Source organism: Rugamonas rivuli, assembly GCF_009380165.1.
Lineage (GTDB): Bacteria > Pseudomonadota > Gammaproteobacteria > Burkholderiales > Burkholderiaceae_D > Rugamonas > Rugamonas rivuli.
The window spans coordinates 1-115,343 of sequence record NZ_WHUF01000006.1; the positions used below are offsets into that span (position 1 = coordinate 1).

The window sequence follows — 115,343 nt, forward strand, 5'->3', positions numbered from 1 at the left end:
GCTGGCGTCGTCCGCGCTGCACAGCGCGCGCGGCGGCAGCGGCGTGGGCGGGCGCATCGACGCCAGCGGCCAGGACGTCAGCCTGTTCAGCGCCGTGCTGGACGCTTCCGGCCAGACCCAGGGCGGTCTGGTGCGCGTGGGCGGCGCCTTCCAGGGCGGCACGCCGGCCGCCGGCGCGCCCGACACGGCCCGCTTCGTCACGCGCTGGGGCGGCAGCGCCGCCATCGCCAACGCCGGCACGACCTTCATCAACGACAGCAGCGCGATCGACGTCTCGGCGCGCGGCGCGGCCGGGCAGGGCGGCACCGCCGTGCTCTGGTCGCAGGACCGCACCACCATGCTGGGCACGCTGACGGCGAGCGGCGCGGCCGCCGGCGGCGCGGTGGAAATCTCGTCCAAAAACGATTTGCGCTCGGCCGGCCTGGACAAGGTGACGGTCGGCGCCGGCGGCCAGCTGCTGCTGGACCCGAAAAACCTGATCATCCGCGCCGACGCCAGCCAGTGGAACTACCAGGCCGTCCTCGGCGCCGGCCGCAGCGGCGGCAGCAACGTCAATGTCGGCGGGCTGGAGGCCGGCGACGGCTACGGCGCCGCCGTGGCGCTGAGCGCCTCCGGCACCCAGCTGGCGGTGGGCGCGCCGTACGACGCCGGCCAGGGCAACACGGTCGGCGGCGCCGGCGCGGTGCGTCTGTACACCTTCAGCGACGGCAACTTCGGCGGCGCGGTGCTGAAGGGCACGCTGGGCACCGGCTACACCGGCGCCGGCAACACCAATGTCAGCCTGCCGTCCAACGCGCTGTTCGGTTCCAGCGTCGCCCTCAGCGGCGACGGCCTCACGCTGGCGGTGGGCGCGCCCGGGCAGCAGAGCGGCGCCGGCCAAGTGTACGAATACCGCTACAGCGCCGCAGCCTTCGGCGGCACCATCACCACGGCCACGCTGGCCAATCCGCACGGCTCCTTTGCCGACGCCTTCGGCACCGCGGTCGCGCTCAACGGCAACGGTAGCAAGCTGGCGGTGGGCGCGCTGTACGACACCACGTCCGGCAACAACGCCGGCGCCGCCCACCTGTACAACAATAGCAACCTGGCCGCGATCAGCCGTACCGCCACGCTTACCGGCAGCGGCGGCGACGCGCTGTTCGGCACCGCGCTGGCCTACAACGGCGCCGGCGACCGCCTGGCGGTCGGCGCCATCGGCGAGAACAGCGGCAAGGGCGCGGTCTACCTGTACGACACCAGCGCCGCCACCCCGGCCGTGCTGCACAAACTGAGCGCGGACGTCAGCGGCGGCAACAACACCAACGTGGCGCTGCTGGGCGGCGAATATTTCGGCTCCGCGCTGGCCTTCAACGCGGCCGGCACCCGGCTGGCCGTGGGCGCACCGTCGTCGCCCGCCAACGGCGGCACCAGCCTCGGGCCGGGCGCGGTGCGCATCTACGATTTCGCCGACACCGCCTACGCCACGCCGGTGCTGAGCGCCACGTTCGGACGCGGCTACAGCAGTGCGCCGAATGTCGACGTCCCGCTCAACGACTACGACAGCTTCGGCTACGCGCTGGCGTTGAACGGCGCCGGCGACCGCATGGTGGTCGGCGCGCCGTTCAGCGACGGCGTACAGGCCGGCACCGCCGGCAGCGGCAACGTGCACGCCTTCGCGCTGCTGCCTACGCCGGTGGGCAACCAAACCTACGGCGATGCGAGCGGCGGCACCTCGACCGTCAGCTCGGTCGCGCTGGCCGCGCAACTGGCCGCCGGCGTGTCGGTCGCGCTCCAGGCCAGCAACGACCTGACGCTCGACGGTGACAGTGCGGTCAACGCCGGCGGCGGCGCCGGCTCGCTGACGCTGCAGGCCGGCCGCAGCGTGACGCTCAATTCCGCCATCACGCTGGGCAGCGGCACGCTGACGGTGGTGGCCAACGATAGCAAGCCGACGCCGTCCACCGGCCCGGTCGACGCCGAGCGCGACACCGGCGCCGCCACGCTGACCGTGAACGCCGCCCTGAGCGCCGGCGGTGACGTCAACCTGTCGATCGCCGACGGCAGCGGCAAGACCAACCGCGACAACGGCGCGCTGCTGGTGAACGCGGCCGTCACGGCGCGCAACATCAGCCTGAAGAACCTGGGACCGGCCGACGGCACCGTGCGGCTGGGCGCCGACGGCAAGCTAAGCGCCTCGGGCAGCGGCACCGCCATCGAAGTGGTGGCCGGCCCGGCCGACGGCCTGTTCCTCAACTATTCCGCGCAGGCGACGCCGCTGGGCGTGGGCCTGAACCTGACCGGCGGCGGCCGCTTCCTGGTGTACGCGGCCAACCCGGCCACCAGCCTGGAACGCGTGTCCGGCTACAGCAAGCATTACGGGCAAAGCTACACCGGCAGCACGCCGGCCTATGCCGCGAACGGCAACTGGTTCCTGTACGCGCTCGCGCCTATCCTGACCATCACCGCCAGCAGCGCCACCAGGGCCTATGACGGCCAGCTGGCGGGGCCGCTGAGCTACGTGGCCAGCGGCTACATCGACGGCGATCTCTCCGCCGGTTTGAGCGGCGCGCTGGCGGTGGCGGGCGGCGGCAGGAACGCCGGCAGCTACGCCATCGGCCAGGGCACGCTGGCCAGCGCGATGGGCTACCACATCAACCTGGCCGGCAACGGCGCCACGCTGACGGTCACGCCGAAGGTGCTGACGGTGGCGGCGGCCGGCATCGACAAGGTGTACGACGGCAGCCGCAACGCCAGCGTCAACTACAGCAGCGACGCCATCGCCGGCGACGCGCTCAGCATCAGCGGCAGCGCCAGCTTCGCGGACAAGAACGCGCAGGCCGGCAAGAGCGTGTCCGTCACCGGCATCGCGCTGGGCGGCGCCGACGCCGGCAACTACACGCTGGCCGCCAGCACGGCGGCCACCACCGCCAGCATCACGCCGCGCGCGCTCCACGCCAGCGCCACCAGCGCCGGCAAGGTCTACGACGGCAGCGTCGCCGCCAATGTGACGCTGGGCGACGACCGCATCGCCGGCGACCAGCTGGTGCTGGCCCCGGGCAGCGCCAGTTACGCCGACAAGCAGGCCGGCGCCGGCAAGACCATCACGGTGGGCGGCATCACGCTGTCCGGCGCGGACGCGGGCAACTACGCGCTGGGCGCGGGCAACATTACCACGCACGCCGACATCACGGCGCGCACGCTGAACGTCAGCGCCACCGGCACCAGCAAGGTTTACGACGGCAGCAGCAGCGCCGCCGTCACGCTGGGCGACGACCGCGTCAACGGCGATCTGCTGACCGTGTCCGCCGGCTCCGCCGCCTACGCCGACAAGAACGCCGGCAACGGCAAGGCCGTGACCGCGTCCGGCCTGACGCTGGCCGGCGCCGACGCCGGCAACTACACGCTGGCCGCGCCCACCGCCAGCGGCACCGGCAGCATCACGCAGCGCACGCTCAACGCCGTCGCCACCGGCGCCACCAAGGTGTACGACGGCAGCACCGCCGCCACCGTGGCCTACGGCGACGACCGCGTGAGCGGCGACGCCATCACCTATGGCGGCAGCGCCAGCTACGCCGACAAGAACGCCGGCAGCGGCAAGGCGGTCGCCATCGGCAGCGTGACCATCGGCGGTGCCGACGCCGCCAACTATGTGCTCGCTGTCGCCGGCAACACCACCACCGGCGTCATCACGCAGCGCGCGCTGACAGTGACCGCGGGCGCGGCCACCAAGGTCTACGACGGCAGCACCGCCGCCAGCGTGACGCTGGGCGACGACCGCTTGGGCGGCGACCAGCTGGCGCTGGCCGCCAGCGCCAGTTACGACAGCAAGAACGCCGGCAACCGCAGCGTCGCCGTCTCCGGCATCACCCTGGGCGGCGCCGACGCCGGCAACTACAGGCTGGTCTCGGACAGCGCCACCAGCACCGGCGTCATCACGCCCAAGGCGCTGGCCGTCAGCGTCACCGGCGCGGACAAGGTGTACGACGGCACCGCCGCCGCCCATGTGGACTTCCACGACGACCGCGTCGCCGGCGACCAGTTCAGCTTTGCCGCCAACGCCAACTACGCCGACAAGAACGTCGGCGCCGGCAAGGCCGTCACCGTGACCGGCATCGCGCTGGGCGGCGCGGACGCCGGCAACTACACGCTGGCCGGCTCCACCGCCGCCACCACCGCCGGCATCACCGCGCGCACGCTGACGGCCACCGCCAGCGGCGTCACGCGGGTCTACGACGGCACCACCGCCGCCGTCGCGACCTTGGGCGACAACCGCATCGGCGGCGACCAGCTGACGCTGACCGCCAGCGGCGCCGCCGTCTACGCCGACAAGAACGCCGGCAGCGGCAAGGCGCTCAGCGTCGGCGGCGTGGCGCTGTCCGGCGCGGACGCCGGCAACTACGTGCTGGCGTCGAGCACCGCCGCCGGCACCGGCACCATCACGCAAAAGGCGCTGACGGTCGGCGTGACCGGCGGCGACAAGGTCTATGACGGCACTGTCGCCGCCCGTGTCGACTACAGCGACAGCGGCCGCATCGCGGGCGACCAGTTCACCGTCGGCGGCAGCGCCGTCTACGCAGACAAGAACGCCGGCACCGGCAAGGGCATCACCGTGACAGGCATCGCCCTGAGCGGCACGGACGCGGGCAACTACGCGGTGGCGCCGACCGCCCTGAACACCACCGGCAGCATCACGCCGCGCGCGCTCACTGTGGGCATCGCCAGCGCCGGCAAGGTGTACGACGGCACCACCGCGGCGGTTGTCAGCATGAGCGACAACCGTGTCGACGGCGATGCGCTCAGCATCACCAGCAACGCCGCCAGCTACGCCGACAAGAACGTCGGCAGCGGCAAGACCGTCAGCGTGAGCGGCATCGCGCTGGCCGGCGCCGATGCGCAGAACTACACGCTGTCCGACACCGGCGCCAGCACCCGCGCCGCCATCACGCCGCGCACGCTGACGGTCACCGGCTCCGGCGTGAGCAAGGTGTACGACGGCACCGCCGCCGCCAGCGTGAGCTTCGCCGACAACCGGATCGGCGGCGACCAGTTGGGCGTCGCCGTCGGCAGCGCCAGCTATGTGGACAAGAACGTGGGCGCCAACAAGGCGCTGACCTTCAGCGGCGTCACGCTGTCCGGCGCCGACAGCGGCAACTACGTGCTCGACGTGGTCAACAGCGGCGGCACCGGCGCCATCACGCCGCGCATGCTGAACGCCAGCGCGGCCGGCGTCGACAAGGTTTATGACGGCACCACCGCCGCCGCGCTGGCGTGGAACGACGACCGCGTGCGCGGCGATGTCCTGAGCTATAGCGCCGCCGCCAGCTTCGCCGACAAGAACGCCGGCAGCGCCAAGACTGTCAGCGTGACGGGCGTGACGCTGGGCGGCGCGGACAGCGGCAACTACGTGCTCGTGCCGGGCAATTCGAGCGTGCAGGCCGCGATCACGCCGCGCGCGCTGAACGTCACGGCCAACGTCGCCGGCAAGGTCTACGACGGCACCACCGCCGCCAGCGCCACCCTGAGCGACAACCGCATCAGCGGCGACGTCCTGTCCGTGACCGGCGGCGCGGCGGTCTTCGCCGACAAGAACGCGGGTGCGGCCAAAGCGGTCAGCGTGAGCGGCGTGACGTTGTCCGGCGCCGACGCCGGCAACTATCAGCTGGCATCGGCCACGGCCAGCGGCAGCGCGGCGATCACGCAGCGCAACTTGAGCTTCACCGTCACCGGCGCCGACAAGGTGTATGACGGTGGCACCGCCGCGACGGTGTCCATCAGCGACAACCGCCTCGCCGGCGACAGCTTGAGCTTTGCACCGGTGGCCGCCTTCAGCGACAAGAACGTCGGCTCCGGCAAGACCATCACCCTGTCCGGGCTGTCGCTGAGCGGCGCCGATGCGTCCAACTACCACCTGGTCACAAGCTCCGGCAGCGCCACCGCGTCGATCACGCCGCGCGCGCTGGCCGTCACCGCCAGTGCGCTCGACAAGGTGTACGACGGCACCGTGGCCGCCAGCGTGCAGTTCAAGGACGACCGCGTGGCGGGCGACGAGCTGTCGCTGTCCGGCAGCGCCAGTTTCGCCGGCAAGAACGCCGGCGTGCAGCAGGTGCAGTTGAAAGACGTGACGGCGGCCGGCGCTGATGCAGGCAACTACACGATATCGGTCGGCAGCGCCGGCAGCGCGACCATCACACCGCGCGCGTTGAGCGCCAGCGTGACTGCTGCGGACAAGGTCTACGACGGCGGCACCGCGGCCAGTGTGGCCTTGAGTGTCAACGCGCTGGCCGGCGACACGGTGCGCATCAGCGGCAGCGGCGCGTTCGCCGACAAGAACGCCGGCGCCGCAAAGAGCGTCGTGCTGAGCGGCGTTGAGTTGTCCGGCGCCGATGCCGGCAACTACAAACTCGATGCCGCCAGCCTGAAGGCCAGCGCCGCGATCACGCCGCGCGTGCTGGTCGCCAGCGTGAGCGCCGCCGACAAGGTGTACGACGGCACGCTGGCGGCGCAGTTCGCGGTCAGCGATAACCGCATCGCCGGCGATGTGCTCGACGTGAGCGGCGGCAGCGCCGCCTTCGCGGACAAGAACGCCGGCGCTGGCAAGACCGTGACCGTCAGCGGCCTGTCGCTGGGCGGCGCCGACGCCCGCAACTACAGGCTCGCCTCGTCCAGCGCCACGACCGCCGCCGCCATCGCGCGTAAGGATTTGACCATTACCGCCAACAACCAGACGCGCGCCCCCGGCGTCGCCAACCCTGTGTTGAGCTACACGGTCGGCGGCCTGGTGTCCGGCGACGACGTCGGCGCGGTCAACGCCAGCACCGGCGCCACCGCGCAGTCGCCGGCCGGGACCTACCCGATCACGCTGGCCGGCACCGACCTGCGCAACTACCGTGTGACTTACGTCGATGGCGTGCTGACGGTGCTCAGGCCCGCGGCCCCGGTGACGGACACCATCGGCACTATCGTGCGGCCGCAGATTCCGCTGACGCCGGCCAATCCGGGCGACAACTTGTTCGGCGTGCCGTCGGCGCCGGGCTTGTCGCCGCTGCCGCAACTGGCGCAGCAAACGCCTGCGCAGTCGCCGCAACAGCAACAGGCGGGCGGCAACGCCGCAACGGTCGCCTTGAGCGGCTTCGTCGCCGCGCCGGCCTCCGGGCCTGGTGTAGTGCCGGCCGCCGTCGAAATCTCCACCGCCACGCTGCCGGGTGGGACGCAAGTGGCGTCGCGCGACGGTGGCCTGCGGACGGCGGAATAACAATGCAAACGAAACCAAGGACTGACGTGCATCACAATCACACCGCAGGCGCATTGGCGCTGGCCATTCTGCTCACGCCCGCGCTGGTGTTCGCGCAAACGACTCCGGACGCCGGGCGCCTGCTGGAAACCAATCGTCCGCCGGCGCTGATCGTACCGCCGAAAACCGGTGGCCCCGTACTGCCTGACAATAAAGCCCGCAAGGGTGTGCAGCTGAGCGGCGCGCAGCGCGTGATGGTGCGCCGCTTCGTGTTAGACGGTGCCAGCGCGGTGCCGGAAGCGGCCCTGCAGGAACCGCTCAAACCCTACACCGGCCGCGAACTGAGTTTCGATGAACTGAGCGCCGCCGCCAACGCCGTCACCACCTGCTATCGCGAGCGCGGCTATCTGCTGGCCACCGCCGTGCTGCAGCCGCAGGAACTGGGCCAGGGCGAGGTGCGTATCACCGTGCTGGAAGGGCGCGTCGGCGAGATCAAGCTGCTGCCCGACTCCAGCGTACGTCTGAAGCCGGAACAGGCCCGTCGCTACTTCGACGCGCTGACTCCGGTGGGCCAGCCGCTGCGCGACAGCGCGCTGGAACGCGCGCTGCTGCTGACCGACGACTTCCCCGGAGTGAGCGCACGCGCCGAACTGGCGCCCGGCGCGCGCCTGGGCGAAACCGAACTCGATATCGCGCTGAGCGAAGCGCCGCTGGTCAGCGGCACCGTCGGCGTGGACAATTCCTCCAACCGCTACACCGGCCGCGTGCGCGCACAGGGCGGCATCAACTTCAACGACATCGGTGGCGCCGGCGGCCAGGCCTCGCTGCTCGCTTCGACCACCGGCGCCGACTTCCAGTACCTGCGCGCCGGCTACGTGATGCCGGTGGGGGACTACGGCACCCGCGTCGGCGCCGCCTATTCGGCGCTGCGCTATCGCCTGGGCGCGGAGTTCGCATCGCTCGACGGTTTCGGCGGCGCCAAGGTGGCGCAGCTGCTGCTTACGCATCCGCTGCTGCGCAGCGGCGACAGCAACGTCCAGCTGCGCGCCGGCTACGACAACAAGCGCTACACCAACAACGCCAACGGCGCGCGCACCAGCGACAAGCGAGTCGATACGCTGGCGCTGGGCATCGGCTACAACGGCCAGTCCCGCTGGGCGGGCGGCTACACCAGCGCGTCGCTCGATGTCACGCCGGGCAAGGTCGACCTGTCGGCCAATCCGGCCTCGCTGGCGGCCGACGCCGCCGGCACCCAGGGCCATTTCGTCCGCGCCAATTACCAGGCCAGCCAATACCAGCGGCTGCGCGACGGTTTGATGGTGTCGGCCAGCGTCAGCGGACAGCTGGCCACGGCCAACCTGGAATCGGGCGAGAAAATGTCGCTCGGCGGACCGGGACGGGTGCGCGCCTATCCGGCGGGAGAGGCCAGCGGCGACGAGGGTTATGTGATGACGCTCGAAAGCCACTATGAGCTGCCCGCGCTGAAGTCCGATATCGCGGCCTTCTTCGATTACGGCCACATCACGCTGAACCACAAGGTGTATGAAGGCGCGCTGGCGGCCGGCGGGCCGGGCAACAGCTACAGCTTGAAAGGCGTGGGCCTGGGCTGGAGCTGGCGTCCGCTGGAACGCACCGTGCTGCAGATTCAGGTGGCGGCCAAGGTGGGCAGCAATCCGGCCCGCAACAGCAAGGGCGCCGACGCCGACGGCAGCTCGGCCCGCATGCGCGCCTGGTTCAACCTCTCGACCTACTTCTGACGGCGCGCCGCTTGTCATTTGGTTCAGATTTGGCTACCCTGAATCTCCCACTGAAAAGGAGACGGCCATGTCCTATGTAGACGGTTTTGTGATTCCGGTGCCTAAGGAAAATGTGGAGGCATACAAGAAAATGTCGCTTGAATGCGGCAAGGTCTGGAAGGAATACGGCGCGCTGGAGTTCCGGGAGTGCATCGGTGACGATGTCCCGCCCGGCAAGGTGACGTCGTTCCCGCTCAGCGTCGACCTGAAGGAGGGCGAGGCTGTGGTGTTTTCGTGGATCGTCTACGCATCGCGCGCCGCGCGCGACGAGATCAACGACAAGGTCATGAAGGATCCGCGCATCGCCCACTACATGGATCCGAAGAACATGCCCTTCGATGGCAAGCGCATGATCTTTGGCGGCTTCGAAATGATGATCGATCTGTAGATGCTGTCACTGCGACCCGGTCAGCCGCAGGACGAGGCTTTTCTGCGCAGCGTGTACGCGTCCACCCGCGCCGGCGAGATCAGCCTGTTCGGCTGGCACTCCAGCCAGGCCGAGATCTTCCTGCGCATGCAGTACGACGCGCAGGACCGCCACTTTCGCGGGCACTATCCGCACGGCCGGTTCGATATCGTCGAACTGGACGGCACGCCGATAGGCCGCTTCTATGTCGCGCAGCAGCCGGAGGCTTTCCATGTGATCGACATCGCGCTGCTGCCGCCATGGCAGGGCCGGGGCTACGGCGCCGAACTGCTGCGCAGCGTGCAGCAGCAGGCCGCGCGCGACGGCCTGCATGTGAGTCTGCATGTGGATCGCAGCAATCCGGCGCAACGGCTGTATGCCAGGCTGGGTTTTCAGGATGCCGGCGACGCCGGTTTGTATCGCCTGCTGGAGTGGCGGCCCTAGCTCGCCAACACGGCACGCATCGCGCCGCGCAGTGCGTTGCAGACGACGATTTCATCGGCCGCTTCCAGCATCGCGCGCGTGATGACGGCCTCGCTGGCCTTCCATTGCGGATCGTCCAGCAGCACGCCGCGCATCACGCCCGGCAGCAGGCCGCAGTCCAGTGATGGCGTCAGCCAGCGGCCATCGATGCGCACGAACACATTGGTGCGGCCGCCTTCGGTCAGTTCGCCGCGCTCGTTGAAGAACAGCGTATCGAAAGCACCTTGCGCCTCCGCTTCGCGCCAGGCGGCGTCGTAGCGGCTGCGGATGCTGGTTTTATGGCGCAGGAACAGGTCGCCCGCTTCGGTGGCATCCGGCGCCAGCAGCACGCGCACCGGTTCCGTCAGCGGCGCGATCGGCGCATGCTGCACCGAGAAGGCGCCGGCCGCGTTCAACGCCAGGCGCAGACGGTAGCCGGTGTCGGCGTCCAGCATCGCGCAGGCGGTGTCGAGGTAGGCGTCGGCCGCCGCAGCGTCCCAGGCGTAGCCGAAGCAGGCCGCCGATGCCGCCAGCCGCTTCAGATGACGTTCGCGGTGGCGCACGCCGTTCGCACGCGTGGCGTGCATGGTTTCGAAAATCTCGAAGTCGTTTTTCAGGCCGGTCAGGAAGCGCGCCTTGAGCTGGCATTCGGCGTATTCCTCCTGCGCGTCGCTGTCGAAGACGATGCCGGCGCCCACGCCCATCTCGCCACGGCGTGCGCCGTTCGGGCTGTCCGGCGCTTGCAGCGTCAGCGTGCGGATCGGCACCGACATGCAGAAGTCGCCCACCTTGCCTGCGTCTTTGACCGGATCGAACCAGCCGATGGCGCCGGTGTAGATGCCGCGCGGGTCCGGCTCCAGTTCGCGGATGATCTCCATGGTGCGCCGCTTGGGTGCGCCGGTGATCGAGCCGCATGGGTACAGCGCGTTGAAGATGTCGGCCAGCGTGGCGCCGGCGCGCAGCCTGGCGGTGATGGTGGAGGTCATTTGCAGCACGCTGCTGTAGCGGTGCACCTCGAACAGTGCAGGCACCTCGACGCTGCCGGTCTGCGCGACGCGGGCGATGTCGTTGCGCAGCAGGTCGACGATCATCAGGTTTTCGGCGCGGTTCTTCGGATCGGCGGCCAGCGTGGTGGCGCGCTGGATGTTCTCGGCCGATTGCGCCGGCGGCGCGGCCGGCGCCGTGCCCTTCATCGGCCGCGCGGTCAGCACGCCGTTCTCGTGGCGCACGAACAGTTCGGGCGACAGCGACAGCACGGCGCTGCCGTCCTCCAGCCCCACCAGCGCGCCGTAGGGCACCGGCTGGCGTCCGCGCAGGCGGGCGTATAGCGCGTGGATGCTGCCAAACGCGTCAAAACGCAGCCTGTACGTGTAATTGACCTGGTAGGTGTCGCCGGCCTCGATGTAGTCGTGGATGCGCGCCAGGGCCGCGCTGAACGCGTCCTGCTCGATGTTGGCGCGAATGTTGGCGATGCCCGATGGCCGCTCAATAGGGAAGGAGCGCGCCGCCAGCCAGTCGCCCACCTCGGCCGACGACAGTTGCGCGCACTGCGAGAACAGCAGAATCTGGGCTAAAGGAGGCGCCGGCGTGGCGGAGGATGGCGCGGCGGCAGCACCCAGCTCCAGCAGCTCCGCGCCCAGTTCATAGGCGCAGATGGTGACGGCGTATTGGCCGCGCTCCAGCGCCGCCTGCATCTGCTCCAGCAATTGTGGCCACTGGCCGATATGGTCGCAACGCAGCGTGCCGGTGTGGCCGGTGTACAGGCGCGAACGCGCGTCCGGAGTCTGGGTGCCCTCCGGGCTGGCGTCATCCAGCAGTGCGAAAACTTCGTTCATCATCAACTCAGGCAAGCAGCAGGGCGATCTGCAAAGGCGCGTCCTGCGCCGGGTTATTCTTGAATCCACTCTTGGCATAGCGGTGCCAGCGGCCGATGACGAAGCTGGCCAGCATGCCGGCGCGCGCCTGCACCTCGGCCTCGTGCGCCTGGCCTTCGCTCACGGCCAGCCGCAAGGCCTGCTTCAGCGCCAGTTCGACGCGGTCGTAGAACTGGTTCATGCGCAGTTGCAGCCGCTCGTCCTCGTTCACCAGCGCCTCGCCGATCAGCACCCGCGTCATGCCCGGGTTCTGGCTGGCGAAGTTGAGCAGCATGCCGACGATGTCGCGCGCCTGCGCCAGGCCGTCGCTCTGGCGTTCGGCGATCTGGTTGATCAAGCCGAACACCGACGATTCGATAAACTCGATCAAGCCCTCGAACATCTGCGCCTTGCTGGCGAAGTGGCGATACAGCGCGGCCTCGGAGAACTCCAGCTTGCGCGCCAGCGCGGCGGTGGTGATCTTGTCGCCCTTGGGTTGTTCCAGCATCTCCGCCAGCGCCTGCAGAATCTGCATGCGGCGCTGGCCCGGCGGGTTGCTTGCCATGTGATCTCGCGGATAAGTGAATGGGTGGGTGGATTGTTTTGTTCAGCGCAGATGATGCAGGCGTGCCGGCAAATTCCTGACAGATTTTACTTTGACATCGACATAAGCGGGGCGAATTAACCTTTTTTGCGGATGCGCCAGGCCGACCGCGTCGCCCACTTCCAGGTATTGCGTGACCCAGGCGGTGCGCATGCCCAGCGCGTGCGCGCTCCGCAGATTGGCCAGCGTATCCTCGACCAGCACGCAGCGGCCGGGCGTCAGGCCATGGCGGCGCATCAGTTTGCGCAGCAGCAGCTTGGACGGCTTGGGCCGCATCTGCCGGTGCACCACCATCGACTCCACCGATACGTGGTGGCTGAACTGGCGCTGCAAACCCAGATGGCGCAGCACCTGCGTCGAGTAGCGGTGCGGCGCGTTGGTCAGCAGGATTTTGCGGCCGGGCAGGCGGCGCAACAGCTGGCGCAGTCCGCGTTCGGCACGGATCATGTCGGTCAGCCGCTCGAAGCGGTGGGTCTCGTCGAGAAAATGCGCGGCTTTTACGCCATGGTGCTTGACCAGTCCCAGCATCGTCGCGCCGTAGCGCCGCCAATACAGCGTGCGCGCGGCGTTCACCGCGTCCTCGCCGGCGGGCGTGACGCCGTCGCCCAGCACATTGGCGATGTAGACGTTCATGCTGGCCATGATCGCCGGGAAGATCGCATGCGAGGCGTTGTGCAGCGTGTTATCCAGATCGAATAGCCACACGGGGGAGTTGCGGGTAATAATGTTCACTTCAAGTCAGTCATCTAAGGAAGCCATGCGGGAAGCCATACAGCGCCAGATTATAGTGATGTTCTGGACTTTGCTCTGTTTTACCCTCGCTCCGGCATGGGCGGCCGACAAAGTCCAGGCGCCCAACCACGGCGCCTTGTTCAAGGTGCAGCAGGGCGGACACACACTGTACCTGTTCGGCACCATCCACGTCGGCGCGGCGGATTTTTATCCGCTGGAGCCACGCATCACCGCCGCGCTGAAGAAGGCGCCGGTGCTGGCGCTGGAGATCGATCCGCTGGGCGACCAGCAGCCGCTGATGCGCGCCGTGCAGCGCCACGGCATGCTGACGCGCGGCGGCCCGGCCGGCCCTGAACTGTCGGCCGACTGGCGGCAGCGGCTGGACCGCCTGCTCAAGCAGTACAACATCGAAGCGGAGACGGTGGCGGCGATGAAGCCCTGGCTGCTGGCCAGCCTGCTGACGGTGAGCGAGTTCTCGGCCCAGGGCTACGAGGCGGCGCTGGCGGTGGACGCCCATCTGTCCCGCCAGGCGCACGGGCGCGGCCAGAAGGTGATCGAGCTGGAATCGGCCGAGAGCCAGATGGCGCTGTTCGACCAGATGAGCGCCGCCGAGCAGCTGCAATTCCTGCAAGAGGCCATCGCCGGCATCGAGGACAAGGAGCAGGCCAACCAGGCCCGCGAAATCGCCGACGCCTGGCGCAAGGCCGATGTGATTGCGCTGGACGCGCTGGCGCTCAAGGCGGAGATGGACGACAGCTTCTCCGGCCGCTTCGTGCAGAAGGTGCTGCTGGACGGCCGCAATCCGGCGCTGGCCGACGGCATGGTCAAGCTGATGGCGCGCGAGAACAACTGCGTGGCGGCGATCGGCATACTGCATTTGATCGGTAACGGAAGCGTGCCGGAACTGCTGCGCAAACGCGGCATGACGGTAGAGCGGATGTACTAAGCGGGGGAGGGTGCTGCAGGAAGAATGGTGCCCTTTACGTGGATTGAACACGTGGCCTCTCCCTTACCAAGGGAGTGCTCTACCACTGAGCTAAAAGGGCGTACTGGTATGGCGATGCACTGGAAAACGCGGCTAAACGTGCATCGCCGTTTTTTCAGTGAGACCGGATCATAGTGCCAAAAGCCTGTTCGGTCAACACCTCGAGCAATAAACTGTGTTCAATTCGCCCGTCGATGATGTGAACCGTGTTGACGCCGGACTTGGCGGCATCCAGGGCTGATGAAATTTTAGGCAGCATGCCGCCCGAAATCGTCCCGTCGGCGAACATCTCGTCGATCTCGCGGGCCGACAGGTCGGTCACGAGGTTGCCCTGCTTGTCCTGCACGCCGGCGATGTTGGTCATCATGATCAGCTTTTCAGCCTTCAGGATCTCGGCGATCTTGCCGGCGACGACGTCGGCGTTGATGTTGTAAGCCTGACCATCCTGGCCGAAGCCGATCGGCGAAATGATAGGAATGAAGGCATCGTCCTGCAGCGCCTTGACCACGGCCGGGTTGATCGCGTCGATCTCGCCGACGAAGCCGATGTCGAGGAACTGGCCCGGGTTGTCCTTGTCCGGCATGGACATTTTCTTGGCGCGTATCAGGCCGCCGTCCTTGCCGGTCAGGCCCACTGCCTGGCCGCCGTAGTGGTTGATCAGCATGACGATGTCCTGCTGGACTTCGCCGCCCAGCACCCACTCCACCACTTCCATGGTTTCTTCGTCGGTGATACGCATGCCCTGCACGAAGGTGCCTTGCTTGCCGATTTTTTTCAGCGCGTTGTCGATCTGCGGACCGCCGCCGTGCACCACGACCGGGTTCATGCCCACCAGTTTGAGCAAAATGACATCGCGGGCGAAGCCGTGCTTCAGTCGCTCGTCGGTCATCGCGTTGCCGCCGTATTTGATGACAATGGTCTTGCCATGGAAATTACGGATATAGGGCAGGGCCTCGGCCAGAATCTGCGCCTTGATCTGCGGCGCCACCGCGGTCAAGTCGTCATTCATGCCTAAGTTAAGGTTAGTCAGTTGGGTCATGGCGAGTCCGGTTTAGAAAATTTGTGCAATTTTACAGCCTGATGCTGCAATCAACTACGCATTATAGGGCTATCCGGTTGTATTTTCCCGGATCATCCGATACGCTGCCCGCTATGACCGCCACCGATACCCTCCACCGCCAGCTAGAAGTCATGCGTCCACTGCTTGTCCGATTTGCACAGTTGCAAATACGGAATCAGGCCCTGGCCGAGGATGCGGTGCAGGACGCGCTGATCGCGGTGCTGGAAAAACCGGAGCGCTTCAACGGCCAGTCGTCGCTGCGCACCTATGTGACGGGGATTTTGAAGTTCAAGATCATCGACTGCCTGCGCGCCAGCTCGCGCGAGCGCCAGATCGACACCGCCGAGGACCAGTCCGAGGACGACGCCATCGACGCCCTGTTCAAGGCCGACGGCCACACCCGCGAGCAGCCGATGGCCTGGGGCGACCCGGATGCGACGCTGGAGCAGAAGGATTTCTTCAAGGTGCTGGAGATTTGCCTGGAAAAGCTGCCCGCCAAAACCGCCCGCATTTTCATGATGCGCGAATGGCTGGAGCTGGAAACCGACGAAATTTGTAAGGAACTGGCGATTACAACGTCTAATGCTTGGGTGCTCCTGTATCGGGCTCGCATGCGTTTGCGCGAATGCCTGGACTTGAACTGGTTTGGCAACCGCCAGGCCACGTGACTGCGCCACTTATTGCCTCACTTACTGTCAGCGACTATGGAACCACATAAAACCGGCTTGAAGCCGACCTGCCGTGAAGTGCACCGGCTGGTCTCGGAGGGGATGGACCGCGACTTGTCCTTCATCGAGCGCACCCGCATGCGGCTGCACTTGATGGTGTGCGACGCCTGTACCCGCTTCAACGGCCAGATGTCGCTGCTGCGCACGGCCATGCGCCGCTTCCCGTTCGACGCGCCGGACGGCGGCCCGGCGCCGCTCGACGACGATCCCGAACACCGCCGCCCGTAAGCGCCATGAGCACCTGCTCGCGCTGCGGCGCAACCTTCAGCTGCGCCATGGTGGACGCCGATCCGTCGGCTCCGGCGCAGCCTTGCTGGTGCACGTATCTGCCGGCGTCGTTGCCGGTGCCGTCCGCGCCGGGCGCCAGCTGCTGGTGCCCGGACTGTCTGAAACAGCATATCCTGGACCAACGCGCCGACCATCCCAAACCGGCCGGCTAGCCTGAAGGAAGCACGCATGCGCCGTTTTAGCGACATGGGTATCCGCGCGCGCATCAGCAGCGGCTACATCATCCTGATCCTGCTGCTGGTCGGCGTGATCCTGGTCGGCGTGAGCCGCATCTACGCCATCCGCGCCGAGAGCGATCATATCCTGCACCAGGACTGGGCCGCCAGCGCCGCCATCAACACCATCGACACGCAGTCCCGCGAGGCGGCCACCCGCATCGTCACGCTGATCATCCAGAAGGACCAGCAGCACCGCATCGACAGCTACAGCCGCATCGACCGCATCAAGCTCGATATCGACGCCCAGCTGGAGCAGCTGGACAAGCTGGACGCCACGCCGGAAGCGCGGGCGCAGATCGAGCAGGTCAAGCGCGCGCGCGCCGCCTACTACGACAGCTTCATCGCCGTGGCGGACATGGTGGAGGCCGAGGACCGCGACGCCGCCGAGGCGAAAATGAATGCGATGGCGCTGCCCGCGCTGGACCACCTGCTGGAACAGATCAAGATCCTCGACAAGCTGCAGGAAAGCCAGGTGATGGCCAGCTCCGCGCGCGCACGCGACGACATCAATTTTTCGCTGATGCTGATTTCGCTGATGGGCGGCGCGGCGGTGCTGGTGGGGATAGGCTTCGGCCTGTCGGCGCGCTCGATCACGCGGCCGCTGGAGGAGGCGATCGCCATCGCCAAGCGGGTCGGGCAGGGTGACCTGAGCTCCGTCATCGAAGTGAAGTCGCAGGATGAAACGGGCGAGCTGCTGCACGCGCTCAAGCTGATGACGGCCGGTCTGGCCGCCGAGCAGCAGCTGCGCCGCGCGGTCACGGTGGCGGAGGACGCGACCAAGATGAAGTCCGACTTCCTGGCCAATATGTCGCACGAGATCCGCACGCCGATGAACGGCATCATCGGCATGACCCACCTGGCGCTGCAAACCGAGCTCTCGCCCAAGCAGCGCAACTACCTGGAGAAGGTGGAGTCGGCGGCCCGCAACCTGCTGGGCATCATCAACGACATCCTGGATTTCTCGAAAATCGAGGCCGGCAAGCTGGCCTTCGAGCAGGTCGATTTCTACGTCGAGGACGTGATGGCGAATATCGCCGACCTGTCCGTGATGCGGGCACAGGACAAGGGCCTGGAGCTGCTGTTCGATATCGCGCCGGACGTGCCGCAGGTGCTGGTGGGCGATCCGCTGCGCTTCGGCCAGGTGATGATTAACCTGACCAACAACGCCATCAAGTTCACGCAGCAGGGCGAGATCGTGGTGACGATACGCGTGCTGGAGCATCTGCCCGACGAGCGCGTGCGCCTGCGGATCGACGTGCGCGACACCGGGCCGGGACTGACGCCGGAGCAGCAGGCGCGCCTGTTCCAGGCCTTCACGCAGGCCGACACCTCGACCACGCGCCACCACGGCGGCACGGGCCTGGGCCTGACCATCAGCAAGCGCCTGGTCGAGCTGATGGACGGCGAGATCGGCCTGGAAAGCGAGCCTGGCGTGGGCAGCACCTTCCACTTCAGCGCGGTGTTCGGCATCGGCGCCGTCGAGGAGCCGCTGCCGCTGCCGGACATCTCCGGCCTGCGCGTGCTGGTGGTGGACGACAACGCCAGCGCCCGCGAAATCTTCATGGGCATGCTGTCTTCGATGCAGTTCGCCGCCGCCAGCGCCGACGGCGGCCAGCGCGCCATCGAGATGACGGCGCAGGCGCGCGGCGAAGGTCGGCCTTTCAACATCGTGCTGCTGGACTGGCAGATGCCGGGCATGAACGGGCTGGAGACGTTGCAGGCGATCCGCGCACAGGCGGAGGCCGACGGCGTCGATGCGCCGGCCTTCATCATGGTCACGGCCTACAACCGCGACGTGCTGATGGACGAGGCGCGCGGCATCGCCATCGACGCCATGTTGAACAAGCCGGTCAGCTCGTCGACGCTGCTCGATTCGGTGTCCACCGTGTTCGGCAAAGACCTGCGCAGCTGCCGCCGCACGCGCCGCCGCGCCGACTACATGGCGGCCGAGGAAGCGGTGCGCGGCGCCTACCTGCTGCTGGTCGAGGACAACGAAGTCAATCAGGAAGTGGCGCAGCAGATCCTCAGCGACGCCGGCATCCGCGTCGACATCGCCGCCAACGGCGCCATGGCGCTGGCGAAGCTGGCGGTGGCCGACTACGACGGCGTGCTGATGGACTGCCAGATGCCGGTGATGGACGGCTACGACGCCACCCGCAGGCTGCGCGAGGATGCGCGCTACGCCAACCTGCCGGTGATCGCCATGACCGCCAACGCCATGGTCGGCGACAAGGAGAAGTGCCTGGACGCCGGCATGAACGATTTCATTGCCAAGCCTATCGACGTGGCGCAGCTGTTCACGACGCTGGCGCGCTGGGTCAAGGTGAAGAATCCGGTGACGGCGGAAGCCGCCGCCGAAGCCCCGATCGTGGTCGACGACGAGGCGCTGCCCGTCATCGCCGGCCTGCGCATGGAAGCCGCGCTACAGCGTGTGGGCGGCAATGTTAAGCTGATGCGCAAGCTGCTGTCGCGCTTTGTCGAAACCCAGATCGACGCCATGCACCGCATCGCCACCGCCATCGAAAACAACGACCTGGCCGGGGCCACGCGCGAGGCGCATACTGTCAAGGGATTGGCGGGCAATATCGGCGCCGTCGGCATGGCGGATGCTGCCGGCAAGGTCGAGCAGATGCTGGCGATGGGCACGACCAAGGGACGCGATGAAGCCATCGTCGACATGGCGGGCGAGTTGAGCGATCTGGTGGCGCGTATCGCGATGGCGATGGACGACAAGCCGGCCACCGCCGACGCACCCGTGGCCGCGCAACCGGCCGACCTGGCCGAATTGACGGCGGTGGTGCAGGAGATGGCGCACTTGCTGGCGCAGGACGACGGCGCCGCCGTCAAGCTGCTGGACCGCCTGTGCGCGGCGCTGACGGCAGCAGGGCAGGGCGAGCACGCGCGCCAGTTGCGCCGCATGCTGGGGCAATATGATTTCGAAGGGGCGCTGGACGAACTGAAGGCCGCCGCCGATGCACTGAACATCGCTTTGTGAAGAGAGTATGCCGATGAACGCAAAACCAACGATCCTGGTGGTCGACGACATCCCGGACAACATCGATCTGCTGTGCGCCGTGCTGGAAGACGACTATCGCACCAAGATCGCCGTCAACGGCGAGCGAGCGCTGAAAATCGCCAACGGCGAATCGAAGCCGGACCTGATCCTGCTCGACGTGATGATGCCGGGGATGAGCGGCTACGAAGTGTGCAAGGAGCTCAAGGCCAATCCCGCCACGCGCGACATTCCGGTGATCTTCGTCACCGCCATGAGCGAGACGGTGGACGAGCAGCTCGGCCTGGGACTGGGGGCGGCGGACTACATCACCAAGCCGATCTCCGCGCCCATCGTCCTGGCGCGCATCAAGACCCAGCTGTCGATGAAGCGGGTGCACGACTTCCTGCGCGACCAGAACAACTTCCTCGAAACGGAAATCGAAAAGCGCACGCGGGAAATCGTCGCGCTGCAGGACGTGACCATTCACACCATGGCCTCGCTGGCCGAAACGCGCGACAGCGAAACCGGCAACCATATCCGCCGCACCGCGCACTACGTGAAGACGCTGGCGGAAAAGCTGCGCACCAATCCGCGCTTCAGCGATTTTCTGACCGATAAAAATATCGAACTGCTGTTCAAGTCCGCGCCGCTGCACGACATCGGCAAGGTCGGCATCCCCGACCGCATCCTGCTCAAGCCGGGCCGCTTCGAGGGCAACGAATTCGAGATCATGAAGACCCACACCACGCTGGGCCGCAATGCGATCCGCCAGGCCGAGCGCGAGCTGGGGCTGGAGGTGGACTTCCTCAAGTTCGCCAAGGAGATCGCCTACGGCCACCAGGAAAAATGGGACGGCAGCGGCTATCCCGAAGGCCTGAGCGGCGACGACATCCCGATCTCCGCGCGGCTGATGGCGGTGGCCGACGTGTACGACGCGCTGATCAGCCGCCGCGTCTACAAGGAAGGCATGTCGCACGAGGCGGCGGTGGCCATCATCGCCGAGGGCCGCGGCCAGCACTTCGATCCCGACATGGTCGACGCCTTCATGGAGCTGCAGCAGGACTTCATCGACATCGCAAAACGCTATGCCGACTCCGACCATGACATGACGCAGCACCGCGAAAAGATCGAGCGCTTCAGCGGTTAATTTAGCGGCTAGCTGACCGTGCGGAAGAAGCGCAGCATCTCGCGGCTGGCGTCCGGACCCTTGGCGTCGGTGTAGGTGCCGCTGTTGCTGCCGCCGGACCAGGCATGGCCGGCGCCGTGCACCACCCAGTGTTCGCCCAGCGGCGTGCCGTCCGACTTGGTGTGCGTGGTCTGCGTGTAGCGGTGCCCGTTCGGTACGCTGCCCGATTGCACCGAGGGCTTGCCATGCCGGTCGTGCAGGCGCTGCTCGATGACCTGCTCGCCGTTGCGCGGATTGACGGTGGTGTCGCTGTCGCCGTGGAAGACGATGATGGGCTGCGAACCATCGCCGGCCTTGCGGGGTGACATGACGCCGCGCTTCATCGCCGTCAGCGCCGACGGCAAGTCCTGCGCCGAGGCGAACGGCAAGCCCGAATGCACACCCACTGCCGCAAACAGCTCCGGATACAGCGTGCCGACGATGACCGCCATCGCGCCGCCGGCAGACAGCCCGGCCACGTACACCTGGCGTTCGTTGACCGGGTATTCGTCGATCACCTGTTGGGCGATGCCGGCGATGATGGATGGCTCGCCCTGCCCATGCTGCTGGTCGATGGCGTTGAACCAGTTCCAGCATTTGTGCTGGTTGGCGTTGGGCGTCTGCTCGGGGTAGACCACGAAGCATTCATTTTCCTCGGCCAGCCGGTTCATTTGCGTGCCGTTGGCGAAATCGTCCGGGTTCTGGGTGCAGCCGTGCAGCATCACCAGCAGCGGCATCGCCTGGCCGTGATAGCTGGCCGGGATGTACAGCTTGTAGTTGCGGGTGCCGGCGTGGTTGGTGTAGCTGCCCTTGATGAACTGCGCACCCTCGGGCAGCGCCACTTCCGGTGTCGGATGCATGAAGGCGCCGACGTCGATGGCGCGATCGAGATTGGCTTGCAGGTCGACCTTGATGCCCATGCGGTTCAACATGTCCTGCGCGAATTCGGCCGGATGGGTGGCCGGATTCGGCGCTGCCTTGGCCTCGGGCGCGGGTTCCGGTGCCGGCCCTGGCGCGGCGTGGTTCGGCGGCGGATTGATGTCGCGCATGGCGGGTTGCGCCGGCGCCGCCGCTTTGGCGGCATGTCCGCGCAGGCTGTCCATGGCCTGCTGGATGGCCGCCGATGCGCTTCTGTTCATCAGCCTTTGCGCCGCTTCGCGCATGTGTGAAAAAAGCGGTAGTTTCATGATGGTCCCTTAATGGATGCGGTTTGCCAGCGCGGTTTTCAGCACGGCGCTGGCGTGCAGCGATCCTAATACGAAGATGGATTCGATCGTCGCCAGCGCCAGTTCGACGGAAACGTCGCTGGCGATGCTGGCCAGGCCCAGTACCTGGATTTGCAGCCGTTGTCCGGCCGCCTGGATCGCTTCCAGGTCGGCGCGGGAGTAGTGCTGCATTCCGAGTACCAGGCTTTTACGCGCCACCGTCTGCTTGACGACGTCGGCGTGCTGGTTCAACTGATTGCGGATCGCCGTGCGGATCAGATCGGTGCGATTGGAGTAAAACCCCTCCTGCACCAGCAGATCGATCTGCCCCAGGTCGATGGGGCCGAGGTTGATCGTGATCTTTTCCGATTCAGCGGTCTTCAGTTTTAATTCTTGCTTTGCCATAAGTCTCCATCCGGATACCATCTACATGGATGGTAGTATAGACTTGAAATCCACCAAGTCAAGCGTGTTCGCGGCATAATGGCGGCATGAGTGAAACCGCTAACTTAATCCCGCCCGGTGCGCCGGAACTGGCCACGCCCGTGCCGTCGCCGTGCGTCAGCCTGTGCAAAATGGACGATGACCGCCTGTATTGCATCGGCTGCATGCGCACCATCCCGGAGATCATCGCCTGGTCCAAGGCGGACGACGACTACAAGCGCGGCGTGTGGGCGGAAATCCGCCGCCGTGAACAACTCATCGACTTCGACGACGAATGAGCGCGCTGCCGGAGGCTATCCAGGTTTTCGAACGGGGCTGGCTGTCGTCCAACAACGTCATGCTGATGGGGCGCCACGACACGGCCATCATCGACACCGGCTACCTGAGCCACGCGCCGCAAACGCTGTCGCTGGTGCGCCATGCGCTGCACGGCCGCCATCTCGACCAGATCATCAACACCCACCTGCACTCCGACCATTGCGGCGGCAACGCCATCTTGCAGGCCCATTTCGGCAGCCGTACCTCGATTCCGGTCGCCGAGGCGGACAAGGTGCGGCACTGGGACGTGGAAGCGCTCAGCTTCAAGGCCACCGGCCAGCGCTGCGAGCGTTTTACCTTCGACGCCACCATCGCCCCCGGCGACGTGCTGACGCTGGCGGACATGGAGTGGCAGGCGCTGGCCGCCCCCGGCCACGATCCGCATTCGCTGATCTTCTACTGCCCGCAGGAGCGGCTGCTGATTTCGGCGGACGCGCTGTGGGAAAACGGCTTCGGCATCATCTTCCCGGAGCTGGACGGCCAGTCCGGCTTCGCCGAGGAGCGCGCCACGCTGGACTTGATCGCCGGGCTGGATGTGCGGTTGGTGATCCCCGGCCACGGCAAGCCTTTCGACGACGTGGCCGGCGCGCTGGCGCGGGCCCGTTCGCGGCTGGACTACCTGGAAGCCGATCCGCTGCGCAACGCGCAGAACGCGCTGAAAGTGCTGCTGAAGTTCCTGCTGCTGGAGCGCCAGCGCATTCCGCTGGCGGACGTGCCGCAGCTGCTGCTGGCGATGCCGGTCTTCGCCAAGGCCAACGCCAACTTCCTGAAGCAGACGCCGGAGCAGCTCGGCGCCTGGGCAGTCGGCCAGCTGGTACGAGCCGGCGCGGCTTGCATCGATGGTGAGTACTTACTTAACGAGTAGCCCACAAGCAAATATAGAGGAACTCGCCTAGTTTCGGCACGGTCGTACTATTTTCGATCTATAATCGATTTTCCTTAATCTCCCACAGCGAGTTCGCCATGGCCCTGCCTGCAGCGTTGCAAAACCTCTCTCTTCCAGTCATCGCATCCCCGATGTTCATCGCCAGCGGCCCGGCCCTGGTCGCGGCGCAGTGCAAGGCCGGCATCGTCGGCTCCTTCCCGGCGCTGAACGCGCGTCCGGCGGAACTGCTGGATGTGTGGCTGACCGACCTGCAGAAGGAACTGGCCGAATTCCAGGCCGCCAATCCGGACAAGCGCGTCGGCCCGATCGCCGTCAACCAGATCGTGCACCAGTCGAACGACCGCCTGGCGCATGACGTGGAAGTCTGCGTCAAGCACCAGATCCCCATCATCATCTCCTCGCTGCGCGCGCCGCCGAAAGAGATGCTGGACGCGATCCACAGCTACGGCGGCATCGTGCTGCACGACGTGGTCTCGATCCGCCACGCCGAGAAGGCGCTGGAGGCGGGCGTCGATGGCCTGATCCTGGTGGCCAGCGGCGCCGGCGGCCATGCCGGCACCTTGTCGCCGTTCGCGCTGGTGGGCGAGATCCGCAAATTCTTCAAGGGCCCGATCGCGCTGTCCGGCTCCATCGCGACCGGCGATGCGATCCTGGCGGCACAGGCGATGGGCGCGGACTTCGCGTACATCGGCTCGCGCTGGCTGGCGACGCAGGAATCGAACGTCAGCGACGACTACCGCAACGCGATCGTGGAATCGACGGCGGCGGACATCGTGTATTCGAACCTGTTCACCGGCGTGCACGGCAACTACCTGAAAAAATCCATCGTCGCCGCAGGCCTGGACCCGGACGCGCTGCCGCAGGCGGACAAGAGCTCGATGAACTTCGGCTCCAGCAGCGCCAAAGCATGGCGCGACATCTGGGGCGCCGGCCAGGGTGTGGGCCTGATGGACGACGTGCCGACCACCGCCGAAATGGTGGCCCGCCTGAAGCAGGAATACGACGCAGCCCGCGCGCGTCTGGCGCTGTAAAAAATCCGCGCCGCCAAGTTATATTTCAGATAAGATGGTTTTCTTGAAAAATAACTGGGGGCGCGATGAAGGCACTGCTGATCGGAATGGTATGGCTGGCCGGCACGGCTGCGGCGGCTGACGCGCCGCCGCCGGCAGCGTTCACCTGCGAATCGCCGGAGATTCCGGCGGTTTCCACCTCCAACGACGCGGTGCGCCGCGTCGAGAAGCGCATCGCGGAATGGAAGCAGTGCGCCCTCGAATACCAGACCGGCGACCGCAGCGAAGCCGCCGCCGCACTGGTGCAGAAAGCCTATGACGACATCGTCGCCCGCCGCAATGAGTGGGTTGCAGCCACCAACCGTTACAGCAGCTCCCAGGTCCGCTCCGGCGTGGACTTCGGCGAGAACGGCGTCGCCGCCAAATGGAACGATCGCAACGTCCACGACATGAGCACCCACGTCAAACGCACCGGCAGCAGCGGCCAATAATCAACGGCCGCCGACGGCCAGGCTGTCGCGTGGCGTCTCCTTGCCGCGCACCCATACGGTCTGCACGCTGTCGTAGGCGCGGATATCGGCCAGCGGCGACATCTTCATCAGCACCAGATTCGCCACCTTGCCCGCTTCGATGGTGCCCACCTGCGCATCGATCTTGAAGGTGCGGGCGTTGTTGATGGTCGCCGCCTTGAACAGCTGCGCCAGCGACAGGCCGGCCTGGTGCAGGTCCTGCATCTCCAGGTAGCCGTTCAGGCCGGGGATGTTGCCGTAGGTCGGTGACGACGGCGTGTCGGTGCCGAACACGAAGTTGGCGTCCTTGCCGGCCAGGTAGGCCACCACCTGCCGCTGGCGCCGCAGCGGCGCTTCCATCCCCTTCAACACGGCGGCGTCGGTTTCATCTTCCGCGATCTCCTGCTTGAACCACTGGCCTTCGGGCGTCTGGAGCCAAGCCAGCATCGAGGGCGGCAGCAGCTTGGGCAGCGCCGGGTGGTTCAGATAGGCCGGCTCGAAATACGCGTTCAGGCCATGCAGCACCTGCATCGTCGCCTGGTAGCCGATCTTGCGCGCGGCGATCTTGTCCAGCAGCTGCTTGATTGCAGGCGGCAGTTCCTTTTCCTTGTCCATCTCGCCCCAGTGCCACATGCCGTGCGCCAGCACGTCGGCGCCGCCGTTGACGGCGAAGGTCTGGGCCTCGAACGAGTTTCCGTGCGTGACCAGCACCAGATTGTCGCGGCTGGCCGCCGCGCGCACTTCTCCATACACGGCGGGGCTCATCACCGGCAGGTTGTGCATGGTGCCGAAGCCGTGTTCGAAGTGGGTCTTGACGCAGATGCCATGGTCGGCCTTGACCCGCGCCACGCCCTTGGCCGGCGTGTAGTCCTCCGGCTTGAAGCGGGCGGGGATCTTGTCGGCCTGCGCCGGGTCGTAGATGAAGTTGGAGAACATGTCGAAGCGCGTCTCCGGCGGCGCGTACGAGGATGGATAGCCGTTGGCGAACACCAGTGGCGCACCGCAGTCGTAGACGTCCGGATGCAGCGGCGCGGCTTTGACCCGGTCGATGAATTCGCGGCTGCCGGCGGCCAGGTCGATCACCGTGGTGTAGCCGTAGTAGAGGAAGGAACGCGGCATCTGCGCGAAGTATTCGGCGGCCATGGTCTGCTTCTGGTCGGCCTGCTCGAAGCTCATGCCGGGCACGGAGAACAGGTGGACGTGCGAGTCGATCAGGCCGGGCGTGAGGAACTGGCCTTTGCCATCGACGCGGCGCGCCCCAGCCGGCGCCTTGCCGCCGGCGCCGCGCACGACGCGGACGATGCGCTCGTCCTCGATCAGCACACTGCCTGCTTCGATGCGGTCCAGTTTTTCGGGCGACACCAGCTTGACGTTGGTGATCCAGGTTTGTGTGCCGGCCCATGCCTGGGCGCAGAGGAGTAGGGACAGGCTGGCGAGAATGCGAGTGGTTTTCATGCGAGGCTCCGTGTTATGAGGAGCCCAGTTTGCAGCCGCAGGCCGGGTTTTGCGTCTCAAATGATGATCTGGCACCCGGCTAGGCCGAGGTTTCGGCCCGGTCGCGGAACTCGCCCGGCGTCATGCCTGTGTGCTTTTTAAATACGCGGTTCATCGCGCTTTTACTGTTAAATCCGGCCAACAGCGCCAGGTCCAGGATGCTGGAACCGGCCTGGCTGGGATCGTGCAGGGCCAGTTTCAGGGCTTCGACGCGGTGCCGGTTCAGGTAATCGGCGAAATTGCCGCCGCAGTGTTCGTTGATCAGCTGGGACAGTTCGTGCGGCGTCATCGCCACCTGCGTGGCCAGGTCTTCCAGCTTCAATTCGCCGTTGCGGTAGGGCTGCTCCTGCGCCATGCAGGCGTTCAGCCGCGCCAAAAACGCCTCGCGGTCGCTGTCGGACAGCTGGCTGCCGGCATAGCGCGGCTTGGGCGGCGGCGGTGGCGGCAGCGTACGCGGACGATAACCCAGCGGCAGCCGCATCGCCGTGAAGGCGGTCGCGAACACGAACAGCATCAGCGAGATGCCATCCATCGCATCGGCCGACAGCGGCTGCTCGACGTCCAGCACCGCCATCGCCAGCGCGACGATGCTCAGCACCGCGCTGACCAGCCACATGCCCATCAGGCGCCGCAGGTCGCGCACCAGGTCGGAATCGGCGGGAACGCGCCCCACCAGCAGGTAGGTGGCGCGGATGTAGGCCAGCAGGATCGCCAGCTTGGCCAGCCCCGCCACGGTCATGTACCACGGCCAGCCGTCCCAGCGATTCAGCCACGCCAGCTTCTGTTCGGCCGATTGCAGATAGAACGGCGTCATCGCCAGCGTGGCGACGGCGAACGGCGCGAAGTGCAGCAGCGCGCGGCGCCCCAGCTTTTGATCGGACAGCATGGCGTGCAGATAGAGGTACTGCAGCGGCCCCACGGCCAGTCCCAGCGTGACGATGGCCAGCGCGCTGTGCGGGTATTGCCGGTAGAGGTGATTGAGTCCCAGCCAGTTATGGCCGATGATGGCCGCGAACACCAGCAGCAGCGCGGACAGCAGCCGGTTGGCGGTGCGCATCTCCGGCTGGCGGACGCTGAGCAGCGTCAGCGTCATCAGAAAGGCCTGGCCTATCGCCAGCAGGAACAGCCATGAAAGTATCACTGCGGCCTGCGGCGGTAAGGCTTAGTTCTCGGTCTGGATGGCCCACAGGCCCGGCAGGTTGCGCCAGTAGCCATAAGCGTCCATGCCGAAGCCGACGACGAAGCGGTTCGGAATGGTGATGCCGACGATGTCCGCCTTGCACGGCTTGGCCTTGCCGATCGCCTTGTCGGCGAAGACGGCGAGCACCACTTCGGCCGCGCCCATGTCCAGCAGGCGCTGTTTGACGTGGGCCAGCGTTTCGCCTTCGTCCAGGATGTCGTCCAGCACGATGACCACGCGGCCGGCCACGTTCGAACGCGGCACCACTTTCCACACCACTTGTCCGCCCTGGTCGTCGTCGCCGTAGCGGCTGACGTGGATGTAGTCGAATTCGAGCGGGAAGGTCAGCTGCGGCAGCAGGTTGCCGGTGAAGACCACCGCGCCGCCCATCACGCCCAGCACCAGCGGGAAGGTTTCGCTGTCCGGCCGGTCGAAACGGGCGTTGAGGGTGTCGGCCATCGCGGTCACGGCGTTGTCGACGTCTTGTTTGCTGAACAGCTCTTCCGCGTTTTCCAGCAGGGCGCGGGCGCGGTTGTGGTGGAAGTCTTGCATGGTCTTCTTCGGCTTCTAAAAACAGGTGGTGAGTTCGCTATTATCCGCCATATCCCGGCCCATAGCATGCCGTTGGTTTTCCACCACAATCGTCCGTAGCTTATTTGTAGTCGCGCACGTCGTCGATCACCTTGCCGTCATTGGGCAGGCTGCCGATGGCGGCAAACCGCACCTCGCCCCGTAATTTGGTCAGGTCGCGTATCGATTCGGTGATGGCGGCGGCGCTGGCGGCGGCGTTCGGGTCGGCCACTTCGCAGTGCAGCGTCATCACGTCCTGCGCCATGTGGCCCGAGACCACAAGCCGCGCCTTGACGATTTCCGGGTGGCGGCGGGCGACGTCGTGCACCTGCGATGGATGGACGAACATCGCGCGCACCTTGGTGGTCTGGTCGGCGCGGCCCATCCAGCCCTTGATGCGCGTGTTGGTGCGGCCGCACGGCGACGGCGCCACGCCGGTCAGCACTGCCGACAGGTCGCCGGTGGCGAAGCGTATCAGCGGATAGTCGGGATTGAAGAGGGTGATGACCACTTCGCCGATCTCGCCGTCGGGCACGGGATCGCCGGTGCCGGGGCGGACGATTTCCAGTATCAGGTCTTCGTCGAGCACCATGCCGGGATCGCGCACGCCGCCGGTCTGGGTTTCATAGGCGATGCTGCCGACATCGGCCGACGCATAGCATTGCAGCACATGCGGCACGCCGTGCTCGACGAACCAGCTGCGCAGCGATTCGGGCAGCGCCTCTGCGGACATCAGCGCCTGTTTGATGCTGCTGACATCCGCGCCCAGCTCCTGCGCCTTCTCGACGATGATCTTCAGGAAGGACGGCGTGCCGATGTAGGTATCGGGCCGCAGGTGGCTGATGGCCTGCACCTGCATCTCGGTCTGGCCGGCGCCGGCCGGTATCACTGCGCAGCCTATGCGCGCGGCGCCGCCTTCGACCATGAAGGCGGCCGGGGTGAAGTGGTAGGAGAAGCAGTTCTGCAGCAGGCCGCCGGCGCGCACGCCTGCCGCGTACATGGGCCGGGCGAAACGCCACCAGTCCTGGCCGCGTCCTTCTGGATCGAAGATGGGGCCGGGCGACATGAACACGCGCGACAGCTGGCCCACCGGCGTGGTATTGAGCCCGCCGAACGGCGCCTGCTTCTGCTGCAGCGCGTGCAGGTCGGACTTGCGCGTCACCGGCAGCGTCGCCAGCGCGGCGCGACTGTCGATGCCGGCGGCGTTGATGTCATGCAGGATGCGCGACCAGCCGGCGGCGGCCTTGGCACGCGCCACCAGCTGCGGCAGGCGCGCCATCAGTTCGCGTTCGCGTTGTTCCGGCGCGCGCGTTTCTAGACTGTCGTAGGTATCGGCCATGGTTGTTTATCCTTGAATTTCGCGTTGCAGCTTCTTGGTCAGCTTGCCGAACACCAGTTCGTAAGAGCGCGTCAGCAGTTCCTTTGCCTCGATGTCGCTGAGGGTTTTCAAGTCCTCGACGTGCACCCACTTCACGCGGGCCAGGTAGGGCGCAGGGATGATGCCGGGGCGGTCGGTCAGTTCAAGGAAGCGGTCGTCCTCCACCTTGAAGCTGATGCCCTTGGCCTTGTCGTCCAGCTCCGTGACGGCGAACATCTTGGCGCCGACGGAGAACACGAGGTCCGCGCCCCACTTGGTATCCTCGGTCGCGCCGGGAAAGGTGCGGCACAAAGCCTTGGCCTGCTTGATATTCATGCGCTGTGATCCTCTGTTCCTCAAGCCAGCCAGCGTTTGCGGCGGCGGTAAAATTTCATGTCGCGGAAGCTCTTGCGGCCGGCGCCGGAAACGCCGAGGTAGAACTCCTTGACGTCTTCATTGCTGGCCAGCTCGGAGGCCGCGCCTTCCATCACCACGCGGCCGTTCTCCAGGATGTAGCCGAAGTCGGCGTAGCGCAGCGCGATGCTGGTGTTCTGCTCGGCCAGCAGGAAGGAGACGTTCTCCTTGCTGTTCAAGTCCTTCACGATGCCGAAGATCTCGTCGACGATCTGCGGCGCGATACCCATCGATGGTTCGTCCAGCAGGATCATCGACGGCTTGGCCATCAGCGCGCGGCCGATGGCGCACATCTGCTGCTCGCCGCCGGAGGTGTAGCCGGCCTGGCTGCCGCGCCGTTCGCGCAGGCGCGGGAAGTAGTGGTAGACCTTCTCCAGCGATTCCTTCAGCTCCGCCCGCGATGCGCTGCGGGTGTAGGCGCCGGTCAACAGGTTTTCTTCGATGGTCAGGTGGCCGAAGCAGTGGCGTCCCTCCATCACCTGCGACAGGCCGCGCCGCACCAGCTCATTGGGCGTGAGCTGGTCGATGCGTTCGCCCTTGAACTGGACCTCGCCCTTGGTGACGTCGCCCCGTTCGCCGCGCAGCAGCGTGGAGATGGTCTTGAGCGTGGTGGACTTGCCGGCGCCGTTGGCGCCCAGCAGGGCCACGATCTTCCCTTGCGGGACTTGCAGGGACACGCCCTTGAGCACCAGGATCACGTGGTCGTAAATGACTTCTACGTTGTTCACGGACAGGTAGGGCGCTGCCGCCGGAGCGGCTGCTGTGCTGGCGGCGATCGTCATTTTGCGCAGGCTGGAGTGATTTTTTTCTCGGCCGCGTAGGCTGCGGAGCTTTCTTCCAGCAGCTTGCGGGTCAGGGCCTTGTCGCCGACGATCCAGTTCGGTGTGATGGCGTTCCACTTCTTGCCGTCCCATTGCTGGACCTTGACGGCGCCCGAGCCTTCATGGTCGTCGCAGCTGGTCTTCACCGGCGGCAGCATGCCGAAGGCGCCGATGGCTTTCTGGCGGGCTTCGTCGACGTTCAGGTGCTCCAGGCCCCAGCGCATTTGTTCGCCGCTGACCGGTTTGCCCTTGCCGAATTTTTCCTGCGCGGTGCGCATCGCCTCCACCCACAGGATGGCAGCGCTGACGCCGCGCATGTGGTACACGGAGCCGATGCGGGTGCGGTCGGCCAGGTTGCCTTTGCCGGCGTCGTAGAGTTTTTTGTGGATCTCGTCCATCACCGGGTAGTTGCCCGGCGTGTTGAAGGTCATCGCGCTGTAGCCCTTGGCGGCGTCGCCGGCCGGTACGGTGTCTTCCTCGGAGCCGGCCCACCACACGCCCAGGATTTTCTCGCGCGGTACGCCGTTGCGCTGCGCGGTCTTGATGGCGACCGCGTTCATCGAACCCCAGCCCCACAGGATTACGTGATCCGGATTGGCCTGGCGGATCTGCAGCCATTGCGATTGCTGCTCGGTGCCCGGCGGCGTGACGGGGATCTTGATCAGCTCAAAGGCGTACTGCTTGGACAAGGCGTCCAGCACCGGCAAGGGTTCCTTGCCGAAGGCCGAGTCGTGGTACAGGTAGGCGATCTTCTTGCCTTTCAGCTTGTCCATGCCGCCGTTTTTGTCGCCGAGGTATTTGATCATCGCGGCGGCCTGGTTCCAGTAGCTGGTAATCAGCGGGAACACGTAGGGGAAGACCTTGCCGTTGGCGGCGTCCGAGCGGCCGTAGCCTATCATCGTCATCGGGATTTTATCGGTCGGCAGGCGATCGAGCACGCCGTAGGCCACGCCGGTGGACAGCGGTTCGACCAGTGTGGCGCCGCCGTTCTTGGTCTTCAGGCGCTCGTAGCATTCGACGCCGCGCGAAGGGTTGTATTCGGTTTCGCATTCTTCCCAGGAGATCTTCACGCCGTTGACGCCGCCCGACAGGTTGACCAGGTTGAAGTAATCGATAATGCCGCCGTAGAAGCCGGAACCGCCCGCCGCATAAGGGCCCACGCGATACGAGGGCAGGGCGACATATTGATCGGCCACCGCGGGCTGCGCCCATGCGGGTATGGATGCGACCAGTGTGAGTCCGAGTGCCAGGGATGCGATGCGCTTCATTGTCTACTCCTCCAGGTTATTGTTGTATGCGTTCAGTGCGGGAATGGCCACAGACGCAGTTTCTCTTTACCGATTTGCCACAAACGTGCCAGACCGTGCGGTTCCACGATCAGGAAAAATATGATCAGGGCGCCGAACACCATCAGCTCCAGGTTGGACGCCACGCTGGTCGGCAGCGCCAGGCTGTGGGCGAAGATGTTCAGGAACACCGGCAGCAGCACGATGAAGGCCGCGCCGAGGAAGGAGCCCAGCACCGAGCCGACGCCGCCGATGATCACCATGAACAGGATGCGGAACGACAGGTCGAGGTTGTAGGCTTCCGGCTCCACGGTGCCGAGGTAGGCGTAGGCGTACAGCGCGCCGGCCACGCCGCAGTAGAAGGAGCTGACGGCGAAGGCCAGCAGCTTGGTGCGCATCAGGCGGAAGCCGATCACTTCGGCCGCCACGTCCATGTCGCGCACGGCCATCCACGAGCGGCCGACGTTGGAGCGGATCATGTTCTTGGCCAGCAGCGCCATCACCGCCACCACGCCCAGCACCAGCAGGTATTTGCGGTCCGGCGTGTCGAACTGGTAGCCGAGGATGACGATCTTCTGCGCGGTGATCACGCCGGAGCTGCTGTAGTTGGTCAGGTAGGGGATCTTGGTCAGGCACCAGACCACGAAGAACTGCGTGGCCAGCGTGGACGCGGCCAGGTAGAAGCCGCGTATGCGCAGCGACGGCAGGCCGAAGGCGATGCCGACCAGCGCTGCGCTCAAGCCGCCCAGCACGAAGGCCAGCAGCACCGGCAGGCCGGGCAAGCGCGCCAGGAAGTTGTACGCGGCGAAGGCGCCGACCGCCATGAAGGCGGCCGTGCCTAGCGACAGCTGGCCCGCGTAGCCGGTGAGGATGTTCAGTCCCAGCGCGGCTAGCGAGAAAATCAGGAAGGGGATCAGGATCGCGGACAAGGTGTACGGCGATGCGAACAGCGGCACCACCACGATCGCCACCATCAGCAGTGCGAACAGCGCGATGCGGTCCTGCAGGATGGGGAAGATCTGGTTGTCGGCCTGGTAGCTGGTTTTGAATTGTCCTGCTTCGCGGTAGAGCATGGGATGTACCTTTAGCCTCTCAGATTCTGCGGATGATTTTTTCGCCGAACAGGCCTTCCGGCCGCACCAGCAGGAACATCAGCGCCAGCACGTACGGGAACCAGCCTTCGATGCCGCCGCCGACCAGCGGGCCGATATACACCTCGGCCATTTTTTCGGAGGCGCCGATAATCAGGCCGCCGACGATCGCGCCCGGCATCGACGTGAAGCCACCCAGGATCAGTACCGGCAGCGCCTTCAGCGCCACGAAGGTCAGCGCGAACTGCACGCCATTGCGGGCGCCCCACAGCAGGCCCGCCACCAGCGCGACCAGGCCAGCCACCGCCCACAGCACCGCCCAGATGCGCTGCAGAGGAATGCCGACGGCCAGCGCGGCCTGGTGATCGTCCGCCACCGCGCGCAGTGCGCGGCCTACCTTGGTCCTGGAGAACAGCAGTGCCAGCGCAGTCACCAGCAGGCCGCAAACGGCGGCCGCCATGATGTCGAACTGCGAGACGAGGATGTTAAATTTGTTCATCAGGTATTCGGACGGCACATCCTCGATGGGCAGCTCCAGCTTGTGCACCTGCGAGCCCCACATCAATTGCGCCAGCCCCTCGATGAAGAAGGCCAGGCCGATGGTGGCCATGAACAGCGTGATCTCCGGCTGGTTCACCAATGGCCGCAGCACCACGCGCTCGATGGCGATGCCGAGCAGGATCATGACCACGATGGTCAGCGGGATCGCCACCCACAGCGACACGCCCAGCTTGTCGACGATGCCCACGCAGGTCAGCGCGGCGAAGAACACCATCGCGCCCTGGGCGAAGTTGAATACGCCGGAGGCCTTGTAGATCAGCACAAAGCCGATCGCCACCAGCGCGTACATCACGCCGGACAGCAGGCCGCCGATCAGCACCTCAAAGAAAAAGTTCACGTTCATTCGCAGGCCTTTCCGAGATAGGCGTTGATCACGTCCTGGTTGCAGCGGATGTCGTCGGGCGTGCCGTCGCCGATCTTCTTGCCGTAGTCGAGCACCACCACGCGGTCGGAGATGTCCATCACCACGCCCATGTCATGCTCGATCAGCACGATGGTGGTGCCGAATTGGTCGTTGACGTCGAGGATAAAGCGGCACATGTCCTGCTTCTCTTCGACGTTCATGCCGGCCATCGGTTCGTCGAGCAGCAGGATTTCCGGCTCGGCCGCCAGGGCGCGGCCCAGCTCCACGCGCTTCTGCAGACCGTAGGGCAGGCGGCCCACCGGCGTCTTGCGGATCGCCTGGATTTCCAGGAAGTCGATGATCTCCTCCGCCTTGACGCGGTGGGCGATTTCCTCGCGCCGTGCCGGGCCCCAGTACAGGGCCTGCATCAGGAAGTTCGATTTCATCTTCAGGTTACGGCCGGTCATGATGTTGTCGAGGACCGTCATGCCCTTGAACAGCGCGATGTTCTGGAAGGTGCGGGCGATGCCGGATTTGGCGGCGGCGTGGCAGTCCATATTCTTGCGGTGCTCGCCGCGGTAGATGATCTCCCCCAGCTGCGGGCGGTACACGCCGTTGATCACGTTGAGCATCGAGCTTTTGCCGGCGCCATTGGGGCCGATGATGGCGCGGATCTCGTGCTGTTTGACGTCGAAGGAGATGTCGGTCAGCGCCTTGACGCCGCCGAACGACAGCGAGATGTTTTTCAGGTCGAGGATCACCGGGCCGATCTTGCGGCGGTCGGGGTCTGCGTCGGCACCGAAATGGGTGTCTGGTTCGTTCATTTGCATGGTGATGTCCTCCGTCATGCCGCTGCCTGGATGGCAGGGAACGTCTTGCAAGGCTCGATCTTCAGGTCCGCCGCCACCAGCCCGCTGCGGCCATCTTCGAACTTGACCTGCGTTTCGATGTACTGCGACTGCTTGCCGCTGTAGAGCGCAGCGATCAGCACCGCGTACTTCTCGGCGATGAACTTGCGCCGCACTTTGCGGGTGCGGGTCAGCTCATCGTCGTCGGGGTCGAGCTCTTTGTGCAGCACCAGGTAGCGGTGGATCTGCGTGTCGCTCATCAATGGCTCGGCCGCCAGGTCGGCGTTGACCTGCTCGATGCAGTCGCGCACCAGGCCATACACCTGCGGGTGCGCGGCCAGGTCGGTGTAGCCGGAGTAGGCGATGCTGCGGCGCTCGGCCCAGTTGCCCACGGCTTCCATGTCGATATTGATGAAGGCGCAGACCTCGTCGCGCTGGTCGCCGAACACCACCGCCTCTTTGATGAAGGGGAAGAACTTGAGTTTGTTCTCCACGTAGTTGGGCGCGAAGATGGCGCCGCCGTTCATCTTGCCCACGTCCGCCGCGCGGTCGATGATCTTCAGGTGGCCTTCGTGGTCGAACAGGCCGGCGTCGCCGGTGTGGAAGTAGCCTTCGGCGTCGATCGCTTCGCTGGTCGCGTCGGGACGCTTGTAATAACAGTCCATCAATGTTGGCGACCTGACCAGCACTTCGCCGTTGTCGGCCAGCTTGACCTCGACGCCGGGCGCCGGCAGGCCGACGCTGTCGAACTTGATCTGGCCGTCCGGTTGCAAACAGATGTAGGCGCAGGTTTCGGTGGAGCCGTAGAACTGCTTCAGGTTGACGCCGATGGAGCGGTAGAAGCGGAACAGGTCGGGGCCGATCGCGGCGCCGGCGGTGTAGGCGACCCGCACGCGCGACATGCCCAGCACGTTTTTCAGCGGGCCGTAGACCAGCACCCGGCCCACGGCGTAGGCCAGGCGGTCGGACAGCGCCACCGGTTTGCCGTCCAGGATGGCGGCGCCGCAGCGGCGGGCCACCGCCATGAAGTGGTGGAACATGTGGCGCTTGATGGCGCCGGCGTCTTCCATCCGTATCATTACGGTGGTCAGCATGTTTTCGAACACGCGCGGCGGGGCGAAGTAATAAGTAGGGCCGATTTCGCGCATGTCGGTCATGACGGTGTCGCCGGATTCGGGACAGTTGACGGTGAAGCCGGCCGTCATCGCCTGGGCGAAGGAGAACAGGCAGTCGCCCACCCAGGCCATCGGCAGGTAGGACAGGATGTCTTCTTCGTCGGTGAGGTTCTCGAAACCGACGCCGCCGGTGCCGGCCGCGATCAGCGCGTTGTGGGTCTGGCATACGCCTTTCGGCTTGCCGGTGGTGCCGGAGGTGTACAGGATGATGGCGTTGTCGCTGCCCTGGCCGGCCTTGACGGCGTTGTCGAACATGCCGGGATTGGCCTGGTCCCAGGCGCGGCCCAGCTCCTGCAGGCGGGCGAAGGACAGCAGGCCTTTCTGGCGGTAGTGGCGCATGCCGCGTTCGTCGTCGTAGGCGATGTGTTCGATATGCGGATATAAACTTTGCAGTTCCATCAACTTGTCGACCTGTTCCTGGTCTTCGACGATGGCGTAGCGGATCTCGGCGTTTTCCAGCACGTAGGCCATGTCGGCGGCCGGGGCGTCCTGGTACAGCGGCACCGGCACGCCGCCCAGGCATTGGGCGGCCAGCATGGACCAGTAGAGGCGGGGGCGGTTGTCGCCGATGATGGCCAGGTTCATGCCGCGCTGGAAGCCGATGGCGGCCAGGCCGCAGGCCAGCGCCCGCACTTCGTCGTTGACCTGGGACCAAGTCCAGCTTTGCCAGATGCCCAGGTATTTTTCGCGGAATGCGGGTTTCCCTGGACGGAGCCGGCCATGGGCCAGCAACCAGCGCGGGAATGTCTCGTTCTGTGTATGCACCAGTGTCTCCTGTTGCTGTTTGCTCGTACTTGTTAAACTTCTGATACGGCAGCCTTTTTATGTGATGATATTAGCCTGCCGCTGGAAGTCAGGTTGTCTTTTCAGCGACATTTGACCGACTTTTCCATGGTGCGTTGCAATAATGCCTAATCAACATCAAATTAGCCTCAAAGAAGCATTGCGCACGGCGATCTGGGCTCAGGGTCTGACGCCGGAACAAATGGCGCGCGTGGAGGCTGAGACTTTTGAAACCTTTGTCGCCAAGGGGGGTTATGTTTGCCGCAAAGGTGAGATGGTGGAGAATTGGCTGGGTATTATGGACGGCATGGTCAAGATGACGAATTTCTCGGCGGCCGGTAAAAGCGTGTCATTTACCGGCGTGCCGGCAGGCGGCTGGTTTGGCGAGGGGTCGCTTTTAAAAAAAGAAATACTCAAATACGATGCGATGGCTTTGCGCGATACGCGTATCGCCCGTATGCCTATTTCTACTTTTCATTGGTTGCTGGAAACGAGTTTGCCTTTTACGCGGTTTTTGCTGATGCAATTGAATGAGCGTTTGGGGCAGTTTATCGGCATGGTGGAAAATGACCGTTTATTAAATCCGGATACGCGCGTTGCGCGCTGTCTGGTGTCCATGTTTAATTCCCATCTTTATCCGGGATTGGAGAAACTGGTGCAGATATCGCAGGAGGAATTAGGCCTGCTGTCCGGCGCTTCGCGCCAGCGCGCCAATCAGGCATTACAGCTGCTGGAGAAACAAGGCTTATTAAGTCTTGATTACGGCGGCATCCGCATACTCGACCTCGAAGGCCTGCGCCGCTACGAGGCCTGAGCACCACTCCCATACGTTGCCAATTTCCGATCAGGGCAGTTTTTGCCTTCAAATCATGCTAATTTTTAGCGCGTTTGCGCCAAATTTCAGCATTTGACGGTCGAGCAGAAGGAATCGCTGGAGCTGCTATTTTTCTACGACTGCTTAATATGCGGCTTATCGTTGGTGGTGTTGATTTTCTGTGGCCGTAAATATACTTCCAGGAATGAAGAGGCTTTTGCGTATCCGTTGGTGATAATCCTCTTGTTCGATTGAACGCCATTTTCCGTCGGAGGAGATGAGGCGATCATGATCACTGCGGGTTTCGGCGCGCTGCGGAACAAGCTGTGCCATTAATGCACACGTTCAAAGTTCGAAACGTATATCCCCAGCAATCGCGGTATCATAGCGGTAAGCTATGCCGCACCGGCGGCGCACCGGACTTCGACTTATTCCATGCCTAATTCAGATACCTCCCACGTTGTCGAGCGCTTGGCGCTGCTGCGCGCGGCGATGCGTCAGCAGCAGATCGACGCGTTGATCGTGCCGTCCGCCGATCCCCATTTGTCCGAATATCTGCCGCCGCGCTGGCAGGGCCGTGAATGGCTGTCGGGTTTTACCGGCTCGGTCGGCACATTTATCATCACGCCCGAATTCGCCGGCATCTGGACCGACGCCCGTTATTGGGCCCAGGCCGAACAGCAACTGGCAAATACCGGCATCCAGTTAATGAAGCTGACCTCCGGCGCCAGCGTCCAATATGTCGACTGGCTGGCCGCCTATTTGAAATCCGGCCAGACGGCTGCCGTCGACGGCGCGGTGCTCGGCCTGTCCATCGCCCGCCTGCTGGAACAGGCGCTGCAGGCCAAGGATGTTGCGCTGCGCACAGATATTGACCTGCTCAACCAGGTCTGGACCGACCGCCCCGCGCTCCCGGCCGCACCGGTTTACGAGCACCTGCCGCCGTACGCCTCCAAAACCCGCATCGGCAAACTGGCCGATTTGCGCATTGCAATGAAGCAACTTGGTGCACAACGCCACCTGATTTCGACGCTGGACGACATCGCCTACCTGTTCAACCTGCGCGGCGCCGACGTCAATTACAACCCGATTTTCCTGTCGCACGCCCTGGTCGCGCCGACCCGCGCCACGCTGTTCGTCGCCGACGGCAAGATCCCGCCCGCGCTGCGCGCCACGCTGGCGGAGGAGGGCGTGGACGTCGCGCCCTACGAATCGGCCGCCGCCGCCCTGGCCGCGCTGCCCGCCGACAGCACGCTGCTGATCGACCCGCGCCGCCTCACCTACGGCACGCGCCAGTGGGTGCCGGCCAAGGTCAAGGTGATCGAGGCGATCAACCCGACCACCTTCGCCAAATCGAAGAAAAGCGAGGCCGACGCCGAGCATGTGCGCGCCGCCATGGAGCAGGACGGCGCCGCCCTGTGCGAATTCTTCACCTGGCTGGACCAGACTTTGGCCGATCCGCAGCGCGCCCCGCTGACCGAAGTGGCCATCGACCACCACATCACGGCGGCACGCGCGCGCCGTCCCGGCTTCGTCAGCCCGAGCTTCTCGACCATCGCCGGCTTCCGCTCCAACGGCGCGATCATGCATTACCGCGCCACCGAAGCCCAGCACTCCATCATCGAAGGCGACGGCCTGCTGCTGATCGATTCCGGCGGCCAGTACGTGGGCGGCACCACCGACATCACCCGCGTGGTGGGCGTCGGCGCCATCACGGCCGCCCACAAACGCGACTTCACGCTGGTGCTCAAGGGCGTGATCGCCCTGTCCCGCGCGCGCTTCCCGCGCGGCACCCGCTCGCCGATGCTCGACGCCATCGCCCGCGCGCCGCTGTGGGCCGAGGGCCTGGACTTCGGCCACGGCACCGGCCACGGCGTCGGTTACTTCCTCAACGTGCACGAAGGCCCGCAGTCGATATCGCAATCGGCGATGCCGGAGCCGCACACCGCCATGGAGCCAGGCATGATTACATCGATAGAACCGGGGCTGTACCGTCCCGGCCAATGGGGCATCCGGATTGAAAACCTGGTGCTGAACCGCCCTGCGGGCCAGACCGAATTCGGCGAGTTTCTCGATTTCGAAACGCTGACCCTGTGCCCGATCGACACCCGCTGCATCGACGCCGCGCTGCTGCGCGACGACGAGAAACGTTGGCTGAACGACTATCACGCCACGGTGCGCAAGCGCCTGCGGCCGCTGGTGTCCGGCGATGCGCTGGCCTGGCTGGAAACCCGTACGGAGGCACTGGCATGAGCGGCCGCGCCACCCGGGCCACGTCCGCCGTCGACCGCCTCAAGGTCCGCAGCGGCAATGCCAAATACTCGATGTCGCGCACCGGCAGCGGCCATTTTTTCCTGACCGAGGGCGCGGGCCAGCCGCCGCTGTGCGCGCCGCTGGAGCTGGACGACTTTGTCGCCTTCGTCAACGGCATCTCGCCCGGACCGCCCAAGCGCGTCAGCAAGCTCGATGTCGCGTTTGAAAAACAGCTGATAAAAAAAGCGCCCTGAGCGCCGCCGCGCTGCCCGTCGCAAGGCGCGCCACCATTGAGAGAGACCGAGCATGCCATCGATAGAATTCCTGTTTGCCTACTGGTCTGCCCACGAAATCGCCACCAACGGCGTGATTTTGCTGAACCTGGTGGGGGCGCTGCTGCTTGGGCTGATGGTCGGCTACGAGCGTTCGTACCACGGCCGCGCCGCCGGCATGCGTACCTACGGGCTGGTTTGCATGGCCTCCGCCGCGCTGACGGTGATCGGCGGCTACCCCGGCGACTGGTTCGGCGGCCACACCGGCCACACCCTCCTGACCTCCGACCCGACCCGCATCGTGCAGGGCATCGTCACCGGCATCGGCTTCCTCGGCGCCGGCGTGATCATGCGCGAAGGCTTCAACATCAGCGGCTTGACCACGGCGGCCTCGATCTGGGCCTCGTCGGTGATCGGCGTGATGGTCGGCATCGGCTTCTACCTGGGCGCGATGGGGCTGGCCGTGCTGTGCGCCGGCGCGATGATCCTGCTGACCAAGGTGGAGGCCTGGCTGCCGTCGCGGCATGCGATCGCGATCACCATGCGTTTCAAGGCGGGCTACCTGCCGCAGGAAGCAGTGCTGCGTTCGACGGCGCTGCAGCGCGGCTACGAGATCGCAGGCGGTTCGATGATGATAGGCAGCGACGGCGGCATGCAGGAGTGGCGCTTCGTCGCCATCGCGCTGAGCAAGCGTAGCGGCGCACCGATGTCGGTGCTGTCGGCGGAGCTGGCCCAGTTCGACGGCATCCACAGCTTCCAACTATCCCACGCACGTAACTGACCATGACGATGAACGCACAAGCCCAAGCCGTATTCGATTTCTGGTTCCAGGCCGCTGACGCGCCGCGCAGCGAGTGGTTCCAGAAGAACGAGGCATTCGACCGCGAGATTGCAAGCCGCTTCGGCGCGCTGATAGAACAGGCGCTGGCCGGCGGCCTGCATGAATGGGACGAGGAAGGCCCGCGGTCGGCGCTGGCGCGCATCCTGGTGCTGGATCAATTCTGCCGCAACGTCCATCGCGGCACGCCGCTGGCCTTTGCCGGCGACCCGCAGGCCTTGCAGGCGGCGCGGAACATGGTCGGCGCGGAACGGGACCAGGCGCTGACGCCCTTGCAGCGCGCCTTTGCCTATCTGCCTTTCGAGCACGCGGAGGACATGGCGATGCAGGAGCAGTCCGTGGTCCTGTACACGCGCATGCACGATGCGGTACGCAGCACAGCGCCGGCGGGCATCGCCAACAGCATCGGCGGCATGCTCGATTACGCCCATCGCCATCGCGAGGTGATACGCCGCTTCGGCCGCTTCCCGCATCGTAACGCCATCCTCGGCCGCGCATCGACGCCGGAAGAACAGGCGTATCTGCAGCAGCCGGGGTCCGGCTTCTGATGGCGACGCTGAACCTGATCGGCGCCGGTCATGTCGGCCGCGTGCTGGGCCGCCTGCTGGCGGCGCAAGCCGGCTTCCAGGTGCAGCAGGTGCTGACGCGCTCCGCAGCCTCGGCGCGGGCGGCCGTGGACTTCATCGGCAGCGGCGCGGCCGTGGAGCGCTACGATCAATTGCAGCCGGCCGCCGTGCACCTGCTGGCCGTCGGCGACGACCAGATTCAATCCGCCTGCGCCGCGCTGGCGCAGGCCGTGCCGCTGCGCGGCAGCGTGGTGTTCCATTGCAGCGGCGCGCTGGCCTCGGACCAGTTGCAGGCGGCGCGCGACGCCGGCGCGCTGGTCGCCAGCGCCCATCCGATCCGCAGCTTTGCCGATCCGGCGGCGGTGGCTGCCCAATTTGCAGGCACCTTCTTCGGCATCGAAGGCGACGCCGCCGCGCTGGCCGTGCTGACTCCGGCCCTGCAGGCCATCGGCGCGCAGCCGGTGCCCATAGCTGCATCTGCCAAGACCGTGTATCACGCGGCAGCCGTCTTCGCCAGCAACTACCTGGTGACGGTGCTGGACGCCGCGCTGCGCGCCTACCAGGCCGCCGGCATTCCTGAGCCGGTGGCGCGGCAGATGGCGCAGCCGCTGGCCACCGAATCGATGGCGAATGTGTTCCGCCTCGGCGCCGCCGCCGCGCTCACCGGCCCGATCGCGCGCGGCGACATGGCGACTGTGGATCGTCAACAACGGGCGGTCAGCCAGTGGGATGCCGCCAGCGGCGAGCTGTATCGGGCGCTGGTGGCGCCGACCGTCGAACTGGCGCGGCGAAAACCACGGAAATAGCACGCGATGGCGACTACGGCTCTTATCTCCTTGCAAATTACTACTTAACAACTATATTTTAAGTAGGTGTATGCTTTGTCCAGAACGCCCGCACCTGTCGGCGTTGCAGTTTTATTGGTACGAATTCACAAATAAGTTTCAGGATTAGTCGACAAACTCGGGAATTAGCAATAAGCTTGTTTCTTAGAATGTTTTCTTGAAGAATCAAACACAAAGCCGGCGCACCAATAGGATAGGGGTAAGAACATGTTATTTCTGAAGAGTACGACCGTCACGAAAGCGCCAGGGATTTACGACGTAGACATCGCCGCTAAACCGCCAGGCAAGACCTTTGGTGTGTTCATGGCCACCGATCCCGACAATCCACCGGCCGAAGTGCTGGCGGCGCTGGCTGCGATGGGGTTCAAGAACACCTACAGCGGCGGCTACACCCACAAGGACCGCGGCAAGGTGCTGGACCTGCACTTCCAGAAGGACGGTACCGACCTGTTCCAGGGCTGGAAAGCGGAAGAGATGGAAGCCAATATGGCCGCCATCACCGCGCTGTTCGGCGGCATCGGCATCACCATCACGCCACGCGTAATGACGCTGGCCGAAGCCTACGCCTAAGCCTGCACTTCGATGTGATACAGCGCCCACGGGCAGGAACCGAACCGCTCCGCGAGCGGTTTGACGGCCATCTCGTGGACCTTGTCGGCATCGTAGATCGCCCATAGCGGTCCCAAGCCGCCCAGCGCCATCGCCGCGCCATCCAGATGGGTGGCGACGATGTAGCGCTGCGCGCGCGCCTGCGCCACCGTTATCGTGGCCGCATAACCATCCACCGCACGTAACACCAGCTTGCCGCTATCGCCCAGCGATGCGCCGGCAGCCTTCATCACGTCCAGCAGCAGCGGACCGCGCAGCGTGTGCACCTTGTTGTCGTACTCCAGCGTCGGCGCGATGGTGATGGCCGGCAGCGCGGCCAGCGCCGCGAAATCGAAGGCGTGCGCCTTGTCGAAGCTGAGCTTTTGCTTGAACATCATCTGGTCCCGCACCGGGTCGAAGCGGCCGCGGTTGACCTTGCCGATGGCGCCGGTGACGGTCAGCAGCGCCGGGCCGGCGGTTTTCGACGCGGCCGCTTGCGCGGCGGCGGGCAGGGCGGCGGCGGCCATGCCGGCCAACGCGGCGCGGCCGAGGAACTGGCGTTTTTTCATGCGGAATACTCCTGGCTGACGTAGTGCCGGTATCATACCGCGCATGGATCTATTTGCCGACGACAGCGCCTTGATGCCCATCCCGATCGAGGATGGCGAACTGTGGTTTCAGCAGCGGCTGGCGCTGGACCTGACGCCGGCCGAGGCCATGCAGCGCCTGCTCGACGAAACCGACTGGCGCGAGGAACAGATCCAGGTCTGGGGCAAGCTGCACATGCAGCCGCGCCTGAGCGCCTGGCATGGCGACGCCCGCTACCGGTATTCGGGCAAGCTGTTCCACCCGCTGCCGTTCACGCCTTTGCAGCTGCACATCAAACAGGCAGTGGAGCAGGCCACCGGCCGCCAATTCAACAGCCTGCTGCTGAACTACTACCGCGACGAGCGCGACCGCATGGGCTTCCACGCCGACAACGAGCCGACGCTGGGGCTGAATCCGGCCATCGCCTCGGTCAGCTTCGGCTCGCCGCGCACCTTCATCCTCAAGCACCGCACGCTGCCCAAGACCGTCAAGCTGGCGCTGGGCGACGGCTGCCTGCTGCTGATGGCAGGCAGCCTGCAGCATCACTGGCTGCACGGCATCAACAAGGAACGCGCGCCGCGCGGACCGCGCATCAACCTCACTTTCCGCAATATTCTGCGCGAACCTTAAGCCTCTCTTAAGTTTGGTCTAAGCTGACTTAGGCCAGCCATTATTTGGCTTACATCCTGTCACACTTCTTACTAAATCGGTGGGGACATCAGTTGGCACGAGTGCTATCTTGACTCCATCGCACTTCAGAGAACTGCGATCCCAAGCAAGTCCAACACTCATTTTTGCTGAAAGATCCAAGACCATGAAAAAAATTCTGTTCGCATTAGTCGCTACCGCCGCCGCCTTCGCCGGCACCTCCGCTTACGCAGCCGATCTCGGCGACGACGCAGGCTCCGCCTACGTTGGCGCTGGCGTGCTGGGCAGCCGCTACAAGTTCGACGTGCCCAACGCCACCAGCTCTTCCGGCAACAGCGGCACCAAGGCCGGCGGCAAGATCTACGCCGGCTACAACATCGACAAAACCTGGGCGGTTGAAGGCGGCTACACCAACTTCGGCAAGCAAGACTACAACTACACCGTGAACGGCGCCGCCGGCAGCGTGAAGTCCGACGCCCACTCGTTCTACGTCGCGGGCAAGGGCACCTGGCCTGTGAATGAGCAGATCGCCGTGTTCGGCAAGCTGGGTGTGGCGCGCAACCACAATTCCGTCAGCACCACCGGCATCGCTGCCGTCAGCGGCGACGCCAACAAGAGCGCGCTGTACGCTTCGGTCGGCGCAGAGTACGCGATTTCCAAACAGGTGAAAGTCTCGCTGGAGTATGAAAACTACGGCAAGAACAACATCGACATGGGCCGCAAAAACGGCGCGATCACTGCCGGCGTGCGCTACAACTTCTAATCCCGGTTAGCGGCAATAAAAAAAGGCCACCTCGCGGTGGCCTTTTTGTTTTTACACGGTCAGTGGCTTGTAGCGGATGCGCTTAGGCTTCGCACCTTCCTCGCCCAGACGTTTCTTCTTGTCGGCTTCGTATTCCTGGTAGTTACCGTCGAAGAAGGTGACTTGCGAGTTGCCTTCGAAGGCCAGGATGTGGGTGGCGATACGGTCCAGGAACCAGCGATCGTGGGAGATCACCAGCACGGAACCGGCGAACTCCAGCAGCGCATCTTCCAGCGCGCGCAGGGTTTCCACGTCCAGATCGTTCGACGGTTCATCCAGCAGCAGCACGTTGCCGCCCTTGAGCAGCGTCTTGGCCAGGTGCAGGCGGCCGCGTTCACCGCCGGACAGGTTGCCGACGATCTTCTGCTGGTCCGAACCCTTGAAGTTGAAGCGGCCCAGGTAGGCGCGCGACGGCATGTCGAAACGGCCGACGCTGAGCATGTCGGCGCCGCCGGACACGTCCTCGAACACGCTCTTGCTGTCGCTCAGCGTATCGCGGCTCTGGTCCACCAGCGAGATGCGGGCGGTCTGGCCGATCGCCACTTCGCCGCTGTCCGGCTTGTCGAGGCCGGCGATCATCTTGAACAGCGTCGATTTACCGGCGCCGTTCGGGCCGATGATGCCGACGATGGCGCCCGGCGGAATGGTGAACGACACATTGTCGATCAGCAGGCGGTCGCCAAACGCTTTCGACACGTTCTTGAACTCGATCACTTCATTGCCCAGACGCTCGGCCACAGGAATGAAAATCTCCTGGGTCTCGTTGCGCTTCTGGTATTCGTACTCGCTCAGCTCGTTGAAGCGGGCCAGGCGGGCCTTGGACTTGGCCTGGCGCGCTTTCGGATTCTGGCGCGACCATTCCAATTCCTTGGCCAGTGCTTTCTGGCGCGCGGACTCGGTCGATTCTTCCTGCTTCAGGCGGTTGGCCTTCTGGTCCAGCCACGACGAGTAATTGCCCTTCCATGGGATGCCATGGCCGCGGTCCAGTTCCAGGATCCATTCGGCGGCGTTGTCGAGGAAGTAGCGATCGTGGGTGATGCCGACCACGGTGCCCGGGAAGCGCAGCAGGAATTGTTCGAGCCATTCGACGGACTCGGCGTCCAGGTGGTTGGTCGGTTCGTCGAGCAGCAGCATGTCCGGCTTGGACAGCAGCAGCTTGCACAGCGCCACGCGGCGCTTCTCGCCGCCGGACAGCACGCCGATCTTGGCGTCCCATGGCGGCAGGCGCAGCGCGTCGGCGGCCATTTCCAGTTGCAGGTTCAGGTTGCCGCCGTCGGAGGTCGAGATGATCGCTTCCAGACGCGCCTGCTCGGTGGCCAGCGCGTCGAAGTCGGCGTCTTCCTCGGCATAGGCGGCGTACACGGCTTCCAGCTTGGCTTGCGCCTCGAACACTTCGCCCAGGCCGGATTCGACTTCCTGGCGCACGGTTTTTTCGGGATCCAGCTGCGGTTCCTGCGGCAGGTAGCCGATGTTCAGGCCCGGCATCGGCACGGCTTCGCCCTGGATGTCGGTGTCGATGCCTGCCATAATTTTCAGCAAGGTCGACTTACCGGAGCCGTTCAGGCCCAGCACGCCGATCTTTGCGCCCGGGAAGAAGGACAGCGAAATATCTTTCAGAATCTGGCGCTTGGGCGGGACGATTTTGCCCACGCGGTTCATGGTATAGACGTAATTTGCCATTGAGAATCTCAGTCAGAATTTTTGAATTGCGTAGAAATGCAAGGAAGGACGACAGGATACGATAAATCCAGCCGCCCGCCCACTATTTAGCGCGTTTGCTCATCCACAGGCCCTCGGCCACGTACAGCGCCAGCGCGGCCCAGATGATGACGAAGCCGATCAGCCGCGCCTGCGGGAAGGTTTCATGGAACACCCACACGCCCAGCAGCGCCTGCATGGTGGGCGACAGGTATTGCAGCAGGCCCAGCACCGACATCGGAATCTTGCGCGCGCCGGCCGCGAACATCACCAGCGGGATCGCGGTGATCGGCCCGGCCGCCGCCAGCAGCCAGCGGGTGCCGTCGGACGGCGTGTTGAGGAAGGTGTTCTGGCCGTGGATGGTCAGCCACAGCACATAGGCCAGCGCCAGCGGGAACAGCAGCATGGTTTCCAGCGACAAGCCTTCCAGCGCCGCCAGCGCCGCCGTCTTGCGCAGCAGGCCGTAGCCGCCGAAGGTGATGCCCAAAATTAAGGCAATCCACGGCAGCTGGCCGGCCGACCACGTCAGCCACAGCACGCCGCTGGCTGCCACGCCGATGGCCAGCCACTGGCCGCGCCGCAGCTTTTCCTTCAGCACCAGCAGCCCGAGCAGCACGTTGATCAGCGGATTGATGAAGTAGCCGAGGCTGGCGTCGATGACGTGGCCGTTGTTGACCGACCAGATGTAGACGAACCAGTTGGCCGTCAACAGCAGCGAACTGGCGACAAAGCTGGCCAACACGCGCGGATTGCGCAGCACTTGCGGCAGCCACTTCCATTGCTGGCGGGCCGTCAGCACCAGGCCCAGGAACAGCAGCGACCACAGCATGCGGTGCGCCAGGATTTCCAGCGCCGGCACCTCGCCGATGGCGTGGAAGTACAGCGGGAACAGGCCCCAGCAGAAGAACGCGAATGTGGCGTAAAAAATACCTGGGTTCATGAGGGCGGACGGCGGGGACGAGGGCAAGGTCTGCCATTATCGCTGAAATGGCGCGCCGCCGCTGCGGACCTCGCGCTTGAGCCCGCACCAGCGTACACTGGCGTTATTGAAATATTGGAACGCCCTTCCATGCGAAAATCTCCTTGCCTTTTGCAAATACTTATCCTATTGTGCAATGCACCAAAACAACAACAGGTGCAATCTTGACCGAGCAACATAAGAAAAGCAGCCTCGTCGCCCTGACGCTGGCTGCGGTAGGCATCGTTTACGGCGATATCGGTACCAGTCCCCTCTACACCCTCAAAACCATCTTCGATCCCGAACACGGCTTGACCCTGACCGAGGGCAACCTGCTGGGCATCATTTCCCTGATTTTCTGGGGCTTGACGACCATCGTCTCGCTCAAATACGTCAGCCTGGTGCTGCGCGCCGACAACCGCGGCGAAGGCGGCATCATGGCGCTGATGGCGCTGGCGCTCAATTCGGTCAGCAAGACCGCGCCGCGCTGGCACTATCCGCTGATGCTGCTGGGCGTATTCGGCGCCACCATGTTCTACGGCGACAGCGTCATCACCCCGGCCATCTCCGTGCTCAGCGCGATCGAGGGTCTGGAAGTGGCCGCGCCCGGCCTGGAACAGTACATCGTACCGCTGACCATCATCGTGCTGGTGACGCTGTACGCGGTGCAGCGCCACGGCACGGCCGGCATCGGCCGCTGGTTCGGTCCGGTGATGGTGATCTGGTTCGCCGCGCTGTCGGTCATGGGCCTGGTCAACATCGTGCAGGCGCCGCAGATCCTGTGGGCGCTGAACCCGTGGCATGCCTTGCGCTTCATGTTCGAGAACCGCATCATCGCCTTCGTCGCGCTGGGCGCCGTGGTGCTGGCCTTCACCGGCGCCGAAGCGCTGTATGCCGACATGGGCCACTTCGGCAAGCGGCCGATCCGCTTCGCCTGGTTCCTGATCGTGTTCCCGTCGCTGGCGCTGAACTACCTGGGCCAGGGCGCGCTGCTGCTGACCCACCCGGAGGCGATTTCCAATCCCTTCTTCCAGCAGCTCGGCGCCTGGAGTGTCTACCCGCTGGTGGTGCTGTCGACGCTGGCCACGGTGATCGCTTCGCAGGCCACCATTTCCGGCACCTTCTCGATGACCAAGCAGGCCATCGCACTGGGCCTGCTGCCGCGCATGCGCGTGGTGCACACGTCCGAGCGTGAAATCGGCCAGATCTACATCCCTGCCGTCAACTGGCTGCAGCTGGCGGTGGTGCTGCTGGCGGTGATCGGCTTCGGCTCGTCGGAAAAACTGGCCGGCGCCTACGGCATCGCGGTGACGGCGACCATGCTGGCGACCACCTTCCTGACCTTCTTCGTGATCCGCTACCGCTGGAACCTGCCGCTGTGGCTGTGCTTTGCCGCCACCGGCTTCTTCATCGTCATCGACCTGCTGCTGTTCTCGGCCAGCACGCTCAAGCTGTTCCACGGCGGCTGGTTCCCGCTGCTGCTGGCGATCATCCTGTTCACCGTCATGCTGACCTGGAAGCGCGGCCGCGAGCTGGTGTTCCAGAATTTGCAGAAGCACGCGATTCCGCTGGAAGACTTCCTGTCCTCGCTGTTCGTGGCGCCGCCGACGCGCGTGTACGGCACCGCCATCTTCCTGCGCGGCGAGAGCGACGGCGTGCCGCACGCGCTGCTGCACAACCTGTCGCACAACAAGGTGCTGCATGAACGCGTGGTGTTCTTCACGGTGCATGTGGTGGAAGAGCCCTACGTTCCCGAGGCCGAGCAGGTCAAGGTCACGGACCTGGGCCACCAGTGCTACCAGCTGAACGTCCACTACGGCTTCAAGGACGAACCGGACATCCCGCGCGCGCTGGCGCTGTGCGACTGCCTCGGCCTGCCGTTCGAGATGATGGAGACCTCCTTCTTCATCGCCCGCCAGACGGTGATCTCGACCCCGGGCGCCGGCATGGCGACCTGGCGTGAGCATCTGTTCGTGACGATGTCGCGCAATGCGCGCGGCGCCGCCGACTACTACCAGATCCCCACCAACCGCGTGATCGAGCTGGGCACGCAGGTGGAAATTTAAGCCCGCGCCCGGGCTAAAAGATGTAACCGAATGTAGTGCACGGAGCGGAAGCTGCGAGGTCTGCTAAACTTCTGCTCCGAATGCGCGCGCAAGCGCAACCAGCGCACCAATACGAACACTCATCAAAGGTAATCATGAAATCGATGTTTCAATTTTTTGCCGCCGTAGCCTGCGTGGCGGCCTTGACCGCCTGCGGCGGCGGTTCAAAAACCCCGACGGTGGAAGTGAAGCCGCAACCGGCATTCCAAGTGACCGAGACCCTGGCCGGCACCGGCACCCAGGCAGCGGCGGGCGATCTGGTGGTGATCAATTTCGTCGGCTACCTGTACGACTCGTCCAAGCCCGGTTCCAAGGGCGACAAGGTGGAAAGCTCGGTCGATACCGGCAAGCCTGCCACGCCGTTCGTTGTCGGCGTGGGCACCGTGATAACGGGCTGGGACCAGACCATCGTCGGCATGAAGGTCGGCGCCAAACGCACCGCCATCCTGCCGGCCAACATGGCGTATGGCACCGTCGCGCGCTCGGCGCCGACCACGAATCCTTTCGGCTACAAGGATATTCCAGCTAATTCGGCGCTGGTCTACGATATTGAACTGGTCGATGTCGTCAAGGCGAGCGTGCCGCCGGTTTCCGTGCCTCCGCCGACCACGCTGCAAATCACGGACACCGTGATCGGTACCGGCGCGACGGTCGCAGCCGGCCAGACGATCACTGCGAACTACACGCTGTACCTGTACGATGGCACCCGTGCGGACTTCCGCGGCACGGCGGTCGAAACGACGATCGGCAAGACGCCTCTCGATTTCCCGTTGACGAACCCCGGCGTGATTCTGGGCTGGGTCCAAGGCATTCCAGGCATGAAGATTGGCGGCAAGCGCTCGCTGATCGTTCCGCCCGACCTGGGCTACAAATCGACTGCAACCGCCAGCATCCCTGCTAACTCGACGCTGATCTTCGATATCGAGCTAGTCGGCATCAAGTAAAAACGGTTTACGCATAAAAAAAGCAGCCTTCGGCTGCTTTTTTTTCGTCCTCGCTTCGCTAGGCCTGGTCGCGCAGCACCCGTGCGGGCGCGATACGCATCGCCGTCAGCGTGTGGCGCAAGGTGGCGATCGCCACCACCAGCAGCGCAAACGCCAGCGCCGCCGCCGGCGCCCAGGCACCGAGCGGTGTGCGCGCGGAGAAACCGGCGAGATAACGCTCGATGGCGATCCAGGCCAAGGGCAGCCCGACCGCGCCGGCCACCGCCGTCAACAGCACGAACTCCCGACTGACCAGCGCCGCAATCGCGGCATTGCCGGCGCCGTGCAGCTTGCGCAGCACGATCTCGCGTGAACGCCGCTGCACGCTATGCGCCGCCAGGACGTACATGCCGAAAGCCGCCAGCGCGAACACCACCGCCGTGGCGCAGCCCAGCAGCCTGGCCATGCGCACGTCGTCGGCATAGGCCTGCGCGTAGTAGCCGCCGGCGCCGCGCATCACCGGCTCGCTGGCCGGGAAGTAGCGGCTCCATGCTGTGGCGACGTCCTGCTCCAGCGCGGCGCGGCTGCGCATGCCCTCAGCACTCATGCGCACGGTCAGCAGCGCGTTGTCGCGCGAGATCTGGTACATGGTCGGCCGCACCGGATCGCGCAGCGTTTCCCAGCGCACGTCCGGCGCCACGCCGGCGATGCGGAACTGCGTGCCGTCGATGCGCTGGCCCACCGCCTGCTGCGCGGACGGCCAGCCCAGCGCCTGCACTGCCGCCTGGTTGAGCACCACGTTCTGCTCGCCGTCGCCATCGCCAACCGCTGTCTCGATGCGGGGATCGAACAGGCGTCCGGCCTGCGGTTTCAGGCCGTAGACGTTGAAGAAATCCGCGCCGACAAAATGCACGCTCAGCGACGCGCTGCTGCCGTCCACGCGCTTGACCGTGGTGCTGCCGTGGGTGCCGGTGCCGTCGTCGCGGCCCGGAACGTCGCGGCTGTCCGCCACGCCGGCCACGCCGGGCAGTTGCGCGATGGCGTCTCGCAGCGCACGGGCGGCCTGGCTGTCGCGCAGATTGTCCTTCATCTCCACCACCAGCAGCGGCGCCGGATCGAAGCCGGGCGGCGCCGCTGCGGCGAACTGCGTCTGCCACAGGACCGCCAGCGCCACGCTGCCCATGCTCATCGCTACGCCGAACTGCGCCGCCGTCAGGCTGCGGCGCAGCCAGGCGCCGCCTGCGGTTTCGCCGCTGCGCTGAGCCAGCGTGCCGCCCATGTCGACGCCGCGCGCCAGCCAGCCCGGATAGATGCCCGCCGCCGCGCCGACCATGGCGCCGGACAGCAGGCACAGGCCGACCGCCATCGGCGTGAACATGCCATCGAGGCGGCGCTCCAGCAGGACGGACGCCAGCGGCAGCAGCAGCCACGCCAGCAGCACGCCCAGTGCGGCGGCGGCCACCGACAGCAGCATGGCCTCGGCCATGAACTGCGTCAGCAGCTGATGGGTGCTGGCGCCGAGCACACGGCGTACGGCGATCTCGCGCTGGCGGCGCACGCTGCGCACCGTCGCCAGGTTGACGTAGTTGACCACCGCGAGGAACAGTACCAGCAAGCCGGTGGCGCCGAGCGCCAGCACCATGCGCAGGTCGCCGCGCGGGCCGGCGCCCATGGTGTTGGCGACGCTGCGGTCGAAGTAGGCGTCGGCCAGCGGGCCCAGGCCGATATCGACCATCTTGCGCTGGCCCAGCGCCGCCTTCATTTCCGGCGTCGCGATGTCGGCCCATGGCGCGCGGTCGATGGCATCCTGCAGCACCCGCTGCAAGGCCTGCGGGCTGACGCCGGCAGCGGTCTTGACGTAAATGCGGCCGCCGATGCCCATCCAGTTGGACAACGCGTCCTCGCGCTCCTTCTGCGGCCACAGCGCGCTGCCCACGCCGACCAGCGCGTTGAATTGCAGCGTGCTGTTGGCCGGCCGGTCCGCCAGCACGGCGCGCACTTGCAGCGCCTGGCGATTGATCTCGATGGTGCGCCCCAGCGGCTCGGCGTCGCCGAACAGGCGCCGCGCGGTCTGCCGCGTCACGGCCAGGCCGTCGGGTCGGGACAGCGCCGCATGCAGGTCGCCGGCCTGCGCTTGCAGGCCGCTGATGGACTGGAACGCCGGATCGACCGCCGTCACCTCCAGTTCCTGCGCGCGCCCTTGCCGTTGCAGCGTGGTCCGGCGCGGCCACCAGGCGCTGGCCTCCAGTGCAACCCCGCTGCGCAGCGCCACTTCACGCAGGGCGAACGGGGTGTACTCCATCCATTGCGGCTGCGGGATGAAGTTCAGGCGGTGCTTGATGACGAACACGCGCTCGCGCTGCGGCACGTCGCTGTCGTAGCTGAAGGAATAGGCCACAAAGCCGAGCAGCAGGAAGCAGACGGCGAAGCCGGTCGCCAGTCCGAGTATCTCCACGGCGGCGTGGAAGGGCTGGCGCAGCAGCAGGCGCCAGCCGATGCGGAAGTCGCTGGGTTTCATTCGAGTCCTCCGGTTCAGTCGCGCAGTGCCAGCGCGGGCGACATGCGCAGGGCCGTCGCCGTGTGGCGGGTCGTGGCCAGCAGCGCCACCAGCATCGCCATCGCCAGCGCCGCCACCAGCGTCCAGACGCCGATGGGCGCGTGCTCGGTGTAGTTGGCCAGGTAGCGCTGGATCGCCACCGCCGCCAGCGGCAGGCCGATCAGCGCGCCGGCGCCCACCAGCGCCGAGAACTCGCGGCCCATCATCAGCGCGATGTCGACGCGGCCGGCGCCATGCAGCTTGCGCATCACGATCTCGCGCTGGCTGCGCTGCACGCTGTACGCCGACAGCACGTAGATGCCGAACGCCGCCAGCGCGATGGCGATCACGCTGGTAGCCGTCAGTATCCGTATCAGGCGCGTTTCGGTGGCATAGCGTTCTTCGAGTACGCCCTGTTGTGTCTTCATTTCCATGATGGCGTTGGGGAAGTGGCGGCGCCACAGCGGTTCGATTTCGGTGTAGGCCGTGTCCAGGCTGTCGCGGGTGCGTATCATCAGCACGCCGCCGGGACGCACGAAATAGACGACCGCTTTCGGCGGCTGGTGCAAGCCCTGGAAGCGCACGTCCGGCGCGACGCCGATGATCTCCATGCCGCCCGGTACCACCTGTCCGACGGCGTCCTGCGGCGATGCATAGCCCAGCGCCAGCGCGGCGGCGGTGTTGACCACGGCGCGCGGGGCCTTGTCGTAACCGACATCCTGCGCGGCGTTGTACAGGCGTCCGTACAATGGTTGCAGGCGGCTCACTTCAAACCAGTTGGCGCTGACGTTCTTGCCTTCCAGCGGGATCTCGCGGCCGTCCCTGGTGGTCACGGTGTTGATCAGCTTCATGCCGTCGCGGCCGACCGCCTCCGAGATCGACGCCACGCCTTCCACGCGCGGCAGCCTGCCCAGTTGTTCGATGAAGGCCACGGCCTCCGGCTTGCGCTCGGTATCGGAAGGCAGATTCAAAACCAGCAGGTGCGAGGGATCGAAGCCCGGCGACGCGTGCATGGCGAACCAGGTCTGCCAACCGACTGCCAGCGCCGCCGCCGACAAGGCCATCGCGCTGGAGAACTGCAGCACGGTCAGCACGCGCCGCACCCACAGGCCGGCTGCGGTTTCGCTGTTGCCGCGTCCCGCCAGCGCGGGACCGGGCAACGCGTGCTGCGCCAGCCATGCGGGATAGGCGCCGGCGCATATGCCGATGAACAGCCCGAACGCCAGCGCGATCACGCAACGCACCGGTGTGAACATGCCGGCCAGCGGACGGTTCACCAGCTCGGCGAAGGTCGGCAGCAGCAGCCATGCCAGCACCAGGCCGACGCTGGCGGCCAGCACGGAGGTCAATGCCGCCTCGCTGAGGAACTGGCGCACCAGCCGCGCCGCGCTGGCGCCCAGCAGCTTGCGGATGCCGATCTCGCGCTGGCGGCGCAGGGTGCGCACCGTGGCCAGGTTGATGTAGTTGATCGCCGCCAGCAGCAGGATCAGCAGGCCAGCCGCCGCCATCCCGAACACGCTGCTGCGCTGTCCGTAGTTTTCTCCGGCGCGGCTGTTCGCCAGGCCTTCATCGAAGTAGACGTCGCGCAGCGGCAGCAGGCTGATATCGGCGACGTTGCGGCCATTCAGGCCTCTGCCCATCGGGCCAGTTTTCACGCGCTGGTTCATCGGCGAGTTTTCGCTGGCTTGCTGCAGCAGCGCAGTCAACGCCGCCATCGATGCACCGGGTTTGAGCTTCATGTAGACGGTGCCGCGCCCCCATTTGCTGATCGCGGTCTCGCGCTCCGGCCAGGCGCTGCTGGCGGCGCCGATCAGCGCCTCGTATTGCTGGCTGCTGTTCGCCGCCGGATTGGGTAGTAAGGCTCTGACCTGCAATACGGTGCCGTCGATCCTGACGGTCTGGCCGATCGCGGGTGATGAGCCGAACAGCTTCTGTGCGCCGGCGCGCGTCAGCGCCAGGCCGTCTGGCTGGGCCAGCGCCGCAGCCAGGTCGCCCTGCAACCCGGCGATGCCGAACATGGTGGCGAAAGCGGGATCGACCACTTGCAGGTTCACCGCACGCAGCTCACCGCCAACGTTCAGCGGCACTTCGAGCGGCTTGGCGATACTGGCCTCCGACACCATGCCGCTGGCAAGCGCCACGTCGCGCAAGGGCATGAAGGCCCATGCCTGCCATTCCGGCCGCGGGAAGACGTTGATGCGCTGCTTGACGACGACCACGCGGTCGTTGTCGGGAATGGCGCTGTTGAAGTTGATGCAGAAATCGACAAAGCCGAACAGCAGGAAGCAGGCGGCAAAGCCGATGGCGAGGCCGCCGATCACCACGGCGGAGTAGGCCGGCTGCTGCAATAGCAGCCGCCAGCCTATGCGAAAGTCGCGCAGGTTCATGTGAGTGATCCTGACGCTTTAAGCGGCTTGCAGTACATCGACCATGATGCGGCCGTCGAGCAGGTTCAGCGTGCGCGAAGCTTGCGCGGCGTGGTCCGGCGAGTGCGTGACCATGACCACGGTGGTGCCTTCGGCGTTAATCTCGCGCAGCAGGCGCATGACTTCATCGCCGTGCGCCGTATCCAGGTTGCCGGTCGGTTCGTCGGCCAGCAGGACGGCGGGGCCGGCCACCAGCGCGCGCGCGATCGCCACGCGCTGCTGCTGCCCGCCCGACAGCTGCGAAGGGCGGTGCGAAGCGCGGTGGCCCACGCCCAGTTTGTCGAGCATCGCGGTGACGCGCTCGCGCCGTTCGCGCGCCGGCGTGCCGTTGTATTCCAGCGCCAGTTCGACGTTCTCGAACACGGTCAGTTCTTCGATCAGGTTGAAGCTCTGGAAGATGAAGCCGATGCGGCCGCGCCGCAGCTGGTTCAGTTTCGATTCGCTCCATCCGGCCACGTTCTGGCCTTCGAACCAGTATTCGCCATGGTTGGGCACATCCAGCAAGCCCAGTATGCCCAGCATCGTCGACTTGCCGCAGCCGGACGGCCCGGTGATGGCGACGTATTCGCCCGCTTCGATTTCCAGGTCGATGCGGTCCAGGGCCGTGGTCTGGATTTCTCCTGCCTGGTGGATTTTGCTGATGCCGACGAGTTTGAGCATGGGGTGTGCCTTTAGTGATAGTGGTGAGAATTTACTGCGTAATTTGCAGTCGTGGTGAATTTCCGTAGGCCGCGTAGCTGGACAGCAGCACCTTGTCGCCAGCGGCCAGCCCGTCCAGCACTTCCAGCTGGCTGTTGTTGCGGCGGCCGATGCGCACCGCGCGGCGCTGCGCCGTGCGGCCGCCGGCGTCGAGCACATAGACCCAGGCGCCGCCGCTGTCGTTGATGAAGGCGCCGTTCGGCAGCAGCAGCGCCTTGGCCGGTTCGCCCAGCGTGATGCGCGCGTCCAGGCTCTGGCCGGGGTTGAGCACCGGCGGCTGGCCGCCGGTGAACACCAGTTCGACCGTGAAGCGGCCGTCCTTGATCTGCGGGTAGATGGTGCGAATGTCGACCGCGTAGCTGCGCTCCTCCTGCTTGACGCTGCCGTGGCGGCCCACCGCCATGCGGTTCAGGTAGTACTCGTCGACGCTGGCGGACAGCTTGAAGCGCGCCGGATCGTCGATGCGGCCGATGTTCTTGCCGGTGCTGATCGATTCGCCCACTTGCAGGCGGAAGTTGGTCAAGCGGCCTTCGACCGGCGCCCGCACGGCCAGCGCGTCGACCGTGGCCGAAACCAGCTTCAGGCCCGAGTTCAAGCCCTCGATGGCCGATTCCAGTTGCTGGGCGGCGTTGCGGCGCACGTTTTCCTCGGTGCCGGTGGCGCGTTCCTCCTGCGCCAGCAGGCGGCGCTGCTGCTGGAGCTTGTCCGCCGATTCCTCCAGCGCGACGGCGGATATATAGCCCTGCGCCGCCAGTTTGACGTTGCGCTCGTGCTGCTTGCGCACCTGCTCCAGCGCGTATTGCAGATCCTCGCGCCGCCGCTGGTGGTCGCTGGCGCTGGCCTCCTGCGCCACGCGCAGATTGGACAGGTTGAAGATGCTGACCGCATGTTCCGACTGCCGCGCCAGCAGTTCCAGGTTGCGCTGCGGGTTGGAGATGCGGAACAGCAGCTGGCCTTTTTTCACCAGCGCGCCGTCGAGGGCGAACACCTCTTCGACGCGGCCCGATTCGACCGAGTCGAGTATCACCGAATTGAGCGGCTCCGCATTGGCGCGCACGACGATTTCGTCGACGAAGATGCCGGGCGTGGCCTGGCCGATGCGCAGCTCCGCGCCGTCCACCTGCAAGCCGCGCGGCATCCACGCCCACAGCCCGTAGCCGGCCGCCGCCACGGCCAGCGTGGCCGCCACGCCGATGGCGATGGCCTTGCCGCGCTTGCGGGGCACCACCACGTCCATCGCTGCGCCGCTGGATGGCAGGGAAGAAGGAGAGGGGCCGAAATTTTTTTTGATGTGCATGCCAGCCATACAGCAAAGCCCGTGCCATGGCCGTATCGCCCGGTTTGACGGGCGATACGGGCCGCGTCGTCCACCAGGTGTCCGCTTATGAACAGTGGCCGATGTTCGGAACTGAACACTTGCGGCGGGCGTGGGCGGAGGGCCGCTCTCAAGCCGGTTGGCGGCTGCTAGAATGCCTGCATGTCTGCCTATGTACTGATACTCGATGATGACGCCGATGTCGCCACTGCCGCGCAGTTGCTGCTGCGGCGGCGCTATGGCAAGGTCGCCACGCTGAGCGACCCGGCCGGCCTGCCGGCCTTGCTGGCGCAGGGCGTGCCCGACGTGCTGCTGCTGGACCTGAACTTCACGCCCGGCTTCATCGACGGCGCCGAAGGCCTGGCGCTGCTCGATCTGCTGCGCGCGCAGGCGCAGCCGCCGGCGGTGATCGCCATGACCGCCTATGCCGATGTGCCGCTGGCGGTGGAAGCGCTGAAGCGCGGCGCGGGAGACTTCATCACCAAACCATGGGACAACGCGCGGCTGGTGGCCGCCATCGACCAGGCGCTGGCCCGTCGCGCCGCGCTGCGCGGGCCGGCTGCTGCTGCGCCGGACCTGATGGGCGAGTCGGCGGCGATGCGCGAGCTGAAGGCCCTGATCGCCGGCGTGGCGCCGACCGAAGCGAATGTGATGGTGCTGGGCGAGAATGGCGTCGGCAAGGAGCTGGTGGCGCGCGCCATCCACGCGCTGTCGCGCCGCGCTGCCGGCACGCTGCTGGCGGTGGACATGGGGGCGCTGCCGGAATCGACTTTCGAGAGCGAGTTGTTCGGCCATCGCAAAGGCTCGTTCACCGACGCCAAGGCCGACAGGGCGGGGCGCTTCCAGGCCGCGCGCGGCGGCTCGCTGTTCCTCGACGAAATCGGCAACATGCCGCTGGTCGCGCAGGCCAAGCTGCTGACCGCGCTGGAACGGCGCGAGGTGACGCCCATCGGCGCCGACAAGCCGGAAGCCATCGACGTGCGCATCATCAGCGCCACCAACCTGGAGGAGACGCGCCTGTTCGATCCGGCCGTGTTCCGGCCGGATTTGCTGTTCCGCCTGAACACCATCGTGATCCGCGTGCCGCCGCTGCGCGAGCGGCGCGAGGATATTCCTCTGCTGCTGTCGCATTACCTGACGCACTATGCCTTGCAGTACGAGCGGCCGGCGCGCAATGTGAGCCCGGCGGCGATGGACGGCCTGCTGCGCTACGAATGGCCGGGCAATGTGCGCGCGCTGCGCCACGCCTGCGAACGCGCCGTGATCCTGGGGCAGGGCGCCGACTATGCGCTCAGCGATTTCGGCCTGCCCGGCAGCGGCGCGGCCGTCGACGGCGATGAAGCCGCCGCGCCGGCATGGACGCCGCCTGGCATTGCAAGCCCGGCACGCACTGCCGCCGCTGCCGGCGACATGACGCTCGATGCGCTGGAGCGCGAAGCCATCGCTTCGGTGCTGTCCCAATTCAACGGCAACATCAGCCACGCCGCCAAGACGCTGGGCATCAGCCGCGCGGCGCTGTACCGCAAGCTGGGCAAGCATGGCATCTGAACGCGCCCTCAAGCTGGGCGCGGCCGCCAGCGTCGGCGCGCTGATGGCGCTGACCGCCGTGGCCGACGTGATGTCCGCCGCGCCGGAAGCGCGCCGTATTGTCCTGTGCTGCCTGGCCGGGCTGGTCCCCGCCACCGTGCTGTGGCAATGCCTGCGCGCCCTGGCGCCCCGCGCTCCGCGCATGGAGCAGCAGACCAGCACTCCGCCCGCAAGCCGCGAGCTGTCCGACGCCTTGCTCGCACTGGAAGCGCGCCTCGAACACGCGCCCATCGCCCTGTTCAGCATCGGGAATGCGGCGGGCCCCGGTGCGGTGGCGCCGCTGAACGCCAGCGCGCGCCGCCTGCTGGCGCCGGGCCGCGCCAGTGCGCCGCAGGATCTGCACCAGCTGCTGGCCGCGCAGACCGCCGGCCAGCGGCAGCTGATCAGCTTCGACACCGAACGCGGTGTCGAGCGCGCACTGGTCGCCGTCGCCGCGCTGACCATGCAGGGCGTGGCCCAGCGCCTGGCTGCGCTGATGCCGGTGGAGAGCGAGCTGGAAGCCGAAGCGCTGAACGCCTGGCGCGAACTGGTGCAGGTGCTGACGCACGAGATCATGAATTCACTGACCCCGGTCGCCTCGCTGTCGCGCACCGCCTGCGGCCTGCTGGACGAAGCGGCGGAAGGCCTGCCTGCCGACATCCACGCCGACCTGGGCACCGCGCTGGACGCGATCTCGCGCCGCGCCGCCAGCCTGGTGGATTTTGTCGGCAGCTACCGCAGCCTGTCGACCGTGGCGCAGGCGCAGCCGCAGCGCGTGCTGCTGGAGGACTTGTTCGAGCGTCTGTCCATGCTGCTCGCGCCGCAGTGGCAGGCGCTGGGTGGGCGCGTGGTGTTTTCTGTGGAGCCGGCGTCGCTGGCGGTGATGATCGATCCGGGGCAGCTGGAGCAGGCGCTCATCAACCTGCTGAAGAACGCGGCCGAAGCCATCACCGGCAAGGCGCCGGAGGCGCAGGTGCGCGCTCGCCTGAGCCGGGGCGGCCGCCTGCGCATCGAAGTGTCGGACAACGGCCCGGGCGTGCCGGAGGCGCTGGCCGCGCACATCTTCACGCCGTTCTTCTCGACCAAGAAGCAGGGCCGTGGCATAGGCCTGGCGATGGTGCGGCACCTGGTGCACGCCAACGGCGGCACGGTGCGCTACGCGCGCTCGGTCAGCGCCGGCGCGCGCTTCATGCTGACGTTTTAACGCACGGGCCTCATCGCACCATATCGATGTGCATGATGCCGTCTTCGTCGTAAGGCTCGGTCACGGTCTTGAAGCCGAAGCTGGCGTAGAATTTTTCCAGGTGGGCTTGCGCGCCGATGCGGAAGGCGTGGCCTGGATGCAGGGCCTCGGCCAGAGGAATCGCCTTGGCCAGCAGCTCGCGGCCGATGCCGCTGCCGCGCGCGGCTTGCGTGGTCAGCACGCGGCCGAGCGACATCTCATCGAACTTCACGCCCGGCGGCACGCAGCGCAGATACGCAGCCAGCGTGCGCTTGCCGTCGATTTCGCGCCACGCCATCAGGTGATGGCATTGCGGATCGGCGCCGTCGATGTCGGGGTACAAGCAGGTCTGCTCCAGGATGAACACCTGCTGGCGCTGCAGCAGTGCTTCGTACCAGTCCTGGCGGGGGATGTCGTCAAATGCCAGCCATTGCCACTCAATCATTGCGTGTCCCGATGCGGTTCAAAACATCGATTGTATGTGAAAAAAGGCCGGCGCCTCGGAGGGCGCCGGCCTTTCGGCGGGGAGACCGTATCGCTTAAACGATGGTCAGGGTCACGTCGATGTTGCCGCGGGTGGCGTTCGAGTATGGGCACACGATGTGGGCGGCGGCGACCAGTTTCTCGGCTTCTGCGCGGTCCAGGCCTGGCAGCGAGATTTTCAGTTCGACTTCGATGCCGAAACCGGTAGGGATAGGACCGATGCCGACGGTGCCTTCGACCGACACGTCAGCCGGTACGGCGATCTTGTCGCGGCCGCCGACGAATTTCATCGCGCCCAGGAAGCAGGCCGAGTAGCCGGCAGCGAACAGCTGCTCAGGGTTGGTGCCGACGGCGCCGGCGCCGCCCAGTTCTTTCGGGGTGGTCAGTTTGGCATCCAGCACGCCGTCGGAGGAGACAGCACGGCCTTCGCGGCCACCGGTTGCTTTTGCGTTTGCGCGGTACAGAACTTGTTGGATCGACATGATATTTCCTTTTCAGTGAGTGAGAATACTTAGTTGACTATTAAATCGCTAGCTACTTTGTACTACTATCCGACGCTGTTTGCAGCGCCCATGACCACACTATAGATCGTGCGCTATTGAATAGCAAGCGATTTTTGAAAATATTTTCGACGGGATGCACGGTGCTTATTTCTCCAGCTCGTCCAGCAGCGCCAGGCAAGCCTGCGCCGCCCTGTTGTCGTGGTCTTTTTCCTCATGCCAGGCCGACACCGATACCGCGATGATGTCGTGCCCTCGCAATGAACGGAACAGCGCCGCGATGTCGTCGAAACCCGGTCCCGCCTTGACGTGGTATTTCAAGGCCGGCATTTCCGCTTCCGCATCCATCACGTCGCTGTCGAAGTGCAGGTACAAACGCTGGCCCGGTTTCAGGTGCTCGCCGATCTTATCGATAGCGCAGCAGACGATGCCGGAGCTTCTCACCGCTTCCAGTTCGCCCGGATCGAGATCGCGCGCATCGGACAGGACCACGCGCTCTTCGGGGAAGGGCGTGACGCCGATGGTCGCCAGCATCGCACCGATCGCATCCCGGCCTTGCCTGCGGCGGTCGCCGCGCCCCACCAGCACCGCCAGCGGCATGCCGCCGAGATATTTGGTCTGCGTGGTTTCCCAGGTATGGAAGTCGCCGTGGGCATCGAGCCACAAGATCCGGTCCGGCGCGCGTCCGCTGCGTTGCAGGCCGCCCAGCATGCCTAGCGTGGACATGCAGTCGCCGGCGATGCTGACCGGGACCTTGCCGGCACTGGCGATCTGGCCGGCCCGCTCCGCCAGGCCCGCGTATATCCTGCCCATCCTGCGCAATTTTTCGTTGGGGTCGTTCACAGTGACGTCCCTGAACTCGGTCACGTCCAGTATGTCCCAGTCATGGCGGTCGAGGTCAGCGGCGCGGCGCAGGCCGTCGCGACGTTGTCCGAGCAGGAAGGGCACCAGCAAGCGATTGTTCATGTCCAGGTATCCGGGTTCATTGAGTAGCCCAGCCGCTCCATCATAGCCCGCACCGGCTGGCGCTGGCCCATGTCCAGCAACGCTTGTTCGCGCTTGCGCCAGCGCAGCGCCTTGGGCGCTTCGGTGGCCATGGTGACGGGCAGCTGGCTTGGCAGCGACAGGCCTGACAGGCCAAGCAACTCGACGATGCGCTGGAACTGCACCGCCGGATGCTCCATGAAGTCTTCGAACCTCAGGCGCAGCGCCGGCACGCGGCTGGCCAGGATCGCCTCATGGGATGCCAGCCATTGGTTCAGGCAGACATCGCCCAGGTCGGCGTGGGTGAACTGGCGCCAGTTGGGCGGCAGGTCGAACTTCCACCAGCGCTGGCCGAACGGCGTGGTGTCGGAGTAGGCGCGTATCTGCAGTGCGGCGCCGGTGCGCGCCATGTCGTGCGAGAAGTAACCCCTGGGCGACAGCCAGCCATCCATCAATCCATTGACCGTCTGCGCGTAACCACGGCTGAGGTGTATGTACTGGATTTCGGCCTGAGGAAAAAGCTGCTCATGGATGCCGATCCGGTAGGCGTCGCTCGGCGATTTGAACAGCAGGATTTTGCTGGCGGCGTCGTCGATGGTGAACTGGCGGCGATAGCTGCGCGGCAGCACGAAGGGCGGCTCCTCAAGCTTCATAGGCTCGTCGTAGTAGCCGCTGGCGCCCGGCCCGGAAGCGGGCAGCGGCGACGGCGGCTGTCCATCATAAAAATTCATGCGCCATGCCTGATGGCGAAACACGGTCGACAGTATCATGCGTTGCAGCGCTTCGTCTGTCGGCTGGCCGCCATCCCGGCGCAGGCACAGCATGGCTTCGTCGAGCGCATCGCCGAGATTTTGCCGCTGCGCCGGGTCGATGAACAGCAGCGGGAACTGCAGCAGCAGGCGCCGTTGCCAGCGGATTTTCAATTGTTCCGGGGCTTGCAGCGTCGGGCTGGGCACGCTGAGTTCGGCGAAGATGTTATCGGCCAATACGTCCGGCTGCGCCAGCGTGCCGACGGCGTCGCTGTCGGAGTGCATTCCGAACACATTCTGCGTGAGCGCCAGATAGGGTTCCATTTCCCCGTCGAGCGAGGCGATGTCGGGATGTTCCGCCAGCAGCTGCTTGATCAGGCTGGACCCCGCGCGCGAGCTGCTCAGTATGACGACTACCCGTCGTACTTTGCTGCGCCACGGCGCAGGGGCCACTGCGCGCAGCTTGACTATGGAATGCAGTAAATCGTTCATACGTGCGGGGCTGGACGCATTCTCTGGATGAGAAACCCGTAGAATTCTTTCGTCTCATCCGCACTGACGCGTGCCAGCAGGCGCATGCTGTAGCCATTTTCCTTGGCCAACCTGCGCACTTCCTTGACCGCACCGAAATTGGAGTGGGCAAAATAGATACGGCCATCCGGTTTCAGATACTTGCCCACCTGTTGGAAGAACTGGGTGTTGGTACGGAAGTCCGTGTCCCATTGCGAACGTGCGACCACATCGTGCGCCTCCTTGTTGCGGAAGGGGAGATTGGCGGTGATAACGTCGAACTGCTCATTGCCGATGCCGTCGAACAGGCAGGAATAGCGCACTTCCATCGTCTCGCCGAAGCCATGCGCCGCAGCGTTGTGCTGGGCGCTTTTCAGCGCTGCGGGGTTGATGTCGACGGCCAGTACGCGGGCGGCGCCGGCGTAGCAGGCGAATACGGCGATGACGCCCGAGCCGGTGCCGACATCGAGCACGCTGCCGCCGGTCGGTACGCGCAGGCTGCGCACCAGCGGCTGGCTGTCCGTGTAGGGCCAGAACGTATTCGGGAAAACGAGGAACTCCTTGCCCAGATAGCTGAACGTCTTGCCATCCTCGGGTACTATCTTGAAAGCCTTCTGGCGGTTGATTTGCCAGCGATCGATGTGCGCATGCTTACCTGGGGAATTGTCCATTTCTATCACCTATCGGATGAAGGAAAAACAATCGAGGAATGCAGCACCGATACTACTACGATAATTTGGAATGGGATGCACAAATTGCATATGATGAGTAACTTATGAAAAAACTGACACACTGCCTGTTCTACACCGCCCTGGCCATGGCCTCCATCAACGTCGCGCAGGCGCAGATGCGGGTGGAAATCAGCGGCGTCGGCAGCAACCAGATTCCCGTCGCCGTGGCCGGCTTTGCCGACGAGCTGCTGGCGCCGCAGCAGATCTCCGCCATCATCAAGGCCGACCTGGATCGCAGCGGCATGTTCAAGGTGATCGATGCCGGCACCATCGCCGACGTCAACAACATCGACTACGCGGGCTGGAAGGCCAAGGGCGCCGATGCGCTGGTGGTGGGCACCGTGTCGGCGCTGGCCGACGGCCGCTACGATGTGCGCTACAAATTGTTCGACACCGTCAAGGCCAGCCAGCTGTCGCGCGAGGACCAGTCGGTGCCTGGCCAGGCGGCGCGGATGGCGGCGCACAAGATCGCCGACGATGTGTTCTTCAAACTGACCGGCGTGCGCGGTGCGTTCGCCACCCGCATCGCCTACGTCAAGCAGGAGGGTGGGCGCTATCAGCTGGTCGTGGCCGATGTCGACGGCGAAGGCGAGCAGGCGGCACGCAGCGCGGGCGATCCGATTATCTCGCCGACCTGGTCGCCCGATGGCGGCAAGCTCGCCTACGTGTCGTTCGAACAGAAAAAACCGGTGGTGTATGTGCATAACCTGGCGACCCATGCGCGCGTCGTCGTCGCCAATGAAAAAGGCAGCAACTCGTCGCCGGCCTGGTCGCCGGACGGCAGCCGGCTGGCGGTGTCGCTGTCGAAGGATGGCCATACGCAGATCTACATCGTCAACGCCGACGGCAGCGGCTTGCGCCGCGTGTCCGACGGCACCGGCGCGGCCATCGACACCGAGGCGCAATTCTCGGCCGACGGCCAGAGCCTCTACTTCGTCAGTGACCGCAGCGGCGGTCCGCAGGTCTACCGCATGAACGTGGACGGCAGCGACGTCAAGCGGATCACGTTTGCCGGCAGCTACAACATCAGCCCGCGCATCTCGCCCGACGGCGCGACGCTGGCCTATATCTCCCGCCGCGACGGCAACTACCAGCTGTACGTGATGGACCTGGCCACCGGCCAGGAACAGCGCCTGTCCGACAGCACCGACGATCTGTCGCCAAGCTTTGCGCCGAACGGCAAGTACATCATCTACGCCACCGAGGCGGCCGGGCGCAAATCGCTGGCGGTGGTGTCGGTGGACGGCCGCGTCAAGCAGCGCCTCACCGCGCAGGACGGCGATGTCAGGCAGCCAGCCTGGGGGCCTTTCCTGTCGAAGTAGGCACCAGGCGCTTTACGCCTGTTTGATTTGTGAGCTGGCGATCTTGTGAAGTTCGGCCAGCGTTTGCGCATCGTCCGGCCAGCGGGCCAGTCCCAGCCTGGCTTGCTGCTGCTCCGCGTTGACGCGGGCCAGCAGGCGCTCGGCGATCTGCTGGCCCTGCACCTGCGTCACCCACGGCACCAGCACGCAGAAGCGCTCGTCGCCGAAGCGGAAGGCCCAGTCGCTGGGACGGCACACTTCCCCGATCAGCCGCGCGATGTCGACCATCTGCTCGTTGCTTGCGCCGGGCGCCGGCGCGACCAGCATCATCGTCACCGACTGCGGTTTGCCGCGATGGCTGCGCGTCAGCTGGCTGAAGATGGATTCCAGGTACAGGTGGTTGTGCAGGCCGGTCAGCGGGTCGAGCGCGGCGATGCGGCGCAAGGCCGCCGCCAATGCAGCGCGCCGGGTCTCGAACAGGTGGGACAGCACGCCCGCGCCCAGCACGGCGGCGGCGGTGCCCAATAGCGCGGCGCCGTCGTTGCCCGGCCGCAGCCACAGCACGGCCATGCCCAGCACCGACCAGCCGATGCCGTACACCATGCCCATCTGTAGCCCCAGCATCAGGTAAGACGCCACCGGCACCACGCACAGCAGGCTGGCCAGCTGCGGTTGCAGGTACACCGCCGCCAGCAGGGCGCTGAAACAGCAAAACAGCACGGCGCACCACAGGCTCAGTCGCGGCGTGTCGTCGGCCCAGGGCAAAGGTTTGTTCATTCGACAAGTATGGTTGGGGCCATCCTGGGCGTCAAGCCGTGTCATTCCGCTAATTGATAATGATTCTTATTAACTGGTAGAATAACCGCTGGTATAGCCATGCTTAATGCTTGAAGGTCGATTGTGAAAAAACTCTGGTTCCAGCTGCACTGGTTGGTCGGCATCACCGCCGGCACGGTATTGATCGTCATCGGCCTGACCGGCGCCATTCTCGCTTTTCGCGACGAGCTGCTGGACGTGCTCAATCCCGGCGTGACCAGCGTGGCGGTGCGCCAGGCGCCCATGCTGGCGCTGCCGCAGTTGGCCGAAGCGGTCAAGCGCGCGCATCCCGGAATGCGCATCACCAGCATCGCCCTGGATGCCGAGCCGGGGACCACGGCGCGCGTCAGCCTGGCGCCGGCGCCGGGCGCAAAGCATGGCGAGACAATCTTCGTCGATCCGTACAGCGGCGCCATGATGCCGCCGCTGCATTACGACGAAGTGTTCGAATGGGTCGAATCGCTGCACCGCCATCTGCTGCTGCCGCGCGACGACGGCCGTCCGGTGGTCGGTGCGCTGGCCCTGTGCCTGATGGGGCTTGCGCTGAGCGGCCTGTATCTGCGCTGGCCGCGCCGCGCGCTCGACTGGCGCACCTGGCTGACCTTCGACACGCGGCTCAAGGGCCGTTCCTTCCTGTGGGGCTTGCACTCGGCGGCCGGCACGTGGGCGCTGCTGGCCTACCTGGTCTTCACCGTCAGCGGCGTGTACTGGAGCTATGACGTGGTGCGCGACACGGTCGATGGCTGGGCCGGCGTGCGGCGTCCGCCGCGTGTAGCGGCCGCGCCCAAGCCCGCCGGCGCCAGGCGCGTCGAAGCGCATGGCGAAGCCGCCGACCTGACGCTAGCCTGGTCCGCGTTCCAGCAGCAGGCGCCGGGATGGAGAACGGTCTCGCTGCGGCCGCCGGAGCGCGCCACGCAGCCGCTGCAAGTGCTGTGGGTCGCCGGCGACGCGCCGCACATACGCGCGCGCGGCCGCATGTCGATCAACCAGCAGACCGGCGTCATCGTCAAGAACGAGCCGTATGTGCAGATGGGCGTAGGCGCCCGCGCACTGACGACGCTTTATCCGCTGCACATGGGGACGTATTTCGGTTTGCCCGGGCGTCTGTTCATGTTCTGCGCCAGCCTGGCGCTGCCTGGCTTTGCTGTCACGGGCTGGATGTTGTACCTGAAGCGCCGCCGCCAGAAACGCGCAGCGCAGGCCGAACGCGCCAGGCTGGCCGGCACCGGCCGCATCGACAGCGCAGATCCCGTGCTGATGGCCTACGCCAGCCAGACCGGATCGGCCGAGCGGCTGGCGCTGCAAAGCGCGGCCGTGCTGCAGCAGGCCGGCGTGGCGGTGCATGTGCAGTCGCTGGAAAAACTGACGCCGCCGCTGTTGGGCAGCTATCGTCGCGTGCTGTTCGTCGCCAGCAGTTTCGGCGAGGGCGAACCGCCGGACACCGCGCGCCGCTTCAGCCGCCTGCTGCATGCCGCCGCCGAGGAGCTGGCGCATCTGCAGTACGCCGTGCTGGCGCTGGGCGATCGCAACTACCTGCAATTCTGCGGCTTCGGCCAGACGCTGGACCGCCGCCTGCGCGTGCTGGGCGCGCAACCGCTGCATCCGATCATTGAAGTCGACAACGGCGATGCCGGTGCGCTGGCCCGCTGGTCGCAGGCCTTGCGCGAGCTGGCCGGCATCGGTGACGATGCACCATCCGCTGAACTGTCGGCTGCGGCGCCCGACAGCGGCTACACCAGCTGCCATCTGGCGTGGCGCGAACTGCTCAACCCCGGCAGCGCCGGCGGGGAGCTGTACGAAATCACGCTGACCGGCGGCGATGGTGCGAGCTGGCGCCCAGGCGCCTTGCTCGATGTCTGGCCGGGCCATTACGCGCCGGAGCAGACGGCGCGGCGCTATTCGCTGGCGTCGCTGCCGCAGGACGGCTGCATACAGCTGCTGGTGCGCCAGGCCCGCAACGAACATGGCATGGGCCTGGCCTCCGGCTGGCTGACGGCGCAAGCCGCGCTGGGCGACGAAGTGCGCGTGCGCCTGGTGGATAATCCATCCTTCGACATGCATGACGGCGCGCAGCCGGCGATCTACATCGGCAACGGTTCGGGCATGGCTGGATTGCGCTCGCACCTGCGGGCGCGGGTGGCTGGCGGACAGCGGCGCAACTGGCTGGTGTTCGGCGAACGCCAGCGCGAATTCGACAGCATCTGCGCCGCCGAAATCGAAGGCTGGCGAGCTGGCGGCCATCTGCCGGAGCTGGACCTGGTGTACTCGCGTGACGCCGACGGCCAGTACGTGCAGGGCCGCCTGCGCGCCAAGGCAGACCAGGTGCGCAGTTGGATCGCCGACGGCGCCGTCATCTACGTGTGCGGCAGCCTGCAAGGCATGGCGGGCGGCGTGGACGCCGCGCTGGAAGAAATCATCGGCGGCGCAGCCCTCGACGAGCTGCGCGAAACCGGCCGCTATCGCCGCGACGTGTATTAAAGCGCGGTCTCGTAACCTTCGAGGACGTTGACCACGTTGGTGCCGAGCTCCTTGACCGCGTAGCCGCCTTCGAAGATGAAGGCGGTCGGCACGTTCAGGTAGGCCAGGCGTTCGCCGATCTTCAGGTAGTCGGCGCTTTGCAGCGCGAAGCGCGACAGCGGATCGCCGGCGAAAGTATCCACCCCCAGCGACACCACCAGCGCATCCGGCGCAAAGCTGCCCAGGCGGATGCAGGCCGTCTCCAGCGCCGCGAACCACGCCTGCACCGAGCTGCCCGCCGCCAGCGGCAGGTTCATGTTGTAGCCCATGCCCGCACCTTCGCCGCGCTCGTCGGCATGCCCCAGGTAGAACGGATACTCGCTGCGCGGATCGGCGTGGATGGAGATGAACAGCACGTCGTCGCGGTTGTAGAAGATGCTCTGCGTGCCGTTGCCGTGGTGGTAGTCGATGTCGATGATGGCGACCTTGCGCGCGCCGTCGTCCAGCATGTGCTGCGCCGCCAGCGCGGCGTTGTTGAGGAAGCAGTAGCCGCCGAAGAAATCCGCGCCCGCATGGTGGCCCGGCGGACGGCTCAACACAAACGCGCCGCGCTCGCCCAGCCGCAGCGCATGCGCGGCGTTGACCGCGCAATCGGCGCCGGTCTTGGCGGCGGTCCAGGTGCCGGCCGTCAGCGGCGTGCCGCTGTCCATCGAATACAGTCCCAGTTTGGCGCAGAAGTTATCCGGCTCGATGTCGTCGCGCAGCGAGCGTATCGGCCAGACGGCGGGGAAGGCGTCCTTGCCGGCGTTGGCCGGATCGAGCGCCAGCCATTCGCTCCAGGCGTTGCGCAGGAAGTGCAGGTAGCGCGGCGTGTGGATGCGCTCCAGCGACATCAAAGGCACGCCGTGCGGCGTGACGATCTTGCCCAGCCCGCGCCGGCCCAGCTCCGCCAGCACCGCGTCGGCACGCTCCGGCTTTTCGAAGCAGGGCACCATCTCGCCGCGGAAGATCTCGAAGCGGCCGTGGTGCTGGGCGTGCAGTTCGTTGTAAAAGGTGAGCAAGGAAGCCTCGGTTTTAGTCGCAGTCCGTGCTGGAGTGGCACAGATTGCTGGCGCGGTAGGCGGCCACGTAATCGTCGAAGCTCGATTGCGGCGCCGCTTCCATCTCCGCCTGCTCGGCCAGCGAGGTCGCCGCCAGGCCGTCGAAGTAGGCTGCTTCACCGGCATCCGGCGCGTGGCTGCGGAAGTAGGCCGCGTGCTGCTTGCTCTGCGCCAGCCCGAAGGCGGCGAACGATTTGCCGTTGGCGCGCAGGGCCGCCAGTACCTTGGCCGATGGCGTCAGGTCGGCGTCGAGCAGCTTGGCCGCCTGCTGCGCCATGGCGTCGGCGTGGACGGTGTCGCCGCGCTGCGCGTCCAGCAGGGCCGCCACCGGGCGGATGCGTTCGAGCAGCTGCTGGCCCCAGGCTTGCAGGCTGATGGCGCCGTCGTCGCTGTTCAGCGTCAGGCCCGGACGGCGGCCTTCCTTGACGGTGCGGGCGAAGTTGTCGGTGTGGCGCAGGCCTTCTTCCGGCGAGATGGCCGGGCTTTCCTCCAATGCGCAGAACAGCAGGAAGGCGTCGAGGAAGCGGCCGGTCTGCACGCTGATGCCGACCGGTTCGAACGGGTCGACGTCCATGCAGCGCACTTCGATGTACTGCACGCCGCGCGCGCACAGCGCCTGGATCGGCCGTTCGCCGGTCTGGATCACGCGCTTGGGGCGGATGGTGGAGTAGTACTCGTTTTCGATCTGCAGCACGTTGGTGCTCAGCTGTATCCATTCGCCATCGCGCTTGGTGCCCAGTTCCGCATACGGTTCGTACGGCTGGTTGACGGCCTTGGTCAAGGCGGCCACGTAGCTGTCCAAACAGTTTTCGTGCGGGCTCAGTCCCGATTGCGCATCGTTCTGATAACCGAGGTCGCTCATGCGCAGGCTGGTGGCGTAGGGCAGGTAGAGCGTGTCGTCGGACAGCGTTTCGAGCTTGTGCGGACGGCCGCGCAGGAAGCCGCTCGACAGCACGGGCGAGGCGCCGAACAGATACATCAGCAGCCAGCTGTAGCGGCGGAAGTTGCGGATCGTCGCCAGGTAGGCTTCGGACTGGAAGGACTTCGGCGACAGGCGCTTGGCGTTGCCCTCATGCTCGGCCAGCACGCGCCACAGGCGTTCGTCCAGCGAGTAGTTGTAGTGGATGCCGGCGATGCACTGCATGGCTTTACCGTAGCGCAGCGCCAGGCCGCGGCGGTACACATGCTTCAGGGTGCCCATGTTGGAGGTGCCGTACCAGGCGATCTCGATGTCTTCCTCGCCCGGCAGCTGGGCCGGCATCGACTGGCTCCACAGCAGCTCGTCACCCAGCTTGCTGTAGGCGTAGCGGTGGATGCCGTCGAGCTTGGCGAGCGTGGTGCCGATGTCGGCTTCGGCCGGGGTGATGAACTCCAGCAGCGTTTCGGCGTAGTCGGTGGTGATTTGCGGATGCGTCAGCGCCGAGCCCATGGCCACCGGATGCGGGGTCGCGGCCAGGTGGCCGCTGGCGTCCACCCGCAGGGTTTCGCGTTCGATGCCACGCAAGCCACCCAGCACCGGACGGTGCTCTGGCTGGGCCAGCAAGGCCAGGCGGCGAGTCAATAGATTGGACAATTGGATCTTCCTTTCGTAGTGCAGCTAGTGTTGCATCAAAGCGTGAGGTGCGAGATTAACCGAAAACGGACAATCGCGTCGGTGCCGGCCCAAAGTTCACCGGAGCCGAAGATCGCTTGCTAGTTTATCAAATACTTGGGAAGGTGGCCGAAAGCCAGAATACTGCGCAGGGATGGCGCTGTCAGTGCGCCCGCGCACCTGTGACGCGCTCGATGCCGGCCAGGTCGGTCCAGCTTTGCACCTCGGTGTAAGCTTGTTCGGTTAACAACTGGCGCACCGCCGCCGCCTGATCGTAGCCGTGCTCCATCAGCAGCCAGCCTTGCGGCTTCAGATGGGCGGCGGCGCCGGCGACGATGATGCGCAGCGCCGACAGGCCGTCGGCGTGGTCAGTCAGCGCGCCGGTCGGTTCGTAGCGCAGGTCGCCCTCGGACAGGTGGCGGTCGCCGCTGGCGATGTAGGGCGGGTTGGAGACGATGATGTCGAACGGCGGCTGGCCTTGCAGCGCGGCGTACCAGTCGCTGTGCAGGAAGTTGACCTGGGCGCTGTTGACGGCGGCGTTGCGGCGGGCCACGGCCAGCGCCTCGGGGCTGACGTCGAGCGCGGTGACGGCGGCGTCGCGCCGGGTGTGGGCCAGCGCCACGGCGATGGCGCCGCTGCCGGTGCCCATGTCCAGCAGGCGGCCTTGCGGCGGCAGGCGGTCCAGCGCCAGTTCGACCAGCAGTTCGGTGTCGGGACGGGGGATCAGCACGGCGCCATTCACTTCAAACGGCAGGCCGAAGAATTCGCGCTGGCCGACGATGTAGGCGATCGGCTCGCCGGCCAGGCGGCGCTGCACCAGCGCGGCGAAGCGCGCGGCTTGTTCGGCATCGAGCTCGCGCTCGGACTGGGTGATCAGGCTCACGCGTGACAGGCCCAGCGCGTGGCACAGCAGCACGCGGTTGTCCAGCGGGTCCAGCAGGGACTGCACTTGCAGCGCGCCGATGGTGACGCCTGCGGCGATGGAGCCAGGATCGGAGATCATCAGCGTGCGCGGCGGATCAGCAGCCAGGCCAGGCCCAGCGTGCACAGGCCGAAGCCAAGGAAGGACCACTGCGGTATCGACAGACCGAACCACGGCGCCAGCGCGTCTTCGCACAGGCCATCGGCGTGGAACAGGAAGGGCAGGTAGGTCGCGGTCGGGATCTTGTTGAGGAAGGTCTCCATCGGATCGATGCCGCACGACAGGCCGGGATGGGCCAGGATGTACAGGTGCTTGCCGGCGGTGTACAGGCCGCCCAGCGCCGCCATCAGCGCGAGGCCGGTACCCAGTTTGGGTTTGGTGTAGGCGCCGGCCAGGCAGCAGATGCCGATGGCGATGAACAGGTAGCGCTGGATCACGCACAGCGGGCAGGGCAGCATGTCCAGGCCGATCTGCAAATACAGGGCGACCCCGATCAGGCCGAAGCAGGCGATGGCGATGGACAGCAGCAGGGAGCGCGTATGTATCATGGATGATCCAATTTGATGGCGGTGGAAGTAGCGGGCAATTCTCGCACAAAGTTGCCACTTCAGCCTTAGGCCGGTGTTAACTTCCGCTTAGTCGCCCAGCGCCGCCAGCAGCTCGGCCTGGTGCTCGGCGGCCAGCGCATTGGTCAGCTCCGTCAGGTCGCCGTCCATGATGAAGTCCAGCTTGTACAAGGTCAGGTTGATGCGGTGGTCCGTCATGCGGCCCTGCGGGTAGTTGTAGGTGCGGATGCGTTCGCTGCGGTCGCCCGAGCCGATCAGGCTCTTGCGCGTGGCCGCTTCCTTCGACTGCTGCTCGCGCAGCTGCACGTCCTTGATGCGCGTGGCCAGCACCCTCATGGCCTGCGCCTTGTTCTTGTGCTGCGAGCGGTCGTCCTGGCACTCGACCACGATGCCGGTCGGCAGGTGGGTGATGCGTACGGCCGAATCGGTCTTGTTGATGTGCTGCCCGCCGGCGCCGGAAGCGCGGTAGGTGTCGATGCGCAGGTCGGCCGGGTTGATGTTCACGTCCTCGACTTCATCGGCCTCCGGCATCACCGCCACCGTGCAGGCCGAGGTGTGGATGCGGCCCTGGGTTTCGGTGGCCGGCACGCGCTGCACGCGGTGGCCGCCGGACTCGAACTTCAGCTTGGAGTAGACGCTGTTGCCGATCAGGCGCACGATCACCTCGCGGTAGCCGCCCAGGTCCGACGCCGATTCCGACACCACTTCCACCTGCCAGCGATTGCGCTCGGCGAAGCGGGTGTACATGCGCAGCAGGTCGCCGGCGAACAGCGCCGATTCGTCGCCGCCGGTGCCGGCGCGGATCTCCAGGAAGATGTTGCGTTCGTCGTTGGCGTCCTTCGGCAGCAGCATTTTTTGCAGCTCCAGTTCCAGTTCCGCCAGGCGGGTTTTGGCCGCTTCGATTTCGTCCTGCGCGAAGTCCTTCATCTCCGGATCGCTGAGCATTTCCTGCGCGGCGGCCAGGTCGCCGATGGCTTCCTGGTAGGACTTGTACAGCGCCACCAGCGGGCCGAGTTCGGCGTGCTCGCGGGTCATCTTGCGGTAGGCGTCCATATTGTTGGTCGCTCCTTCGGACATCAGCAATTCATCGAGTTCGACCAGGCGGTTCGCCAGTTGATCGAGCTTGGCCAGCATGGATGGTTTCATAGCGTATTCGTGTTGGGGTTGAGGCAGATGCCGCGATGGCGCGGCGGGGAGTGCGCGGCGGCGTGGCGCGCGCGGAGTGAGGCAGTGCCGCTAACGGCGGCCGCGGAACAGCTGCGGCAGCAGCTCGGCCAGGTGGGCGCGTTCCTCGCCCTGCGCGCGGTGCAGCGCCTGCTGCGGGCCGTGCATGAATTTCGCGGTCAGGCCCTTGGACAGGGCTTCCAGCACGGCGTCGATGTCTTCGCCCTTGGCCAGCATCTTGCGGGCGCGTTCCAGCTCCAGCTGGCGCAGCGCTTCGCCGTTCTCTTGCAGGCTCTGGATGACCGGCACCACGGCGCGGTCGTCGATCCAGTGCATGAACGATTGCACGCGGGTTTCGATGATGGCTTCGGCCTGGGCCACGGCGGCCTGGCGGTTTTCCATGCCGGTCTGGACCACTTTGCCCAGGTCGTCCACGGTGTACAGGAAGGCGTCGTTGAGGCGGCCCACTTCCGGTTCGATATCGCGCGGCACGGCCAGGTCGACCATGAACATCGGCTTGTGGCGGCGGGCCTTGATCGCGCGCTCCACCATGCCCAGGCCGATCAGCGGCAGCGACGAGGCGGTGCAGGAGATGACGATGTCGTACAGGTGCAGCTTGTCCTGCAGGTCGGCCAGGCGGATGGCGCGGCCGCCGAAGCGGTGCGCCAGCAGTTCGCCGCGGTCCAGCGTGCGGTTGGCGATGGTGATGGTCTTGGGATTCTGCGCCGCGAAGTGGGTGGCGCACAGCTCGATCATTTCGCCGGCGCCGATGAACAGCACGTTCTGCTCGGCGATCTTGTCGAAGATGCGCTGCGACAGGCGCACGGCCGCCGCCGCCATCGACACGCTGTGCGCGCCGATCTCGGTGGTGCTGCGCACTTCCTTGGCGACCGAGAACGAGCGCTGGAACAGCTGGTGCAGATAGGTGCCCAGGCCGCCGGCTTCGTCGGCGGTGCGGATCGCGTCCTTGATTTGTCCCAGGATCTGGGTTTCGCCCAGCACCATCGAGTCGAGCCCGGAGGCGACGCGGAAGGTGTGGCGCACGGCGTCGTGCTGCGGCAGCAGGTACAGGTGCGGGCGCAGTTCGGCGTAGTTCAGCTTGTGGAAATCGGCCAGGAAGTGGGCGCCGGCGTCGAGCGGGTCGGGCACCTGGCTGGCCGCGTACAACTCGGTGCGGTTGCAGGTGGACAGGATGGCCGCCTCGTCGCTGCCGCGATGGTCGATGCGCTCGAACCACGACCGCGCCGCCATCACCGCCTGGCCCAGTTGCTCAGGGGCGAACGCCAGCTGCTCGCGCAGCGAGACGGGGGCGGTGTTGTGGTTGAGGCCGACGGCAAGCAGCTGCATTTCGGGTCCGGGCGTTGAGTGTGCGGACATTATACCGTGTTGTACCAGTAGGTTGCCTGTGGCTGCCTATACCGTTGGCAGCATACCGTGCATATCGCGGGTCCGATCAGGCGCCCAGTTTTTCCAGCCGGTAGCCGTAGCTATAGACCGGCACCAGGCGGAAGCCGTTTTCCGGCTTCAGCTGCAATTTGTTGCGCACGCGCGAGACGTGGGTGTCCATGGTGCGCGACGGCACGGCGGTCTCGCGTATCCACACCGCTTCATGGATGTAGGCGCGCGACAGCGGCCGTCCGATGTTGCGGAAAAATAACAGTGCCAGGTAGAACTCTTTGTGGGTGACGTCCAATACGATGCCATCCATCAACAAACGGCCGGGCCGGGTCTCGAATACGTATTGACCAAATTGCAATTGTTCGGCGCCGTTCTGGGCCGGGTAGGCGCGGCGCAACAAAGCTTGCACGCGGGCCACCATTTCGCTGCGGCGCAGCGGTTTGATCATGTAGTCGTCGGCGCCGGCGGCCAGGCCGGCGACGATATCGTCCTCGCCGGAGCTGGTGGTCAGGAACAGCACCGGGGCGCTGTCGGGCAGTTTTTCGCGTGCGCGGCGCAGCACTTCGGCACCGCTGAGGTCGACCACTTGCCAGTCGAGAATCAGCATGTCGTAGCTATCCTTGCGCAATTGCGCCAGCACGTCCTTGGCGGTCTGGAAGCTGTGGCAGACGTGGCCTGCCGAGGTCAGCACCTGGCAGATCAGATCGGCTTGGCTGCGGTCGTTGTCAAGTACGGCGATTCTCATACTACTGCCTGTAGGAAATTATGTTAAGGAGAAGTCACTACAAATATAACAGAGATTTACAAAAAAAGTTAGCAAAATGGCTAATTATTTTTCTTAATGCACTAATATTTCCCTGACGACAACTCGATAATTCACCGTGCGCACTTGCACAACCATTACACGGTACACTGGAAAAACGCTGAATTCAATGAAGAAGTTGAAAAAAGGAAAGAACGCCAAGTGGCGGCCGGGAGCGCGCATGGGACTGAAAAAAGACACAAATTGGACGCTGGTGCCGGGAACCGAACGTGACATCGAAGCGGTGCGCGAGCGTTGCCGCCGGCTGGTGCGGCGGCGCGCGATGGTCTCGGCCGGCGTGGCGGCGGTGCCGATCCCGGGGCTGGACGTGGTGTCCGACCTGCGCCTGTTCGCGCTGCTGATCGACGATATCAACCAGGAATTCGGCCTGACGGCGCAGCAGATCGAGCGCATGCAGCCGAAGTTCCGGCTGATCGCCTACGAGGCCGCGATCGGCGTCGGCGGCATGCTGGTGGGGAAGCTGGTGACGCGGGAAGTGGTCGTGCAACTGCTGCGGCGCACCGGCCTGAAGACGGTGGCGCGGCAGGCTGGCAAGCTGGTGCCGCTGGCCGGGCAACTGGCCTCGGCCGGCATCGGCTTCATGGCGTTCCGCCAGATCGGCTACCAGCATGTGGATGCCTGCGCCAAAGTGGCGCAGGAACTGGTGACGGCCGGCATCGGCCGGCCGGTGTAGCGCTTACGCGTCCGGCAGCACCACGTTCACGTCCAGCACCTCCAGGTTGCCCTGGCGGTCCAGCGAGATCTTGATGTCGTCGGCGTTGACCTTGGTGTACTTCGAGATCACCTCGATCAGCTCCTTGTGCAGCGCCGGCAGGAAGTCCGGACCGCTGCGGCCGTTGCGCTCGCGCGCGATGATGATCTGCAGCCGCTCCTTGGCCGCGGTGGCGGTTTTCGGTTTTTGCGGGAACAGGAAAGAAAGCAGGGCCATGATTACTTGCTCCCGAAAATACGCTGCAGCAGGCCAGGCTTCTCGTAGTTAGTGAAGCGCAACGGCAATTCCTGGCCGAGGAAGCGCGACACCACATCTTCGTAGGCTTCCGCAACATCGGTGCCCTTGAAGTGAATCGCTGGATTGCCCTGGTTCGACGCATGCAGCACCGATTCCGATTCGGGAATGATGCCGATCAGTGGTATGCGCAGGATTTCCTGCACATCTTCGTACGACAGCATTTCGTCCGCTTCCACGCGTTTCGGCGAGTAGCGGGTGATCAGCAGGTGCTCCTTGACCGGCTCGCCGCCGGTCTGGGCGCGGCGCGACTTGGCCTGGATGATGCCGAGGATGCGGTCCGAATCGCGCACCGACGACACTTCCGGATTGGTGACGATGATGGCTTCGTCGGCGAAGGTCAGCGCCATCAGCGCGCCGTGCTCGATGCCGGCCGGCGAATCGCAGATGATGAATTCGAAGCCCATGTTGATCAGCTCGTGCAGCACGACTTCCACGCCGTCTTCCGACAGCGCATCCTTGTCGCGCGTCTGCGACGCCGGCAGGATGAACAGGTTGTCGCAGTGCTTGTCCTTGATCAGCGCCTGGGTCAGCGATGCCTCTTTGTTGATCACATTGATCAGGTCGTACACCACGCGGCGTTCGCAGCCCATGATCAGGTCGAGGTTGCGCAGGCCGACGTCGAAGTCGATGACAGCGGTTTTATGGCCGCGCATGGCCAGCCCGGTGGAGAAGCTGGCGCTGGAAGTCGTCTTACCGACACCGCCCTTACCGGACGTTACAACAATAATTCTCGCCACAAAAAAGTCCTTTTCAGAGAGTTGCTAGTCAAGCGCGGTTTGCAGAATTGACAGATAGTATATCGATTCGGTCGCCGACCAGGCGGATTTGCGCAGGAGAACGTGCATATTCGGCCGGGAAGCCGTCTTCAAATGTGCGGTAAACGCCGGCAATCGACACTAACTCCGGCGACATGGTCATGGCGAAGATGCGCGCCTCGGCATTGCCGGAAGCGCCCGCCAGCGCGCGGCCGTTGAGCGTGTTGTACACGTGGATGCTGCCGTCGGCGATGATTTCGGCGCCGTTGTTGACCACGGCGGTGATGATCAGGTCGCAGCCGCGCGCATAGATGCGCTGGCCGGCGCGCACCGGGGTGTCGATGATCATCACGCCGGCGTTGCCGGGGAAGCCTTCGGCCGGGGCGGCTGGCGCTGCCGCCGGAGCGGGCGTTGCCGCCGGGGCGGACTTGACCGGCGCCGGTGCTGCCTCCTGTTCGTCACGCGGCTTGGTCGCGGTTTCCAGGCTCAGGCCGTGGGCGGCGATCTCGGCTGCCATGGACGGCGGCGCGTTGCGCACGGCGACCGGATTCAAACGGTATTTTTTCAGCAGGGCGATGATGCCGGCCCAGTCGACCGGGCCGCTGCCGGCCGGCAGCGCAGCGACGTCGATCACGGTCAGGTCGTCTTCGAAGAAGTCGGTGGTGCCGCCGGTCATTTCGGCCAGCGCGGCATCGAGGGCCAGGCGGTCCGCCGTGGACAGGATGGCGGAGACTGCGACTACGGTGGAAATCTTGATTTCTATGGGCTTTTGAAACAGGCTCTTGGACATGGGCGACAGTATTAGAGGGTTAACCTCGCGCGCATGCGCAGGCACGAGCATTTTACTGTGGAAAACGGCGGATGGGGAGGGCTGGCGCCGTACTGGGCCAGTAAAAATGCGGGATGGCGGGAGGCGTCATTCCCGCGAAGGCGGGAATCCATAGAACGCTGGTCGGATTGGCTCAGCATGGATTCCCGCTTTCGCGGGAATGACGTCAGTAGATCGCGTGTTCAGCGCGCAGCTGGCGGGCTGCCGCGACCATGTTGCGCAGCGCGGTTTCGGTTTCCGCCCAGCCGCGGGTTTTCAGTCCGCAATCGGGGTTGACCCACAGATGGGCCGGCGGGATCACCGCGCTGGCTTTCTGCAACAGCCGCACCATCTCGGCCTGGCCCGGCACGCGCGGCGAGTGGATGTCGTACACGCCGGGGCCGATCTCGTTCGGATAGCGGAACTGGCCGAAACCGTTCAACAGCTCCATGTCCGAGCGGCTGGTCTCGATGGTGATGACGTCGGCATCCATGGCGGCGATCTGCGGCAGGATGTCGTTGAACTCGGCGTAGCACATATGGGTGTGGATCTGCGTGCCGTCGGCCGCCGCGCTGGCCGACACGCGGAAGGCGCGCGTGGCCCAGTCCAGGTACTCGTCCCAGCGGCTGCGGCGCAGCGGCAAGCCTTCGCGCACGGCCGGCTCGTCGATCTGGATGATGCCGATGCCGGCCTGCTCCAGGTCGGCCACCTCGTCGCGGATCGCCAGCGCGATCTGCAGCGCGGTCAGCGCACGCGGCTGGTCGTCGCGCACGAAGGACCATTGCAGGATGGTGATTGGTCCCGTCAGCATGCCCTTCATCGGCTTGCCGGTCAGGCTCTGCGCGTGCACGGTCCAGTCCACCGTCATCGCCTTCGGACGGCTGACGTCGCCGTAGATGACGGGCGGCTTGACGCAGCGCGAGCCGTACGATTGCACCCAGCCCAGCTGCGTGAAGACGAAGCCGGCCAGCTGTTCGCCGAAGTATTCGACCATGTCGTTGCGCTCGGCTTCGCCGTGGACCAGCACGTCCAGGCCCAGGTCTTCCTGGCGGCGCACGGCGTAGGCGATTTCCTCGCGCATCTTGGTTTCGTAGTCGGCCACGCTCAGTTCGCCGCGCTTGAAGCCGGCGCGGGCGGCGCGGATGGTGGCCGTCTGCGGGAAGGAGCCGATGGTGGTGGTCGGGAAGGCCGGCAGCTTGAAGCGGGCGCGCTGCTCGGCCTGGCGTTGGGCGAACGGCGAGTGGCGGCGATCGGCGTCGGCGGGCAGGGCGGCGATGCGCGCACGCACGGCGTCCTGGTGCACGCGCGGACTGGCGCGGCGGCTGGCGATGGCGGCGCGCGATACTTCCAGCGCTTCGGCGGTGGCCGCGTCGTACTCACCCTGCAGCGCCTGCTTGAGCACATACAGTTCGTCGAGCTTCTCGGTGGCGAAGGACAACCATGAGCGGATTTCAGCATCGAGCGCGGTTTCGGCCGCCAGCGTGAACGGCACGTGCAGCAGCGAGCACGAGGCCGACAGCCACAGCTTGCCGCCGCGCTTCTCCGCGATCGGCGCCAGCGTGGCCAGCGCGGCGTCGAGGTCGGTGCGCCAGATGTTGCGGCCGTCGACGATGCCGACCGACAGCACCTTGTGCACCGGCAGCCAGTCGGCGATGCTGGTCAGTTCGTGCGGCGCGCGCACGCCATCGACGTGCAGGCCGGCCACCGGCAGGCGGCAGGCCAGGCTCAGGTTTTCTTCCAGCGGCGAGAAGTAGGTGGCCAGCAGCAGCGGCACGCCGACCTGGTTCAACTGCCAGTAGCTGTTTTCGAACGCGCTGCGCCATGGCGCCGGCAGGTCGAGACCGAGGATGGGCTCGTCGATCTGCACCCACTGCACGCCCTGTGCCTTCAGGCGGTCCAGCACCTGGCCGTAGACCGGCAGCAGCTTGTCCAACAGGCTCAGACGGTCGAAATCGCCGTCGGCCTTGGCCTTGCCCAGCCACAGGAAACTCAGCGGTCCCAGCAGCACGGCCTTGACCGCGTGGCCCAGCGCCTGCGCCTCGGCCACTTCGTCGAACAGGCGGTCGCAGGCCAGCGAGAAGGCGGTCTCCGGCGTGAACTCGGGCACCAAATAGTGGTAGTTGGTGTCGAACCATTTGGTCATTTCCAGCGCGGCCGAGGCGTGCAGATTGCCTTCGCCGTGGGCGTCGTGCGCGTGGTCGTGGCCGCAGGCGGCCGGCTCGGCTGCCTTGTTGCCGCTCTTGCCGCGCGCCATCGTGAAGTAGCGGCTCAGCTGCGACTGGCCGTCGCCGAAACCGTAGCGGGCCGGCTCGCAACCGAGCAGCTGGATGTGGTTGGCGACCTGGTCGTAGAAGGCGAAATCGCCGACCGTGACGAAGTCCAGGCCGGCTTGCTGTTGCAAGGCCCAGTGGCGCGCGCGCAGGTCGCGGCCGACGGTTTCCAGTTCGGCTTCCGGCAATTCGCCGCGCCAGTTGGCCTCCAGCGCAAACTTCAGTTCGCGCGCCGCGCCGATGCGCGGAAAGCCCGGAACGTGGCTTTGTATGGCTTTATTCGATGTTGTCATTTTGATGTCATCCGCATTTAATATTGGTGATATAAAGTGTGCGGCAATCCGGTCTATAATCAAAACGAAAGATTTTGCGGCTTCACATGAAAAAATTTAATAGACCATGCTAGAGATACGCCACCTGCGCACCCTGAGTGCCCTTCGCTCCGCCGGCAGCCTGGTCCGTGCTGCGCAACTGCTGAATTTGACGCAGTCGGCCTTGTCGCATCAAATCAAATTGCTGGAAGATCGCTACGGCGGGCCGCTTTTTGAGCGCAAATCCGTGCCGATCGGCTTTACGGCCACCGGCGCCCGGCTGCTCAAGCTGGCCGACCTGCTGCTGCCGGAAATCGAGTCGGCCGAGCGCGAAGTGGCCCGCCTGACCCAGGGCGATACCGGCCAGCTGCGCGTGGCGCTGGAGTGCCATACCTGCTTCGACTGGCTGATGCCGGTCATGGATGAATTCCGCAAACGCTGGCCGGAAGTGGAGATCGACCTGGTGTCGGGCTTCCACAGCGAGCCGGCCGAGCTGCTGCGCAGCGGCGCCGCCGACCTGGTGATCGGCTCGCCCTACGGCCCGGACTTCGCCACCTTCCCGCTGTTCCGCTTTGAAATCCTGGTGGTGATGGCGCAGAAGCACCGCCTGGCCGCCCAGCGCCGCCTGCAAGCGTCTGATTTCGAAGGCGAAACGCTGATCACCTACCCGGTGCCGGAAACCCGCATCGACCTGATCCGTGAGGTGCTGCAGCCGGCCAATATCCACTTCGAACGCCGCACGGCCGAGCTGACGGTGGCCGTGCTGCAGCTGGTCGCCAGCCGCCGCGGCATCGCCGCGCTGCCGAACTGGGCGATCAAGAACTATGTCGACTACGACTACGTGATCGCCAAGCCGGTCGGCGAGCAGGGGCTGTGGAGCGACCTGTTCGTCTCCGTGCCGGAAGCGCAAAAGCAAAAAGCCTACGTGCTGGACTTCGTCAATGTGATACGGGAACAGTGCGCCAGCACGCTGGATGGTATCAAATTATTATCGTGACAGATTGACACTATTTCTTCAAAATGATTGAGACGGGTTTGACGCACATCAAGCGTCTCGCCAAAGTCGCCGCTTACGATGGGTGCCCAGTGATTGCAGGCCGCTGGCATGGATGCTGCTAGAGAAACCCTTGCACGAGGGAAGGTTCTCGCGGCGACGCACAATCGAAACCCTGCACGGCCTCATCGCCGGAAGCGTATTATCGAAGTTCGCGTTGTTGCTAAACTAAGCCGGCCGTGGCCGGCGCATTGGAGAGTCATATGGATGATGTAGTTATCGTGGCCGCTGGCCGTACCGGCGTAGGCAAATTCGGCGGCAGCCTGGCCAAGACCCCGGCTTCCGAGCTGGGCGCGCATGTGATCAAGGGCCTGTTGGCCAAGACCGGCATCGATCCTAACCTGATCAGCGAAGCCATCCTCGGCCAGGTGCTGACCGCCGGCGTCGGCCAGAATCCGGCCCGCCAGGCCGTCATCAAGTCCGGCCTGCCGAACAGCATTCCAGGCTTCACCATCAACCACGTGTGCGGCAGCGGCCTGAAAGCCACCCACCTGGCGGCGCAAGCCATCAAGGCCGGCGACGCCGACATCGTCATCGCCGGCGGCCAGGAAAACATGAGCGCCTCGCCGCACGTGATGAACGGTTCGCGCGACGGCTTCCGCATGGGCGACTTCAAAATGATCGACTCCATGATCGTCGACGGCCTGTGGGACGCCTACAACCAGTACCACATGGGCACCACCGCCGAGAACGTCGCGAAGAAATACGAGATTTCCCGCACCGAGCAGGACGAGTTCGCGCTGAACTCGCAGCTGAAGGCGGAAGCCGCGCAAAAAGCCGGCAAGTTCAAGGATGAGATCCTGCCGCTGGAAATCGTCCAGAAGAAGGGCAGCATCGTGTTCGACAGCGATGAATACGTCAAACCAGGCTCGACCATCGAAGCGCTGGCCGGCCTGCGCCCAGCCTTCGCCAAGGATGGCACCGTCACCGCCGGCAATGCCTCCGGCCTGAACGACGGCGCCGCCGCCGTCATCATGATGTCCGCCACCAAGGCCAAGGAGCTGGGCCTGCCGGTGCTGGCCAAGGTCAAGGCCTACGCCTCGTCCGGCCTGGACCCTGCCTTCATGGGCATGGGCCCGGTCTCGGCCACCAGGCTGTGCCTGAAAAAGGCCGGCTGGACCCCGGACGACCTGGACCTGCTGGAAATTAACGAAGCCTTCGCCGCCCAGGCTGTGGCCGTCAACAAGGAAATGGGCTGGGACACCAGCAAGATCAACGTCAACGGCGGCGCCATCGCCATCGGCCATCCGATCGGCGCATCGGGCGCCCGCATCCTGGTCACGCTGATCCACGAAATGGTACGCCGCGACGCCAAGAAAGGCCTGGCCTCGCTGTGCATCGGCGGCGGCATGGGCGTGGCGCTGGCCATCGAACGCGCTTAAGCAGTATTCGCAGCATTTGCAGCAACAAGCAGTAGCAGTGCCGCGCCGGGTTGCTGACGGCGCGGTGTCAGATGATTTTTGGTGTCAATTAACGAGGGGACGAAAATGGCAAGAGTTGCATTAGTAACCGGTGGTATGGGTGGTCTGGGCGAGGCAGTGTGTTTCAAGCTGTCGGCACTAGGCTATTGCGTCGTCACCACGTATTCCCCTGGCAATCCGAAGGTCGAGCAATGGCTCGCAACTACCCGCGATCAGGGCTTTAATTTCCGCGCTTATCCGTGCGACGTGGCCGACTACGATTCGGCCCAGGCGTGCGTGGCCGCTATCGAAAAAGATATCGGTCCGATCGACGTGCTGGTGAACAACGCCGGCATCACCCGCGACATGACCTTCAAGAAGATGGACAAGCCGAATTGGGACGCCGTCATGGCCACCAATCTGGACTCCGTGTTCAACATGACCAAGCCTGTGTGCGATGGCATGGTGGAACGCGGTTGGGGCCGTATCATCAATATTTCGTCGGTCAACGGCCAGAAGGGCGCCTTCGGCCAGACCAACTATTCGGCCGCCAAGGCCGGCATGCACGGCTTCACCAAGGCGCTGGCGCTGGAAGTGGCGCGCAAGGGCGTGACCGTCAACACCATTTCGCCTGGCTACATCGGCACCAAAATGGTGATGGAAATCCCTCAGGAAGTGCTCGATACCAAGATCATCCCGCAAATTCCGATGGCCCGCCTGGGCAAACCGGAAGAAGTCGCGGGCCTGGTGGCCTACCTGTCGTCGGACGAAGCGGCTTTCGTCACCGGCGCCAACATCGCCATCAACGGTGGCCAGCACATGTCCTAAGCGGCTAAGCATTCCAGCCCAAGGCCAGGATCGTTCGCGATCCTGGCTTTTTTTTCGTACAATCTGCTATCGATGCCTAAAGGATAGCCATGTTCGACCCGACCTCGCCCCTGTTCCCGCCCGTCCTGCCGTCGCGCCACGGCATGCTGGCGGTCGACGACCTGCACACCATCTACTGGGAAGAAGTCGGCAACCCGCAAGGCATACCGGTGGTCTTCCTGCACGGCGGCCCGGGCGCCGGCCTGTCGCCGCAGCACCGCCGCTTCTTCGATCCGGACCAGTACCGCGTGATCCTGTTCGACCAGCGCGGCGCCGGCAAGTCGCTGCCGCTGGGCGAATGCCGCGCCAACACCACCCAGTTGCTGGTCGAGGATATCGAGCGCCTGCGCGTCATGTTCGGCATCGAGCAGTGGCTGGTGTTCGGCGGCTCCTGGGGTTCGACGCTGGCGCTGGCTTACGGCCAGGCGCATCCTGAGCGCTGCCTGGGCTTCATCCTGCGCGGCATCTTCCTGTGCACGCAGGCGGAGGTGGACTGGTTCCTGCACGGCGCCCAGTGGTTCCACCCCGAGGTGCACGCCGATTTCGTCGCCGCGATCCCGGAGGCGGAGCGCGGCAACCTGCTGCAAGCTTATGTGAACCGCATCATGAGCGACGACCCGGCGATCCACTGGCCGGCGGTGCGCGCCTGGAGCCGCTTCGAAGGCCGCCGCGTGTTCCTGCTGCCGCAGGCCGAAGATCCGCCGTCGGACACGCTGGACCTGGGCGTGGGCCGGCTGGAATCGCACTACATGGCCAACCTGGGCTTCTTCGGCGAGGACCAGCTGCTGCGTAATATGGACCGCATCGCCCACCTGCCGGCGGTGATCGTGCAGGGCCGCTACGACGTCATCTGCCCGCCGGTATCGGCCTGGCGCCTGCACCAGGCCTGGCCCGGATCGGTGATGAACATGGTGCCCGACGCAGGCCACGGCGCCATGGAAAAAGGCATTTCGCGGGCGCTGGTGGGAGCCACCGAGCAGTTCAAGCGCAGCCGCGGATTTGTCTGAGAACGGACGCAGCCCGCCCGGAATCGGCCCGCATGGCGCGCGGGCTGATACACTATCGATAATTCCAGCTTCCACGCATCCATGAATATACAAGTCGGCGACATCGGCCATATCATCCAGCTGGCGATTGCGCCGGTGTTCCTGTTGACGGGCGTATGCACCAACCTGATGGTGCTGACCAACCGCCTGGCGCGCATCATCGACCGTTCGCGGGTGCTGGAGGACAGGCTCGATATCGGCTACAGCGACGTCTACCTGAACGAACTCGATGTGCTGTACCGAAGATCGCACCTGATCAACGCCTCGATCACGCTGTCGACCGCCTGCGGGCTGCTGATTTGCCTGGTGATTGCGATGCTGTTCCTGGGCGATATCACCAACATCTCGTTGGACAAGTACATCGCGGGCATGTTCGTGGTGGCGATGCTGGCCCTGATCGGCAGTTTCGTCTACCTGCTGCGGGAGATTTTCATCGCTTCGGCGGCGATGCGCTCGCACCGCCATGTGCGCCGCCCGCTCAAATAACTTTGTAAAGAATAGAGTACCAACATGCACGATTACCAACGCCCTCCGACCCTGTATCGCTACGGCGTGCGCGAAGACCTGGAACTGGCGCTGACCCAGGGCCAGTTCATCCTGACCCCGGCCAACAGCTGCCTGACCCTGAGCCTGTCCAAGGCCTGGGACCGCAAGCTGTTCGAGCTGTTCTCGTCCGACAGCTGCCTGGTCATCCACAACACCGAGGAATTCGGCGAACGCCTGCACCGCGCGGTGCAGCGCACGCTGCCTAGCTGGGCCGGCATCGACGGCGCCGTCGAATACGGCACCCGCGCAGCCCTGGGCGTGGCCTTCACCAAGACGGCCGCCGAAGCGCAGGAGCAGGAATGGCAGTTCGCCTGGCGCGCGATGCAGGCCAAGCTGAGTCTCAATCCGGTGCTGGTGAAGATCGGCAGCCTGGAAAACTTCGCCGAGCTGCGCGACCGCGATACGTACCTAGCTTGATTATTTAGCTAAATTATTTAGCGTCTTCGCGGCGGTCCAGACGCGCCAGCACGGCGCTCATCATGCGCTCGATATCGCCGCGTATCATCTTGGCGCCGAGGATGCCGGGCACGTAGAAGTTCGGTATCAGCTTGCCGCTGTAGACCACCTTGGTGCCGCCGGTTTCGGGCACCGGTATCAATTCCCAATGCGATTCGTAGTGCTTCATGTCGCCGGAGATCAGCGAAATGTCGATCGACGACATCGGCTGCTCGGTCGCGCGCACGATCAGGTGGATGGATTTGGTCATGAACAGGAAGCGCGCCACGCCGAATTGTTCGACGATGACCTCATTGCCGTTACGGGACAGGACCTTGCACGACTCCATGTCGGGCACGAATTCGGCCATGCGCTCATAGCCCGTCAGGATGCGCCATACCTTCGGCAGTGGCGCCGCCACCGTGCCGGTGGCGTCCACTTCGTACATATGCAGCGCATCGAGTTCAACCCGGTTGACCGACACCTCCAGCTTGGGCAATTCAAGCTTCGGTGCCTGCGCCAGCACCGGGGCGGATGCACCTAACAACAAAAACAGAAGGAATCGCATCATCTTTCCAGCGTAAGGGAAAGGGTGGCAGAATACAAGAGCGCTACCGCACCGACCGCCAATTTCGGGGGGCGGGCGCCGGGACTTTAGAAGCCCAGGTCTAGAGAATTGAGTTTTAATGCGGGCATCAACATGCCCGACCCAACGTCTGACTCTAAGAACCATAATGACAACTTCACCATACCCACACCTGCTGGCCCCTCTCGATCTTGGCTTCACGACGCTGCGCAACCGCGTCGTCATGGGCTCCATGCACACCGGTCTTGAGGACCGCTTCTACAACTACGGAAAACTGGCGGCATTCTATCGCGAGCGCGCACGCGGCGGGGTGGGATTGATCGTCACCGGCGGCATCTCCCCCAACCGCTCCGGGTGGCTGCTACCCTTTGGAGGTACGCTCAACTTCAAGGGCGACGTGATCAACCACCGCCGCGTCACCAGCGCCGTGCACGAGGAGGGCGGCAAGATCCTGATGCAGATCCTGCACGCGGGCCGCTACGGCTACCAGCCGTTCGTGGTGTCGGCGTCGGAGAAGAAATCGCCGATCTCGCCGTTCAAGCCGCGCGCGCTGACCGAGGCCGGCATCGAAGCGACCATCCGCGACTACGCCCGCTGCGCCAAACTGGCGCGCGACGCCGGCTACGACGGCGTCGAGGTGATGGGCAGCGAAGGCTACCTGCTCAACCAGTTCCTGTGCGCCCGCACCAACCTGCGCACCGACCGCTGGGGCGGCAGCATCGAGAACCGCATGCGGCTGTCGGTGGAAATCGTCAAGCGCATCCGCGCCGAAGTGGGCAATGACTTCATCATCATGTACCGCCACTCGCTGCTGGACCTGGTCGACGGCGGCAATACCTGGGACGACGTGGTGGCGGTGGCCAAGGCCCTGCAGCACGCCGGCGCCACCATCCTCAATTCCGGCTACGGCTGGCACGAGGCGCGGGTGCCGACCATCGTCACCTCGGTGCCGCGCGGCGCCTTCGCCAGCCTTGCTGGACGCCTGCGCCGCGAAGTGACGATCCCGGTGGTGGCCTCGAACCGCATCAACATGCCGGCCGAAGCGGAAGGCATCCTGCAGCGCGGCGACGCCGACATGATTTCGATGGCGCGTCCCTTCCTGGCCGACTCGCACTTCGTCATCAAGGCCGCGCAAGGCCGCAGCGACGAAATCAACACCTGCATCGGCTGCAACCAGGCCTGCCTGGACCACACCTTCTCCAACAAGCGCGCCAGCTGCCTGGTGAATCCGCGCGCCTGCCACGAGACGGAGCTGGTCTACGCCCCGGCCGCGAAGAAGCGCCGCGTGGCGGTGGTCGGCGCCGGGCCTGCCGGTTTGTCGGCGGCCACGGTGGCGGCGGAATGCGGCCATGACGTCACCCTGTTCGATTCCAGCGACAGCGTCGGCGGGCAGTTCAAGATCGCCATGCAGATCCCGGGCAAGGAGGAATTCGCCGAGACCATCCGCTACTTCCGCCGCAAGCTGGAACTGACCGGCGTCACCGTCAAGCTGGGCGTGCGCGTCACGCGCGAGCAGCTGATCGCCGAGGGCTACGACGACGTGGTGGTCGCCACCGGCATCAAGGTGCGCCGTCCGCCGATCGAAGGCATCAACCATCCGAAGGTGCTGTCGTATATCGACGTTTTGCAGAACAAGGCGCCGGTGGGCAAGCGCGTGGCCATCATCGGCGCGGGCGGCATCGGCTTCGACGTCGGCGAGTACCTGCTGCACGATCCCAAGCATCCGCTGCCGCTGGCGCTGGATGTCTGGGCCAAGGAGTGGGGCGTGGACATGAAGGGCGACGCGCCGGGCGGCCTGACGACGGTGGCGACGCCGGAGCCGGTGCGCCAGTTGTATCTGCTGCAGCGCAAAACCTCCAAGCTGGGCGCGGGCCTGGGCAAGACTTCGGGCTGGGTGCACCGCGCAGTCCTGGCGCGCAACGGCGTGGTGATGCTGGCCGGCGTGCAGTATGACCGCATCGACGACCATGGCCTGCATGTGACCATCGCCGGCGAGCAGCGCCTGCTGTCGGTGGATAACGTGGTGGTCTGCGCGGGCCAGGACAGCTTGACCGAGTTGATGCCGTCGGAAGAAGAAGTCAAGGCCAACGCCTCCTGGCCGCGCTTCCACAAGATCGGCGGCGCCGCGCTGGCGGCGGAGCTGGACGCCAAGCGCGCCATCAAGGAAGGCGCGGAGCTGGCGGTCAGCCTGTAAGCTACAGGCTATGCGGCAGGCAGTCGATCCACCATGCGAACGACTGCCTGCTCGAAGGTCTGCTTGCCGTTCATATAGGGTTGCCACTCGCTGGCGATGATCGGCACGAATGGCGACCAGTAGCCTTTGAACAGGGCGCCCTTGTCGGCGTAAGGTTCGTAGTCGATATTGTCGTGCCGTTTGAGTGCGGCTTTCACCACGGCGCCTACGGTGTAGAACTGCACCGCATGCCACAGGTCCGAATCGGGCGAACGATGCGTCGCCTTGAGGCGGGCGTCGATCATATCTTCCAGCTTCGCCATCGATGCGATGTGCGAAATCTCGTGATACGTCATCTCCAATGCAGCGAGTCCCTGATAACTGGGGCGTCCGCCGGGGATGACTGTTTGCGTGTCCGTGTAGCCGCCCTGGCGCTTGCCGGTTTCCACCACGATGTCGATGCGGATCGGTGTCGATGGGAAGGGCGTTTGCAGGAAGCGTGCAATGCCTTCCTGGACTTCCGCGCCGTAGCGTTCATCCAGCCGCTTCGCTTCGGCGATCCACTGACGGTTGCTGGCGTCGTGCTGCGCCCAGAGGCAGCGTGCGTAGATCGGCGCGACACTGTTCAACGTAGACGCCAGCTGCGGCGGCAAGGCCAGGCCGCTGGCGTCGCGCCGCGTGTCGGCCACGCTCAGCGCGGTTTTGATGGCTGTCATCTGCTCGTCGAACAGCAGATCGAGCTTGGCGTAGTTGTCGTGGTACCAGGCGACGGCGCCGCGCAGCGTCGCCATTTCGTCGGCGGTGGGCGTGGCCGTCCAGCCGGTTTTTTCCAGCAGTTCCGGATGCACGCCCAGGTTGTACAGGAAGTGATGCATGTTCATCAGGAAGGCGCTGTGGAAGTCCAGCTGCACACCTGCCGGCGATGCCCCCGCACCCGGGAGTAGCAGCGATGCCGGCAGCGCCACCGCACAGCGCATCAGCGCGCGCCTAGTGACCATGATGGCCTCCGCTCTTTGCTAGGTTGGCCAGCACGAATTCCGTCATGCCCTTCGCCAGTTCCTGCTCGCCGATGAAGACTTCGCCCGCGCGCTCGCCGCGCAGCAGTTCCGCTTCTTCGTCGCTGTGCGTACGCACCACGGTCTTGATGTTGGGGTTGAGCGCACGCGCGGTTTCGATCATCGTCCGCACGTGGAAGGTGTCCGGCGTGGCGATCACCAGCATCGCGGCGCGCGCGATGTGAGCCTGGATCAGCACCGCAGGCTCGCCCGCATTGCCGGCCACCGCATGCGCGCCGTCCTTGCGCAGCTGGTCTACAAGCTCGCGGTTCTGTTCCGCCACCACGAAGGGGATGCCGCGTTCGGTGAGCGCGGCGGCGATGCGCCGTCCCACGCGGCCGTAACCGACCAGCACCACCTGTCCCGCCAGATGCTCCTGCGGCACCGATGTCGGCAGCTCGGCCAGCGGATCGGCCGTGCGTTCGAACTTGGCCGCCAGCGATGCGTTCCGCCCCATCCAGCGCTCCAGCGGCTTGGTGACGCGGAACACGACCGGGTTGAGCGCGATCGAGATGATCGCGCCGGCCAGTATCAGGCTTTGGCCTTCGGCGGGCATCAGCCCCAGGGACAGGCCCAGCGCCGCCAGGATGAAGGAGAACTCGCCGATCTGCGCCAGGCTGGCCGAGACCATCAGCGCGGTCTTGGCCGGATAGCGCAGCAGCAGCACCAGCAGGAAGGCCGCCACCGATTTGCCGACCACGATGATCGCGACCACGGCCAGCAGCTTGAGCGGCTGCTCGACCAGTATTGCCGGCTCGAACAGCATGCCGACCGAGACGAAGAACAGCACCGCGAACGCATCGCGCAGCGGCAGCGATTCCTCGGCGGCGCGGTGCGCCAGTTCAGATTCGCGCAGCACCATGCCGGCGAAGAAGGCGCCCAGCGCGAACGACACGCCGAAGTAGTGGGTGGATGCATAGGCGATGCCGACAGCGGCGGCGATCACGCACAGCGTGAACAGCTCACGCGAGCCGGTGCGCGCCACCTGCCACAGAATCCACGGGAACAGCTTGCGGCCGACCACCAGCATCAGCGCGATGAAGGCGCCGACCTGGCCCAGCGTGATGGCCAGCGTGGTCCACAGGTTCGCTTCGCCCATGGCCGTGACGCCATGGCTTTCGCTGTGGGTGCCGCCCAGCGAACCCGCCAGCGCAGGCAGCAGTACCAGCACCAGCACCGTCACCAGGTCTTCCACCACCAGCCAGCCGACCGCGATGCGGCCGTTGAAGCTGTCGAGAATTCCACGTTCCTCCAGCGCCCGCAGCAGCACCACCGTGCTGGCCACCGACAGCGCCAGGCCGAATACCAGCCCGCCGCCCATGCTCCAGCCCCAGAAGTGCGCCAGCACCATGCCCAGCGCGGTGGCGACCGCAATTTGCAGCACTGCCCCCGGCAGCGCGACGCGCCGGACGGCCCATAAATCATCGAGAGAAAAGTGCAGGCCGACGCCGAACATCATCAGCATCACGCCGATTTCGGCCAGTTGCCCGGCCAGCGCCGTATCGGCCACGAAGCCCGGGGTGGCGGGGCCGATGATGATGCCCGCAGCCAGATAGCCCACCAGCGCCGGTAGTTTAAGGCGCGTTGCGACATAGCCGAACAAAAGGCCGAAGCCCAGTGCGGCCGCGATGGTGGTGATCAGGCTGATATTGTGGGGCATGCGTGCGGGACTCCTGCGCTAGGGTGGGTGAACCCAAGCGTAGCACAATCGCGCCCCGCACGGATCGCATGATCACTGGGCCAGTGCCGCCGGCGCCATGCGCGTGCTGACGCCGAAGCGGTTGAAGGCGTTCATCAGCGACACGGCCACGGTCAGATCGGCCAGTTCCTTTTCGCCGAGGACGGCGATCGCTTTTTGATAGTCGCTGTCCGGCACGTTGGTCTGGGCGACGTGGGTCACGCTTTCGGCCCAGGCCAGGGCGGCGCGCTCCTTCTCGCTGAACAGCGCGGCCGCTTCCTCCCACACCGGTACCAGCGCCACCTTGTCGACCTTGACGCCCTGGTTCAGCAGGTCGCGGGTGTGCATGTCGATGCAGTAGGCGCAGCCATTGATCTGCGACACGCGCAGGTAGACCAGCTCCACCAGCTCGGACGGCAGGCCGCAGGTCTGTACATATCTCTTGACGGCGGCGAAGCCCTTGTAGGCCTCCGGGGCGTGCTTGAATATTTCGAGGCGCTTGCTCATGGCGTTTCCTTGATTGATTGCGAATGAGCGTATTCTGCTGGCGCATGGCCTAGCCGTTAAGAGCCAAGAATGGGCTATTGAACTAGGCCATGTTTACATCAGCCTGAGTATCCGTTTGCCGAGTTCCCGCGCCCGTTGCGGCGTGTCGATGTTGGTGAAGGCCAGCAGCAGCGCGGATGCCGCATGGGGCAGCACGCTGCGCTCGGACAGCGCCAGCGCGGCCATGCCGTCCTGCCGCATGCGCTCGGCCAGTGCGCGGTCGGTGTGTCGGCCTTTCATACGCAGCACCAGATGCATGCCGCCCGGCTGCGGATCGATGCGCAGGTGCTTGCCCAGCACCGCGCCCAGTCCTTCGGCAGCGATCTGGCGGCGCTCCGCGTACAGGCGGCGCATGCGCTGGATGTGGCGGGCGAAGTGGCCTTCGTTCATGAAATCGCTGACGATGGTTTGCATCAGCGCCGGGCCGCCGGCGGCGAAGGTCTGGCTTATCTGTTCGAAGCGCGCCACCTGCGCCGGCGGCACCACCAGGTAGGCCAGCCGCACCGCCGGGAACAGCACCTTGCTGAAGGTGCCGGCGTACAGCACGCGGCCGTCGCGGTCCAGGCTTTGCAGCGCGGGCAGCGGGCGGCTGGCGTAGCGGTATTCGCCGTCGTAGTCGTCTTCCACGATCCAGGCGTCGGCCTGCTTTGCCCAGTCCAGCAGCGCCAGGCGACGCGGCAGCGACAGCGCGACGCACAGCGGGCTTTGATGCGCGGGCGTGACGATGGCCGCCTTGGCGCGCGGCGCGGTGGCTATGCCGTGCGATACCACCAGTCCGTCGGCGTCGACTGCGACCGGGGCCAGTTTCATGCCGGCCTGTTTCAGCAGCTCGCTCGTTGGCGGGAAGCCGGGGTCTTCCACCCAGACGCCGTCGCCCGGTTGCAGCAGGGCGCGCGTCACCAGCTCCAGCGTGTTGCGGTAGCCGGAGGTGATGAATACCTGCGATGGCGTGCAGTCGATGCCTCGCGACAGTTGCAGGTAGGTGGCGATGGCGGCGCGTAGCGGCGCCTGGCCGGCGAAGGGCGGGTAGGCCATGTCATCGGGTTGCGTGGCGCGGATCGCGCGTGCCGCCAGCCGCGCCCACACTTTGCGTGGGAAGGCGTCCAGCGCCGGCAAGCCCATTTGGAAGGGGCGGTTCAGCGGGGTGGGCATCGCAGACGCTGCCGATGTCGTGGGATGAGCGCGGGTTCGCGGTGCGCGTGCGGGCGCCGTCGTCGCTGTGGTTGTGGCGTGGCGGGCCAGCGCCGGTGTCACGATGGTGCCGGCCTGGCCGCGCGTTTCGACATAGCCTTCGGCGACCAGCAGCGAGTAGGCCGCTTCCACCGTGCCGCGCGCCAGTCCCAGCTCCAGCGCCAGTGCGCGGGCCGATGGAATGCGGGCCTCCGGCAGCAGCAGGCCTTCCGCGATGGCGTTGCGGAAGCGGATATAGATCTGCCGGTACAGCGGTTCGGCGGCGGTGGTGTCGAGCTGGAGGAAGTCGGGCTGGTTTTTCATGGCCTAGTCGGGATGTCGTTTTATGGCTCTGGAGATTATGCCATTGCGCTCATAAGATGGTGTTTTGAAAGGAGCAGCCATGAGTGAAAAACTGAGGGATGTCGAGACGGAGGAGCAGCTGCGCGCCTGCTACCCGGTGATGAAGCAGCTGCGTCCGCACCTGGAGACCGAGGACGATTTCGTCGCCCGCGTCACGCGCATGGGGCAGCAGGGCTACCGCATCCTGGCCGCGTGGGACGAAGGCGAAGTGGTGGCGCTGGCCGGTTATCGCCTGGAGGAGAATCTGGTGTACGGCAAGTTCATGTACGTGGACGACCTGGTGGCCGGCGAGAAGACGCGCGGCCGGGGCTGGGGCGCGCGGCTGCTGGAGCATCTGACTGTGTATGCGGAGCAGGCGGCATGCGTCAAGCTGGTGCTCGACACGGGGATGGCGAACGCGCTGGCGCAGCGCTTCTACTTCCGCCAGGGCCTGCTGACTGGCGCCATGCGCTTCGGTAAATTCCTGAAAGCGGGTGCGGCATGAAGATCCTGCATATCACTTGCAGCGCGCGCGGGCAGCAGTCGGTGAGTTATCGCCTGTCCCAGCGCGTGATGGACCGGCTGTTGTCGCAGCACCCTGCCGCACAAATCGTCACGCGTGATCTGTGGGCCGAGCCGCTGCCGCACATCGACGGCGAGTATGCGGCGGCCTTGGGCGGCACGCCTGACCGCGTATCGGCGGCTGCGGCGCGCGGCCTGTCGTCGCTGGCGTTGTCGGACCGGCTGATCGCCGAGTTACGCGATGCCGATTGCGTGGTGATCGCCACGCCGATGCACAACTTCACCGTGCCGTCGGTGTTGAAGGCGTGGCTGGACCACGTGGTACGCATAGGCGTCACCTTCAACGCCACGCCGGAAGGCAAGATCGGCACGCTGGCGGATCGTCCGGTGTACATCGCCGTCAGCTCCGGCGGTTACCGCACCGGCGAGCGCGCCCGCCAGCCCGACTTCCTCGAACCCTATCTGCGCGCCATCCTGCCCACGATAGGCCTGAAGAACCTCAACTTCGTTTCCGTCCAGGCCACCGCTTTCGGCCCGGAAGCGACAACGGCCGCTTTCGCGGCCGTCGAGCAGGCATTGGACGACTGCGTCGCTTAGATCCGGCGCACCACCACGCAGCCGATCGAGTAGCCTGCGCCGAAGGAGCAGATCACGCCCAGCTGGCCCGGGGCCATGTCGTCCGAGTGCTTGTGGAAGGCGATCACCGAACCGGCCGACGAGGTGTTGGCGTAGGTGTCCAGGATCACCGGCGCTTCGCCCGGTTCGGCGTCGCGGCCCAGCACCATGCGGCTGATCAGCAGGTTCATGTTCAGGTTGGCCTGGTGCAGCCAGTAGCGGCTCACCTGCGGCACTTCCAGCCCGGCGCCGGTGATGGTGTTCTTGATCATCTCGGCGGCCATCGGGCACACGTCCTTGAACACCTTGCGGCCCTGCTGGCGGAACAGCTTGTCCGGCTGGCCGATGCCCGCTTCGTCGAAACGGTTCAGGAAGCCGAAGTTGTTGCGGATGTTGTTGGAGAAGCTGGTCTTCAGCTTGGTCTCAACGATCTCCCAGCGGTGCGAGCCCTTGGCCGTGTCGGCCGCCTCGATCACCATCGCCGTGCAGGCGTCGCCGAAGATGAAGTGGCTGTCGCGGTCGCGCCAGTTCAAGTGGCCGCTGGTGATTTCAGGATTGAGCACCAGCACCGCGCGCGCCTGGCCGCTCTGCACCGCCGCCACCGCCTGCTGGATGCCGAAGGTGGCCGACGAGCAGGCCACGTTCATGTCGAAGCCGTAGCCTTCGATGCCCAGCGCGCCTTGCACTTCCACCGCCATCGCCGGATAGCCGCGCTGCATATTGGAGCAGGCCACCAGCACCATGTCGATATCGGCCGGCACGCGGCCGGCGCGGTCCAGCGCCTGACGGGCGGCCGCCACGCAGATTTCCGCCTGCAGCGACAGTTCCTCGTCCGCGCGCTCAGGAATGCGCGACACCATGCGCGCCGGGTCCAGGATGCCGGTCTTTTCCATCACATAGCGCGACTTGATGCCGGATGCTTTCTCGATGAAGGCCACGCTGGACATCTCCAGCGCCGTGACCGTGCCTTCCGCGATGGCGGCGGCGTTGTCGGTGTTGAACTGTTCGGCGTAGGCGTTGAAGCATTCCACCAGCTCTTCATTGGAGATCGACTGGGCTGGCGTAAAGAGGCCGGTACCGCTGATGACAGCTTGTTTCATGTTTAAACTTTCAAATTTAGCAATGGCTCGCGCCAATAATGAGGCAAATTCTACACAATGGCTGCACGTTAGGCGAAAATAAAAGCGGCGCCCTTGAGGCGCCGTTGAAAAAATGGGGTCAAGTCTGACATTTGGACACGGGCTCTACCGTAAAGCGATCTACGGTAGAGCCCGTGTCCAAATGTCAGACTTGCCCCCCAATTTTTATTTCTTGGCCAGATCCTTCTTGATACCGCCGAGCGCGGCTTCGGTCTGCACCACCGTGGTTTCGGGCTTGGCCAGCTGAACAGGCAAGCCTTTCAGGTGGTTCAGCGCCTGCGCCAGCTGGAAATCGTCGGCGCTGCCGTACTCCAGCGGCTTGCGTTTCTTCTCCAGCGCCACGATGCGCAGCTGCTCTTCCAGCTCGTCGCGCTTGCTCTTGGCGATTTCCTGGTCGCGGTCGTTCGTCAGGTGTTTGTCGAGGTCGGCCTCGCGGGTGCGCAGCGCGTTCAGGCCGTCGCCGTCGGCGTTCTCATCCACCGCCAGGTCCGGCACGATGCCCTTGGCCTGGATCGAGCGGCCGTTCGGCGTGTAATAGCGCGCCGTGGTCAGCTTGACGGCGGTGTCGGCGGTCAGCTGGCGGATGGTTTGCACCGAGCCCTTGCCGAAGGTCTGGGTGCCGATGATCTCGGCCCGCTTGTAATCCTGCAGCGCGCCGGCGACGATTTCCGAGGCCGAGGCCGAACCGGTGTTGACCAGCACCGCCATCGGCACCTGCTTGAGCGCGGCCGGCAGCTTGGCCAGCGCGTCGCTGTCGTTGCGCAGCGCGTAGTATTCGGGACGGCCGTAGAAGATCTGCTTGGAGTCCGGCAGCTGGCCGTTGGTCGAGACGATGGCCGCATCCTTGGGCAGGAAGGCCGCCGCCACGCCGATCGCGCCTTGCAGCACGCCGCCCGGGTCGTTGCGCAGGTCCAGCACCAGGCCCTTGATGTTCGGATCCTGTTTGTACAATTCGATAATCTTGGCGGCCAGGTCATCGACGGTCGGTTCCTGGAACTGCGAGATGCGCACCCAGGCGTAACCAGGCTCGACGATCTTGCCCTTGACGCTCTTCTGGTGGATTTCCTCGCGCGTGATGTTGAACACCAGCGGCTCGGCCTCGCCCTTGCGCAGGATGGTCATGCTGACCTTGGTGTGCGGCTCGCCGCGCATCTTCTTGACCGACTCGTCCAGGCTCAAGCCCTTGACCGGCGTGTTGTCCAGCCGGGAGATCAGGTCGCCCGCCTTGATGCCGGCACGCCAGGCCGGCGAATCCTCGATCGGCGCGACGATCTTGATGTAGCCGTCCTCGCTCTGGCCGATCTCGATGCCGAGGCCGACGAACTTGCCCTGCGAACCTTCGCGCAGTTCGGCGTAGGCTTTCTTGTCCAGGTAGGCGGAGTGCGGGTCCAGCGAGGCCACCATGCCGGAGATGGCTTCGGTCAGCAGCTTCTTGTCTTCGACTTTTTCGACGTAGTCGGATTTGATCAGGCCGAACACATCGGCCAGCTGTCGCAGCTCTTCCAGCGGCAGCGGCGGGTCCACCGGCTTTTGCGCCATGGCGGAAAACTGCAGCGAGATCGCGACACCGGCCACGACACCCAGGCCGACCAGTCCGGAATTTTTTAGTTTCTTGCCCATGTTTCACCTATCGAAGCTGTTGCCGACAGCCGCCGCCGGTGGGAGTTCCCGCCGCAACGTGCTTGAGTTGAGTATAAACCTGATTCCCGGCAAACGTAGTAGCCGTCACGAAATGATTTATACCTTTACGAGAATTTACAACGCTTGCCGTTGACTTTTAAAGTACGCCAGCGCCTACTTGCGAATCATCAAGTTTGCTGTTTTGTACGCAGTGTATCCCCCACGTTCACGTCCGTAAGCAATTGTAAGAAGTCCTGTAACGGCGGGGGCCGCGACCTAAACTGAATTCGTATTTCTCTCTACCCTGAAGTGGTTTTCGCCTGCGCCCCAAGCGCAGGCTTTTTTTTATCCATGGAGCCTACATGCGTATTAACTTCCGTTCCACGTTGCTGCGCATGAGCGCCGCGTTGGCCTTGAGCGCCGTGCTGTCGCCGGCGTTTGCCCTGCCTGTCATGGAGATGCGCGCCGAGGACTTGCTGCCGATGGCGGCCGAGCTGAAAAAATCGCTGAACCTCAACGCCAACCAGCAGATCCTGTGGCAGCAGACCGAAAGCAAGACGCGCAACCTGCTGCGCGAACGCCAGGCCCGCCGCGAACGCTTGCAGGCGGCCACGCTGGAAGCCACCAAGGGCGCCAACGTCGAACTGCGCGACCTGGCCAAGGCCGTCGACGAGGAAACCACGGCCGCCGCCAGCGAAGAAAAGCTGCTGCGCGAATGGTGGCTGACCGTCAACGATGCCTTGAATGAAACGCAGCGCCAAACCGTGGTGCAGCTGGTCGGTGAACAACTGCTGCGCGTGCCGGACAACGGCGCCCACGGCGCCGCGCCGCACAAGCAGGAAGGCGGCGAGCAGCAGCATCGCGGCGGCCGCAAGAACGGCATGGGCGGCAGCGTCGGCGGACCCGGCGGCGCCAGCATCAGCCTGCCCGGCGGCTAACAGTCGTTCCCGCGCAGGCGGGAACCCATGCTGAGTATCCTGGCTGGCGAAGTATGGATTCCCGCTTTCGCGGGAATGACGGACTGCGTTAAGGGTTGCCCTTATTCCTGGCCGGGCGGTGTGTATCGTAAAGTAAAAAACCGCCCGCTGATCAATTTGCAGGCAGGGCTGCCGGTAGAATATCCAGCCTATGAATAAACTGCTTCCTCTTGCTTGCCTGGCCCTGTTGGGGGCTACCGAAGTTCACGCACAAACCGATGCCGCACCTGTCACCGCGCCTGCCAAGCCGGTGCTGGGTCCGGACGGCAAGCCGCTGCCCAAGATCACCATCAGCGGCGGCCGCGCCGGCGACATGGACGAGCGCCGCAACTCGGTGGCGGGCAAGCAGGTCTACGGCCGCGAGGAGCTCGACCGCAACGGCGACAGCAACCTCGGCGACATCCTCAAGCGCCTGCCGGGCGTCACCATCGGCGGCCGTCCGGGCCGCGGCGGCGATGTGCGCATGCGCGGCATGGGCAACGGCTACACCCAGGTGCTGCTGAACGGCGAACGCCCGCCCGCCGGCTTCTCGATGGAGTCGCTGGCGCCCGACCAGGTCGAGCGCATCGAAGTGATGCGCGGCCCGATCGCCGAGCACAGCACGCGCGCCATCGCCGGCACCATCAACATCATCCTGCGCGACGGCTACCAGCAGAAAGACAAGCAGCTCAAGTTCACCGACAGCATCGAGCAAGGCCGCCACGCGCCCAATCTGTCGCTGACGGTGCCGGGCAAGACCGGCAGCCTGACCTGGCTGCTGACCGGTTCGGTCTTCGAAAACCGCCAGCACGACCAGACCGAAACCGTCAACCGCGACACCCGCAGCGACGGCGTGGTGGTCAAGGACCAGAACGTCCTCGACGAAACCAAGCGCAACTCGCGCGGCATCCACCTGACACCGCGCCTGTCGTACAAGTTCGACAATGGCGATACGCTGAATTTCCAGCCCTTCCTGATGGTCAACCGCAGCGACAGCGACGGCCGCAGCGACCTGACGCAGAACGCTGGCCTGGTGCCGCCCGCGCTGCTGCAGCCGCCCGAGTACAACCTGGCGCTGACCGGCACCCACGCGGAATCGACCTTCGTGCGCGGCTTCGGCAACTGGGTGCACAAGCTGCAGGGCGCGGCCAAGCTGGACGTCAAGTTCGGCTTCGGCAGCGGCCACAGCGACAGCGACTCGCTACGCTATCAATACGACAACAGCGGCAAGCTGCTGCAACGCTACACCGACGATTCCACCGTGCGCGACCGCAGCGCCAGCACCGGCGGCAAGTACACCACGCCGATCGGCAAGGAACACGCGCTGGCGGCCGGCTGGGATATCGAGCTGGGCCACCGCGCCGAGACCAAGACCTCGCTGGACAAGAACGGCGTGTCGCAGTTCGGCGATTCCGGCAACGACCTGACGGCCGACACGCGCCGCCTGGCCGTGTTCGCGCAGGACGAGTGGGACATCAGCCAGCAGTGGTCCGGCTACGCCGGCCTGCGCTGGGAAGGCATACGCACCACCAGCACCCGCGCCGGCCAGGACATCAGCAACACCAGCAGCGTGCTGAGCCCGCTGCTGCACGGCGTCTACCGCATCCCCGGGCATGACAAGGACCAGATCCGCGCCAGCCTGACCAAGAGCTACAAGGCCGCCAACATCCAGGACTTGATCGCGCTGCCGTCGCTGTCGCGCCTGAACAGCGCCACCCGTCCGGACCGCACCGGCAACCCGGACCTGAAGCCCGAACTGGCGACCGGCCTGGACTTCGCCTACGAACACTACCTCGGCCGCAGCGGCATCATCACTGCCGGCGGCTTCATCCGCGACATCAAGGACTTGATCCGCCGCGAGCTGACCCTGCAGGACACGCCGACCGGCCCGCGCTGGGTATCGACCCCCGGCAACATCGGCCACGCGCGCACCAAGGGCATCGAGCTGGAAGCCAAGTTCCAGTTGCAGGAACTGATGGCGGACGGCCCGGCGATCGACTTCCGCTCCAACTACAGCCGCTTCTGGTCCAGCGTGGACGGCATCCCCGGCCCCAACAACCGCCTCGACGCGCAACCCAAGCAGACCGCCAATGTCGGCCTGGACTACCGCCTGAAGCCGGTGCCGCTGACCCTGGGCGCCAGCCTGAACTGGACGCCGCCGACCATCATCCAGAGCAGCGCCGAGCAGGTGGTGTACACCAGCCGCAAGCGCTCGTTCGACGCCTACGGCCTGTGGAAGTTCGACGCGCGTCATCAAATCCGCATTTCTGCAAATAATCTGATGGCGGAAGACGCCCTCGGTAGTAATATCGTGACCGCCCGTGGCCTGGCACAATTGGCCGATACGACCAACCAGACGTACGTCGTCTGGAGCGTCAAATACGAAATGAAGTTTTAACCACAAGGGAACTGCAGTGAAACGATACTTGCTGAGCACGCTTGCTTTGAGCCTGATGACCGCCTACGCCGGCGCCGCCGACATCGCCCCAGTGTCCGGCATCGACACCCAATACATCGACGCCAGCGTGCGTCCGCAAGACGATTTCTATCGCCACCTGAACGGCGAGTGGCTGAAGGTCACGCAAATCCCGGAAGACAAATCCAGCTGGGGCACCTTCGCCAAGCTGCGCGACGACGTGCTGCCGCAACTGCGCGGCATCATCGAAACAGCCGAGGCCGATAAAGCCCGCAAGGCCGGCAGTGATGCGCAAAAGATCGGCGACCTGTACGCCAGCTTCATGGACGAGAAAAAGCTGGAGACGCTGGGCGCCAAGCCGCTGGCAGGCGAGCTCAACCGCATCCGCGCGATCAAGGACAAGAAAGCCTTCCCGATGCTGATCGCCCACTTGAGCGAGCTCGGCGTGAGCACGCCGTACGGCGTCTACGTCAGCCAGGATGCGCGCGAATCGACCCGGTACGCGGTCGGCATTTCGCAAAGCGGCCTGGGCTTGCCGGACCGCGACTACTACCTGAAAAAAGACGACGCCAAGATGGTCGACACGCTGGCCAAGTACGAGGCGCACGTGGCCAAGATCCTGGCCCTGGGCGGCGACAAGCACGCCGCCGCCAGCGCCAAGGCCATCGTCGCGCTGGAAACCGCGTTGGCCGAGGCGCAGTGGACCAAGGTCGAGAACCGCGATCCGGTCAAGCGCTACAACAAGACCGAGATCGCCAAGCTGTCCGCACTGGCGCCGGGCTACGACTGGCAGCACGCGCTGGCCGCGGCCGGCGTGGCCAGCAAGGTCGACTACGTGATCGTCAACCAGCCGAGCTACCTGGCCGGCTTCAACGCCCAGCTGGAAAAGACCGACCTGGCGACCTGGAAATCCTACTTCGAATGGCAGTTGCTGCGCCGCGCTTCGCCGTATCTGTCGAAAGATTTCGCCGACGCCAGTTTCGATTTCTACAGCACCGTGCTGACCGGTATCGAGGTCAAGCCGCCGCGCTGGAAATCGGCGGTGAGCCTGGTCGAAGGCAGCCTGGGCGAAGTGTTGGGCAAGCTCTACGTGGGCCAGTACTTCCCGCCGGAGCGCAAGGCCCGCATGGAAGAGCTGGTGAAGAACCTGCTGGCCTCGTACAAGACCAGCATCGACACGCTGGATTGGATGAGCCCGGAGACCAAGAAGGAAGCGCAAGCCAAGCTGGCCAAGTTCACGCCCAAGATCGGCTACCCGAACAAATGGCGCGACTACTCGTCGCTGGCCATCGTCCGTGGCGACCTGGTGGGCAACGTGCTGCGTGCCTCCGCGTTCGGCCACCAGCGCATGATCAACAAGCTGGGCAAGCCTATCGACCGCGAAGAGTGGGGCATGACGCCGCAAACCATCAACGCCTACTACAACCCGTCGATGAACGAGATCGTGTTCCCGGCCGCCATCCTGCAGCCGCCGTTCTTTGACGCCAAGGCCGACGACGCCGTCAACTACGGCGCCATCGGCGCGGTGATCGGCCACGAAATCAGCCACGGCTTCGACGACAAGGGCAGCCAGTCCGACGGCGACGGCAACCTGCGCGACTGGTGGAGCAAGGAAGACCGCGCCAACTTCAAGGCCAAGGCCGACGCGCTGACCAGGCAGTACGACGGCTACAGCCCGATCGAAGGCTACAACGTCAACGGTTCGCTGACGCTGGGCGAGAACATCGCCGACAACAGCGGCGTGGCGATTGCGTACAAGGCCTACAAGCTGTCGCTGGGCGGCAAGCCGGCGCCGGTGATCGACGGCCTGACGGGCGACCAGCGCTTCTACATGGGCTTTGCCCAGGTATGGCGCAGCAAGACGCGCGACAAGCAGCAGATCGTGCTGATCAAGACCGACCCGCATTCGCCGGGCCAGTTCCGCGCCAACGGCACCATGGTCAACCAGCCGGGCTTCTACGAAGCCTTCGGCGTGAAGCCGGGCGACAAGATGTATGTTGCGCCGGAACAGCGCGTGATCATCTGGTAAGCGCTTAACCACCGGGAAGAACGCAAAAAAAAGGCCACCTCGCGTGGCCTTTTTGCTATTGTTCCAAGCCTAGCCTATACAACCATGGAGATAGACTTGAAAGCACATCTGTTAAGCGCGCTGATGTTGGCGCTGCTGGCTTCGGCCGGCGTCCAGGCACAGCAAAAAACCTCGGGCGTCGACCTGGCCGAAATCAACGCCGCCGTCCGCCCGCAGGACGACTTCTTCCTCAACCTGAACGGCAAGTGGCTGGCCAAGACCGAGATCCCGGCCGACAAGTCGAGCTGGGGCTCGTTTGAAAAGCTGGACGACGACACCAAGCCGCAGCTGCGCGCCATCATCGAAGCGGCCGCCGCCGATCCGAACAAGACGCCGGGCTCGGACGCCCAGCGCATCGGCGATTTCTTCGCCAGCTACATGGACGAAGCCAAACTGGAGCAGCTGGGCCTGAGCCCGCTGCGCGCCGAGCTGGACCGCGTGGCCGCACTGAAGGACAAGAAAGACATCCCGGCCCTGATCGCCCACTTCAACCGCTACGGCGTCACCGCGCCCTACGGCTTCGCCATCCACCAGGACAACAAGGATTCGACCAAGTACGTGGCCGACATCGTCCAGGACGGCCTGAGCCTGCCGGACCGCGACTACTACCTGAAAAAGTCGGACAAGAAGATGGCCGACACCCTGGCCAAGTACGAGCAGCACGTGACCAAAATGCTGACCCTGGCCGGCAACGCCAACGCGGTGGCCGACGCCAAGGCCATCGTGGCGCTGGAGACCGAGCTGGCGAAAGTCCAGTGGACCAAGGTCGAGCTGCGCGATCCGGTCAAGGCCTACAACAAGGTGCCGCTGGATAAACTGTCCAAGCTGGCGCCCGGCTACGACTGGACCACTTGGCTCAAGGACACCGGCATCGCCGGCAAGGTCGACTACGTCATCGTCAGCCAGCCCAGCTTCATCACCGGCTTCAACCAGGTGCTGAACAAGACGCCGCTGGCGACCTGGCAAGCCTGGTTCCGTTGGCAAGTGATCCACGCCAACGCCTCGTATCTGTCGAAGGATTTCGCGCTGGAGAACTTCGCCTTCTACGGCACCGTGCTCAGCGACATCAAGGAACAGCAGCCGCGCTGGAAGCGCGCGGTCAACGCCACCGACGGCGCACTGGGCGAGAGCCTGGGCAAGCTGTACGTGGCGCAGCATTTCCCGGCCGAACGCAAGGAGCGCATGGAGGTGCTGGTGCAGAACCTGCTGGCGGCCTTCAAGCAAAGCATCACCACGCTGGACTGGATGGGCCCGGCCACCAAGGAACAGGCGCAGGCCAAGCTGGCCAAGTTCATGGTCAAGATCGGCTATCCGAACAAATGGCGCGACTACTCGCCGCTGGTGGTGGCCAAGGATGATTTGGTCGGCAATATCCAGCGCTCGCGCGAGTTCGACTACAACAAGGAAGTGAACAAGCTCGGCAAGCCTATCGACCGCGATGAATGGGGCATGACGCCGCAAACCATCAACGCCTACTACAACCCCGAGTTGAACGAGATCGTGTTCCCGGCCGCCATCCTGCAACCGCCGTTCTTCAACGCCGACGCGGACGACGCCGTCAACTACGGCGCCATCGGCGCGGTGATCGGCCACGAGATCAGCCACGGCTTCGACGACCAGGGCGCCCAGTACGACGGCGACGGCAATCTGCGCGACTGGTGGACCAAGGCCGACCACAAGAACTTCGCCGCCAAGAGCAAGATGCTGGTCAAGCAGTACAACGCCTTCAGCCCGGTCAAGGGCTACCACGTCAACGGCGAGCTGACCCTGGGCGAGAACATCGCCGACAACTCGGGCGCGGCGATCGCGCTCAAGGCTTACCGGATTTCGCTCAACGGCCAGCCGTCGCCGGTGATCGACGGCCTGACCGGCGAGCAGCGCTTCTACATGGGCTTCGGCCAGGTGTGGCGCAGCAAGATTCGTGACGCCCAGCAAATCGTTTACCTCAAATCCGACCCGCACTCGCCGGACCAGTTCCGCGCCAACGGCACGGTGCGCAATCAGCCGGGTTTTTACAACGCTTTTGGCGTAAAACCGGGCGACAAGATGTATCTGGCGCCAAAAGACCGCGTCAACATGTGGTAACACTTTATGCGGTAGCGGCCCTGTGATATAAAGCGCAACAGGGCCAAACATCGTGGATTGGCCTTTATACAATCAAGAGGATATTTTCGTGAAACGTCATCTCGTAAGTGCATTGACCCTGAGCCTGATCGCAGGCCTGGCGGGCGCCGCCGACAGCACCACAAGTGCAGCTCCGGCCAGCGCCCAAGTAGCAAATGGCAAGCTGGTTTCCGGCATTGCGGTGGAATACATCGATCCAGCGGTACGCGCGCAGGACGACCTGTTCATCCACATGAACGGCAAATGGCTGGCCACGACCGAAATCCCGGCTGACAAAGCGAGCTGGGGCTCGTTTGCCAAGCTGCGCGACGACATCCAGCCGCAGCTGCGCGCCATCATCGAAGGCGCCGCCGCCAACAAGGCCGGCGGCCCTGAAGCCCAGCGCATCGGCGACTTCTACAGCAGCTTCATGGACGAAGCCAAGCTGGAACAGCTGGGCCTGACCCCGCTGAACGCGGAACTGGCGAAGATCGCTGCCGTGTCGAACAAGAAGCAGCTGCCGGCGCTGATCTCGCACCTGAACAAGATCGGTGTGACCGCGCCTTACGGCTACGGCATCCACCAGGACAACAAGGATTCGACCAAATATGTGGTCGATTTCGGCCAGGATGGTCTGGGTCTGCCTGACCGCGACTACTACCTGAAAGCCGACGACCAGAAGATGGCCGACGCGCTGGCCAAGTATGAACTGCACATCGCCAAGATGCTGACCATGGCGGGCGACGCGCACGGCGCCCTCACCGCCCACGCCATCGTGGCGTTCGAAAAAGAGCTGGCCAAGATCCAGTGGACCAAGGTCGAACTGCGCGACCCGGTCAAGGCCTACAACAAGGTCGACATCGCCAAGCTGGGCAAGGTCGCGCCGGGCTACGACTGGAACGCCTACCTGGCCGACGCCGGCATCACCGGCAAGGTCAAGTACGTGATCGTCGGCCAGCCTAGCTACCTGAAGGGCATGACCGCGCTGCTGGCCAAGACCGATCTGGACACGCTGAAATCCTACTTCCGCTGGCATCTGCTGCGTTCGGGCGCACCTTACCTGAACAAAGCTTACGTCGATGAAAACTTCGCCTTCTACGGCACCGTGCTGAGCGGCGTTACCGAACAGCGTCCACGCTGGAAGCGCGGCGTATCCGTCACCGAAGGCGCGCTGGGCGAAGCCGTCGGCAAGATCTACGTCGAGCAAAACTTCCCGGCCGAGCGCAAGGCGCGCATGCAAACGCTGGTGAACAACCTGCTGGCTTCGTACAAGACCAGCATCGACCAGCTGGACTGGATGAGCCCAGTCACCAAGAAACAGGCGCAAGAGAAGCTGGCCAAGTTCACCACCAAGATCGCGTACCCGAACCACTGGCGCGATTACTCCAAGCTGGTCGTTTCCAAGGACGACCTGGTTGGCAACGTGATCCGTTCGCGCGAGTTCGAGTACAACAAGGAACTGGCCAAGCTGGGCAAGCCGATCGACCGCGAAGAGTGGGGCATGACGCCGCAAACCGTCAACGCCTACTACAACCCGGAGATGAACGAGATCGTGTTCCCGGCATCGATCCTGCAGGCACCGTTCTTCAATGCTGACGCGGACGACGCGGTCAACTACGGCGCCATCGGCGGCGTGATCGGCCACGAAATCAGCCACGGCTTCGACGACCAGGGCGCACAGTACGACGGCGACGGCAATCTGCGTGACTGGTGGACCGCTGCGGACCACAAGAACTTCGCGGCCAAGACCAAGATGCTGGTGGAGCAGTACAACCAGTTCAGCCCGCTGCCTGGCTACCACGTCAACGGCGAGCTGACCCTGGGCGAGAACATTGCCGACAACAGCGGCATCGCGATTGCGTACAAGGCTTACAAGCTGTCGCTGGGCGGCAAGGAAGCCCCTGTCATCGACGGCCTGACCGGCGACCAGCGCTTCTACATGGGCTTTGCGCAGGTATGGCGTTTGAAGATGCGCGAAGCGCAGCAGATCGTTCAGATCAAGACCGATCCGCACTCGCCAGGCCAGTTCCGCGCGAACGGCCCGATGCGCAACCAGCCAGGCTTCTACGACGCCTTCAACGTGAAGCCGGGCGACAAGATGTACCTGGAACCAAAAGACCGCGTGATCATGTGGTAATCACCACATAGCGCAAGAAAGGGCCGCAGCGATGCGGCCCTTTTTCATTTCAGAGTAAACTACGGACTTCGATTTATAAGAAACCGGTACCCTCATGCGCTTGCGTTATTCCGCACTCATTGTTTTGCCCCTGCTGCTGGCCGCTTGCGGCGATTCGTTCAAGCCTGTCGATGTCTACATGGCCAAGACGCCGGAGTGCTCCGCCTGGCAGGAGGGCTCGCGCTATGAGCTGCCGCGCGGGATCAGCGTGTCGACCACGCCGCCCGTAACGCTGCCGGATGGCGGCGCCGAGTTCACCTTTGTCTACCTGGTGCCGCGCGGCGAGCGCGCCATGTTCCTGTCCCGCGAATACCACGTCACCGCGCCCAAGGGAGCGGTGCTGGCCAAGGCCGAACTGGTCAGCTTCTACCAGCGCGCGACCAACTCACGGCCGGAAATCGTCGACGTGATCCCCAAGGTGCCGGACATGCTGGTCGCCGGCGCCACCAGCGACGATACGATCTGGCGCGTGCGCCTGCGCGTGAAGGAAAAACTGCCCGAGCGTTTCGACGTCGTGCCGCCCGCCTTCGAGATCGCGCTGACCAAGTACCCGATGCGTACCTTCACCTACCGCTACTTCGTCGACCGCAAGGCCTTCGGCCTGTGCAGCTGAGCCTGGCGGATTTCCGCATAAGCAGTATCCGGTTCATGCGGTTTTCCGCCTGAACCGCGTTCCACTTTCCGCGCACCCCCTTACAAATCAAGGACTTGAACCGCAGCCCGTGCTTGGCACGGAAGCTGCAATGCCTCCCGGTAACTACAACCGCAAAGGAGACACGCATGTCCAAGTTCCGTCTGTTATCGCTGGCCCTCGCGCTGGCCGCCGCGTCCGGTGCGCAAGCGCAGGAAGTGGTCCGCCTCGGCAACCTCAAGTTCGCCCATTACGGCGCCGTCTCGTACATCAAGGAAATCGCGCCCAAGTGCGGCATCAAGGTGGAGGAGCACGTCTTCGCCAAAGGCCCGGACGTGATGCAGGCCATCCTGGCCGGCGAGCTCGACGTCGGCGCCACCGCTTCCGAGGCCGCCATCTCCGGCCGCGCCAACGGTGCGCCGATCTACGTGGTGGCCGGCTTCGCCAAGGGCGGCGCGCGCCTGGTCGCCCGTCCCGACAGCAACATCAAGGCCATCAAGGATTTGAAGGGCAAGCGCGTCGGCGTCACGCGCGGCGGCATCCACGAGGTGCTGCTGATCGCCGAACTGGCCCAGGCCGGCCTGACCGCGTCCGACCAGCCCGGCAAGGATGTGCAACTGGTGTTCCTGGCGTTCGCCGACCTCAACCAGGCGCTGATGGGCAAGAACCTCGACGCCATCATGCAGAGCGAACCGCAGTCGTCGCAAGCCATCAACAAAGGCTACGGCGTGGAAGTGATGAAGCCCTACGACACGCCGATCGGCGCACCGGTGCGCACCATGGTGATGAGCGAGAAGTTCTACAAGGAACACCGCGCCACCGCCGCCAAGTTCATGAACTGCTTCGTGCAGGCCACCAAGCTGTTCATCGACAACAAGCCGGTCGCCGAGAAATACGTGCGCGAAGTGATCTTCAAGAACCAGATCACCAAGGACGATTTCGACGACGCCATCAGCAACTCGCCGTACAGCTACGACATCAGCCCCGAGCACATCCAGATTACTACCGACGTGATGGCAAAGCACGGCACCGGCAAGATGCGCGCCGCGCCGGTGGCCAAGGACTGGGTCAAGACCGACCTGCTGGAAGCGGCCAAGAAAAGCCTCAGCATTCAATAACGGAGACACACCATGAGCAAGCAAGACTGGCGGCAAGCCGCCTCGGGCGCGGTTGTGCCCATTGTTATCATCGCCTTCTGGCAAGCCAGCGCCATGCTGGGCTGGATCAATCCGCAAGTGCTGCCATCGCCGTTCGCGGTGGTGCACAAGTGGATCGAATACCTGCTGCCGCTGACCGCCTACGATCCGGCCGCGCAATCGTGGCTGAGCTGGGCGCTGTCCGGCGAGCTGCTGGGCGACACCTTCAGCAGCATGTACCGCGTGGTGGTCGGCTTCGCCATCGGCGCCGGTCTGGCCTTGCCGCTGGGCCTGCTGATGGGATCGAGCCAGCGCATGTACGCCTGGTTCAATCCGCTGATGCAGGTGCTGCGGCCGATTCCGCCTATCGCCTACATTCCGCTGGCCATACTGTGGTTCGGTCTGGGCAATGCGCCGGCCGTGTTCCTGATCGCGCTGGGGGCGTTCTTCCCGGTGCTGGTCAACACCATCGCCGGCGTGCGCCAGGTGGACGGCATCTACATCCGCGCCGCCCGCAACCTCGGCGTCAGCCAGCGCACCATGTTTGTCCGCGTGATGCTGCCGGCCGCCGTGCCCTACATCCTGTCCGGCGTGCGGATCGGCATCGGCACCGCCTTCATCGTGGTCATCGTCTCGGAGATGATCGCCGTGAACAACGGCCTCGGCTTCCGCATCCTCGAAGCGCGCGAATACTTCTGGTCCGACAAAATCATCGCCGGCATGATCAGCATCGGCCTGCTGGGCCTGGTCATCGACGTCGGCATGAACAAACTGAACAATCATTTGCTGCGCTGGCACCGCGGCCTGGAGAATTAAGATGACCCATATCGAAGTCAAAGCCGTCAACAAGGTCTTCAAGACCGACAGCCGCGAAGTGATCGCCCTCAAGGACATCAACCTCGACATCCCGCAAGGCCAGTTCGTCTGCCTGCTCGGGCCATCGGGCTGCGGCAAGTCCACGCTGCTGAACGCGATCGCCGGCTTCTCGCTGCCATCGTCCGGCACCATCACCGCCGACAGCAAGCTCGTCACCGGCCCCGGCCCGGAACGCGGCATGGTGTTCCAGGAGTACGCGTTGTTCCCCTGGATGACGGTGGAAAAGAACATCGCCTTCGGCCTGGAAATCAAAGGCATGCCGCAGGCCGAGATCGCGGCCAAGGTCGACCAGCTGCTGGGCATGCTGTCGCTGAGCGACTTCAAGCACCGCTTCCCGAAAGACCTGTCCGGCGGCATGCGCCAGCGGGTTGCCATCGCCCGCGTGCTGGCGCTCGACTCGCCGATCATGCTGATGGACGAACCCTTCGGCGCGCTAGACGCGCTGACCCGCCGCAACCTGCAAGATGAATTGCTGCGCATCTGGGCCGAGCTGAAGAAGACCATCATCTTCGTCACCCACAGCATCGAGGAAGCGATCTACCTGGCCGACCGCATCGTCGTCATGACCTACCGTCCCGGCACCGTCAAGCGCGACTTGATGGTGGACTTGCCGCGCCTGCGCGACCCGTCCGCCGCCGAGTTCAACGCCCTCAAGCGCGAGCTGGGCCAGCTGGTGATGGAAGAGCAGCAGCGCCATCACAACGACGAGATGCGCATGGCGGCGGTGGACTGAGCAGGTGCAGTAGAATCTGCGTATGCGCGCCCAAAAAAACCTGCTGCTGTTTGTCTTCACGTTCGCATGCGCGTTGGGCGTGATCGCCGGCTCCTACCTGGCCGGCACCTGGCGCGCGCGCGAAGAGCTACGGCAGCAGGGCCAGCGCCAACTGCAACTGATGGCGCCGGACCTGCAGACGCTGCTGCAAAAATATGAAACCCTGCCTTTCGTGCTGGGCTTCCAGCCCGACCTGATCGAAGCGCTGGCGCATCCGTCCGATGCGCCGGCGATCACCCGCCTCAACAGCACGCTGCAAACCATCCAGCAGCAGGCCAAGGTGGGCGCCATCTACGTGATGGACCGCGACGGCCTGACCATAGGCGCCAGCAACTGGGACCAGCCGTTGGGCTTCGTCGGCAAGAACTTTTCCTACCGGCCTTACTTCGACGCCGCGCTGCACGGCAGGGCGGGGCGCTTCTACGGCATCGGCACCAGCACCAGCGAGGCTGGTTACTTCATCGCTCAGCCGGTGTATCGCAACGGCACGGCGGGCGGGCCGGTCGCCGGCGTGGTCGCGGTGAAGATCAGCCTGGCCGATTTCGAACGTACCTGGCGCAGCAGCGACGACACCATCGCGCTGGCCGACAGCAGTGGCGTGATCTTCCTCAGCAACCGCCCGGACTGGATCTACCGCAGCCTGCACGCGCTGGACGCGGCCACCGAACGCCAACTGGCGCACACCCAGCAATACACGGGGCAGAAGATCACGCCGCTGAGCGGACATGCCGACCTGTTCGTCACGCAATCGGTGGGCCAGCTGGGCTGGCAGCTGATGCTGTTCCCCGGGCAGTCGCGCGTGCTGCGCGCCGGCGTGCAATGGGCCGCCGCCGCCATGCTGCTGCTGGCCTGCGCCGCCGTATCGAGCTGGGCGCTGCACCAGCGCCGCCGTCGCCTGGAGGAACGCATGGCCTCGGCCGCCGCGCTGCGGCAGGCGGCCGCCGAGCTGGACGACAAGATCGTCGAACGCACGCAGCAGCTGCGCACCACCAACCAGCATCTGGAGAGCAAGTACGCCAAGCTGCAGGAAACCGAACACCTGCTGCGCTCCACGCAGAACGAGCTGGTCCAGGCGGGCAAGCTGGCGATGCTGGGACAGATGGCGGCAGGCATCACCCATGAACTGAACCAGCCGCTGGCCGCAATCCGCGCCTTCGCCGACAATGCCCGCGTGTTCCTGGAGCGCGGGCAGGGCGAGCAGGTCGCGGGCAACCTCGGCCATATCAGCGAGGCCAGCGCGCGCATGGGCGCCATCATCGGCCAGCTGAAGGGCTTTGCGCGCAAGGATGAAACGGTGGCCACGGTCGACCTGGCGGCGTCGGTGCGGGCTTCGGCGTTTTTGCTGGAGAGCGAATTCCGCCGCCACGCCGTCGCGCTAGAGATCGCCGCGTCCGACGGCATCAGGGTGACGGGCGACAGCGTGCGCATCGAACAGGTGCTGATCAACCTGCTACGCAACGCGCTCGACGCTGTGGAGACGGCCGAACGGCGCGTGGTCGTCATCGGCCTGGAGCGTGATGGCGCTTGCGCGCTGGTCAGCATCAGCGACAGTGGCGAAGGCATACCGGAGCAGGTGGTGGCGCATCTGTTCGAACCGTTCTTCACCACCAAGCCGTCCGGCAAGGGATTGGGACTGGGGCTGGCGATCTCGTCGTCCATCGTGCAGGCCATGAACGGCCAATTGACGGCACACAATCAAGTCGGCGGCGGCGCGCGCTTCGAGCTGCGCCTGCCGCTGCAAACCGAGGGAGTATGACGTGCAGGCTATTTTGATCGAAGACGAAGCCGCGCTGCGCCTGGCCACCAGCCAGACGCTGGAACTTGGCGGCTTCAGCGTGCAGGCCTGCGCCAGCGCCGAGGAAGCGCAGGCGCTGCTGCGCGCCGACTATCCCGGCGTGATCGTCACCGACGTGCGGCTGCCTGGCCGCTCCGGCCTGGAGCTGCTGGCGCAGGCTGCCGCGATGGATGCGGAGTTGCCGGTGATCGTAGTCACCGGCCACGGCGATGTCGAGATGGCGGTGGCCGCGATGCGCAGCGGCGCCTACGACTTCATCGAAAAACCGTTCGCCGCCGAGCGTCTGCTGGACGCAGTGAAGCGAGCCCAGGAGCGCCGCCGGCTGGTGCTGGAAAACCGCCAACTGCGCACCGCCCGCGCCCAGCATCCCGACGTGCCGGACCTGGTCGGACGCTCGGCCGCCATCGAGCAGTTGAAAATCCTGATACGCAACATCGCCCCGGCCGGCGTGGACGTGCTGATCAACGGCCAGACCGGCACCGGCAAGGAAGTGGCCGCGCGCCTGCTGCACGCGGCCAGCGGCCGCAAGGGCAACTTCGTCGCCATCAACTGCGGCGCGCTGCCGGAGTCGGTGTTTGAAAGCGAAATCTTCGGCCACGAGGCGGGCGCCTTCACCGGCGCGCAGAAGCGCCGCATCGGCAAGCTGGAGTACGCGCAGGGCGGCACCGTCTTTCTCGACGAGATCGAAAGCATGCCGATGGCCTTGCAGGTCAAATTGCTGCGCGTGCTGCAGGAGCGGCGAGTGGAAAGATTGGGCGCCAATGAGACGGTCGCGCTCGATTGCACAGTGGTCGCCGCGACCAAACTTGATCTATTACAGTTAAGCGTGCAGGGCCAGTTCCGCGAAGACCTGTACTACCGCCTCAGCGTGGTCAGCATAGCCCTGCCGCGCCTGCGCGACCGTCGCGACGACATCCCGCTGCTGCTGGTCCACTTCGCCGCCGACGCGGCGGCCCGCTACCACCGTCCGCTGCCGGCGTGGAGCGCGCAGCAGATGGCGCAATGGCAGGCGGCGGACTGGCCGGGCAATGTGCGCGAACTGCGCAACTTCGCCGAGCGGCTGGTGCTGGGCATCGCTGCCGCGCCGGTCGTGCCGGTGTCGGCGCCGGCGCTTGATGGCGGGGTGCTGTCGCTGCCGCAGCAGGTCGACCATCACGAGCGCGAGCTGATCGTGCAGGCGCTGTCCGCCGTCGACGGCAACGTCGCGCTGGCGGCCGACAACCTGATGGTGCCGCGCAAAACCCTCTACGACAAGCTGAAGAAATACCAGATCGCCGCCGGCCGCAAATAGTCCGGGCGTAAAAAAACCGGCCGCTGGGGGCCGGTTTTTCTGGAGAGGCGGATGCTTACTTGGCTGGTGCCGAAGCTTCTGGCGCGGCCGCTGCGGCTTTCGGCGCAGGAGCTTCAGGTTCCTTGAACTTGGCGCCGGCCTTGTTGGCCATGTAGACCACGGCGCGGGCGACTTCGACATCGTCCAGATCCGGATTGCCGCCCTTGGCAGGCATGGCGCGCAGGCCTTCGAGGGCGTGCTTGACAACGGTGTCGTAGCCCTGGGCGATACGGGCGCTCCAGGCGCCGCTGTCGGCGAACTTGGGCGCACCGGCGACACCGGCGCCGTGGCAGGCTGCGCAGGTCGAGGTGTAGATGGCTTCGCCGGTTTGCAGCACTTTCGGCGCGTTCGAGTCTTTCAGGGTAAAGCCGGCGTCGGCGACGGGAGCGATACGGGTGGCGATTTCTTCAGCGGCCTGGCTGTTGGAGCCGGCGCCGGTCAATTTGTCTGCGGTCACGAACTGCACCAACAGGATGATACCGATTACTGTGACTCCAAAGAAGCCGATAACGGCAGCAACAAGCTGCTTGGGCGTTCTGATGGCGGATTCGTGTTCGTTATGTGCGTCGCTCATGATTTCCTT

The 115,343-nt window shown here is 65.1% G+C and carries 100 protein-coding genes and 1 tRNA gene; 51 read left to right on the plus strand and 50 right to left on the minus strand.

Going from position 1 to position 115,343, the window contains the following annotated elements:
• The 4 genes from GEV01_RS21600 to GEV01_RS21615 form a co-directional block, all read left to right on the plus strand.
• A partial coding sequence (locus GEV01_RS21600; RefSeq protein WP_152807616.1) for a YDG domain-containing protein occupies positions 1-7,231 on the plus strand: 7,231 nt, incomplete at its 5' end.
• 26 nt (positions 7,232-7,257) lie between these two features.
• Complete coding sequence (locus GEV01_RS21605) at positions 7,258-8,967, plus strand: ShlB/FhaC/HecB family hemolysin secretion/activation protein (RefSeq protein ID WP_175023175.1); 1,710 nt, start codon at positions 7,258-7,260, stop codon at positions 8,965-8,967.
• 67 nt (positions 8,968-9,034) lie between these two features.
• Positions 9,035-9,394, plus strand: coding sequence for a DUF1428 domain-containing protein (locus GEV01_RS21610; RefSeq protein ID WP_152807618.1), 360 nt, complete (start codon positions 9,035-9,037; stop codon positions 9,392-9,394).
• On the plus strand, positions 9,395-9,856 hold the full coding sequence (locus tag GEV01_RS21615; protein ID WP_152807619.1) for a GNAT family N-acetyltransferase: 462 nt from the start codon (positions 9,395-9,397) through the stop codon (positions 9,854-9,856).
• Here GEV01_RS21615 and pabB read toward each other — a convergent pair.
• Genes pabB through GEV01_RS21630 form a run of 3 tightly spaced genes read right to left on the minus strand, consistent with a single transcriptional unit; the run spans position 9,853 to position 13,063 of the window.
• Positions 9,853-11,712, minus strand: a complete 1,860-nt coding sequence (gene pabB, locus GEV01_RS21620) for an aminodeoxychorismate synthase component I (protein ID WP_152807620.1) — start codon at positions 11,710-11,712, stop codon at positions 9,853-9,855. The two genes, GEV01_RS21615 and pabB, sit on opposite strands and share 4 nt — an antisense overlap.
• 4 nt (positions 11,713-11,716) lie before the next feature.
• Positions 11,717-12,292, minus strand: a complete 576-nt coding sequence (gene slmA, locus GEV01_RS21625) for a nucleoid occlusion factor SlmA (protein ID WP_152807621.1) — start codon at positions 12,290-12,292, stop codon at positions 11,717-11,719.
• A gap of 42 nt (positions 12,293-12,334) precedes the next feature.
• Positions 12,335-13,063 carry an HAD-IA family hydrolase gene (locus tag GEV01_RS21630; protein ID WP_328595587.1) on the minus strand — a complete coding sequence of 243 codons (729 nt, stop codon included), beginning with the start codon at positions 13,061-13,063 and terminating at the stop codon, positions 12,335-12,337.
• A 25-nt stretch (positions 13,064-13,088) separates the two neighbouring features.
• Between GEV01_RS21630 and GEV01_RS21635 the strand changes: the two genes are divergently transcribed.
• Positions 13,089-14,009 (plus strand): TraB/GumN family protein, encoded by a 921-nt coding sequence (locus tag GEV01_RS21635; RefSeq protein WP_152807622.1) that lies wholly within the window; start codon positions 13,089-13,091, stop codon positions 14,007-14,009.
• 25 nt (positions 14,010-14,034) lie between these two features.
• Here GEV01_RS21635 and GEV01_RS21640 read toward each other — a convergent pair.
• Positions 14,035-14,109 (minus strand) — tRNA-Thr (locus GEV01_RS21640).
• 54 nt (positions 14,110-14,163) lie between these two features.
• Positions 14,164-15,057, minus strand: coding sequence for an acetylglutamate kinase (gene argB, locus GEV01_RS21645; protein WP_085946284.1), 894 nt, complete (start codon positions 15,055-15,057; stop codon positions 14,164-14,166).
• Positions 15,058-15,200: 143 nt separating this feature from the next.
• Between argB and GEV01_RS21650 the strand changes: the two genes are divergently transcribed.
• The 5 genes from GEV01_RS21650 to GEV01_RS21670 are packed head-to-tail and all read left to right on the plus strand — an operon-like array spanning position 15,201 to position 20,484.
• Positions 15,201-15,776 carry a sigma-70 family RNA polymerase sigma factor gene (locus GEV01_RS21650; protein WP_070359512.1) on the plus strand — a complete coding sequence of 192 codons (576 nt, stop codon included), beginning with the start codon at positions 15,201-15,203 and terminating at the stop codon, positions 15,774-15,776.
• A 36-nt stretch (positions 15,777-15,812) separates the two neighbouring features.
• A complete protein-coding gene (locus GEV01_RS21655) occupies positions 15,813-16,064 on the plus strand; it encodes a zf-HC2 domain-containing protein (RefSeq protein ID WP_152807623.1) in 252 nt (83 codons plus the stop codon).
• A gap of 5 nt (positions 16,065-16,069) precedes the next feature.
• Entirely contained in the window at positions 16,070-16,276 is a 207-nt protein-coding gene (locus GEV01_RS21660) for a cysteine-rich CWC family protein (RefSeq protein ID WP_152807624.1), read from the plus strand.
• Between the two features lie 16 nt (positions 16,277-16,292).
• Positions 16,293-19,337 carry a hybrid sensor histidine kinase/response regulator gene (locus GEV01_RS21665; protein WP_152807625.1) on the plus strand — a complete coding sequence of 1,015 codons (3,045 nt, stop codon included), beginning with the start codon at positions 16,293-16,295 and terminating at the stop codon, positions 19,335-19,337.
• Positions 19,338-19,350: 13 nt separating this feature from the next.
• Positions 19,351-20,484, plus strand: coding sequence for a response regulator (locus GEV01_RS21670; RefSeq protein WP_152807626.1), 1,134 nt, complete (start codon positions 19,351-19,353; stop codon positions 20,482-20,484).
• 8 nt (positions 20,485-20,492) lie between these two features.
• Here GEV01_RS21670 and GEV01_RS21675 read toward each other — a convergent pair whose 3' ends face one another.
• Positions 20,493-21,665: an extracellular catalytic domain type 1 short-chain-length polyhydroxyalkanoate depolymerase gene (locus tag GEV01_RS21675; RefSeq protein ID WP_152807914.1), complete on the minus strand. Its 1,173-nt coding sequence runs from the start codon at positions 21,663-21,665 to the stop codon at positions 20,493-20,495.
• Positions 21,666-21,698: 33 nt separating this feature from the next.
• The gene (locus GEV01_RS21680; protein WP_008443502.1) at positions 21,699-22,112 is read right to left on the minus strand and encodes a hypothetical protein; all 414 of its coding nucleotides are present in this window, start codon (positions 22,110-22,112) and stop codon (positions 21,699-21,701) included.
• 86 nt (positions 22,113-22,198) lie between these two features.
• Here GEV01_RS21680 and GEV01_RS21685 point away from each other — a divergent pair, with 86 nt between their 5' ends.
• The 4 genes from GEV01_RS21685 to GEV01_RS21700 all read left to right on the plus strand — a co-directional run bounded on the left by GEV01_RS21685 (position 22,199) and on the right by GEV01_RS21700 (position 24,856).
• Positions 22,199-22,429: a DUF1289 domain-containing protein gene (locus tag GEV01_RS21685; RefSeq protein WP_152807627.1), complete on the plus strand. Its 231-nt coding sequence runs from the start codon at positions 22,199-22,201 to the stop codon at positions 22,427-22,429.
• Positions 22,426-23,334 carry an MBL fold metallo-hydrolase gene (locus tag GEV01_RS21690; RefSeq protein WP_152807628.1) on the plus strand — a complete coding sequence of 303 codons (909 nt, stop codon included), beginning with the start codon at positions 22,426-22,428 and terminating at the stop codon, positions 23,332-23,334. Before GEV01_RS21685 ends, GEV01_RS21690 begins: the two co-directional genes overlap by 4 nt.
• A 98-nt stretch (positions 23,335-23,432) precedes the next feature.
• Positions 23,433-24,386 carry an NAD(P)H-dependent flavin oxidoreductase gene (locus GEV01_RS21695; protein WP_070359519.1) on the plus strand — a complete coding sequence of 318 codons (954 nt, stop codon included), beginning with the start codon at positions 23,433-23,435 and terminating at the stop codon, positions 24,384-24,386.
• Between the two features lie 65 nt (positions 24,387-24,451).
• Positions 24,452-24,856, plus strand: a complete 405-nt coding sequence (locus GEV01_RS21700; protein ID WP_152807629.1) for a hypothetical protein — start codon at positions 24,452-24,454, stop codon at positions 24,854-24,856.
• On the opposite strand, the gene GEV01_RS21705 is transcribed toward GEV01_RS21700, so the two are convergent.
• The 11 genes from GEV01_RS21705 to GEV01_RS21755 all read right to left on the minus strand — a co-directional run bounded on the left by GEV01_RS21705 (position 24,857) and on the right by GEV01_RS21755 (position 36,782).
• Positions 24,857-26,329: an amidohydrolase family protein gene (locus GEV01_RS21705; RefSeq protein ID WP_152807630.1), complete on the minus strand. Its 1,473-nt coding sequence runs from the start codon at positions 26,327-26,329 to the stop codon at positions 24,857-24,859.
• Between the two features lie 79 nt (positions 26,330-26,408).
• Positions 26,409-27,509, minus strand: a complete 1,101-nt coding sequence (locus GEV01_RS21710) for a helix-turn-helix transcriptional regulator (RefSeq protein ID WP_328595588.1) — start codon at positions 27,507-27,509, stop codon at positions 26,409-26,411.
• A 21-nt stretch (positions 27,510-27,530) separates the two neighbouring features.
• Complete coding sequence (locus GEV01_RS21715) at positions 27,531-28,100, minus strand: hypoxanthine-guanine phosphoribosyltransferase (RefSeq protein ID WP_152807631.1); 570 nt, start codon at positions 28,098-28,100, stop codon at positions 27,531-27,533.
• 100 nt (positions 28,101-28,200) lie between these two features.
• Positions 28,201-29,457 (minus strand): phenylacetate--CoA ligase family protein, encoded by a 1,257-nt coding sequence (locus tag GEV01_RS21720; protein WP_152807632.1) that lies wholly within the window; start codon positions 29,455-29,457, stop codon positions 28,201-28,203.
• Between the two features lie 6 nt (positions 29,458-29,463).
• On the minus strand, positions 29,464-29,811 hold the full coding sequence (locus tag GEV01_RS21725) for an MmcQ/YjbR family DNA-binding protein (protein WP_152807633.1): 348 nt from the start codon (positions 29,809-29,811) through the stop codon (positions 29,464-29,466).
• A gap of 20 nt (positions 29,812-29,831) precedes the next feature.
• On the minus strand, positions 29,832-30,671 hold the full coding sequence (locus tag GEV01_RS21730) for an ABC transporter ATP-binding protein (RefSeq protein ID WP_152807634.1): 840 nt from the start codon (positions 30,669-30,671) through the stop codon (positions 29,832-29,834).
• Positions 30,668-31,978: an ABC transporter substrate-binding protein gene (locus GEV01_RS21735; protein ID WP_152807635.1), complete on the minus strand. Its 1,311-nt coding sequence runs from the start codon at positions 31,976-31,978 to the stop codon at positions 30,668-30,670. Before GEV01_RS21735 ends, GEV01_RS21730 begins: the two co-directional genes overlap by 4 nt.
• A gap of 32 nt (positions 31,979-32,010) precedes the next feature.
• A complete protein-coding gene (locus GEV01_RS21740) occupies positions 32,011-33,069 on the minus strand; it encodes a branched-chain amino acid ABC transporter permease (protein WP_152807636.1) in 1,059 nt (352 codons plus the stop codon).
• 19 nt (positions 33,070-33,088) lie between these two features.
• Positions 33,089-33,985: a branched-chain amino acid ABC transporter permease gene (locus tag GEV01_RS21745; protein WP_328595605.1), complete on the minus strand. Its 897-nt coding sequence runs from the start codon at positions 33,983-33,985 to the stop codon at positions 33,089-33,091.
• 2 nt (positions 33,986-33,987) lie between these two features.
• On the minus strand, positions 33,988-34,821 hold the full coding sequence (locus GEV01_RS21750; protein WP_051077218.1) for an ABC transporter ATP-binding protein: 834 nt from the start codon (positions 34,819-34,821) through the stop codon (positions 33,988-33,990).
• Between the two features lie 14 nt (positions 34,822-34,835).
• Positions 34,836-36,782, minus strand: coding sequence for an AMP-binding protein (locus GEV01_RS21755; RefSeq protein WP_152807638.1), 1,947 nt, complete (start codon positions 36,780-36,782; stop codon positions 34,836-34,838).
• Positions 36,783-36,921: 139 nt separating this feature from the next.
• Here GEV01_RS21755 and GEV01_RS21760 point away from each other — a divergent pair, with 139 nt between their 5' ends.
• The 7 genes from GEV01_RS21760 to GEV01_RS21790 all read left to right on the plus strand — a co-directional run bounded on the left by GEV01_RS21760 (position 36,922) and on the right by GEV01_RS21790 (position 42,955).
• Positions 36,922-37,611 (plus strand): Crp/Fnr family transcriptional regulator, encoded by a 690-nt coding sequence (locus tag GEV01_RS21760; RefSeq protein WP_008443538.1) that lies wholly within the window; start codon positions 36,922-36,924, stop codon positions 37,609-37,611.
• Between the two features lie 435 nt (positions 37,612-38,046).
• Positions 38,047-39,864 carry an aminopeptidase P family protein gene (locus tag GEV01_RS21765; RefSeq protein ID WP_152807639.1) on the plus strand — a complete coding sequence of 606 codons (1,818 nt, stop codon included), beginning with the start codon at positions 38,047-38,049 and terminating at the stop codon, positions 39,862-39,864.
• Complete coding sequence (locus GEV01_RS21770; protein WP_008443543.1) at positions 39,861-40,118, plus strand: hypothetical protein; 258 nt, start codon at positions 39,861-39,863, stop codon at positions 40,116-40,118. Before GEV01_RS21765 ends, GEV01_RS21770 begins: the two co-directional genes overlap by 4 nt.
• Before the next feature lie 52 nt (positions 40,119-40,170).
• Complete coding sequence (locus GEV01_RS21775) at positions 40,171-40,917, plus strand: MgtC/SapB family protein (protein WP_152807640.1); 747 nt, start codon at positions 40,171-40,173, stop codon at positions 40,915-40,917.
• A 2-nt stretch (positions 40,918-40,919) separates the two neighbouring features.
• Positions 40,920-41,522, plus strand: a complete 603-nt coding sequence (locus GEV01_RS21780) for a DUF924 family protein (protein WP_152807641.1) — start codon at positions 40,920-40,922, stop codon at positions 41,520-41,522.
• Positions 41,522-42,346 carry a Rossmann-like and DUF2520 domain-containing protein gene (locus GEV01_RS21785; protein WP_152807642.1) on the plus strand — a complete coding sequence of 275 codons (825 nt, stop codon included), beginning with the start codon at positions 41,522-41,524 and terminating at the stop codon, positions 42,344-42,346. Before GEV01_RS21780 ends, GEV01_RS21785 begins: the two co-directional genes overlap by 1 nt.
• Before the next feature lie 246 nt (positions 42,347-42,592).
• On the plus strand, positions 42,593-42,955 hold the full coding sequence (locus tag GEV01_RS21790) for a hypothetical protein (protein ID WP_070268190.1): 363 nt from the start codon (positions 42,593-42,595) through the stop codon (positions 42,953-42,955).
• Here the strand turns inward: GEV01_RS21790 and GEV01_RS21795 are convergent.
• On the minus strand, positions 42,952-43,542 hold the full coding sequence (locus tag GEV01_RS21795) for a molybdopterin-dependent oxidoreductase (RefSeq protein WP_152807643.1): 591 nt from the start codon (positions 43,540-43,542) through the stop codon (positions 42,952-42,954). The two genes, GEV01_RS21790 and GEV01_RS21795, sit on opposite strands and share 4 nt — an antisense overlap.
• 43 nt (positions 43,543-43,585) lie before the next feature.
• Here GEV01_RS21795 and GEV01_RS21800 point away from each other — a divergent pair, with 43 nt between their 5' ends.
• Both GEV01_RS21800 and GEV01_RS21805 read left to right on the plus strand, forming a co-directional pair.
• Positions 43,586-44,191 carry an alpha-ketoglutarate-dependent dioxygenase AlkB family protein gene (locus tag GEV01_RS21800; protein ID WP_152807644.1) on the plus strand — a complete coding sequence of 202 codons (606 nt, stop codon included), beginning with the start codon at positions 43,586-43,588 and terminating at the stop codon, positions 44,189-44,191.
• A 184-nt stretch (positions 44,192-44,375) separates the two neighbouring features.
• Complete coding sequence (locus tag GEV01_RS21805) at positions 44,376-44,972, plus strand: outer membrane beta-barrel protein (RefSeq protein WP_152807645.1); 597 nt, start codon at positions 44,376-44,378, stop codon at positions 44,970-44,972.
• A gap of 51 nt (positions 44,973-45,023) precedes the next feature.
• Here the strand turns inward: GEV01_RS21805 and ettA are convergent, their stop codons facing one another.
• Both ettA and rarD read right to left on the minus strand, forming a co-directional pair.
• Positions 45,024-46,691, minus strand: coding sequence for an energy-dependent translational throttle protein EttA (ettA, locus tag GEV01_RS21810; RefSeq protein ID WP_008443553.1), 1,668 nt, complete (start codon positions 46,689-46,691; stop codon positions 45,024-45,026).
• A gap of 82 nt (positions 46,692-46,773) precedes the next feature.
• Positions 46,774-47,649: an EamA family transporter RarD gene (gene rarD / locus GEV01_RS21815; RefSeq protein ID WP_152807646.1), complete on the minus strand. Its 876-nt coding sequence runs from the start codon at positions 47,647-47,649 to the stop codon at positions 46,774-46,776.
• 203 nt (positions 47,650-47,852) lie between these two features.
• On the opposite strand from rarD, the gene GEV01_RS21820 reads away from it, so the two are divergent.
• Both GEV01_RS21820 and GEV01_RS31430 read left to right on the plus strand, forming a co-directional pair.
• Positions 47,853-49,733: a potassium transporter Kup gene (locus tag GEV01_RS21820; RefSeq protein ID WP_152807647.1), complete on the plus strand. Its 1,881-nt coding sequence runs from the start codon at positions 47,853-47,855 to the stop codon at positions 49,731-49,733.
• A gap of 143 nt (positions 49,734-49,876) precedes the next feature.
• A complete protein-coding gene (locus GEV01_RS31430; protein WP_328595590.1) occupies positions 49,877-50,716 on the plus strand; it encodes an FKBP-type peptidyl-prolyl cis-trans isomerase in 840 nt (279 codons plus the stop codon).
• A 58-nt stretch (positions 50,717-50,774) separates the two neighbouring features.
• Here GEV01_RS31430 and GEV01_RS21830 read toward each other — a convergent pair whose 3' ends face one another.
• Genes GEV01_RS21830 through GEV01_RS21845 form a run of 4 tightly spaced genes read right to left on the minus strand, consistent with a single transcriptional unit; the run spans position 50,775 to position 57,653 of the window.
• Positions 50,775-53,213 (minus strand): ABC transporter permease, encoded by a 2,439-nt coding sequence (locus GEV01_RS21830; RefSeq protein WP_152807649.1) that lies wholly within the window; start codon positions 53,211-53,213, stop codon positions 50,775-50,777.
• Positions 53,214-53,227: 14 nt separating this feature from the next.
• A complete protein-coding gene (locus tag GEV01_RS21835; RefSeq protein WP_152807650.1) occupies positions 53,228-55,618 on the minus strand; it encodes an ABC transporter permease in 2,391 nt (796 codons plus the stop codon).
• 18 nt (positions 55,619-55,636) lie between these two features.
• Complete coding sequence (locus GEV01_RS21840; protein ID WP_152807651.1) at positions 55,637-56,317, minus strand: ABC transporter ATP-binding protein; 681 nt, start codon at positions 56,315-56,317, stop codon at positions 55,637-55,639.
• Positions 56,318-56,348: 31 nt separating this feature from the next.
• Entirely contained in the window at positions 56,349-57,653 is a 1,305-nt protein-coding gene (locus GEV01_RS21845; RefSeq protein ID WP_235914506.1) for an efflux RND transporter periplasmic adaptor subunit, read from the minus strand.
• A gap of 180 nt (positions 57,654-57,833) precedes the next feature.
• On the opposite strand from GEV01_RS21845, the gene GEV01_RS21850 reads away from it, so the two are divergent.
• Positions 57,834-59,219, plus strand: a complete 1,386-nt coding sequence (locus GEV01_RS21850; protein ID WP_152807652.1) for a sigma-54-dependent transcriptional regulator — start codon at positions 57,834-57,836, stop codon at positions 59,217-59,219.
• Positions 59,209-60,441 (plus strand): sensor histidine kinase, encoded by a 1,233-nt coding sequence (locus GEV01_RS21855; protein WP_152807653.1) that lies wholly within the window; start codon positions 59,209-59,211, stop codon positions 60,439-60,441. The genes GEV01_RS21850 and GEV01_RS21855 overlap by 11 nt, the downstream gene beginning before the upstream one ends.
• 10 nt (positions 60,442-60,451) lie before the next feature.
• Here the strand turns inward: GEV01_RS21855 and GEV01_RS21860 are convergent, their stop codons facing one another.
• From GEV01_RS21860 to GEV01_RS21880, 5 genes are all read right to left on the minus strand, one after another.
• Positions 60,452-60,904: a GNAT family N-acetyltransferase gene (locus tag GEV01_RS21860; RefSeq protein ID WP_152807654.1), complete on the minus strand. Its 453-nt coding sequence runs from the start codon at positions 60,902-60,904 to the stop codon at positions 60,452-60,454.
• A 94-nt stretch (positions 60,905-60,998) separates the two neighbouring features.
• Complete coding sequence (locus GEV01_RS21865; RefSeq protein WP_008443571.1) at positions 60,999-61,424, minus strand: organic hydroperoxide resistance protein; 426 nt, start codon at positions 61,422-61,424, stop codon at positions 60,999-61,001.
• Positions 61,425-61,589: 165 nt separating this feature from the next.
• Entirely contained in the window at positions 61,590-62,408 is an 819-nt protein-coding gene (locus GEV01_RS21870) for an arginase family protein (protein WP_152807655.1), read from the minus strand.
• The gene (locus GEV01_RS21875; protein WP_152807656.1) at positions 62,405-63,667 is read right to left on the minus strand and encodes a sulfotransferase; all 1,263 of its coding nucleotides are present in this window, start codon (positions 63,665-63,667) and stop codon (positions 62,405-62,407) included. Before GEV01_RS21875 ends, GEV01_RS21870 begins: the two co-directional genes overlap by 4 nt.
• Positions 63,664-64,356, minus strand: a complete 693-nt coding sequence (locus GEV01_RS21880) for a methyltransferase (RefSeq protein WP_152807657.1) — start codon at positions 64,354-64,356, stop codon at positions 63,664-63,666. The genes GEV01_RS21875 and GEV01_RS21880 overlap by 4 nt, the downstream gene beginning before the upstream one ends.
• A 104-nt stretch (positions 64,357-64,460) precedes the next feature.
• Between GEV01_RS21880 and tolB the strand changes: the two genes are divergently transcribed.
• Positions 64,461-65,738, plus strand: a complete 1,278-nt coding sequence (gene tolB, locus GEV01_RS21885; RefSeq protein ID WP_152807658.1) for a Tol-Pal system beta propeller repeat protein TolB — start codon at positions 64,461-64,463, stop codon at positions 65,736-65,738.
• 12 nt (positions 65,739-65,750) lie between these two features.
• On the opposite strand, the gene GEV01_RS21890 is transcribed toward tolB, so the two are convergent.
• Positions 65,751-66,494, minus strand: coding sequence for a diguanylate cyclase domain-containing protein (locus GEV01_RS21890; protein WP_235914509.1), 744 nt, complete (start codon positions 66,492-66,494; stop codon positions 65,751-65,753).
• Between the two features lie 123 nt (positions 66,495-66,617).
• Here GEV01_RS21890 and GEV01_RS21895 point away from each other — a divergent pair, with 123 nt between their 5' ends.
• A complete protein-coding gene (locus tag GEV01_RS21895; protein WP_328595591.1) occupies positions 66,618-69,011 on the plus strand; it encodes a sulfite reductase flavoprotein subunit alpha in 2,394 nt (797 codons plus the stop codon).
• Here GEV01_RS21895 and GEV01_RS21900 read toward each other — a convergent pair.
• The 7 genes from GEV01_RS21900 to GEV01_RS21930 form a co-directional block, all read right to left on the minus strand.
• Complete coding sequence (locus tag GEV01_RS21900) at positions 69,008-70,051, minus strand: histone deacetylase family protein (RefSeq protein ID WP_152807660.1); 1,044 nt, start codon at positions 70,049-70,051, stop codon at positions 69,008-69,010. The genes GEV01_RS21895 and GEV01_RS21900 overlap by 4 nt on opposite strands.
• Before the next feature lie 13 nt (positions 70,052-70,064).
• Positions 70,065-71,663, minus strand: a complete 1,599-nt coding sequence (gene gshA / locus GEV01_RS21905) for a glutamate--cysteine ligase (RefSeq protein WP_152807661.1) — start codon at positions 71,661-71,663, stop codon at positions 70,065-70,067.
• Between the two features lie 181 nt (positions 71,664-71,844).
• Positions 71,845-72,684: a peptide chain release factor N(5)-glutamine methyltransferase gene (gene prmC / locus GEV01_RS21910; protein ID WP_152807662.1), complete on the minus strand. Its 840-nt coding sequence runs from the start codon at positions 72,682-72,684 to the stop codon at positions 71,845-71,847.
• Entirely contained in the window at positions 72,684-73,151 is a 468-nt protein-coding gene (locus GEV01_RS21915; RefSeq protein WP_152807663.1) for a disulfide bond formation protein B, read from the minus strand. Before GEV01_RS21915 ends, prmC begins: the two co-directional genes overlap by 1 nt.
• A gap of 87 nt (positions 73,152-73,238) precedes the next feature.
• Positions 73,239-74,315, minus strand: a complete 1,077-nt coding sequence (prfA, locus tag GEV01_RS21920) for a peptide chain release factor 1 (RefSeq protein WP_152807664.1) — start codon at positions 74,313-74,315, stop codon at positions 73,239-73,241.
• A gap of 90 nt (positions 74,316-74,405) precedes the next feature.
• A complete protein-coding gene (gene hemA / locus GEV01_RS21925) occupies positions 74,406-75,680 on the minus strand; it encodes a glutamyl-tRNA reductase (protein ID WP_152807665.1) in 1,275 nt (424 codons plus the stop codon).
• Between the two features lie 106 nt (positions 75,681-75,786).
• The gene (locus GEV01_RS21930; RefSeq protein WP_008443614.1) at positions 75,787-76,476 is read right to left on the minus strand and encodes a response regulator transcription factor; all 690 of its coding nucleotides are present in this window, start codon (positions 76,474-76,476) and stop codon (positions 75,787-75,789) included.
• A gap of 238 nt (positions 76,477-76,714) precedes the next feature.
• Here GEV01_RS21930 and GEV01_RS21935 point away from each other — a divergent pair, with 238 nt between their 5' ends.
• Positions 76,715-77,227 carry a hypothetical protein gene (locus GEV01_RS21935; RefSeq protein WP_152807666.1) on the plus strand — a complete coding sequence of 171 codons (513 nt, stop codon included), beginning with the start codon at positions 76,715-76,717 and terminating at the stop codon, positions 77,225-77,227.
• Positions 77,228-77,230: 3 nt separating this feature from the next.
• On the opposite strand, the gene minE is transcribed toward GEV01_RS21935, so the two are convergent.
• From minE to metE, 4 genes are all read right to left on the minus strand, one after another.
• Positions 77,231-77,482, minus strand: coding sequence for a cell division topological specificity factor MinE (minE, locus tag GEV01_RS21940; protein ID WP_008443622.1), 252 nt, complete (start codon positions 77,480-77,482; stop codon positions 77,231-77,233).
• A 2-nt stretch (positions 77,483-77,484) separates the two neighbouring features.
• Entirely contained in the window at positions 77,485-78,300 is an 816-nt protein-coding gene (gene minD, locus GEV01_RS21945) for a septum site-determining protein MinD (protein WP_026334797.1), read from the minus strand.
• Between the two features lie 28 nt (positions 78,301-78,328).
• Positions 78,329-79,108 carry a septum site-determining protein MinC gene (gene minC / locus GEV01_RS21950; RefSeq protein ID WP_152807667.1) on the minus strand — a complete coding sequence of 260 codons (780 nt, stop codon included), beginning with the start codon at positions 79,106-79,108 and terminating at the stop codon, positions 78,329-78,331.
• A 205-nt stretch (positions 79,109-79,313) separates the two neighbouring features.
• Positions 79,314-81,689 (minus strand): 5-methyltetrahydropteroyltriglutamate--homocysteine S-methyltransferase, encoded by a 2,376-nt coding sequence (gene metE, locus GEV01_RS21955; protein ID WP_152807668.1) that lies wholly within the window; start codon positions 81,687-81,689, stop codon positions 79,314-79,316.
• Between the two features lie 106 nt (positions 81,690-81,795).
• Between metE and GEV01_RS21960 the strand changes: the two genes are divergently transcribed.
• The 6 genes from GEV01_RS21960 to GEV01_RS21985 all read left to right on the plus strand — a co-directional run bounded on the left by GEV01_RS21960 (position 81,796) and on the right by GEV01_RS21985 (position 87,037).
• Positions 81,796-82,704, plus strand: a complete 909-nt coding sequence (locus tag GEV01_RS21960) for a LysR family transcriptional regulator (RefSeq protein WP_152807669.1) — start codon at positions 81,796-81,798, stop codon at positions 82,702-82,704.
• Between the two features lie 260 nt (positions 82,705-82,964).
• Positions 82,965-84,143, plus strand: a complete 1,179-nt coding sequence (locus tag GEV01_RS21965; RefSeq protein WP_152807670.1) for an acetyl-CoA C-acetyltransferase — start codon at positions 82,965-82,967, stop codon at positions 84,141-84,143.
• A gap of 105 nt (positions 84,144-84,248) precedes the next feature.
• Positions 84,249-84,989, plus strand: a complete 741-nt coding sequence (gene phbB, locus GEV01_RS21970; RefSeq protein ID WP_008443632.1) for an acetoacetyl-CoA reductase — start codon at positions 84,249-84,251, stop codon at positions 84,987-84,989.
• An 89-nt stretch (positions 84,990-85,078) separates the two neighbouring features.
• A complete protein-coding gene (pip, locus tag GEV01_RS21975) occupies positions 85,079-86,035 on the plus strand; it encodes a prolyl aminopeptidase (protein WP_152807671.1) in 957 nt (318 codons plus the stop codon).
• An 81-nt stretch (positions 86,036-86,116) separates the two neighbouring features.
• Positions 86,117-86,560: a DUF2721 domain-containing protein gene (locus GEV01_RS21980; RefSeq protein WP_070268240.1), complete on the plus strand. Its 444-nt coding sequence runs from the start codon at positions 86,117-86,119 to the stop codon at positions 86,558-86,560.
• Between the two features lie 24 nt (positions 86,561-86,584).
• Positions 86,585-87,037 carry a hypothetical protein gene (locus GEV01_RS21985; RefSeq protein ID WP_152807672.1) on the plus strand — a complete coding sequence of 151 codons (453 nt, stop codon included), beginning with the start codon at positions 86,585-86,587 and terminating at the stop codon, positions 87,035-87,037.
• Positions 87,038-87,050: 13 nt separating this feature from the next.
• Here the strand turns inward: GEV01_RS21985 and GEV01_RS21990 are convergent, their stop codons facing one another.
• On the minus strand, positions 87,051-87,626 hold the full coding sequence (locus GEV01_RS21990) for an SRPBCC family protein (RefSeq protein WP_235914511.1): 576 nt from the start codon (positions 87,624-87,626) through the stop codon (positions 87,051-87,053).
• Between the two features lie 163 nt (positions 87,627-87,789).
• Here GEV01_RS21990 and GEV01_RS21995 point away from each other — a divergent pair, with 163 nt between their 5' ends.
• Complete coding sequence (locus tag GEV01_RS21995; RefSeq protein WP_152807673.1) at positions 87,790-89,835, plus strand: NADPH-dependent 2,4-dienoyl-CoA reductase; 2,046 nt, start codon at positions 87,790-87,792, stop codon at positions 89,833-89,835.
• 8 nt (positions 89,836-89,843) lie between these two features.
• Here GEV01_RS21995 and GEV01_RS22000 read toward each other — a convergent pair whose 3' ends face one another.
• The 4 genes from GEV01_RS22000 to pdxR all read right to left on the minus strand — a co-directional run bounded on the left by GEV01_RS22000 (position 89,844) and on the right by pdxR (position 94,587).
• Positions 89,844-90,812 carry a hypothetical protein gene (locus GEV01_RS22000; RefSeq protein WP_152807674.1) on the minus strand — a complete coding sequence of 323 codons (969 nt, stop codon included), beginning with the start codon at positions 90,810-90,812 and terminating at the stop codon, positions 89,844-89,846.
• Positions 90,802-92,529 carry a YbaL family putative K(+) efflux transporter gene (ybaL, locus tag GEV01_RS22005; RefSeq protein ID WP_152807675.1) on the minus strand — a complete coding sequence of 576 codons (1,728 nt, stop codon included), beginning with the start codon at positions 92,527-92,529 and terminating at the stop codon, positions 90,802-90,804. Before ybaL ends, GEV01_RS22000 begins: the two co-directional genes overlap by 11 nt.
• 72 nt (positions 92,530-92,601) lie before the next feature.
• Positions 92,602-93,054, minus strand: a complete 453-nt coding sequence (locus GEV01_RS22010) for a carboxymuconolactone decarboxylase family protein (protein ID WP_152807676.1) — start codon at positions 93,052-93,054, stop codon at positions 92,602-92,604.
• 93 nt (positions 93,055-93,147) lie between these two features.
• Entirely contained in the window at positions 93,148-94,587 is a 1,440-nt protein-coding gene (pdxR, locus tag GEV01_RS22015; protein WP_152807677.1) for a MocR-like pyridoxine biosynthesis transcription factor PdxR, read from the minus strand.
• 79 nt (positions 94,588-94,666) lie between these two features.
• Between pdxR and GEV01_RS22020 the strand changes: the two genes are divergently transcribed.
• Both GEV01_RS22020 and GEV01_RS22025 read left to right on the plus strand, forming a co-directional pair.
• Complete coding sequence (locus tag GEV01_RS22020) at positions 94,667-95,110, plus strand: GNAT family N-acetyltransferase (protein WP_152807678.1); 444 nt, start codon at positions 94,667-94,669, stop codon at positions 95,108-95,110.
• Positions 95,107-95,724 (plus strand): FMN-dependent NADH-azoreductase, encoded by a 618-nt coding sequence (locus GEV01_RS22025; protein WP_152807679.1) that lies wholly within the window; start codon positions 95,107-95,109, stop codon positions 95,722-95,724. Before GEV01_RS22020 ends, GEV01_RS22025 begins: the two co-directional genes overlap by 4 nt.
• On the opposite strand, the gene GEV01_RS22030 is transcribed toward GEV01_RS22025, so the two are convergent.
• Together GEV01_RS22030 and GEV01_RS22035 are read right to left on the minus strand one after the other, a co-directional pair.
• Positions 95,721-96,842: a beta-ketoacyl-ACP synthase III gene (locus GEV01_RS22030; protein WP_152807680.1), complete on the minus strand. Its 1,122-nt coding sequence runs from the start codon at positions 96,840-96,842 to the stop codon at positions 95,721-95,723. The two genes, GEV01_RS22025 and GEV01_RS22030, sit on opposite strands and share 4 nt — an antisense overlap.
• 204 nt (positions 96,843-97,046) lie before the next feature.
• On the minus strand, positions 97,047-98,501 hold the full coding sequence (locus tag GEV01_RS22035) for a S41 family peptidase (RefSeq protein ID WP_152807681.1): 1,455 nt from the start codon (positions 98,499-98,501) through the stop codon (positions 97,047-97,049).
• Positions 98,502-98,863: 362 nt separating this feature from the next.
• On the opposite strand from GEV01_RS22035, the gene GEV01_RS22040 reads away from it, so the two are divergent.
• The 12 genes from GEV01_RS22040 to GEV01_RS22090 all read left to right on the plus strand — a co-directional run bounded on the left by GEV01_RS22040 (position 98,864) and on the right by GEV01_RS22090 (position 114,721).
• Positions 98,864-99,439 (plus strand): hypothetical protein, encoded by a 576-nt coding sequence (locus tag GEV01_RS22040; RefSeq protein ID WP_152807682.1) that lies wholly within the window; start codon positions 98,864-98,866, stop codon positions 99,437-99,439.
• A gap of 27 nt (positions 99,440-99,466) precedes the next feature.
• Entirely contained in the window at positions 99,467-99,637 is a 171-nt protein-coding gene (locus GEV01_RS30830) for a hypothetical protein (protein ID WP_175023177.1), read from the plus strand.
• A complete protein-coding gene (locus tag GEV01_RS22045) occupies positions 99,630-101,855 on the plus strand; it encodes a TonB-dependent receptor plug domain-containing protein (protein ID WP_152807683.1) in 2,226 nt (741 codons plus the stop codon). The genes GEV01_RS30830 and GEV01_RS22045 overlap by 8 nt, the downstream gene beginning before the upstream one ends.
• A gap of 55 nt (positions 101,856-101,910) precedes the next feature.
• Complete coding sequence (locus GEV01_RS22050; RefSeq protein WP_152807919.1) at positions 101,911-103,902, plus strand: M13 family metallopeptidase; 1,992 nt, start codon at positions 101,911-101,913, stop codon at positions 103,900-103,902.
• Positions 103,903-104,025: 123 nt separating this feature from the next.
• Positions 104,026-106,026: a M13 family metallopeptidase gene (locus GEV01_RS22055; protein ID WP_175023193.1), complete on the plus strand. Its 2,001-nt coding sequence runs from the start codon at positions 104,026-104,028 to the stop codon at positions 106,024-106,026.
• Between the two features lie 88 nt (positions 106,027-106,114).
• On the plus strand, positions 106,115-108,181 hold the full coding sequence (locus GEV01_RS22060; protein ID WP_328595592.1) for a M13 family metallopeptidase: 2,067 nt from the start codon (positions 106,115-106,117) through the stop codon (positions 108,179-108,181).
• Positions 108,182-108,275: 94 nt separating this feature from the next.
• Positions 108,276-108,833, plus strand: coding sequence for a hypothetical protein (locus tag GEV01_RS22065; protein ID WP_152807685.1), 558 nt, complete (start codon positions 108,276-108,278; stop codon positions 108,831-108,833).
• Positions 108,834-109,000: 167 nt separating this feature from the next.
• Positions 109,001-109,969, plus strand: coding sequence for an ABC transporter substrate-binding protein (locus GEV01_RS22070; protein WP_070268272.1), 969 nt, complete (start codon positions 109,001-109,003; stop codon positions 109,967-109,969).
• 12 nt (positions 109,970-109,981) lie between these two features.
• A complete protein-coding gene (locus tag GEV01_RS22075) occupies positions 109,982-110,803 on the plus strand; it encodes an ABC transporter permease (RefSeq protein ID WP_152807686.1) in 822 nt (273 codons plus the stop codon).
• 1 nt (position 110,804) lies between these two features.
• On the plus strand, positions 110,805-111,596 hold the full coding sequence (locus GEV01_RS22080) for an ABC transporter ATP-binding protein (protein WP_152807687.1): 792 nt from the start codon (positions 110,805-110,807) through the stop codon (positions 111,594-111,596).
• Positions 111,597-111,618: 22 nt separating this feature from the next.
• Complete coding sequence (locus GEV01_RS22085) at positions 111,619-113,391, plus strand: sensor histidine kinase (RefSeq protein WP_152807688.1); 1,773 nt, start codon at positions 111,619-111,621, stop codon at positions 113,389-113,391.
• A gap of 1 nt (position 113,392) precedes the next feature.
• Positions 113,393-114,721 (plus strand): sigma-54-dependent transcriptional regulator, encoded by a 1,329-nt coding sequence (locus GEV01_RS22090; RefSeq protein ID WP_328595593.1) that lies wholly within the window; start codon positions 113,393-113,395, stop codon positions 114,719-114,721.
• A gap of 55 nt (positions 114,722-114,776) precedes the next feature.
• Here GEV01_RS22090 and GEV01_RS22095 read toward each other — a convergent pair whose 3' ends face one another.
• On the minus strand, positions 114,777-115,334 hold the full coding sequence (locus tag GEV01_RS22095) for a c-type cytochrome (protein ID WP_152807689.1): 558 nt from the start codon (positions 115,332-115,334) through the stop codon (positions 114,777-114,779).
• Positions 115,335-115,343 lie beyond the last annotated feature (9 nt).

Bases quoted from the DNA above. Each gene is read 5' to 3' on its own strand.
- GEV01_RS21770 (WP_008443543.1), top strand. From the start codon at position 39,861: ATGAGCGGCCGCGCCACCCGGGCCACGTCCGCCGTCGACCGCCTCAAG.
- ybaL (WP_152807675.1), bottom strand. From the start codon at position 92,529: ATGCCCCACAATATCAGCCTGATCACCACCATCGCGGCCGCACTGGGC.
- prmC (WP_152807662.1), bottom strand. From the start codon at position 72,684: ATGATCTCCGATCCTGGCTCCATCGCCGCAGGCGTCACCATCGGCGCG.
- GEV01_RS21705 (WP_152807630.1), bottom strand. From the start codon at position 26,329: ATGAAAACCACTCGCATTCTCGCCAGCCTGTCCCTACTCCTCTGCGCC.
- GEV01_RS21935 (WP_152807666.1), top strand. From the start codon at position 76,715: ATGGGACTGAAAAAAGACACAAATTGGACGCTGGTGCCGGGAACCGAA.
- GEV01_RS31430 (WP_328595590.1), top strand. From the start codon at position 49,877: ATGTTTCAATTTTTTGCCGCCGTAGCCTGCGTGGCGGCCTTGACCGCC.
- GEV01_RS21655 (WP_152807623.1), top strand. From the start codon at position 15,813: ATGGAACCACATAAAACCGGCTTGAAGCCGACCTGCCGTGAAGTGCAC.
- GEV01_RS21870 (WP_152807655.1), bottom strand. From the start codon at position 62,408: ATGAACAATCGCTTGCTGGTGCCCTTCCTGCTCGGACAACGTCGCGAC.
- argB (WP_085946284.1), bottom strand. From the start codon at position 15,057: ATGAATGACGACTTGACCGCGGTGGCGCCGCAGATCAAGGCGCAGATT.
- GEV01_RS22010 (WP_152807676.1), bottom strand. From the start codon at position 93,054: ATGAGCAAGCGCCTCGAAATATTCAAGCACGCCCCGGAGGCCTACAAG.
- GEV01_RS21890 (WP_235914509.1), bottom strand. From the start codon at position 66,494: ATGAACAAACCTTTGCCCTGGGCCGACGACACGCCGCGACTGAGCCTG.
- GEV01_RS22000 (WP_152807674.1), bottom strand. From the start codon at position 90,812: ATGGTCACTAGGCGCGCGCTGATGCGCTGTGCGGTGGCGCTGCCGGCA.
- GEV01_RS22080 (WP_152807687.1), top strand. From the start codon at position 110,805: ATGACCCATATCGAAGTCAAAGCCGTCAACAAGGTCTTCAAGACCGAC.
- GEV01_RS22085 (WP_152807688.1), top strand. From the start codon at position 111,619: ATGCGCGCCCAAAAAAACCTGCTGCTGTTTGTCTTCACGTTCGCATGC.
- GEV01_RS30830 (WP_175023177.1), top strand. From the start codon at position 99,467: ATGCTGAGTATCCTGGCTGGCGAAGTATGGATTCCCGCTTTCGCGGGA.
- minC (WP_152807667.1), bottom strand. From the start codon at position 79,108: ATGTCCAAGAGCCTGTTTCAAAAGCCCATAGAAATCAAGATTTCCACC.
- GEV01_RS21700 (WP_152807629.1), top strand. From the start codon at position 24,452: ATGAAGGCACTGCTGATCGGAATGGTATGGCTGGCCGGCACGGCTGCG.
- GEV01_RS21760 (WP_008443538.1), top strand. From the start codon at position 36,922: ATGCCTAATCAACATCAAATTAGCCTCAAAGAAGCATTGCGCACGGCG.
- GEV01_RS21635 (WP_152807622.1), top strand. From the start codon at position 13,089: ATGCGGGAAGCCATACAGCGCCAGATTATAGTGATGTTCTGGACTTTG.
- GEV01_RS21850 (WP_152807652.1), top strand. From the start codon at position 57,834: ATGTCTGCCTATGTACTGATACTCGATGATGACGCCGATGTCGCCACT.
- GEV01_RS22050 (WP_152807919.1), top strand. From the start codon at position 101,911: ATGACCGCCTACGCCGGCGCCGCCGACATCGCCCCAGTGTCCGGCATC.
- pdxR (WP_152807677.1), bottom strand. From the start codon at position 94,587: ATGAAAAACCAGCCCGACTTCCTCCAGCTCGACACCACCGCCGCCGAA.
- GEV01_RS21880 (WP_152807657.1), bottom strand. From the start codon at position 64,356: ATGGACAATTCCCCAGGTAAGCATGCGCACATCGATCGCTGGCAAATC.
- GEV01_RS21845 (WP_235914506.1), bottom strand. From the start codon at position 57,653: ATGCACATCAAAAAAAATTTCGGCCCCTCTCCTTCTTCCCTGCCATCC.
- GEV01_RS21840 (WP_152807651.1), bottom strand. From the start codon at position 56,317: ATGCTCAAACTCGTCGGCATCAGCAAAATCCACCAGGCAGGAGAAATC.
- GEV01_RS21835 (WP_152807650.1), bottom strand. From the start codon at position 55,618: ATGAACCTGCGCGACTTTCGCATAGGCTGGCGGCTGCTATTGCAGCAG.
- GEV01_RS22065 (WP_152807685.1), top strand. From the start codon at position 108,276: ATGCGCTTGCGTTATTCCGCACTCATTGTTTTGCCCCTGCTGCTGGCC.
- GEV01_RS21730 (WP_152807634.1), bottom strand. From the start codon at position 30,671: ATGACGATCGCCGCCAGCACAGCAGCCGCTCCGGCGGCAGCGCCCTAC.
- GEV01_RS21690 (WP_152807628.1), top strand. From the start codon at position 22,426: ATGAGCGCGCTGCCGGAGGCTATCCAGGTTTTCGAACGGGGCTGGCTG.
- GEV01_RS22030 (WP_152807680.1), bottom strand. From the start codon at position 96,842: ATGAAACAAGCTGTCATCAGCGGTACCGGCCTCTTTACGCCAGCCCAG.
- GEV01_RS21610 (WP_152807618.1), top strand. From the start codon at position 9,035: ATGTCCTATGTAGACGGTTTTGTGATTCCGGTGCCTAAGGAAAATGTG.
- GEV01_RS21805 (WP_152807645.1), top strand. From the start codon at position 44,376: ATGAAAAAAATTCTGTTCGCATTAGTCGCTACCGCCGCCGCCTTCGCC.
- GEV01_RS21720 (WP_152807632.1), bottom strand. From the start codon at position 29,457: ATGGCCGATACCTACGACAGTCTAGAAACGCGCGCGCCGGAACAACGC.
- GEV01_RS22020 (WP_152807678.1), top strand. From the start codon at position 94,667: ATGAGTGAAAAACTGAGGGATGTCGAGACGGAGGAGCAGCTGCGCGCC.
- prfA (WP_152807664.1), bottom strand. From the start codon at position 74,315: ATGAAACCATCCATGCTGGCCAAGCTCGATCAACTGGCGAACCGCCTG.
- pabB (WP_152807620.1), bottom strand. From the start codon at position 11,712: ATGATGAACGAAGTTTTCGCACTGCTGGATGACGCCAGCCCGGAGGGC.
- GEV01_RS21780 (WP_152807641.1), top strand. From the start codon at position 40,920: ATGACGATGAACGCACAAGCCCAAGCCGTATTCGATTTCTGGTTCCAG.
- GEV01_RS21965 (WP_152807670.1), top strand. From the start codon at position 82,965: ATGGATGATGTAGTTATCGTGGCCGCTGGCCGTACCGGCGTAGGCAAA.
- GEV01_RS21855 (WP_152807653.1), top strand. From the start codon at position 59,209: ATGGCATCTGAACGCGCCCTCAAGCTGGGCGCGGCCGCCAGCGTCGGC.
- GEV01_RS21660 (WP_152807624.1), top strand. From the start codon at position 16,070: ATGAGCACCTGCTCGCGCTGCGGCGCAACCTTCAGCTGCGCCATGGTG.
- GEV01_RS21765 (WP_152807639.1), top strand. From the start codon at position 38,047: ATGCCTAATTCAGATACCTCCCACGTTGTCGAGCGCTTGGCGCTGCTG.
- minE (WP_008443622.1), bottom strand. From the start codon at position 77,482: ATGGCCCTGCTTTCTTTCCTGTTCCCGCAAAAACCGAAAACCGCCACC.
- metE (WP_152807668.1), bottom strand. From the start codon at position 81,689: ATGACAACATCGAATAAAGCCATACAAAGCCACGTTCCGGGCTTTCCG.
- GEV01_RS21665 (WP_152807625.1), top strand. From the start codon at position 16,293: ATGCGCCGTTTTAGCGACATGGGTATCCGCGCGCGCATCAGCAGCGGC.
- ettA (WP_008443553.1), bottom strand. From the start codon at position 46,691: ATGGCAAATTACGTCTATACCATGAACCGCGTGGGCAAAATCGTCCCG.
- GEV01_RS21740 (WP_152807636.1), bottom strand. From the start codon at position 33,069: ATGCTCTACCGCGAAGCAGGACAATTCAAAACCAGCTACCAGGCCGAC.
- GEV01_RS21695 (WP_070359519.1), top strand. From the start codon at position 23,433: ATGGCCCTGCCTGCAGCGTTGCAAAACCTCTCTCTTCCAGTCATCGCA.
- pip (WP_152807671.1), top strand. From the start codon at position 85,079: ATGTTCGACCCGACCTCGCCCCTGTTCCCGCCCGTCCTGCCGTCGCGC.
- GEV01_RS22075 (WP_152807686.1), top strand. From the start codon at position 109,982: ATGAGCAAGCAAGACTGGCGGCAAGCCGCCTCGGGCGCGGTTGTGCCC.
- GEV01_RS22035 (WP_152807681.1), bottom strand. From the start codon at position 98,501: ATGGGCAAGAAACTAAAAAATTCCGGACTGGTCGGCCTGGGTGTCGTG.
- GEV01_RS21715 (WP_152807631.1), bottom strand. From the start codon at position 28,100: ATGCAAGACTTCCACCACAACCGCGCCCGCGCCCTGCTGGAAAACGCG.
- GEV01_RS21995 (WP_152807673.1), top strand. From the start codon at position 87,790: ATGACAACTTCACCATACCCACACCTGCTGGCCCCTCTCGATCTTGGC.
- GEV01_RS22040 (WP_152807682.1), top strand. From the start codon at position 98,864: ATGCGTATTAACTTCCGTTCCACGTTGCTGCGCATGAGCGCCGCGTTG.
- GEV01_RS21735 (WP_152807635.1), bottom strand. From the start codon at position 31,978: ATGAAGCGCATCGCATCCCTGGCACTCGGACTCACACTGGTCGCATCC.
- GEV01_RS21990 (WP_235914511.1), bottom strand. From the start codon at position 87,626: ATGATGCGATTCCTTCTGTTTTTGTTGTTAGGTGCATCCGCCCCGGTG.
- rarD (WP_152807646.1), bottom strand. From the start codon at position 47,649: ATGAACCCAGGTATTTTTTACGCCACATTCGCGTTCTTCTGCTGGGGC.
- GEV01_RS21930 (WP_008443614.1), bottom strand. From the start codon at position 76,476: ATGAGAATCGCCGTACTTGACAACGACCGCAGCCAAGCCGATCTGATC.
- GEV01_RS21795 (WP_152807643.1), bottom strand. From the start codon at position 43,542: ATGAAAAAACGCCAGTTCCTCGGCCGCGCCGCGTTGGCCGGCATGGCC.
- GEV01_RS21680 (WP_008443502.1), bottom strand. From the start codon at position 22,112: ATGGCAAAGCAAGAATTAAAACTGAAGACCGCTGAATCGGAAAAGATC.
- GEV01_RS21615 (WP_152807619.1), top strand. From the start codon at position 9,395: ATGCTGTCACTGCGACCCGGTCAGCCGCAGGACGAGGCTTTTCTGCGC.
- GEV01_RS21980 (WP_070268240.1), top strand. From the start codon at position 86,117: ATGAATATACAAGTCGGCGACATCGGCCATATCATCCAGCTGGCGATT.
- GEV01_RS21775 (WP_152807640.1), top strand. From the start codon at position 40,171: ATGCCATCGATAGAATTCCTGTTTGCCTACTGGTCTGCCCACGAAATC.
- GEV01_RS22045 (WP_152807683.1), top strand. From the start codon at position 99,630: ATGAATAAACTGCTTCCTCTTGCTTGCCTGGCCCTGTTGGGGGCTACC.
- GEV01_RS21675 (WP_152807914.1), bottom strand. From the start codon at position 21,665: ATGCGCGAAGCGGCGCAAAGGCTGATGAACAGAAGCGCATCGGCGGCC.
- GEV01_RS21915 (WP_152807663.1), bottom strand. From the start codon at position 73,151: ATGATACATACGCGCTCCCTGCTGCTGTCCATCGCCATCGCCTGCTTC.
- GEV01_RS21650 (WP_070359512.1), top strand. From the start codon at position 15,201: ATGACCGCCACCGATACCCTCCACCGCCAGCTAGAAGTCATGCGTCCA.
- GEV01_RS21875 (WP_152807656.1), bottom strand. From the start codon at position 63,667: ATGAACGATTTACTGCATTCCATAGTCAAGCTGCGCGCAGTGGCCCCT.
- GEV01_RS22070 (WP_070268272.1), top strand. From the start codon at position 109,001: ATGTCCAAGTTCCGTCTGTTATCGCTGGCCCTCGCGCTGGCCGCCGCG.
- GEV01_RS21670 (WP_152807626.1), top strand. From the start codon at position 19,351: ATGAACGCAAAACCAACGATCCTGGTGGTCGACGACATCCCGGACAAC.
- GEV01_RS21800 (WP_152807644.1), top strand. From the start codon at position 43,586: ATGGATCTATTTGCCGACGACAGCGCCTTGATGCCCATCCCGATCGAG.
- GEV01_RS21860 (WP_152807654.1), bottom strand. From the start codon at position 60,904: ATGATTGAGTGGCAATGGCTGGCATTTGACGACATCCCCCGCCAGGAC.
- GEV01_RS21785 (WP_152807642.1), top strand. From the start codon at position 41,522: ATGGCGACGCTGAACCTGATCGGCGCCGGTCATGTCGGCCGCGTGCTG.
- GEV01_RS21830 (WP_152807649.1), bottom strand. From the start codon at position 53,213: ATGAAACCCAGCGACTTCCGCATCGGCTGGCGCCTGCTGCTGCGCCAG.
- GEV01_RS21685 (WP_152807627.1), top strand. From the start codon at position 22,199: ATGAGTGAAACCGCTAACTTAATCCCGCCCGGTGCGCCGGAACTGGCC.
- GEV01_RS21865 (WP_008443571.1), bottom strand. From the start codon at position 61,424: ATGTCGATCCAACAAGTTCTGTACCGCGCAAACGCAAAAGCAACCGGT.
- tolB (WP_152807658.1), top strand. From the start codon at position 64,461: ATGAAAAAACTGACACACTGCCTGTTCTACACCGCCCTGGCCATGGCC.
- GEV01_RS22095 (WP_152807689.1), bottom strand. From the start codon at position 115,334: ATGAGCGACGCACATAACGAACACGAATCCGCCATCAGAACGCCCAAG.
- GEV01_RS21790 (WP_070268190.1), top strand. From the start codon at position 42,593: ATGTTATTTCTGAAGAGTACGACCGTCACGAAAGCGCCAGGGATTTAC.
- GEV01_RS22025 (WP_152807679.1), top strand. From the start codon at position 95,107: ATGAAGATCCTGCATATCACTTGCAGCGCGCGCGGGCAGCAGTCGGTG.
- GEV01_RS21985 (WP_152807672.1), top strand. From the start codon at position 86,585: ATGCACGATTACCAACGCCCTCCGACCCTGTATCGCTACGGCGTGCGC.
- GEV01_RS21960 (WP_152807669.1), top strand. From the start codon at position 81,796: ATGCTAGAGATACGCCACCTGCGCACCCTGAGTGCCCTTCGCTCCGCC.
- phbB (WP_008443632.1), top strand. From the start codon at position 84,249: ATGGCAAGAGTTGCATTAGTAACCGGTGGTATGGGTGGTCTGGGCGAG.
- hemA (WP_152807665.1), bottom strand. From the start codon at position 75,680: ATGCAGCTGCTTGCCGTCGGCCTCAACCACAACACCGCCCCCGTCTCG.
- slmA (WP_152807621.1), bottom strand. From the start codon at position 12,292: ATGGCAAGCAACCCGCCGGGCCAGCGCCGCATGCAGATTCTGCAGGCG.
- GEV01_RS21750 (WP_051077218.1), bottom strand. From the start codon at position 34,821: ATGCAAATGAACGAACCAGACACCCATTTCGGTGCCGACGCAGACCCC.
- GEV01_RS22055 (WP_175023193.1), top strand. From the start codon at position 104,026: ATGTTGGCGCTGCTGGCTTCGGCCGGCGTCCAGGCACAGCAAAAAACC.
- GEV01_RS21725 (WP_152807633.1), bottom strand. From the start codon at position 29,811: ATGAATATCAAGCAGGCCAAGGCTTTGTGCCGCACCTTTCCCGGCGCG.